The sequence below is a fragment of the Ruminococcus sp. AF31-8BH genome, from assembly GCF_003460605.1.
In the GTDB taxonomy this organism is placed as follows: domain Bacteria; phylum Bacillota; class Clostridia; order Lachnospirales; family Lachnospiraceae; genus Blautia_A; species Blautia_A acetigignens.
This window is the reverse complement of record NZ_QTVN01000006.1, coordinates 1-115343: the sequence shown is the minus strand read 5'-3', so window position 1 is coordinate 115343 and position 115343 is coordinate 1. Positions and strand designations below refer to the sequence as shown.

Genomic DNA, 115343 nt, shown 5'->3' with positions numbered 1-115343 from the left:
GGGAGGCAGTATGCTTCGCACGAAGAAATTAGGCTTTATTGTAATTCTTGGTTTTGTTCTTGGTTTTATTATTACGATTTCTGAACCCGATCTGCAGGTTCTTGCAGAACAGGTTTCCTCTGTGCCGAATATGGTGCTGATCTTATCAGTGGCATTAGGAGTTGGCGCATTTCTTGTTGTGGCATTGCTTCGTATTCTGTTTGGAATCGCGCTGCCGCCGTTGTTATTCTGTTTTTATATTCTGGTTTTTGTCATTGCAATGTTCGTTCCGGAAAATTTTCTGGCAGTGGCCTTTGATTCCGGCGGGGTGACCACTGGACCTATGACCGTTCCCTTTATTATGGCGCTGGGTGTTGGTATCGCAGCCATCCGTAACGATAAGCATGCCGGGGATGACAGCTTCGGACTTGTAGCGCTGTGTTCCATAGGTCCCATTCTGGCAGTTTTGATCCTGGGGCTTGTGTATCATACTGAGGGGATTTTTACCTCAGAGGCGGTCACTGAGGTGGAGAATTCTGTGGAACTGGGACGACTGTTTGCGTCAGCTCTTCCGAAATATTTTAAGGAGATTGCAGCGTCTCTTTTCCCGATTACTGTATTTTTCGGGATTTTCCAGGTGGTGTCCCTGAAACTGAATAAGGATGTGCTGTTTAAGATTATTTTTGGTTTGTTCTATACATATATAGGGCTTGTGCTGTTTCTCACAGGAGCAAATGTAGGCTTCATTCCTGCAGGAAATTATCTTGGAACTGTGCTTGGAAATCTGCCATGGAACTGGATTCTAGTGCCGCTTGGAATGGTGATCGGATATTTCATTGTAAAAGCGGAGCCTGCGGTTTATGTGCTGATGAAGCAGGTGGAAGAGCTGACAGACGGGGCTATTTCCGGCAAATCCATTCAGATCAGCCTGTCTGTGGGCGTAGCGGTTTCTGTGGGAATCTCCATACTCCGCGTACTTACCGGGATTTCCGTGTTTTATTTTCTGGTGCCGGGATATGCAGTGGCCTTAATTCTCAGTCTGTTTGTTCCGAAAATTTTTACAGCTATTGCCTTTGACTCCGGTGGAGTTGCTTCCGGTCCTATGACCGCTACCTTTTTGCTTCCCCTGGCTCAGGGAGCCTGCCAGGCAGTAGGCGGAAATATTGTGACAGACGCGTTTGGCGTGGTGGCTATGGTAGCCATGACTCCGCTGATCACGCTGCAGATGCTTGGGCTGGTTTACCGAATCCGTGGCGGCGAGCTTGGGGAAAAGCGCAAAGAAGAGAAAAGAGTGGCACTGCCGGATGGCATGGCTGTACCGAAGTCTGTGGCGGAACTGTATGGCGAGCTTGGGGATGAGGAGATTATCGAGCTCTAGAGCCTGTTTGAAAAATCATTCCCGCAATCTGCACGCCCCACTTTGCGGTATATTTCACCCGAATTCGGCCTACGTAGCCCGCTACGACGCTCTCATCCGGGTAAAATTTTCCACAAATTGTGACGCACATCTTGCAGAAAGCCTTTTTCAAACACGCTTTAGCATTTTTTAGGAAGCCCGAGGCGACAGCCAAGAAAGCATTCAGAGAGGAATGAGACATGAGCGGATTATATATGATGGTGACCATCACCAGCAGGAAGCATATGCCTGCGTTTAAAAAAATTTACCGGGAAAACCAGGTGGAGGTTGGAACCGTTTCCCTTGGAATGGGAACCGCATCCAGTTCCATCCTGGATTATATGGGACTGGAAGATGATGAGAAAAGCATCTGTTTCCATTTTGTAACAGCAGCGACCTGGAAAAAGGTGAAAAAAAGCCTTCAGAATCAGCTGCGCATTGATGTGCCGGGAACTGGAATTGTATTTGTGATTCCCATGAGCAGCATTGGCGGCAAGCGGGAACTGGGATTTCTTGTTCAGGGACAGGAGTTTGTAAGAGAGGAGGAGAGCACATTGAAGGAAACCAGACATGAACTGATCGTGGCAATTGCCAATTACGGATACAACACACAAGTGATGAAGGCAGCAGAAGAGGGCGGCGCCACAGGAGGTACCGTGCTTCACGGAAAAGGAGTGGGAATGAAGCGGGCAGAGCAGTTTCTGGGCGTTTCCCTTGTCTCCGAGAAAGAACTGGTTCTGATCGTTGCCAGATCTGAGCAGAAAAATGCGATCATGCAGGCAATCATGGAAAAAGCCGGAATCACATCCAAGGCCGGAACCATTGTATTTTCCCTTCCCGTAACGGACACGGCGGGGCTTCGGATTCTGGAGGATACGGAAGAAAATCAGTAATTGTGACGTATATCCTGCAGAAAGCCTTTTTTCAAATACGCTCTGCTGCAAAGGCAACCGTTCTGAAAACGAAATCTCCACACAAACTCCATATTAGTGTAGTATAATACCGATTATAAGAATGGGCGTGAAGGAGAGAAAATGAACTGTATTTTTGTGGTAGAGGATGAATTTGATATACAGGAGCTTCTGGGGAATTATCTTGCAGAGGCAAGCTATCAGGTGCTAGCAGCTTCCGATGGAGTGGAAGCCATCAACCTGTTTGAAAAGGAAAAGGATCGGATCGACCTTGTGCTTCTGGACGTGATGCTGCCGAAGATTGACGGCTTTGGCGTGCTGGAGGTGATACGCCAGTCTTCCCTGGTTCCGGTGATCATGCTTACCGCACTTGACGATGAGGCCTATCAGCTCAAAGGCTATGACCTTCAGGCAGACGAATATGTGACCAAGCCTTTTTCCATGCAGATCCTTTTGCGGAAAATCGGGGCAGTGCTGCGAAGAAGCGGGAAAATTTCAAAAGAAGAAAATACAGAAGATCTTCTGTGCTATGGCAATCTGCGCCTGGATCTGGCAGGCTACCAGGCATGGGAAGGGCAAAAGAAGCTGGAGCTTACCCAGAAGGAATTTGAACTTTTGCGGGAATTTCTGGAAAACCAGGGACGCGTGCTTACAAGAAACCAGCTTCTGGATGCTGTGTGGGGTGCAGATTATTTCGGGGAGGACCGGATTGTGGATACACATATTAAGAATCTTCGAAAGAAACTGGAAGCTGATTATATTGATACCATCAGAGGGGTGGGATACCGCATTGATAAAATACATAAAAAGCAGAATTAGCATAAAAATATTTCTTCTCACCATGTTGATCCTGATGGCGGTTTCCGGAATTTCCTATGGCTTTGTAGCTGCATTTATGCCGCAGAGCTATTCTGATTCCCTGAACCGGACCCTGGCGGCAAAGGCAAAGGATCTGGCGGAATCCCTGTCTGGCTATTCCCTTGAAAATGCAGTTCCTATTATAGGAGAATTCAGTGATGCCAACCAGTCGCGGATTGTCCTTTTAAATGAAAAAGGAGAGATTGTCCGGGAGTGGCTTGGGAACGGAAGCCTTGTCAGTGAGGTTACAATTTCATCTTCTGTATCAGAAGAAGAACAACCGGTAACAGAAGGATTTGCTGAAGAAAGCACTGCGGCGGAGTCGGGTGACTGGGAAAGTCAGACAGATCAGGAAGTGAGCTATGGGGATACTATTGGAACCGTAGTGGAAGGTGAGGGGTCCGTGGTGGAGGAGATGGAACAGCAGGCAATGGGGCATTATGAGGTTGCCTTTAAAGGCAGTGAAAACAGGTATACACTGTTTGTGTTTGGTTCCACTCAGCTTGTGAACCAGGCAGTGGAAGCGCTTGGACAGATTCTGCCCTGGATGCTTTTTACCGTGTTTGGGATCTCTCTGGTGATCTCCCTTTTTTATTCCAGATATTTGTCAAAGCCTATCCGAAAGCTTGGAGCTGCGTCTGATAAAATGGCGGGCCTGGATTTTTCTGTGCGAACGGAAATGAAACGGACAGATGAGCTTGGGACACTTTCCCGGAGTCTGGATACAATGGCACAGAATCTGGATCAGGCGTTGAAAAGCCTTAGAAGTGCCAATGCGAAATTAAAGGATGAGATGGAACAGGAACGGGAACTGGAGCGAAGACGGATGGAGTTTTTCGCCGCGGCTTCCCACGAACTGAAAACCCCGGTTACGATCCTGAAAGGGCAGATCGAGGGCATGGAGCAGAATGTTGGCGTGTACAAAGACCGGGACAAATATCTTGCCAGGGCAAGGGAAGTGACGGTGACCCTGCAGAATATGGTCCAGGAGATTCTGATGATTTCCAAAATGGAGTCCTGCGGATTTTCCCTGAAGAAAAAAGAACTGGATCTGGCGGAACTGGTAAGACTTCAGCTGGCTGACCTGACGGAGCTTTTTGAGCAGAAAAATATGAAGCTGGAAATCACGCTGCCGGATCAATGTCTGTGCAGGGCGGATCCGGTGCTGATGGAGACGGTACTTCGGAATGTTCTTGTAAATGCGGTGCGGTATTCACCGGAAAATGAGCGAATCTGTGTGAAGCTTTATAAAGAATTACAGAAAATCTCCTGTGAAGATTGCCAGGCTATTTTAGGAAGTTCTGCGGCTGCAAGTGGGCCAAAAGATACTGCACTTGTGATAATGGAAATAGAGAATACAGGGGTACACATCGAGGAAACGGAGCTTTCAAGAGTGTTTGATGCCTTTTACCGGGCGGATTCCTCCAGAAACCGGAAAAGCGGCGGCAGCGGCCTGGGACTTTATATTGTGCGGCAGATTTTGGAGCAGCACGGCGCTGGATATGAACTGCGAAATACGGATAATGGGGTTTTGTTTCGAATGAAACTGCCCCTGGAAAATATGACCTTTACAGGGTGATATTTAAAATAGCATTTCTTTGGATTTTTCATGAATTTATATGGAAAAGTTTGAAAAGTGGTGATATAATTGCTGAGAATTTTGTAGTGGAGACAGGAATCTGCATGCGGATCAGGGTTTTGTCTCATACGTTAATTTTTAGCAGAAGGTGAAAGAAAATGTCAACATCCATGACCAAGGGAAATCCTCTGAAGCTGATGCTCCAGTTCGCTTTTCCGCTGCTGATCGGAAATCTTCTTCAGCAGACTTACAACATTATTGATGCAGCTATTGTAGGTCAGATCCTGGGGGCGAAAGCCCTGGCAAGCGTTGGTGCCAGCAGCAGTATCCAGTTTCTGGTGCTGGGCTTTTGCATGGGAAGCTGTACCGGATTCGGTGTGCCCATTGCAAAGTATTTTGGCGCAGGCAAGCTGGATCAGATGAGGAACTATGTTTTTAACGGAGCGCTTCTCACTGCCGGAATTGCGGTGATCCTTACTGCGCTGTGCTCTGTTTTTTGCCCGCAGATCCTGCATATGCTTTCTGTACCGGAAGACATTTATGACAATGCCTATGCATATCTGCTGATTATTTTTCTGGGCATGCCGTTTACGCTGCTGTACAATTACCTGTCCAGCATTTTGAGGTCCGTTGGAGACAGCCGGACGCCTTTTATGTTTCTGGCCTTGTCCGCAATTTTGAATATTTTCCTGGATTTGTTCTGTATTGTGGTATTGAAGTGGGGCTGTGCAGGCGCTGCCATTGCGACGATCACAGCGCAGGCAATCAGCGGAATTTTGTGTCTTGTTTTTATTGCGAAGAAAATGAACCTTCTCTGGCTGTCTAAGGCTCACCGTGCGGCAAATAAGGATGCGGTAAGCGAGCTTCTTATGATGGGAATTCCCACAGGACTTCAGTTCTCCATTACCGCTATCGGCAGTATGGTGATGCAGTCTGCAAACAATGGTCTTGGAAGCGTGTATGTATCCGGATTTACAGCGGGAATGAAGATCAAGCAGTTTACTATGTGTCCTTTCGATGCTATTGGAACAGCTGTCTCCGTATTCTGCAGCCAGAATCTTGGGGCAAAGCAGCCGGACCGTATCCGCAAGGGACTGAGGCAGGGCATGGCAGTTGCAGTAGGATATGGACTTTTGGCCGGCCTTGTGCTTATTTTTGCAGGAAGACCTCTTTCCATGATTTTTGTCAGCAAAAGCTCTGCAGATGTGCTGGATGCATCTGCTAAATATCTGCGCTGTATGGGATATTTTTACTGGAGCCTTGGCATTCTCAATATTACCCGTATGGTGACACAGGGACTTGGCTATTCCACAAGAGCTGTTTTTTCCGGTGTTACGGAAATGCTGGCAAGAACCATTGTCAGTCTGGGATTTGTGGGAACCTTCGGATTTACCGCCATCTGCTTCGCAGACCAGACTGCATGGATCACCGCCTGCCTTTACATTGCGCCAACCTGCGTTTTCTGTATTAAGAAAGCAACGAAGTCCATTATGGCTGGAGCGTATGAGTAAGTAGGGCGATAGCCCGGATTACGAATGCGGTCGGCAGCTGTGGGAGCGCCCATAGGAGCCAAGTAGCTGAATTTCATATATGGTGATGTCGCCAATAGGCGACATGTCCGTTTTGCGGCTCCACACAAACCACATAAAACTTACATATGGAACACAAGGAAATGCTCTATTCTTCTTATTGTAATCAAGGGAACAGATTCCCAAAAGAAGAAAGGAGCATTTTTTATGAAGAAAACAGTATTTACAGGAAAGAACGCTTACGGCTTAACCGCTGGCAAATCAGGAAAAAGAGGCAGAAGAAAAGGGCTGGTACTTGGAATCTGTGCAGCAATTCTGGGAACTGCCGATGTGACAGGAGCGTCTCAGGCAGCCTGGGCATATGCGGAGAGTTATACGGATGCAGATGGAAAAATAGTGACTAAAATTTTTCAAAATGGGGACACGGATACTGTGACGGATGAGTCAGATGAAGTGAAAACAGACGAGCAGGGAAGTGCCACAGAATCAGCAGCAGAGGATTTTACAATCACGACTGTACAGGATGGACAAAATCCCGAAGGAAAGGCGGATACAGAGGCAGCAGAAAATTCGGCTGTAGGCCAGATTGAATGTTGGGCCGAAGTTGATAGCTATCTATATAAGGCATTAGGTCTGGAATACAATGAAGAACAGAAAGCCTGGATGTGGAAAGGAAAACCAGTTTATGCGATCTGGTTTGCAAATACAGGACTGACCATTTACGGAGACGTAAAAGCAGAAGGCAAAAACTGCCTTCATATTACCTGGGAAAGCAGCGATGGAACCGCCACATTTAAAGTCCAGGAGATGACGAAAGATGAGCTGCAGAAAGCTTATGGGACGTCCTTGGCGGAGTGATAATATAATTGAAACAGCCGCAGAGAAAGTGGAAGCCATAAAGGATGCGATGGAGCATTTTGAGGTTTAATAGTGGTAAGCGTATCATACAGTGGTACGCTTATTTTTTATATATTTGTCTTTGAGTTGACCAATATTTTATTTAGTTATAAAAGTGGAGGACGGTTTTTATACTAAACTGCCCAATTAATACATTTAAAAATGTTCACTTTGCTATTATTGACGGAAAGAGAAAAATCGAATATAATATAGCAAAGTACCCAATCGTTGAAATAATTAAGGGCGATTAAGTAGAGGTGAAAATATGCTTCGAAGTAAAGACAGCAATACATTGAGAATGCTGTTTAGCAGCCATAATTATGTTATGACTACTGCTGAACTTACAGCTTCCAGGTTATACTATGCAGATATAAAACAACTTTTAGACGAAGGATTGATTGAAAGAGTCCGGCGAGGTTACTATCACTGGACCCAAGATTATGGAGAAAGCGAAGTTGTCATTATCAATCGATTGTTTCCAGATGCAGTGCTCTGTATGGAGACTGCTCTATTCTATTATAGATACATCGACAGAAATCCTGCTGAGTGGAACTTTGCAATAGACAAAAATGTCTCTAAGCGGCGAACAAAAATCGATTATCCGTTTATCAAGGCATATCGTGTAGAGTCAGAATTGGTTACGCTGGGCGAAACCGAGGGTGAAATTGATTTCCACAAAGTTCGTATTTATGACCGTGACCGTACTATTTGCGATGTGCTGCGAAATAGGAACAAGATGGATAGGGAGATTTTTAATAAAGCAGTACAGGGCTATGTAAAAGACCCGAAAAAGAATATACCGAATCTTATGGAATATGCAAAAGTTTTACGTGTGCAAACGAAAGTAAAAGAATTGATTGGAGTGTGGTTGTAATGGCAGGTAAAAACACAGCTGATATTGGTTTTGAAAAACAAATATGGGATGCGGCATGCGTACTTCGTGGCAACATGGATGCGTCAGAATATAAAAATGTAGTTTTGGGATTAATTTTCCTGAAATACATCTCAGATCGATTTGATGATAAGTACAAGGAGCTTGTTGAAGAGGGAGATGGATTTGAGGAAGATATTGATGAATATACTTCGGAAGGTATCTTTTTTGTGCCAGCGGATGCACGTTGGAGCGCAATAGCAGCAAAAGCACATACACCGGAAATTGGTACAGTTATCGATGATGCTATGCGTGCTATTGAAAAAGAGAATAAACGTCTGAAAGATATTCTTCCTAAAAATTTTGCACGTCCAGAGCTGGATAAGCGCAGACTTGGAGATGTGGTGGATTTATTCACCAACATTCAGATGATCGAACATGGCAGTGAGAAAGATATTCTGGGCCGTACTTATGAGTATTGCCTTTCTATGTTTGCAGAACAGGAAGGTAAGCGCGGCGGTGAATTCTTTACGCCGTCCTGTGTAGTTCGTACTTTGGTAGAAGTATTAAAACCATTTAGGGGACGAGTGTACGATCCTTGCTGTGGATCTGGCGGTATGTTTGTTCAGTCCGCAAAGTTTGTAGAGAATCACAGCGGTAATATCAGCAATATTTCCATCTATGGTCAGGATTCAAATCCGACCACATGGAAGATGGCACAGATGAATCTTGCAATCCGTGGTATTGAGCCAGATCTTGGAACATATGCAGCAGATACTTTCCTGGATGATCGTCACCCAACATTACGTGCAGATTATATTATGGCCAATCCTCCATTTAATCTTTCAGATTGGGGTGCTGATAAACTGAAAGAGGACGTTCGCTGGCAGTATGGTCTGCCACCAGCAGGAAACGCCAACTTTGCATGGCTGCAGCACATGATTTATCATCTTGCACCTGGCGGAAGAATCGGCATGGTGCTTGCTAACGGTTCCCTTTCCTCTCAGTCAGGTGGTGAGGGTGAAATCCGTAAGAATATTATCAATGCTGACTTGGTTGAGTGCATTGTAGCAATGCCGACACAGCTTTTCTATACAACACAGATTCCGGTTTCACTCTGGTTTATTAATAAGCAGAAAAAGCAATCAAGCAAGACATTATTTATTGATGCCCGCAAGATGGGAACAATGGTTAGCCGCAAGCTCCGTGAACTTACTGATGATGACATCAAGAAGATTTCGGATACCTATGAAGCATTTGCGGATGGATCACTTGAGGATGTGAAGGGGTTCTGTGCTGTAGCTGATACAGCGGAAATAGAGAAGCAGGATTATATCCTTACACCAGGACGCTATGTAGGTATCGAAGAACAGGAAGATGACGGAGAACCCTTTGAAGAAAAGATGGATAGACTGACATCTGAACTTTCGGAAATGTTCGCCAAGAGTCATGAGCTGGAAGCTGAAATAAGAAAGAAGCTGGGGGCGATTGGGTATGAAATCTGAATGGACAACATATACCGTGCAGGAATTGATAGACAAAGAAATGCTGGAACCGCCAATGGATGGAAATCATGGAGAAATTCATCCTAAAACGACGGATTATGTTAAAAGTGGTGTTCCTTTTATAATGGCGAATAATCTTATAAATGGAAAGGTAGATTATAGCAATTGTGCGTTTATCACTAATAAACAAGCAAGTACTTTGAAAAAAGGTTTTGCTCATCCTGGAGATGTTCTGCTCACTCATAAAGCTACAATCGGAAGAACAGCACTTGTTGGAACTGAATATGACACGATAATACTTACACCACAAGTTACTTATTATCGTGTAAAACGTGGTATATCAAATTTGTATCTGAAGTATTATTTCGATTCAAATGAATTTCAACAAACTTTAGCTAACTGGGCAGGCTCAGGAAGTACAAGAGCGTATTTGGGAATAACAGCACAGCGAAAGTTACCAGTTGTATTGCCACCGCTTGAGATCCAAACAAAAATAGCAGAGTTTGGTAGAATACTGGATGATAAAATTGAATTAAATAACAAGGTAAATGAGAATTTATACGAACAAATGCTTTCTATTTTTAATAATGCAAGACGGACTTCAGCATGGAACAAACATAAGCTTGGTGATGTGCTGATATTCTTTGATAATCTCCGGAAACCACTTTCTTCCATACAACGGGAGAAAATGGCACACATTTATCCGTATTATGGGGCAGCATCTATTGTGGATTACGTTGAAGATTATCTATTTGATGGAACATATATTCTTATCAGCGAGGATGGCGCTAATGTAATTGATTCATTTGGACACCCATTAACGCAATATACTTATGGGAAGTTTTGGGTTAATAATCACGCTCATATTGTAAAGGGATCTAACGGTTATTCCGAAGCCTTGGTATATGCTATGCTTGGAACGCTAAATATGCAAAGCATTGTTACAGGTGCTGCTCAGCCCAAAATCAACCAGGCAAATTTGCGTAATTTTGAAGCAGTTTTACCTGAAAGTGAAGAAGCTCAGGTTTTATCGGAACTATTAAATCCTATGTTACAACAAATGTTACACCATGATCAAGAAAACGAAAAACTTTCTGAATTAAGAGATATATTATTGCCTCAGCTAATGTCTGGTGCACTTGATGTATCCGCCATTGACCTTTAAGCCGCTAAATTCTCATTTAACCTAATATCTCCTACCAACGGCAGGAGTAAGTACCAACGGAACTGCCGTTGATTCGTTCTCTGGAAAAAAAGATAAGGAGAACGAATTATGAAACAGAAAATAATGGAAGAAATCGTGCAGCAGATGCTACCGCATCTTGATAATGCACAGCTGCAGAAATTACAGGAGGTTTTGGAATACTCGCTTTATAACTACGAAATCTCTGGTAAAGCCTCTGAGACAGAGGATGATAGCCAGAAATTGATTGATTCTTTTGTGTATGCAAAGAGGATCGAGGGCTGTTCGGAGAAAACGCTGAAGTATTATAGGACAACGATAGAAGCAATGGTGGAAGTCGTAGATAAGGGCGTGCGTCATATGCAGACAGATGATCTCAGAGCGTATCTGACTGAATATCAAAAGAAACATGGTTCAAGCCGAGTTACAATAGATAATATCCGTAGAATTTTATCCAGTTTTTTCTCTTGGTTGGAGGACGAAGATCACATCCTGAAAAGTCCGGTACGTAGAATACACAAGGTAAAAACAGCTACCAATATCAAGGAAACTTACACCGATGAGGAACTTGAGAAGATGCGAGACAATTGTACGGAGCTTCGAGATCTGGCGATTGTTGATATGCTAGCTTCCACTGGAATGCGTATTGGAGAAATGGTGTTGTTGAATAAGGTGGATATCAATTTCAATGAGCGTGAATGTGTTGTATTTGGTAAGGGTGATAAGGAACGAGTAGTTTACTTTGACGCTAGGACAAAGATTCATCTGCAGAACTATATTGACAGCAGAGTAGATGATGATCCAGCCCTTTTTGTAACGTTGAGAGCACCATATACAAGAATCACGATTGGTGGAATAGAATCTCGTTTAAGAGAAATGGGAAAAAACTTAGAAATAGAAAAAGTCCATCCACACAAGTTCAGAAGAACACTTGCAACGATGGCAATCGATAAAGGAATGCCGATCGAGCAGCTGCAGCAGCTCCTGGGGCATAAACGAATAGATACGACCTTGCAGTATGCAATGGTCAAACAAAGCAATGTAAAGCAGGCTCATAGGAAATATATAGGTTAAATAAAGAAAGGTGATTATATGCAAATTGGACAAGTGGCGTACTTCTAAAATGGGTATGCATTTAAGTCAAAGGACTTTGTGAAAAATGGAAAGTACAAAATTATCAAGATTAAAGAACTAAAAGATGGTAAGGTAAGATTCTTTAATGATAGTGCATCTGTAGATGTTGATGATAAGCAGATTATTGAAAAATATATAGTAAAAAATGGAGATGTTTTGTTTGCTCTTACAGGGGATCCTGTTAATAAAAAAAATCCTTTAAGCTGGGTTGGGAGAGTTTCTGTATATGAAGATAATCAATTGGCATTACTTAATCAACGTGTATGCAAATTAATTCCAAAGGAAGAACTTAATGCCAAATACATTTACTATTATTTCCGTGCATTCAATAATTTTTATGCATTGGCATCTATTGCAAAGGGAAGTGCCAGTCAAGCTAATATATCTACAAAAGATATTGAGTCGATGGAGGTAGCATTACCATCTTTGAATATACAGGATAAAATAGTTTTAATATTAGATTCTATAGAAGAAAAGATTAGTCAAAATAATAAAATAAATGAGAATTTAATGGCTTAGAGGTCAATGGTGGATACATCTATTTCGCCAGACATCAATTTAGGCAATAAAGAGTCCCTTAATGCTGAAAGTCGGCGATTTTCAGCTTCGAGAATTTCTTGTTCGTTGAATATTGGTTGGCAAAAAGTATTGAAGCACTGAATGGTATCTGCATCAGGCATAACAGTAGGTACAGATTTCATTCCAGCTCCTGATATTTCTTTAAATGTTGATCCAGAAGCCATTCCTTCAATAGTCGGCAGAAGTTTCTTTAGTAAAAAATACACGTAAGTAGTTCCAATATTTTCATGAGGAATGACTGATTTGAATCCCTGGTTAGTCGTGATCTCATTTTGAGCTATGGCAATATAGCCAATCGGCGCTCTTGAACTGAAAAGTACAGTTCCTGCGGGCATTTTCGTAGCGCTGCTCTTGGAAAAACCTAACTCAGAGATATCATTCTCACCATGAGATATAAATTTTGACTTATCAATTGATAAATCCTTAGGCGTTATCCATGCAATACCTTGCTCCGCATAGTATTCTGACTTCGATTTTGAAGGAGTCCCGCCTGCAACGATAGAACCGATATCGGATAGAGCGCAATATGGCCAATTTGGCTTCGCATTGACGATGAAAAGCTCGTCAAAATAGGCCTGAGCTTGCTGCTCTAAATTCTCATTTAGCATAGAAATACAATAAAAAATACAGGAGGTTGAACATGCCAAGTTTATTTACAGAAGATACATATGAACATGCCATCATAGAACTGTTCGAAAATATGGGCTATGATCACCTCTACGCTCCGGACCTGGATCGTGATTACAGCAGTCCTTTGCTGGATGCTGAACTCAGAAACAGCCTGGTACGTATTAATCGTGGTCTGCCTGTAGAAGCCATCGATGAAGCGCTTTCCAAACTAAAGAATTTTGATACCGGCAGCCTGCTGCAGAAGAATATTATCTTTATGGATTATCTGCAAAATGGCATCACGGTGAAGTTTTTCGTGAAGGGCGAGGAGCAGTCATCTATCGTGCGTTTGCTTGATTACCAAAATGTAAAGAACGATTCTTTCTACGTGGTAAATCAGTTTACGTTCCTTGAAAACGGGAACAACCGCCGCCCAGATATTATTCTGTTTATCAATGGCTTGCCTCTTGTTTTGATGGAATTAAAAAGCCCGGCTAAGGATGAAGTAGGAGCAGAGAATGCATTCCATCAGATTCGTAACTATATGCAGGATATCCCATCTATGTTCTATTACAATGCGATTTGTGTAATTAGCGATTTGTCCACGAATAAGGCTGGAACTATAACATCCGGATTTGATCGTTTCATGGAATGGAAAACCAAAGATGGTAATTGTGAGGATACTGCTTACGCATCCTTTGAAACGTTCTATGAGGGGATGTTCCAAAAGGCGCGTCTCTTAGATATCATGAAGAACTTTATTCTCTTCTCTGGTGCAAGTAATAGCCGCTTCAAGGTGCTGGCGGCATATCATCAGTATTTTGCAGTTCATAAAGCAATTGAGAAAGCGAAAATTGCTACGAAGACAGACGGTAAAGGTGGTGTATTCTGGCATACACAGGGGTCTGGTAAATCTTTATCTATGGTGTTCTATGCGCATTTGCTGCAGGATGCATTAGACAGTCCAACGATTGTAGTCATGACAGATCGTATTGATTTGGATGATCAGCTCTATGCACAGTTTTCACAATGTGCGGACTTCCTGCGCCAGACACCCATACAGGCAGAGAGTAAAGAGCATTTGAAGTCGCTTCTTGATGGCAGAAGCGCGAATGGAATTATATTTACTACAATGTTTAAGTTTGAACGTGGAGAGAAAGCACTGTCGGAACGCAGAAACATTGTTGTTATGGCAGACGAAGCACATCGTGGTCAGTATGGCTTTGATGAGAAAATTGTCATGTCAGAAAATGAAAACGGTGAAAAAGAGGCGCATACTGTAATTGGGAATGCACGAATCATCCATGATGCATTACCAAATGCTACATTTATCGGATTTACCGGTACGCCGATTTCTGCTAAGGATAGAAATACCAGAGAAGTTTTTGGTGATTACATTGATGTATATGATATGACACAGGCTGTGGAAGATGGCGCTACAAGACCTGTTTATTACGAGAGTCGCGTTGTTCATCTCAAGCTTGATGAGAACACATTGGCACTGATTGATTCCACATACGATATTTTAGAGCAGCAGTCAGACGCACAGACAATCGAAAAGAGTAAGAAAATGCTTGGACAGATGGAAAGTGTACTTGGAGCAGATTCTACGATTCAGTCACTTTGTGATGATATTGTGAATCATTATGAAAAATATAGAGCTAATTTGCTGACTGGAAAGGCAATGATTGTAGCTTATTCTCGTCCAATTGCTATGAAGATTTATCGGCGCATTCTGGAAATTCGCCCGAACTGGAAAGAAAAAATCGGTGTTGTTATGACAAGCGGAAATAACGATCCGGAGGACTGGAAAGAGGTTATCGGAACAAAAGCACACAAGGAAGAGCTGGCTAGAAAGTTTAAGGATAACAAGGATCCGATGAAGATTGCCATTGTGGTTGATATGTGGCTTACCGGTTTTGATGTCCCTTCTTTGGCTACTATGTATGTGTACAAGCCAATGCATGGGTATAACCTGATGCAGGCAATTGCTCGTGTTAATCGTGTATTCAAGGATAAAGAAGGCGGATTGATTGTAGACTATGTTGGAATTGCATCAGCTTTGAAGGTGGCAATGAAGGAATATACGAAACGCGATCAGTCAAAATATGGTGATATGAATATTGCCAAGATGGCATACCCGAAATTCCAGGAAAAGCTGCAGGTTTGCAAAGATTTACTGCATGGATTTGATTTTAGCGGATTTGTTGGCGGTTCTCCGCTTACTATGGCAAAACTTATTACAGGTGGTGTGAACTTTATTCTGGATGCAAGTGTCCCTAAAAGGAAAGATCTGTTTTTAAAGGAAGCAATGCTTTTGAAGCAGTCACATTCGCTTTGCTCTAGTATGACAACGGAGCAGGAGCGTCATGAGGCAGCATATATGGAAGCGTTGCGTTCTACTGTGATTAAGATTACTTATGGTGGTACAGGTGGAAAGAGCCTGTCACTTACGGAAATCAATGATCAGATTAATGAACTTCTGAAGGCAGCAGTACAGAGTGAAGGTGTCATCAATCTCTTTGACAGCAGTAAGAGCGGCGGTGAAAACTTTAACTTGTTTGATCCGGCGGTTCTGGATGAAATCTCCAGAATGAAAGAAAAGAACATAGCAGTCGAAATTTTGAAAAAGTTGATGGCAGAGCAGGTATCGCTTTATAAGAGAACGAATGTGGTACAGTCACAAAAATTCTCTGAAAAAATAGCTCAGTTGATGAATTCTTATTATAACGGACTTATCACCAATGAAGAAGTGATTAAGGAACTGCTGAAAACAGCCCAGGAGATTGCGGAGCTTTATAAGAATGGTGAAAAGCTTGGATTGTCCCAGGAAGAACTAGCTTTTTATGACGCATTGACGAAACCGGAGCATATCAAGGATTTTTATAAAAATGATGAATTGATTGCTTTAACAAGAGAGCTTACAGAAATGCTTCGTAAGAACCGTACTATCGATTGGCAGAAGAAAGAGACTGCCAGAGCACAGATGCGTAAGATGGTGAAGCGGCTTCTTAAAAAATACAAGTATCCACCAGAGGATTATGAGTTTGCCATCAATACGGTAATCAGCCAGTGTGAGCTATGGACAGATAATGTGGAACCACCAAAAGTGGAAAAAATCTATAAATATATTTCTGAAATAGAGCTGAGTAAAGTAGCAGAGGCGTCGGTTCCATATGGAGAAAAGAAATGATGGAATGCAGTATGGATGCACGTAAGGACAATAGGTAAGTTTCAGGAGCAGTTATTCGAATTTTTCGAATAACTGCTCCTGATAGAATTTCATACGTCAAGTGTCGCCTTAAGAGCATCCATACTGGAATATCTGGGTGCAGAAGGGGCATTCATTAGTTTTCTGCCTTCTTCAATAGCAGCGGTTGTAGTATCATTGGGTACTTCCAGTTTTAATTCAAAAGGAATACCATGCTCACGGATCGCGGTTTTCAGGAACATATTTACAGCAGTTGTCATATTCAGACCAAGCTCATTAAAAATTTCCTCTGCCTGATCTTTGATTGTTTTGTCTATACGAATATTTAAATTAGTTGTTGCCATGCAGAACACCTCCATTCAAGTATAGTATGCTCAAATGCTCACCACTTGTCAACACAGTGTCATTATTATAGCAATATGCGCTATGTGGATGAGAATATAGAATATATGGCTGACAGAGAAGATGATGGGTACACTGAACGATGTAGATATTCGTACAATCAATGAACACATTAAAAGGGTGGCTTAGTGAATTAGTATTCGTTTTCCGGACGTGAGACTGCAAGGTATATTCATCGCAGGTCGTCGCAACACTCCGCCGAGCTAACTGCCAACTGCGACTAAGCATCTCAGGAGAGCCTTCGATGCTAAGTCTCCGTAGGCAGTGGATCTCGTCTCCGTTAAAACCGCTCCTGAAATGACCTGCTCACGAATATACCTTGCAGTCTCACTGGTTATTGGTAAGGGAAATGTCAAACCAATACTTCTTCACTGGCGCTTAACGGGAAGCTCCAGTCGATACACAGTATCTGAACTTCGGTCACTTTCGGGCGTAGTATTTCGGGTATATTTTTAGAAAAGTGCAATCTGTATGTCCCGCTTTGCGGTATATTTTGCCCGAATTCAGTTGCCGGAGTCCGCATTTCCTGACCAATATACAGGGTTCACAGACTGTGCATCGGCAGGAACTTCTTTTAAGCGCCAGTGAAGTAGTGTTGGGGTGGCATATTTTCCCTTCCCAATAACCAGTGATTTTGCGGTGTATATTCATGTAGCCGTGCATTTCAGGAGCGGTTTTAGTGGAAGTGAGATCCGATGGTTACGGAGACTTAGGCGAGAGGGCTCTCCCGAGCGTCTTAGTCGCAGTTACCAGCTAGCTCACTGGAACGTTGCGACGCACGGCGATGAATATACACCGCAAAATTACGTCCGGGAAACCACCCCAAATTCACTAAGCCCCCCGATTGTTTAGCATTAAGGGAAACCGTCTTCTATTTTATGTACATTCCATGCATAAAATCCCCTGGCAAGATTTAAAATAGAATAGAATCTGTTTTTCAAGGAGACAATCTATGTTTCTTAAGGCAATAAAAAAAGCAGTTCTTCCTGTTTTGATCGGCAGCCTGCTAACTGGTTCAGGTTGCCGGATTACATATGGGTATGCGGGGGAAAATAGCTGGGATGCGGCTGTTATTTTCCAGGAAGAGTCCTCTGGCATAAATACTTCCAATACAGATACGCAGCAGGAAGCTGCCAGCGGCAGTACCGCGGATACCAATAGCCAGGAAGAAAAAAATACCGGGGACAATACCTCGGATACGGATACGCAGCAGGAAAATGTCTCACCCAATACTCCAGCCACCGACGACACCCTCATCCAGGCCCCTTCCGCTCTTCTCATGGAAGCCACCACCGGCACCGTAATCTACGAAAAAGACCCGGACACCCGCCGCAGTCCTGCCAGCATCACAAAAATCATGACCCTGATCCTGATTTTTGATGCTCTGGAAAATGGCACCCTGAAAATGACCGACACCGTTACCACCAGTGCCTACGCCAAATCCATGGGCGGCTCCCAGGTTTTCTTAGAAGAAGGGGAAACCCAGGATGTGGAAACCATGATTAAGTGCATTGTGATCGCATCCGGCAACGACGCCAGTGTGGCAATGGCGGAGCACATCGGCGGCAGCGAGCAGGAATTTGTCCGTCAGATGAACGAGCGGGCAGCAGGTCTTGGCATGGAAAACACCCATTTCGTGGACTGCTGCGGCTTGACAGACTCTACCGACCATTACACCACTGCCCGGGACATCGCCCTGATGAGCCGGGAGCTGATCACTAAATATCCCAAAATACTGGAATATTCCTCCATCTGGATGGAAAATATCACTCACGTCACCAGACAGGGCTCCAAGGAATTCGGCCTGACCAACACCAACAAGCTTCTTCGAAGCTACGAGGGTTGTGTTGGCCTCAAAACCGGAAGCACCAGCCTTGCCAAATACTGTGTATCCGCAGTTGCCGCCCGAAACGGCATCACTCTTATTTCCGTAGTCATGGCAGCGCCCGACTACAAGGTTCGCTTCAAGGATGCGGCTGCCATGCTGAACTACGGTTTTTCCAAAAGCAGTCTCTACACCGATGAAAACCCCGAAAAACTCCCTTCCATCGAAGTCCGAAAAGGAACCAAACCCACAACCGAAGTAAAATATGAAAAAACCTTCCAGTATCTAAGCTGCGACGGTAAAACCATAGGTGATGTCCAGACGAAACTGAATCTGAATCCACAGGTCCAGGCCCCAGTAAAAGCAGGCGACACAGCCGGAACCCTAGAATACTACGAAAACGGCAGAAAATTAGGCGAGATCAACATTCTTTTTACAGAAACCATAGAAAAAGCCACCTACAAAAACTGCCTGGAAAAAATAATTGCAGAAGCATTTTGACAAAACAGTCCCTGTCGGTTTATAATAAATTCTGTATGAAAATTTTTGCTGCTATCTTACAAAACAGACATGTCGCCTACCGGCGACATCACCATATATGAAAGTCAGCTGTTCCGCGCCTATGGGCGCTCCCACAGCTGCCGCCCGCATTCGTAATCCGGGCTATCGCCCTACTTACTCATACGGTCTAGCCCATCCGATATCCAAGAATTCGCTCATGCAAGCATGGCTCATTCTTGGCTGCCGTCTGGGACTTTCATAGTAAAAAATAGCAAAGACGGAGGGGAAACACATGAAACAACCAAAGAAAGAGCCAGGTAAGCTAAAGCTTCTGGCCCGCTATTATAAACCATATCAGGGACTGTTTTTCGCAGATCTGTTCTTTGCATTTCTGGGAGCAGCCGTAACTCTGGTCATTCCGCTGCTGGTGCGCTACATTATGAACACAGTAGGGGAAATGCCAGCCCAGGAAGCCAAGACAATTATTCTAAAAATCGGCGTAGGAATGCTGGCACTGATTCTGGTCAAGCTTGGAAGCCGTTATTTCATCACCTATTACGGACACATGATGGGTGCTTACATTGAGCATGACATGCGAAATGAAATCTTCAGCCACTACCAGAAGCTTTCTTTCGCATTCTATGACAACCAGAAAGTAGGGCACCTGCTTTCCAGGATCACAAGCGACCTGTTTGACATCACCGAGCTTCTGCATCACGGACCGGAAGATATTCTGATCTCCGTGATCAAGCTGTTCGGAGCGCTGATCATTCTGATGAACGTGAAGCCCCAGATGGCACTGCTTTGCTTTGCCATTGTAATCATTATGCTGATCTATGCGCTGGTTTACAATAAGAAAATGAAAAGCGCATTTAAGGAAAACCGCGTGCGCATGGGCGAGATCAACAGCCAGATCGAGGACAGTCTTTCCGGAATCCGCGTGGTGAAATCCTTTGGAAATGAGAAGCGTGAGATCGAGAAATTCCGCAAGGGAAATGAGCGCTTCGTGGATGCCAAGAGAGTGACTTACCGCTACATGGCAGGCTACCACGCAGGCATGGATGCCTTTACCACCCTGATTACAGTTGCGGCCTTGGTTTCCGGTGCTATGTTCCTTGCGTCCGGAAGCATTAGTGCCACAGACCTTGTGACCTTTCTTTTGTATATCAACAACTTCACCGAGCCTGTTACCAAACTGGTAAACTTCACTGAGCAGTTCCAGAACGGCTACAGCGGTTACGACCGTTTCCTGGAAATGATGTCCATTGCGCCGGATATTGAGGACGCGCCGGATGCAGTGCCGTTAGACCATGTGGACGGGGACATTCGCTTTGAAAATGTTTCCTTCCATTATGAGGACCATGATGACAAAGTTCTTTCCAATGTCAATCTGGAAGTGAAGCCGGGAGATTATGTTGCTCTTGTGGGCACCTCTGGCGCAGGCAAAACCACCCTGTGCAGCCTGATCCCCAGATTTTATGATGTAACCGAGGGCGCCATTTATCTGGATGGAAAAGACATCCGCAAGATCAAGCTGAAGGACCTTCGCCAGCAGATTGGAATTGTTCAGCAGGATGTATATCTGTTCGCAGGAAACATTATGGAAAATATCCGCTACGGCCGCCCGGATGCCACAGACGAGGAAGTCATCCGCGCAGCCAAGCTTGCCAATGCCCACGATTTTATTATGGAAATGCCGGATAACTACGCAACGGATATCGGCCAGCGGGGCGTGAAGCTTTCTGGCGGACAGAAGCAGCGCCTTTCCATTGCAAGAGCATTCCTGAAAAATCCGCCCATCCTGATCTTCGATGAGGCAACCTCTGCCCTTGACAACGAAAGCGAGAAGGTAGTCCAGGAGTCCCTAGAACGTCTTGCCAAAAACCGAACCACCTTCGTCATCGCCCACCGCCTTTCCACCATCCGCAACGCAAGACGAATCCTGGTCCTCACCGAAGACGGAATCGCAGAAGAAGGCACCCACCAGGAACTGATGGAAAAAGACGGCGTATACGCCAAGCTTTGTAAAGCTGGATTGTAAAAGTTACGAAAGGAAGACCGTACAATGAAAGAAATCCGAACCGAAGACGCAGTAGGCCACATCCTCTGCCACGACATTACCCAGATTATCAAAGATAAGAAAAAAGGCGTCCTCTTCTCCAAAGGCCACATTGTAAAAGAAGAAGACATCCCCCTCCTCCTCTCCGTCGGCAAAGAGCACCTCTTTGTCTGGGAAAAGAAAGAAGGCATTCTTCATGAAAACGAAGGCGCTGACATCCTCTACAAAATCTGTGCCGGCCCCTCCATGCACGGAACTGATGTAAAAGAAGGCAAAATCGAGCTGGTAGCCGACACCGACGGCGTTCTGAAAATCCGCCGTGACGCCCTTCTGGCAGTCAACTCCCTCGGCGAGATGATGATCGCTTCCCGCCACGGTGATTTCCCTGTAAAAAAAGGCGACAAGCTGGCCGGAACCCGCATCATCCCCCTTGTGATCGAAAAAGAAAAAATGGACAAAGCCGTAGAAGCCGCAGGCCCGGACCCCATTTTTTCCATTCTTCCCTATCAGTTTAAAAAGGTAGGAATCGTCACCACCGGAAGCGAAGTCAAAAAAGGCTTGATCCAGGACACCTTTACCCCTGTGCTGAAAGACAAGCTGGCAGAATATCCGACCGAAGTTATCGGCCAGACCACCCCGGGAGATGACAAAGCCCAGATTACAGCCGACATTCTGGCCTTTATAGACCAGGGCGCAGACATGGTAATCTGCAGCGGCGGCATGAGCGTTGACCCGGACGACCGCACCCCAGGAGGAATCCGCGACACCGGAGCCAGAGTGGTAACCTACGGTGCCCCGGTGCTTCCAGGCGCCATGCTTCTGATTGCTTACTACGAAAAAGACGGCAAACGCATTCCCATCCTTGGCCTGCCAGGATGCGTCATGTATGCGAAACGAACCGTATTTGATCTTGTTCTGCCAAGAATCATGGCAGACGATGAAATTTTCGCCGAAGAAGTGGCAGCCTATGGCGAAGGCGGCCTTTGCCTGAACTGTAAAGTCTGTACCTTCCCCAACTGCGGATTTGGAAAATAAAGAAAACACAAAAGGAGACCTATGGGCGAATTCCGAACTGTAACCTACGAAGTTCACAACCCCAAAATAAAACAAAACCAGAGCGTGCGTTTCGCCGTCCTTGCGGATGTTCACGGCAGCGAATTTGGAACAGACAACTGCGACCTGCAGGCAAAAATCCGGGAAAACCTGCCGGATGCCATTCTTGTAGCTGGAGACATGGTTGTGCGAAAAGATGTATCCACCCTGGAAAACGCCCGGAAGCTTCTTATTTCCCTGGCAAAGGATTTTCCTGTTTTCTATGGTCTGGGAAATCACGAATCCAAAATGAAAATAGAGGGCTATCCCTGCCAGAGCGAATATCTGGAATACGAACAGTCCCTGAGGAAAGCTGGCGTCCATATCCTGACAAATGAGAAATACGAATTCCAGGCAAAAGGCACCTCCCTTGTTATAAACGGCCTGGAACTTCCTTTAGAATATTATCACAAGCCAACCTCCCCAAAGCTTACAGACCAGGCAATGGAACAGCTTATGGGAAAACCGGAGCCGGACGCGGTAAACATTCTCCTCGCCCACAGTCCCAAATACGGCAGAACCTATTTTAACTGGGGCGCAGACCTGATCCTGTCCGGCCACTACCACGGCGGCGTGCTGCGTTTTTCCAGGCACATAGGCACCATCAGTCCCCAGCTCATGCCTTTTCCCAGGTACTGCTGCGGGGATTTTTACCAGGACGGGCAGTGCATGATCGTAAGCGCCGGGCTTGGGGAACACACCATGCCCCTTCGGATCCACAACCCCAGAGAACTGATTTTTATAGAAATGAAATCTTAAGGGAAGAAAGGAAAGCTCATGGCAATCTCCGTAAAACTAAATGTTTTTGAAGGACCGCTTGACCTGCTCCTTCACCTGATCGATAAAAATAAAATTGACATTTACGACATCCCCATTGTGGAGATCACAGACCAGTACATGGAATACATTCACGCCATGGAAAAAGAAGACTTAGGCGTGATGAGCGAGTTTATGGTTATGGCGGCCACTCTTCTTGACATCAAATGCCGGATGCTTCTTCCAAAAGAAGTAAACGAGGAAGGGGAGGAGGAAGACCCAAGAGCCGAGCTTGTCCAGAAGCTTCTGGAATATAAGATGTACAAATACATGTCTTACGAGCTGAAGGACAAAATGGACGATGCCAGCGGAGTCTATTACCGTGCTCCCGACGTGCCGGAGGAAGTGCTTCAGTACCGGGAGCCTGTGGATCCATCTGAACTGCTGGCTGGGCTGACCCTGGAAAAGCTCCACGCCATTTACCAGTCCATCATCCGCAGGCAGGAAGACAAGGTGGACCCCATCCGAAGCCGTTTCGGCAGGATTGAAAAAGAAGAAGTCAGTCTTTCAGATAAAATGCTTGAGATGAAAGAATTTGCAAAGACCCACAGAAAGTTCAGCTTTAAGGACCTTTTGAAAAAGCAGTGCTCCAAGGTGCAGGTGATCGTCACCTTCCTTTCCGTGCTGGAGCTGATCAAAATGGGACACATCCATGTGGTGCAGGAGGAGATTTTTGACGACATCCAGATCGATGTTGTGACTGATCCTGAAACCTGGAAAAATCTCACGGAATTTGCAGAGGAAGGATAATATATGGAAATCAGACAATTAGAAGGAGCCATTGAGGCCATTCTGTTTACAATGGGAGAGGCGGTGGAGCTTTGCCAGATCGCGAAAGCCATCCAGCAGGACAAGGCCACCACAGAGAAGCTGATCCACAATCTCATGGACAAATACCAGGATGAGGGCAGGGGAATCCACATTATCGAGCTGGAAAATTCCTATCAGCTTTGCACCAAGCGGGACTATTACGGCTGCCTGATCCGCATCGCCATGCAGCCCCAGAAGCCGGCACTTACCGACGTTATGCTGGAGACTTTGTCCATCATTGCCTACAAGCAGCCGGTGACCAAGGCAGAGATCGAGAAGATCCGAGGGGTAAAAAGCGACCACGCAGTGAACAAGCTGGTGGAATATAATTTGGTCAAAGAGCTTGGAAGACTGGATGCACCGGGACGCCCCATCCTTTTTGGAACCACCGAGGAATTTCTTCGAACCTTCGGCGTGCAGGGCCTGGAAGAGCTTCCTTCTGTGGACCCGGTGAAAATGGCAGACTTCAAGGCGGAGGCAGAAGAAGAGATACAGCTGAAGCTGGACGTATAAAAGGCTGCCAGCGGTATAAGCTAAGTGATGCAGGATGGAACATATGAGCCGCAGCTTTTGCGGCATAAGACAGGAGAGGATAAAAATGCCAACAACATACGCACATGATCTGTTTGGACAGAAAGTATACAGGCAGATGCCGGAAGAAGTAAAAAAAGTCATCAGGGAAAATGGGGAGCTGTACCGCATCGGACTGCACGGCCCGGACATCTTCTTTTATTATTTTATTTTCAAAAATCATGTCAGCGGCGTTGGATACCGGATGCATAAGGAAAAAGCCAGAGCCTTTTTCATCCAGGGAATGAGTCAGGTGCGTGAGACCAAGGATCAGGCCCTGCTTGCCTATCTTCTTGGTTTTGGCTGCCATTATCTTCTGGATTCCGCCTGCCATCCTTTTGTAAACGAGATGCACGACAAGGGGCGGATTTCCCACAGTCTTCTGGAAATCGAGTTTGACCGCTTGCTTATGGAAGAAACAGGGAAAGACCCTTATACCTATTATCCTTCCGTATGCATCGCGGCAAAGGAGCGAAATGCAAAAGAAATCCACAAGGTCTTTCCCCTTGTAAAAACAGGGGATATTCTTCTGAGCCTGAAGCTTATGAAATGGATTACCAACCAGCTGGTATGCGATGACGGCGGCGCAAGACGTGCCCGTCTGGCCAGAATTTCCAGTCTGGGGGGCCATAAAGCCCAGTCAGCCCTGATCGACCACTACATGATGGTCCATCCGGCAGGGGGCAGCAAGGAGCTTGTAGAGGAACTGAACCGGCTGTTTGAAGAGAAAGTGAAAAAGGCGCCTGGGGAACTGCTTGAGCTATATCAGCTTTCCAAGGAGGATCATCCGTTATCAGATCGGTGGAATTTAACTTATAACGGGTGATAATATCTTTTCAGGGGGCGGACATTCTTCGAAATCTCCGCCCCTGAGTCATATCCCGGACATGTCTGCGTAAAATGAATATATGGAAGATTAGAGCGTGTTTGAATATGAGGGGATGTGGAATATGAAGAAAAAAGGAAAAAGATTTCTTTGCAGACTTCTTATCCTGATCACCGGGACGGTATCTGTAGGGCAGGCATCCGCAAGCGCCGGAGCGTCAGACCTTCAGGGAGTGAGCACCGTGGTACAGATGATCCCGGCAGCGGTGGACATGAACGAAACAGATAGCCCCGGAAGCCTGTATGCCCTTTCGGCTGTTCTCATGGACGGAGATTCCGGCAGAGTGCTTTACGAAAAAGAGGGTTACACAGCCAGGCCGAACGCCAGCACCACAAAGGTGATGACCTGCATCCTGGCCCTGGAAAACGGAAAAGGCGACGACTACGTAATGGTTTCCAAAAATGCCGCCGCCCAACCCGAGGTAAAGCTTGGCTTAAAAGAAGGGGAGCAGTATTACCTGGAAGACCTTCTCTATTCCCTGATGCTGAAAAGCCACAACGACACTGCCGTGGCCATTGCCGAGCACATCGGCGGCTCTGTGGAAGGCTTTGCCCACATGATGAACGAAAAAGCAAAGGAAATCGGCTGCACCAGCACCCATTTTGTCACTTCAAACGGCCTGGACGGTGCAGATGCAGGAGGTGTTCATGAGACCACAGCCCGGGACCTTGCCCTGATCATGAGTTACGCCATCAAAAACAAAACCTTTCTTCACATTACCCAGACAAGAGATTATTCTTTTTACGACCTTTCCGGGAACCGGCAGTTTTCCGTGCACAATGCAAACGCCTTTCTGGACATGACCCCGGACGCCATTTCCGGGAAAACCGGATTCACAGGAAATGCAGGCTACTGTTATGTGGGCGCCTGCAAAAATGAGGGCAGAACCTTTATTATCGCTCTTCTTGGCTGCGGATGGCCCAACAACAAAAGCTACAAATGGAAGGACACCATGAAGCTTCTGGAATATGGAAAGGAAAACTTCCATAAAGAAGTGTACTGGCAGGAGCCTGCCATTCCCGAAATCCAGGTGAAGGACGGCGTTTCGGAAAACAGTACCGTTTCCGATGAGAGCCCGGCACAGTCCGAGCAAAACCTGTCAGCCGGCTTAGGGAAAGCTGCATTTATAAAAGGCGTCATCCAGGCAGAAGACTCCGACAAAAAGAAAGAGGTCCTTTTAAAGGACAGTGAAAAAGTCACCTGCAATGTCCGTCTCCAGAAGTCACTTGCTGCCCCTGTGAAAAAAGGGCAGAAGATTGGCCAGGTCACCTTTTCCATCGGAGAACTGGTGCTGGATGACTATTTTGTAACCGCAGACCGCAATATCGTCAAAATTACCTATTTGTGGTGCGTAAATAAAGTATTTCATGACTTTTTCCACTAAAAAGCCTGATGAAATATGTATGATATATCAAAAAATCCCCCGAATTTCGAGGGATTTTTTTGCATAAAAACACGGAAAACTATTGAAAAATTATGTGAAAAAATGTACAATTAGAATCGGCAGATTTTTTGGTTATACTTTTAAATTTTTATAAAATGGAGGGCAAGAAAGAATGAGTAACACAACACAAAGCTTAGCGGGCACAAGAATCACTTCTTTGCTGGACGCGAACAGTTTTGTTGAAATCGGCCAAAGTGTAACAGCCAGAAATACAGATTTCAACATGACTGAAAAAAAAGCACCTTCAGACGGTGTTATTACCGGATATGGTGTGATTGATGGAAATCTGGTGTATGTGTACAGCCAGGATGTTTCCGTACTGAACGGAACAGTAGGCGAAATGCATGCCAAGAAGATTACCAGACTTTATGATATGGCTATGAAGACCGGTGCTCCGGTGATCGGCCTGATCGACTGTGCAGGTCTGCGTCTCCAGGAGGCAACTGATGCGCTGGAAGCATTCGGTGAGATCTATATGAAACAGACTCTGGCTTCCGGACTGATCCCACAGATCACAGGTATCTTCGGCACCTGCGGTGGTGGTATGGCACTTGTACCGGCACTGACAGACTTTACCTTTGTTGAAGAGAAGAAAGGTAAACTGTTCGTAAATACCCCGAATGCCCTTGCCGGCAACAATATCTCCAAATGTGATACATCTGCTGCCAAATTCCAGAGCGAAGAGACAGGTCTTGTAGACGGAATCGGCACAGAGGATGAAATCCTTGGAAAGATCCGTGAACTCGTAACATATCTGCCATCTAACTGCGAAGACACTGATTCCTACATGGAGTGCACAGACGACTTAAACCGCGTATGCGAGGACATTGAGAACTGCACAGGCGACACAGCCATTGCACTTTCCAGAATCGCAGACAACGGACAGTTCTTCGAAGTAAAAGCAGACTATGGCAAGAACGTTGCGGTTGGATTCATCAGACTGAACGGAGCTACCGTTGGTGCTGTTGCAAACAGAAGCGAGAGCTATGACGCTGAGGGCAACAAGGCATGGGAGTCTGACGGAAGACTTTCTGCACGCGGCGCAAGAAAAGCAGCAGAATTCGTGAAATTCTGTGACGCTTTCGAGATCCCGGTACTTACTCTTACCAATGTAGAAGGCTTCGAGGCTACTGTATGCAGCGAGAAGATGATGGCGAAATCTGTAGGACAGCTGGTTCATGCATTTGCAGACGCGACTGTTCCGAAGGTAAACGTGATCATCGGCAAAGCATTCGGAACTGCTTACACAGCTATGAACAGCAAGGCAATCGGCGCAGACATGGTATACGCATGGGAGAACGCAGAGATCGGTATGATGGATGCAGACCTTGCAGCGAAGATCATGTATGCAGGCGATGACGCAGCCGCTCTTAATGAGAAGGCAGGAGAGTACAGAGAGCTTCAGAACTCCGTTTCCTCCGCAGCAGCAAGAGGATATGTTGACACCATTATCAGCCCGGCTGATACAAGAAAATATGTGATCGGAGCATTTGAAATGCTGTTCACAAAAAGGGAAGAACGTCCGTCCAAGAAACACGGCACGGTCTAAGCGAGGTGGAGCATATGAAACAGATTTTTAAGAAAGTATCCTCCCTTTGCACAGTACTCCTTATGATGGCAGTTCTCACTCTTACAGGCGCATCAGCAGTATGGGCAGAAGAGGTGGACGACACTGTAAAGCAGACACTGATCACTACTGCTGAGGGACTTACGGATACCATCGTTACTCTTGGCGATGAGGACATTGAGAACTATTCCAAGTCTTCCGATGCATTTACAACATCTGCAATGTCTGCATGGGCTGGCTCCAAGGCAGAGCTTGGCGCCCTGAAGGAAAGAAGCGGTGAAGTGGAAGTAAAGGCTTCTGATGACGGATATACCGTTACTGTTCCGGCTTCCTTTGAAAAGGCAGATGCAAACTTTGTTTATGTATTTGATGGCTCTACAGGAGCACCTACCTCTCTTACTGTAGATGTTCAGTATTCCATGGCTGAGACCTTAAGAAGAGCTGTTATGAATACCATCATGGGTATTGCAATTGTATTCATCGTTCTTATTTTCCTGAGCTTCCTTATCTACCTGTTCCGATTCATTCCGAATCCGGAGGCAAAGAAAAAGGCTCAGGCTGCAGCAGCACCTGCACCTGCTCCGGTGGCAGCACCAGTAGTAGAGGAGCCGGCAGATGATACAGAACTGATCGCGGTTATCGCAGCAGCTATTGCAGCAGCTGAGGGAACCACCACTGATGGATTCGTAGTTCGTTCCATCCGCAAAATCAATCGTAAAAAAAGATAAGTACAGGAGGATCCTAAAATGAAAAGTTATACAATTACCGTTAACGGAACAGCATATGAAGTAACTGTTGAAGAGACAGGAAGCGTATCCGCACCAGCAGCTGCAGCACCGGCAGCAGCTCCTAAGGCAGCACCGGCACCAAAGGCAGCTCCGAAAGCAGCAGCCGGAGCAGGCTCTGTTAAAGTTGCAGCTTCTGTACCTGGAAAAGTTCTGAAAATCGCAGCAACTGTTGGACAGGCTGTAAAAGCCGGAGACAACATTGTAATCCTGGAATCCATGAAGATGGAGATTCCGGTAGTAGCTCCTCAGGACGGAACCGTTGCAAGCATTGATGTTGCAGAAGGTGCCTCTGTAGAAAATGGAGATACCCTGGCAACAATGAACTAAGTCGGGAGGTAATAAGATGTCTTATGTAGCAGACACTCTGTCCAACCTGATCCATCAGACTGCGTTCTTTAACCTGACATGGGGTAACTATCTGATGATCGTGGTTGCTTGTGTATTTTTATATCTTGCCATTGCAAAGGGATTTGAGCCGCTTCTTCTTGTTCCTATTGCATTTGGTATGCTCCTTGTTAATATTTATCCGGACATTATGGCTAATCCGGAAGACATGTCCAACGGTGTTGGTGGTCTTCTTCATTATTTCTATATCCTTGATGAGTGGAGTATTCTTCCATCCCTTATCTTCATGGGTGTAGGTGCGATGACAGACTTCGGTCCTCTGATCGCGAACCCGAAGAGCTTCCTGATGGGTGCTGCAGCACAGCTTGGTATCTACATGGCTTACTTCCTTGCAATCTTCCTTGGATTCAATGGTAAGGCAGCAGCAGCAATCTCCATCATCGGTGGTGCTGACGGCCCGACCTCCATTTTCCTTGCAGGTAAGCTTGGACAGACAGCTCTTATGGGACCGATCGCTGTAGCGGCATATTCCTATATGTCACTGGTTCCGATCATTCAGCCTCCGATCATGAAACTGTTTACAACTGAGAAAGAGCGTAAGATCAAAATGGAGCAGCTTCGTCCTGTATCCAAGCTTGAGAAGATCCTTTTCCCAATTGTAATCACAATCGTTGTCTGCATGATTCTTCCTACAACTGCTCCTCTGGTTGGTATGCTTATGCTTGGTAACCTGTTCAGAGAGTGCGGCGTTGTTAAACAGCTTACAGAGACAGCTTCCAATGCACTTATGTACATCGTAGTTATCCTTCTTGGAACATCTGTCGGTGCATCCACAAGTGCTGAGGCATTCCTTAATGTTGCTACTCTGAAAATCGTTGTATTAGGTCTTGTGGCATTTGCATGCGGTACCTTCGGAGGCGTTATGCTTGGAAAGCTTATGTGCAAGCTTACAGGCGGCAAGATCAACCCGCTTATCGGTTCTGCTGGTGTATCTGCAGTACCTATGGCAGCCCGTGTTTCCCAGAAGGTTGGTGCTGAGGCTGATCCTACCAACTTCCTTCTGATGCATGCAATGGGACCAAATGTTGCCGGTGTTATCGGTACTGCTGTTGCGGCCGGAGCATTCATGGCAATTTACGGAATCTGACAATGCCAGGTTTTCAAAGCCGAAAAGCGGCGGAACGATCCGCAGGCATTGGTTCGTGTCAAAAGAATTTTTGACACGAACTTCATTATAAAAATATAAGGAGAACAATTATGGCAGAAATTGAAAAAAAACCTGTTAAAATTGTGGAAACCATTCTGCGTGATGCACATCAGTCCCTGATTGCAACCCGTATGACAACAGAGCAGATGCTTCCAATCGTTGATAAACTTGATAAAGTAGGCTACCATGCAGTAGAGTGCTGGGGCGGTGCTACTTTCGATGCGAGCCTTCGTTTCCTTCATGAGGATCCGTGGGAAAGACTTCGTAAATTACGTGACGGATTCAAGAACACCAAGCTGCAGATGCTTTTCCGTGGTCAGAACATTCTTGGATATCGTCCATATGCAGATGACGTTGTTGAGTACTTTGTACAGAAATCTCTGGCAAATGGTATTGATATCATCCGTATCTTTGACTGTATGAATGACCTTCGTAACCTTCAGACTGCTGTACATGCCGCAAACAAGGAGCATGGTCATGCACAGGTTGCGCTTTCCTATACACTTGGTGATGCTTACACTCTGGAATACTGGACAAGCATTGCAAAACGTATCGAGGAAATGGGAGCAGATTCCATCTGTATCAAGGATATGGCCGGACTTCTTCTTCCATATAAAGCAACAGAGCTTGTTACTGCACTGAAGGAGACTGTTAAGATCCCGATCGATCTTCATACACATTACACCTCAGGTGTAGCTTCCATGACTTACTTAAAGGCTGTTGAAGCTGGCGTTGATATTATCGATACCGCAATGTCTCCATTTGCACTTGGTACTTCCCAGCCTGCAACAGAGGTTATGGTTGAGACCTTCAAGGGAACACCATATGATACAGGCTTTGATCAGCAGCTTCTTGCTGAGATCGCAGATTACTTCCGTCCAATGCGTGACGAGGCTCTTGAGAGCGGTCTTCTTAATCCGAAGAACCTTGGTGTAAACATCAAGACTCTTCTGTATCAGGTACCGGGCGGTATGTTATCCAACCTTACCTCTCAGCTGAAGGAGCAGCATGCAGAAGACAAATTCTATGATGTTCTTGAAGAAGTTCCGCGTGTTCGTAAAGACCTTGGCGAGCCGCCGCTTGTTACTCCGTCTTCCCAGATCGTTGGTACACAGGCTGTATTCAATGTTCTTATGGGCGAGAGATACAAAATGGTTACCAAAGAGACAAAGGATGTTCTCAGCGGAAAATACGGCGCAACAGCAAAACCATTCAATCCGGAAGTACAGAAAAAGTGCATCGGCGATGTAAAACCGATTACATGCCGTCCAGCAGACCTTCTGGACAACGAGCTGGATAAGCTTGAGGGTGAGATGGCACAGTACAAGGAGCAGGATGAGGACGTTCTGTCCTATGCACTGTTCCCGCAGGTTGCTACTGATTTCTTCAAGTATCGTCAGGCTCAGCAGACAAAGGTTGATGAGACTGCTGCTGATACTAAGAACGGAGCATATCCGGTTTAATCAGTGATGAATAATTTACCGAAGGGGCAGCCGTTATGGCTGTACCTGCGGTAACAATGACGAAAGACACGTGCAGAAAATATTTGCACGTGTCTTTTTAAAAAAGAAATGTGAAAGGTTTTATATGAGTAAAATACTGATCGTAGGCGGCGGGGCTGCCGGAATGATGGCAGGCGTTTTCCTGGCAAGAGCAGACCATGAAGTCCACATCCTGGAAAAAAATGAGAAGCTTGGAAAGAAAGTGTATATTACAGGAAAGGGACGCTGTAATGTTACAAATAACTGTGACACGGAAGAATTGTTCAAGGCAGTGATGTCCAACCCCAAATTTCTGTACAGCGCCTTCTATTCCTTTACACCCCAGGACGTCATGGAGTTTTTTGAGGAAGCAGGCGTACCTCTGAAAACAGAAAGAGGCAATCGTGTATTCCCTGTATCCGACCGTTCTTCTGATATTATCCGCGGCCTGGAGCGGGAACTGAAGAAGGCAGGCGTGCACATTCACCTTCGCACAGAAGTGAAAACTGTAAGTGCTGACCCTTATGAGGAACCCGATGTGGATGAGAAAAAGGCACACCACAGCAGAGTCACAGGCGTGCAGTTATCTGACGGAAACTTCCTGGAGGGGGACTGCGTTCTGGTTGCTACCGGAGGGCTTTCCTATCAGGCGACCGGTTCCACAGGAGACGGCTACCGCTTTGCCCAGGAGACAGGCCATAAGGTGACAGAGCTTTCCCCGTCCCTGGTTCCCCTTAAAACAAAAGAAGACTACATTCCCAGACTCCAGGGTCTTTCCCTGAAGAACACAGAGCTGACCATCAAATCCGGGAAGAAAGTTCTTTTCCAGGATTTCGGCGAGATGATGTTCACTCACTTTGGCGTGACTGGTCCCATGATCTTATCTGCAAGTGCCCACATTGGCAAACAGCTGCAGAAATCCGGCGAGCTTAATGCTTATCTGGACTTAAAGCCGGCCCTTACCATGGAGCAGCTGGACGCCAGGATCTTAAGGGAGTTTGAGGCAGGACAGAATAAGCAGTTTAAGAATGTGATTGGGGTACTTTTCCCATCTTCTCTGACGCCGGTTATGCTGGAGCTTGGAGGAATTTCGCCGGAAAAGAAGATCCATGACATTTCCAGGGAAGAGAGGATCCACTTTGAAGAACTGGTGAAGGCGTTCCCATTTACCATCAATGGAATGGGAGAGTACAAGGAAGCGGTTATCACTAGAGGAGGTGTTTCCGTGAAGGAGGTACAGCCGGGCACCATGGAGTCCAGGAAAGTGAAGAACCTTTACTTCATTGGAGAGGTGCTGGATCTGGACGCGGTAACAGGCGGCTATAACCTTCAGATTGCATGGTCCACCGCATATCTGGCTGCCATGGCGTTGAAAAATGCCTGAAAATGTGGTATTATCAAATAAGGAATGTTAGGGTCAAAATTGACCCTAACCTGATATCTGCGAATTGCTCTGCTGCGAGGCAGCTCCCGCAATTCTGCGGGGCCCAAGTTCAAAAGCTTTATCGTGCAAGCACGAACAGCTTTTTGACCTTTTGCCCCTGATATCAGATACAAAATGTACCAGGAGGTAACACAATAATGGGATGCAATATCGCCATTGACGGACCGGCAGGAGCCGGCAAGAGCACCATTGCCAAAAGAGTGGCAAAGGAGCTTTCATTTATCTATGTAGATACAGGTGCCATGTACCGTGCAGTTGCACTTTATCTGCAGAAGAAAGGAATCGACGGAACGGATTCCCAGGCAGTTGCAGATCACTGTCAGGAAGCAGAGGTTTCTATCCGCTATGAAGATGGAGAACAGCTGGTGATCCTGAACGGGGAGAATGTTAATGCCTGTATCCGCACGGAAGAAGTGGGAAATATGGCGTCCAAGACCTCTGCCAACCCGGCAGTCCGCGCACATCTTCTCAACCTGCAGAGAAATCTTGCAGAGAAGAACAATGTGGTAATGGACGGCCGCGATATCGGAACCATTGTTCTGCCCGATGCCCAGGTGAAGATTTTCCTCACTGCAAGCGTAGAGACCAGAGCGAACAGACGCTATGAGGAATACCTTGCCAAGGGTGAGAAAGCAGATCTGGAAGATATTAAGAAGGATATCGAGATCCGCGACCATCAGGACATGACAAGAGAGATTTCCCCTCTTCGCCAGGCTGAGGATGCAGTGCTTGTGGATTCCTCCAATATGAACATTGAGGAAGTGGTAGCCGCAATTCTTGGAATTTACAGAGATAAGGTGGAATAAATCATGGAAGTAAAGGTTGCGAAAACAGCAGGCTTTTGCTTTGGTGTGCAGCGCGCGGTAGACAAGGTCTACGAGCTGATCGGCAGCCATCCGGACAAGCTGTTTACTCTTGGCCCCATTATTCACAATGAGGAAGTGGTGAACGACCTGGAGAAAAAAGGCGTCCGGGTTGCCTCTGAGGAGGATCTGAAGACGCTCCCGGAAGGCAGCACCATAGTGATCCGTTCCCACGGCGTTGGAAAGGAAGTGTACGACCGTCTGGAAGAATACGGACTTTCCTATGTGGATGTGACCTGTCCCTTTGTGCTGAAGATCCACAGGATCGTGGAGAAAGAGAGCAGGGCAGGTTCCCATGTGGTGATCATCGGCGATCCGGATCACCCGGAGGTTGTAGGAATCTGCGGCTGGTGCATGGGTCCCTGCACCGTCATAAAAACGGAACAGGATGCGCTGGATTTTGTGCCTCCGCCGGGTAAAAACATATGTATTGTGTCGCAGACAACATTTAATTACAATAAATTTAAAGATTTAGTTGAAATTCTCCGCAAAAAGAGGTATGATAATACTGTTTTAAATATTCTTAATATTTTAAACACTATTTGTAATGCTACCGAAGAACGGCAGAGAGAAGCAAAGAGCATAGCCGGAGAGGTAGACACTATGTTGGTCGTAGGCGGCAGACATAGTTCCAATACTCAAAAGCTGTTTGAAATATGTAAAAAGGAATGTGAAAATACTTACTATATACAAACACCTGTAGACTTGGATTCAGATATGTTCCAATGCAGTAGTTATGTAGGTATTACAGCAGGGGCTTCAACCCCAAAGAAAATTATTGAGGAGGTTCAAGAACATGTCAGAATTAAGTTTTGAACAGATGCTGGAAGATTCCGTAAAAACAATCAGAAATGGAGAAATCGTACAGGGAAAGGTCATCGATGTAAAAGAAGATGAAATTATCCTGAACATTGGCTATAAGGCTGATGGTATTATCACCAAGAGTGAATATAGCAATGATCCTTCCATAGTACTTACCGACGCTGTACATGTAGGTGACTCCATGGAAGCCAAAGTGCTTAAGGTAAACGATGGCGAAGGCCAGGTTATCTTAACCTACAAGAGACTTGCTGCAGAGAAAGGCAACAAACGTCTTGAGGAAGCATTCGAGAACCAGGAAGTATTAACTGCTCCTGTAACTCAGGTACTTGACGGCGGATTATGTGTAAATGTTGAGGAGACTCGTGTATTCATCCCTGCAAGCCTTGTTTCCGATACTTATGAGAAAGACCTCAGCAAATACGCTGATCAGGAGATCGAATTCGTTATCACAGAGTTCAATCCAAGAAGACGCCGCATCATTGGTAACCGCAAACAGCTTCTTGTTGCTGAGAAGGCTAAGAAACAGCAGGAGCTTATGGAGCGCATCCATGTTGGCGATACTGTAGACGGTGTTGTTAAGAATGTTACAGATTTCGGTGCATTCATTGATCTGGGCGGCGCTGACGGACTGCTTCACATCTCTGAGATGTCCTGGGGCAGAGTAGAGAACCCGAAGAAGGTTTTCACAGTTGGTGAGACTGTTAAGGTTATGATCAAAGACATCAAGGGTGAGAAGATTGCTCTTACAATGAAATTCCCGGAGGAGAATCCATGGCTTACAGCAGCCGAGGATTTCGCAGTTGGAAATGTAGTAACAGGTAAAGTTGCTCGTATGACAGACTTCGGTGCATTCGTAGAGCTTGCTCCTGGAGTAGATGCACTTCTTCATGTATCTCAGATTTCCAGAGAGCACGTTGCAAAACCATCTGATGTACTTTCCATCGGACAGGAGATCCAGGCTAAGGTTGTTGACTTCAATGGTGAAGACAAGAAGATCAGCCTGAGCATGAAGGCTCTTGAGGCTCCGGCAGAGGACGCACCTGTAGAGGAATAATGTAAAGAATTACCGCCATTCACAGGTTATTGTGAATGGCGGTTGCTTTTCGTATTAGAATGAGAACTGGTAAGTTTGGCTTATCAGAAATTTAAGGAGGCATTTTCCACGATGGAAGATGTCTCCTTTTAAATTATGTTATTTCAGCTTCCAGAACAAATATTCCATGGTATGTACCAGATATTGTCTCTGCTTTTCTGAATTCTGCAGAAACTCTTCCGAGCAGGGGAACCAGGTATAGCAGGTGTCTCTTGTGGCGGACTGCTTCAACCCTTTTTCCATAAATTTGCTGATGGATTTTGGGACGGCCATGTCTTCGCCGGGGAGATAGTCGTAATGCTTGTAATCACTGTAATACTGGCGAATCCGTCCGTTTACAGGGCAGGTAAGTACGCTCACCAGATTTTCCTGTCCGGTAATGTAGAACTCCTCAGTGCGGTTGGAAAAGGCGGCAGGAAGAGTATAGGGAAGCTTCAGCTGCAGAATCAGGTTTTCCTCGTCGAAATCCGCTCCGTTTGCCTGGAAATCTCCGCTTTTCAGGGAAAGATATCCCATCATCTTAAACACATCTCCAAGACCCAGAAGGTCCTCCATATTATGTCCCATCACAATATCCAGATCTGTCTGTTCCCTGCGTGACATATATTTTTTGTAAATGCGGATGCAGTCACCGCCGTTGCAGTAGACACGCTTGTGTTCTCCAAGAAAGGCTTCCATTTGCTCCTGTTTCAGTCCTGGAAGCTTCAGAAATCCTTTTAAGGGGCGGAGAATCTTATAAAGGTCAATAGAAGGAAGCCCTTCAAATGGATCCGGCAGTTCATGAAACGCAAGCCGTGCCTGAAGATAAGGCTGGTCGAACGCATCGCCATTGTATTGAACGGTGCAGGTGAATTTTTTCAAAAATTCGGAAAAAACCTCCAGAAGCTGCTTTTCTTCCCGAAAATCCGGTGCCAGCCACTGATACAGCTGCCAGCCCTCATTTCCTTCATAGCACACAGCTCCGATCATGTATAAAAAAGAGGAATTTCGTCCTAATCCGGTGGTTTCAATATCGTAAAATAAAGGGGCAAAATCTACCTGATTTTCCCCGTTCCCAGATAAATTTTTAACAGTCTCAAAGTCTGGAAACCCTTGTAAAATCGGCATTTTTTTAACAATCATCCTGCTTATACTCCTTTCATGGATTGTATTCAATTATACACAATTTTTTTCTTTTTAGGTAGTGAATTTTTTTACAAAATGAGGTATAGTAGAATATAGAGAATAGTCAGAATATATAAAATACCAGGGCCAAAAGTTCAAAAAGCTGTAAGGAGCAAGACCTGGCATTAATAAAAAGAAAAGGAGAAACACATGTGGGATTTAGCAATTAATGGAGTAGATTTCTATCACATAGCCAACTGGTTTTACATATACAGTTTTCTTGGCTGGCTGTGGGAAACCTGCTACGTATCTGTAAGGAAAGGCAAGCTGATCAACAGAGGCTTTATTAACGGCCCGTTGTGTACCATCTATGGCTGCGGAGCACTTGCCGTTTATCTGATCCTTCTTCCGGTAAGCGAAAATCTGCTTCTTTTATTTGTAGGAGGAATTGTAGTCGCCACTGCACTGGAATATGTGACAGCGGTATTGATGGAGAACATTTTCCATACATCCTGGTGGGATTACAGCGATAAGAAATTTAATTTCCAGGGACGTATCTGCCTTGGCTGTTCCCTTGGATGGGGATTGTTTACGGTAGGACTTTTCCGGGTGCTGCATCCGGTTGTATCGGATTTTGTGGAGTTGTATTCCAGGAGAACCGGAGAAATCGCGGTCTGTGTGATTACGGTGGTCTACATTGTGGACTTCGCTTTTTCCGCAGCAGCAGCATTCCACATCCACGAGCGCATTCCTGCATGGGAGCAGGCGCTGGATCAGATGCGAGTGGAGCTGCTTGTGCAGGCCCGTGAGAAGATGGAGAATCTGGAAGAGAGCAGCGGCCTTTCCCGTGAGAAGATCAAGCAGCAGCTTGGTGACAAGCTTGGCCGTCTGGACGATATCGCCCTGATCAAGGAGCTGGAAGAGAAGCGCTCTGTTATGATGACCGATATCTCCGAGGAACTGCAGAAGCGCAAAGAGGCAATGGCAGGAAAAGTCAGCCACAATATGCAGCGTTTCGTAAAGGCATACCCGAACCTGAACCGTGGCTATAAGATCCACAAAAAATACGGTTTCGGCAAAAGAAAAAAAGATGCGGATCAGAAATAACAGAAGCGCATTAGAAGGAATGAAAGATTATAATAAGTTTTTTCAATGCGGAAGTCTTATGGATCATACAGATAACCATAACAGCTTTCTGCCGTCGGGAAAGGCGGAGAGCTGTCCGAATCAGACAAAAGGGAAACAAAGAGTTATAAATCAGACAAATAAATCAGGTTGCTGCGGACAAAAGAGTCAGTGATCAATACTATAAAGGCGGTGAATATTAGTGCGGTTAACTTTTAAAGGCGGCGTACATCCCTTCGAGGGAAAAGAAATGTCAAAGGACTGCCCGGTGGAGAAATATCTCCCCAAGGCTGATCTGGCGTATCCATTGTCCCAGCACATTGGTGCTCCGGCCAAGCCTGTGGTTGCAAAAGGTGACCATGTGCTGGCAGGACAGATGATCGCAGAAGCAGGCGGATTCGTATCTTCCCCTATTCATGCTTCTGTATCCGGAACTGTGAAAGGCATCGAGAAACGGCTCACAGCTACCGGAAGCATGGTGGATTCCATTATTGTGGAAAATGACGGATTATATGAGGAAACAGAGTTTACTCCCGCAGATCCGGCGGGGTTGACCCGTGAGGAAATTATCGGAAGAATCCGCGACGGCGGTGTCGTAGGACTTGGAGGTGCAGGTTTCCCCACACATGTGAAGCTTTCCCCCAAGGAACCGGACAAGATTGAGTACATACTGGTAAACGGTGCAGAATGTGAGCCTTACCTGACAAGCGACTACAGGCGCATGATGGACCAGCCCGAGAAGGTGGTAGAAGGCCTGAAGATCGTAGTAGGTCTTTTCAAAAACGCAAAGGGCTGTATCTGCATTGAGGACAACAAGCCAGACTGTATTGCGAAAATGAAAGAGCTGGTAACGGGCATCCCCAATATCGAAGTCAAGGAACTGATGACCAAGTACCCCCAGGGCGGTGAGCGAACCCTGATCTACGCAGTGACTGGAAGAGAGATCAACTCCTCCATGCTTCCTGCAGATGCAGGCTGTATTGTAGACAACGTGGAGACCATCTGCAGCATATATGATGCGGTAGCCCTTGGCAGACCTATCATGAAGCGTATTTTTACGGTAACCGGAAAAGGCATCAACCGCCCGGCTCATTTTGAAGTCTGTACAGGAACGGATATGGCCGAGCTGATCGACGCGGCAGGCGGTCTGAAGGACCACGCAGGAAAGGTAATCTCCGGCGGTCCTATGATGGGCTTTGCCATGTATGATCTTCATGTACCTTGTGTGAAAACCTCTTCCTCACTTCTGTGTATGCAAAGCGACCCTGTATCAGACGCAAATGCACAGCAGACAGCCTGCATCAACTGCGGACGCTGCGTCAGTGTCTGCCCGGGACACGTAATTCCCGCAAGGCTGGCAACCTTTGCTCAGAGAGGCGATATGGAAAGCTTCCAGAAATTTGATGGAATGGAATGCTGCGAGTGCGGCTGCTGCAGCTACATCTGCCCGGCCAAGCGTCCGCTGACCCAGAGCATCAAATCCATGCGTAAAATGGTGCTGGCAAGCAGGAAAAAGAAATAATAAGGGGGAAGAAACTCATGGAACAAATGCTTAATGTATCATCCAATCCCCATGTCCGGGCAAGGATGACCACTGCGAAGATCATGCAGCTGGTTGCCATCGCGCTTTTGCCTGCAGCCATAGTGGGAATTTATAATTTCGGATTCAAGGCACTGGCTATTCTGGTGGTATCCACCGGCAGTGCAGTGCTTGCAGAGTGGTTATATGATCATTTCATGCACAAACCAAACACCATCGGAGACTTCAGTGCAGTTGTCACAGGTCTTCTGATCGGCATGAACATGCCTGCAGGAATTCCTTTATGGATTCCGGCACTTGGCAGTATTTTTGCAATTATTGTGGTAAAACAGCTGTTCGGCGGTCTTGGCCAAAACTTTATGAACCCGGCCCTTGCTGCCCGCTGTTTCCTTATGATTTCCTTTGCGGGAAAAATGACGGACTTTTCCGTATCTGACAGCTTCAAGGGCGCAGTTGACGGTGTGACAGGGGCAACTCCTTTGGCAGCTCTTCGCGACCATGGTTTTGTGGCAGGCTCCTCTGTTCCCATTAAGAACCTGCTCATTGGAAATATCCAGGGTACCATCGGAGAGACTTCCGTAATCGCCATCCTGATCGGAGCAGCCATCCTGCTTTGCTATAAGGTGATCAGCGCAAGGATTCCTCTTACCTACATCGGCAGCTTTGCCGTATTTGTGATCATTTACATGCTGGCTTCCGGCAAAGGCTTTGACGTAAACTATCTGTTTACCCACCTTTTCGGCGGCGGACTGATGCTGGGCGCATGGTTTATGGCCACTGACTACGTGACAAGCCCCATCACGGTGAAGGGACAATATGTATACGGTGTCTGTCTGGGTGTTCTCACCGGAATCTTCCGTATTTTCGGAGCTTCCGCAGAAGGCGTTTCCTATGCGATTATTTTCTGCAACCTTCTGGTACCTCAGATTGAACGTTTCACACGTCCGGTTGCTTTTGGAAAAGGAGGCGCAAAGAAATGAAAAACAAGATCGTGAAAGATACCCTTGCGCTGACTGTGATCACACTGATTTCCGGCCTGCTTCTTGGTGTTGTCAATGATATTACCGCAGGTCCCATTGCCAGTCAGCAGGCAAAAGAAAAAGAAGAAGCCTACAAGGCGGTATTTGCAGAGGCAGCTTCCTTTGAAGTAGTTACAAGCGGGGAAGATGCAGACCTTGAGAGCTATCTGGATGAGAACGGCTACAAAGCCCAGAGCATTGATGAGGTGATGCTTGCAAAGGATGACGCTGGAAATGAGCTTGGCTATGCCTTTACGGTTACCACTTCCGAGGGTTACGGCGGAGATATCCAGTTTGCTATGGGAATCCAGGATGACGGAACCTTAAATGGAATTTCTATTTTGTCCATCAGTGAGACTGCCGGCCTTGGCATGCGTGCCACCACAGACGATTTCAAGAACCAGTTCAAGGACAAAAACGTAGAGAAATTTACATACACAAAGACTGGCGCCACATCTGATGATGAGATTGACGCTTTAAGCGGTGCGACGATTACCACAAATGCCATGACAAATGGCGTGAATGCCGGACTTGCCGCATTTCGTTATGAGAAAGGGGGCAGTCAGCAATGAAAAAGAATACACCATCTGAACGACTGATTAACGGTATCATCAAAGAAAATCCTACCTTTGTGCTGATGCTTGGTATGTGTCCTACACTGGCTATTACCACATCTGCCATCAACGGTATTGGAATGGGACTTACTACAACGGTAATTCTGGCTGCATCCAACCTGATGATCTCTCTGCTCCGCAATTTTATTCCGGACAGCGTGCGTATGCCAGCCTACATTGTGGTAGTTGCGTCCTTTGTAACAATTGTACAGATGCTTCTGCAGGGCTTTATTCCTTTCCTGTATTCTTCCCTTGGAATCTATATTCCGCTGATCGTTGTAAACTGTATCATCCTGGGAAGAGCAGAGGCCTATGCTTCCAAGAACAAACCAATCCCGTCCCTGTTTGACGGCATTGGAATGGGACTTGGCTTTACCTTAAGCATCACCTGCATCGGTGCAGTACGTGAGCTGATCGGTGCCGGAACTATTTTTGGCAAACAGATCCTTCCGCTTGCAGATGCTGCAGCTGGCAAAATGGGCTATGAGCCTGTAACCATTTTCATTCTTGCACCTGGCGCATTCTTTGTCCTTGCGTTTTTATCTGCAATCCAGAACAAATTTAAGCTTGGCGCTGCCAAACGGGGCATTGATCCAAGCAATCCGGACTGCAAGGGCGGCTGTGCTTCCTGCGGAAATTCCATGTGCTCAGGAAAAAGGGGGTAGGAGAAGATGAAAGAATTATTACTGATCATTGTAAGCTCTGCGCTTGTCAATAACGTAGTCCTCAGCCAGTTTATGGGGCTTTGTCCGTTCCTTGGTGTTTCCAAAACTACGGATACAGCAGCTGGTATGGGCGGTGCGGTTATTTTCGTAATCACCCTGTCCTCCTTTGTAACCAGTGTGATCTACAAGCTGATCCTGCAGCCTCTGGATCTGACTTATCTGCAGACCATCGTGTTCATTCTGATCATTGCAGCGCTGGTACAGTTTGTGGAAATGTTCCTGAAGAAAAGCATGCCTTCTCTTTACAAGGCACTTGGCGTGTATCTGCCTCTGATCACCACCAACTGTGCAGTTCTTGGCGTGGCCCTTACAAACGTGCAGAAGGACTATAATATCCTGGAGGGTACTGTAAACGGTTTTGCAACTGCTTTCGGTTTCTCCATCTCCATTGTGCTGATGGCAGGAATCCGTGAGAAAATTGCGTACAACGATATCCCGGAGGCATTCCAGGGATTCCCAACTGTACTTCTGACAGCAGGACTGATGGCAATTGCATTCTTCGGATTTTCAGGTTTGATCTAAGGAGGCGTAAGGATGAATATAAGTGCGATTATAGGAGCGACCATTCTGGTTGCGGCAGTAGGACTTTTCATCGGTGTGTTCCTTGGAGTTGCCGGAAAAAAGTTTGCTGTTGAGGTGGATGAGAAGGAAGTTGCCATCAGAGAAGCGCTTCCTGGAAATAACTGCGGCGGATGCGGATATCCGGGCTGTGACGGTCTGGCAGCAGCCATTGCCAAAGGCGAAGCGCCTGTAAACCGCTGTCCGGTAGGCGGCGAGCCGGTTGGAAAAATCATTGCAGGAATTATGGGCCAGGAGGCAGTGGAGACTGCCCGTCAGGTTGCCCATGTGAAATGTTCCGGAACCTGTGAGAAGGCAAAGGAAGAGTATATTTACACAGGTGTGGAAGACTGCGAAATGCTTCCCTTCGTGCCAAACGGCGGTGCGAAGGCCTGTACGTATGGATGCTGCGGCTTCGGAAGCTGCGTGAAGGTCTGTCCGTTTGGGGCAATCCATATTGTGGACGGCATTGCAGTGGTGGATAAGGAAGCATGTAAAGCCTGCGGCAAGTGCGTGGCAAAATGTCCAAGACACCTGATCGAGCTGATTCCATACTCCCAGAAGGTGGCGGTAGACTGCAGCTCCCACGACAAGGGCAAACAGGTGACAGCAGCCTGCGAGGTTGGCTGTATCGGCTGTAAGAAGTGCGAGAAGACCTGCCCGAACGGTGCGGTTACCGTTGAGAATTTCTGTGCACATATTGACTATGAGAAGTGTACAGGATGCGGAGCTTGTAAGGAAGCTTGCCCGAGAGGAGTTATCCGGGAAGTGTGATTTCCTGGTATTTTGAGTAATAATAAAGTGAATTTATAAGAGTAGACCTGCATTTTGGGTGAATGACGCATAAAACAAATTTTATGTGTATTGCCCGAAATGCAGGTTTTTGTTTTGGCAGAACGGAATGGTGAACACTTGTCAGATCGTATTGTAAGAGATATTTTTTGTGAACGGACAGGAGTCAGGCTTTCTTTCTTGATATAGGTGTGATATGATGTTTGAATCAGATTTTCAATAAAATACACAAAAGAGGAGACACGCATATGATCTGGAAATTACTTTGGCTGTTTCTGGTCTATTCCTTTGCAGGATGGGCCCTTGAGACAGTTCTGGCATCCCTGAAACAGAAGAAATTTGCAAACCGAGGCATTATTAACGGACCTTTCTGTCTGGTCTATGGCTTCGGCGGATTCTTTATTACCGCGTTTACAAGGGAACTGACAGGCATCTGGCTGTTTATCGGCTCTGCCATTGTGGCATCCCTGGTGGAGTGGATTGCAGGGCATTTGATCGAGATGTGGTACCACGAGAGATGGTGGGATTACCGCAAAATGAAATGGAACCTGGATGGTTATATCAGTGTTCCTACTTCCTGTGTCTGGGGTCTTCTGGGCGTATTTGTCATCAAGATTGGAAACGAGCTTTGCATAAGCGTGTATGATCTGCTTCCTCAGCTGCTGGGCAGAATCCTGATTTTGGTGGTTCTGGGCGTTCTGGCAGTGGATGCGGGAGCTACCCTGACGATTCTTTTTGGACACAGCAAAAATCCGGAGAGATGGATCGCCACAGAGAAAAACCTGGATTCTGTGACCTGGAAGCTTGGAACAAAAATTGATGATTTTGTAAACCGACGAATTACCAAGGCTTATCCGCAGAAGCAGCATACAGAGAAAGAAGAGGCACATCCGGAAATTTTTGCTTATGGATGCAGTTTTTATAAGGTTGTGCTTTTGTTTTTTATCGGTGCCTTTCTGGGGGATATCACAGAGACCATTTTCTGCCGGATCACAGCTGGATATTGGATGAGCCGAAGCAGTGTGGTGTGGGGAGATTTCAGCATTGTGTGGGGACTTGCCATTGCGGCAGTTACTGCGCTGCTTTACCGCTATCGAAACCGCTCCGAGCAGTTCCTTTTCTGGATGGGAACCTTCCTTGGCGGCGCTTACGAATATATCTGCAGCGTGTTTACGGAAGCTGTATTTGGAACCGTGTTCTGGGATTACAGCGACATTCCTTTTAACCTTGCAGGAAGGATCAACCTTCTGTATTGCTTTTTCTGGGGCTTTGCCGCAGTGGCATGGTTCAAGATCCTTTACCCCAGAGTTTCCCGCCTGATCGAGAAAATCCCGGTAAAACCAGGCAAGATCATCACCTGGCTTCTTCTGATCTTCATGCTTGCTGATGGGGTGGTTTCCAGTGCTGCTCTTGCCCGTTATAATACCAGAAGCAATGGAATAGAGGCTTCCAATAGTTTTGAAAGCTGGGTAGATGAACACTTTGACGATGCACGGATGGCGAAAATTTATCCAAAGGCAAAGCAGGTGGGATAAAATCTGGTACGAATTGTTAAAACAATGTAAGCAGTGTAAAGAATTAAAAAAAGAACCGGATACACATGTGATTATCCTGTTAAATGTGCGTCAAATGACAGAAAACCCTATTGTTTTCTGAAAATTAGAATGCTATACTCCTTTCGGACAGGGAAATAAGGGCCCGCAAGTTTCCTTCCCCCACATCTGAAAGGAGTATTTGATTATTATGAAAAGAAAATATATCGCCGCAGTTTTAACTGTTTTTGCCATGACCACCGTTTGTTCCACAGCATTTGCATCCACCGAGCATTACACAGACAGCAGTATTGTTGGTGCTGAGACAGGCTGGGATGAATGGGTAGCAAACTGGGATGAGACCGCTTCTGATTTTACCAAGGTTTCCCTTACCCCAGGAAAAGACGACACCGAACTGAATTTCGCATGGTACAGTGAAAAGACAGATGCAGCTGCAACACCTGTTGTTCATTTCGGAACAGACAAGGATGCTCTGGATACGTTCGAAGGAACTTCAGGAGAAGTAGACCAGGATCTCACAGGCGATAAAGCTTACGAATACAACCACGTAACCGTTACAGGACTTGAGCCGAACACCACATATTATTATACGGTTGAGAAAAACGGTGAGCAGACCGAGCCTGTTGAATATACAACCAAGAGCACTGATACCGTAAAAATGATCTACGTAGGTGACCCGCAGGTAGGTGCTTCCAAAGGCCAGACCCAGGACGGCGCAGAGCTGGTTCCAGATGACGGTGCTGCAAACACAGCCGCAAGAAACGACGGATTTTCCTGGAACCGTACTTTAAACACTGCACTTGCTGAAAATCCAGACGTAAACTTTGTAATTTCCGCAGGTGATCAGGTAAACAAAACAGGTGCAGCAAAGGAAGAAGAGTACGCTTCCTATTTAAGCGCAGACGCTCTTACAAGTCTTCCGGTAGCAACTACCATCGGAAACCACGATTCCCTGAATCCGGACTATGCATACCATTTCAACAACCCGAACAACACAGAAAATGGAAAAACAGCAGCTGGCGGTGACTATTACTACAGCTATGGCGACGGACTTTTCATTGTTCTGAACACCAACAACTACAACGTAGCAGAGCATCAGAATACCATCGAGGAAGCAGTAAAAGCTTACCCGGATGCAACCTGGCGTGTGGTTACCATCCATCAGGATATTTACGGTTCCGGTCTTGACCACTCTGATACAGACGGAATGATCCTTCGTACACAGCTCACTCCAATCTTTGACGCAAACGATATTGACGTAGTGCTTCAGGGACATGACCACACCTACAGCCGTTCCAAACTTCTTTACGGTGACGGACAGACCCATCAGAGCTATGAGTTCAGTCTGAATGCAGATGGAACAGATTATGACTGGGATCATGCTGCAAATGTAGAGACAGGCGAGCAGATTACTTTAAATCCGGAAGATGGAGATACAGAAGCACAGGCAGCACTTGATGCATTCCACGAAGACAACCAGTGTTACACCATCGAGGAGGTGGACGGAAATACAGTAACCGATCCCCAGGGAACCCTTTACATGACCGCAAACTCCGCTTCCGGTTCCAAGTTCTATGAGCTGGTTTCCACACAGCAGGATTACATCGCAGCCCGCAGCCAGAACTGGCTTCCAAGTTATTCTATCATCACAATGGATGCAGCGAAATTCTCCATTGACACTTATCAGATCACAGATGACGGCAGCGTTGAGGCAATTGACGATACCTTTACCATCGAGAAGACTGCGAAATAAATTACAGTCTGGATGTAACTTTTCAAAGGCAATGTTTTACGAAATGTTTTGTGAACAAAGTTTGCCTCTGAAAAGTTGACAGAAATCAAAAATATGCAATAGAAATGAGTAATAAAATGAATCAGATGCAAAACAAAAACAACGCCGGACTTCGCTTTTCCCAAAAAGCAGTCTGGCGCTGTATCTTAGGATTGATCATTGTTATATTTGGAATTTTTGTTTACTTTTTGAATCAGGTAGACAAAACAGAGCTGGTTGTCCGCACGGGACAGACCTTCGAAAAAGCAGAAGTAACGGAAATTCTCCAGGACAATCTGGAAGAAAACGGTACCAGAGTGGGAGAGCAGAGAGTGCGGGTGCACATGCTCACAGGTGTCCGCAAAGGGGAAGATCTTGAAATAACCAGCAGCTCCGGTTATCTGTTCGGTGCTGCATGTAAAGTTGGAATGAAAGTAATCGTTATGCAAAGTGTAGCAGGAGAGACCACCATCGCCAGTGTCTACACCCAGGACAGAGAGTGGGTCATCTACATTTTTGCGGCGCTTTATCTGCTGGCGTTGTGCGTCATAGGCGGACGTCAGGGTATAAAAGGATGCATTGGGCTGGTGTTCACATTTTTCTGCGTGATCTTCGTGTATCTGCCTATGATCTACCGGAATATTTCTCCTTTTGGAGCTGCGGTATTTGTGTGCTTCATCACTACGCTGGTGACCATGTATATGATTGGCGGCGCAACAAGAAAAACCATAGCAGCGACTCTGGGAACTGTGGCAGGCGTTGTGATTGCCGGAATTTCCGCCCAGCTTTTCAGCATGGCATCGGGAATCACAGGCTACAATGTTTCGGATATTGAAACTTTGATGACGCTGTGGAATACAAACGGCATTCAGGTGGGAGGGCTTCTTTTCTCCGGGCTTTTGATTTCCTGCCTTGGTGCAGTGATGGATGTGGCAATGTCCGTGTGCAGTTCCATGTATGAGATTTACGCCCAGAATCTGAGTATGAGCCGTGGGGCACTGTTTAAAGCAGGAATGCACGTGGCGAGGGATATGATGGGAACGGACAGCAATACGTTGATTTTGGCTTTTGCAGGAAGCAGTGTGAGCATGCTGCTTCTGGATTATGCTTATGATCTTCCTTACCAGCAGATTATCAACTCCAATAATATCGGAATCGCTATTATGCAAGGACTTGCAGGAAGCTTTGGAATTGTGCTGTCTGTGCCGCTTACGGTTTTGATCTGTACGTTCCTGTATCATGGGAAAGTTTTGCGTAAGGCAGAATAAAGCTTTATTATAATACCCGGCGCTTTTACAGTTGATGCTTTACTGTAAAATGCGCCCTTTTTAATTCTCTTTATTATTTTCCTTTTTTAATCGAATGAATGTTTGCTTTTTGCTCAGGGATATGGTATGATGACAAAGAATTTTAATCTCTTCTTTTTTAGAGGAAGTAATTTTGCAAAACATATTTTCAGGAGGCACTTATGATCTCATTCATCCGCGGAACCGTAGCTGATCTCACGGAAACCTCTGTAATCGTGGAATCCGGTTACATCGGTTTTGAAATAAATATGACAGGAAACGCCCTTGCCCAGCTTCACATTGGCCAGGAAGTGAAGCTTCACACCTATTTCCAGGTGAGAGAGGACGCTATGGTGCTCTACGGATTTTTCAATAAAGATGATTTGCAGGTGTTCAAGCTTCTGCTGGGGGTAAACGGTGTGGGACCTAAGGCTGCGCTTGGCGTACTTGCTGGAATTACCGCCGATGAGCTTCGTTTCGCAGTGCTCTCCGATGATGTGAAGACCCTTTCCAAGGCTCCCGGCATTGGCAAGAAAACAGCCCAGAAGCTGATCCTGGAACTGAAAGATAAATTAAGCCTGGAAGAAGCCTTTGAGCAGAAGCTTGCCAACGAACAGGCGGGAGCAGCTGCGGCTGCCACAGGAGCCGGAATGACGGATGCCAAGCAGGAAGCAGTGGAAGCGCTGGTTGCCCTTGGCTACAGCAGCACCGATGCCCTTCGCGCAGTGCGCAAGGTGACGGACGCCGAGGCGGCAGACGTAGAATCTATTTTGAAGGCTGCTCTGAAAAATTTCTAGCGTGCCCCAAAATCATTCCCGCAATCTGCAAGCCCCACTTTGCGGTATATTTTGCAGAAAGCCTTTTTCAAACAGGCTCTAAGCAGAATTTTGTATGTAACTGTGAAGACATAAGCGGTTACAATTCGTTTATATGAATATAAGAGGTAAATAATGGACAATCGCATTATAACAACAGACGTCATGGAAGAGGATTTTTCCCTGGAGGGAAATCTCCGTCCTCAGACCCTGGACGAATACATTGGTCAGGAAAAGACCAAAAACACCCTGAAGATCTATATAGAAGCTGCCAAGCAGCGCCACGATTCCCTGGATCACGTCCTTTTCTACGGCCCTCCCGGGCTTGGAAAGACCACGCTTTCCGGGATTATTGCCAATGAGATGGGCGTACACATGAAGGTTACTTCCGGTCCTGCTATTGAGAAACCAGGTGAAATGGCAGCAATCCTGAACAATCTTCAGGAGGGAGATATCCTTTTTGTGGACGAGATCCACCGCCTGAACCGTCAGGTAGAGGAGGTTCTCTACCCGGCAATGGAGGACTTCGCCATCGACATTATGATTGGAAAAGGTGCCTCCGCCCGCTCCATCCGTCTGGATCTGCCCAAATTTACCCTTGTAGGAGCCACCACAAGAGCCGGACTTTTGTCCGCGCCTCTCCGTGACCGCTTCGGTGTCATCCACCATTTGGAATTTTACAGCAAAAAAGAACTTACTACCATTATTATGCGTTCCGCTCAGGTTCTTGGCGTGGAAATTGACGTGAAAGGCGCCGGTGAGATCGCCATGCGTTCCCGCGGAACCCCAAGACTTGCCAACCGTCTTCTAAAGCGCGTCCGTGATTTTGCCCAGGTAAAATACGATGGCAGGATCACCTACGATGTGGCCTGTTTTGCCCTGAATCTGCTGGAAGTAGACCAGTACGGACTGGATAAGCTGGACCGCCAGATCCTCAACACCCTGATTGTGAACTTCAAAGGCGGCCCTGTAGGCCTTGACACCCTGGCCGCCGCCATCGGAGAAGATTCCGGCACCCTGGAAGATGTCTACGAGCCCTACCTGCTGAAAAACGGCTTTTTAAACCGCACCCCCCGCGGCCGAATGGCCTCCGCCCTCGCCTACGAACACCTGGGATTTCCTGTTCCTGAAACATAAAAAACAAACTTTTGTAAAAATTCCCTATACTTTTCTACATTTTTCGATTATAATAGGGATGCTTACATAATTGAAAATGAGAAAACGAAGTCCGATAACCGGAAATTGGATTCGGAATTTGATAAAAGATACAGGAGGCTTGAACGAATGGCGGTCAAGAATACAGCACAGGTGATCATCGGGGGTAAGATCATTACCCTGGGAGGATATGAATCAGAGGAATATTTCCAGCAGGTTGCATCATATATGAATAAGAAGATAGGAGAGCTGGAGACTGTGCCAGGATACGGCAGACAGCCTATGGAGACCAAGCATATGCTTCTCAGCCTGAACATTACAGACGACTATTTCAAGGCGAAGAAGCAGGTAGAGACCTATGAACTGGACTTGCAGCAGAAGGATCAGGAGATGTATGACCTGAAGCATGAGCTGATCTCCCTTCGCATGCAGATCGAGGAAGCACAGAAGAACGAGCAGGAAGCTCTGGACGAGAAGAATCTTCTGGAAGGCAAGGTTAAGGAACTGGAAAAAGAACTGGATGAAATGCTGAAGTAAAAAGCAGGAGGGATTGCCTAGGTGATTCCTCTTTTCTCTTTTATAACCACAATCTGGAATTGGAGGAAATACTTTGAAACGAAATATAGAGTTGCTGGCGCCAGCAGGCTCCTACGAGGGCTTTGAGGCGGCACTTGGGGCAGGCGCAGACGCCGTCTACGTAGGCGGTTCCATGTTCGGGGCCAGAGCATACGCACAGAATTTTACCCAGGAAGAGCTTCTGAAGGCCATTGACACGGCCCACATTCATGGAAGGAAGCTTTACCTTACAGTCAATACATTATTGAAGAACAGAGAACTAAAAGGAGAATTGATTGCCTATCTGACGCCATACTATGAGGCTGGACTGGATGCGGTGATCGTGCAGGATATGGGCGTGTTTGCGGTTTTGAAGCAGGAATTTCCGGGACTTCACCTTCACGCCAGCACCCAGATGACGGTCACAGGTCCGGAAGGCATGAAGTTTCTGGCAGCGCAGGGAGCCACCCGCGTGGTTGCCGCAAGAGAGCTTTCCCTGGAGGAGCTTTCCCGGATGCATCAGGCAAGCCCTATTGAGATCGAGGCCTTTGTGCACGGCGCCCTTTGCTACAGCTACTCCGGCCAGTGCCTGATGAGCAGCCTTCTGGGCGGCAGAAGCGGAAACCGCGGACGCTGCGCACAGCCCTGCAGGCTTCCTTACCAGGTGAAGAACTTTAAGACCCGGGACTACGGCAAAGGGGAATTTTGCCCCTTAAGCCTGAAGGACATCTGTACCATTGAGATTTTGCCCCAGATTATCGAAGCTGGCGTGACTTCCCTTAAGATTGAGGGAAGAATGAAGCAGCCTTCCTACACAGCTGGCGTTACAGGCATGTACCGGAAATATCTGGACCTTCTTTTTGAAAAAGGCCAGGAGAACTACCAGGTAAGCGAAAAAGACAGAAAATATCTTCTGGACCTGTTTAATCGCGGCGGTTCCTGCACAGGATATTACCAGATGGGAAACGGTCCCCAGATGATGGCATTTACCAATGAGAAAAAGACCGGAGAAGTATCCCTGCAGCCGAAGACTCTTAAGGAGCCCATAAAAGGCGAGCTCAGTCTTTTCCCGGAATCCCCTGTGTTTCTTACGGTATCATGCCGGGGCGAGAGTGCTGCCGCATTTCTTGGAGAAGTCCAGTATGCCAAGAGCCAGCCTGTAACCGAGGAACGCATCCGCCAGCAGATGGACAAGCTTGGAAATACGCCTTTTGTCTGGGAAGGCTTGGATATCCAGATGGGAGAGAGCATTTTTGTCCCGATGAAGACTCTGAATGAGGCCCGTCACCAGGCGCTGGAAGAATTGCAGGAGAAGCTGCTTGAGAAATACAGAAGAGATAAAGCGGAAAAAATGATAGAAGCGGAGATGAAGCCAGAAGAATCTGCCAGCAGTACAGAAAGATCGGCTTCAAATTACGTTTCCTATGGTGTAGAAGGAGCAATCCCAGTCTACGCTTCCTGCGAAACCGATGAGGCAGCAGAGATTCTCTGCCGGGAAAAAGGAATCCAGGGCATTTACCTGCCTTACCTGCTGATGGAGAAATACCTTCAGGCAGGCCTTTCCCAGGGCAAAGAGATGTACCTTTCCCTTCCTCACATTACAAGAGGAAATCCGCCCAAGGGCTATCTGGACCAGATCCAGAAATGGCTGAAAGAAGGCATGACAGGTCTTCTGGTGCGGAACCTGGAATCCTACAGCCGTCTGGCAGAGCTTGGATTTTCTGAGAAATGCGTGCTGGATCATTCCCTTTATACATGGAATGATGAGGCCATTCATTTCTGGAAAAATCAGAAGATACTTCGAAATACCGTTCCCCTGGAATTAAATGAGAAGGAGCTTCGCCACAGGGAAAATGCTGGCAGCGAGGTGATTGTATACGGCAGGCTTCCCCTGATGCACAGCGCCCAGTGTGTCCGCAAGAACACTACAGGCTGCAATCGCCAGGAGGACAGGCTGGTTCTGAAGGACCGCTATGACAAGGAATTTCCTGTAGTCTGTTACTGTCACCCCTGGAAAACCGGAAATACAAAGCCGGAAGGCCCCTGTTATAATATCATCTACAACAGTCTTCCCTACGGCCTGTTAAAAGAGGCGGACAAGGTGAAGGCGCTTGGGGTATCTGCCGTGCGGCTGTCCTTTACCATAGAGAGTGCCGGACAGACACAGCAGATCCTGGAAGATTTTGTAGCTGCCTATCGGGAAGGCAGGGTATCCCGGGAATATGAGTTTACAAAAGGTCATTTTAAAAGAGGAGCCGAGTAAAGGCGTATGATTAATATTGTTGTTGAGTTATCCAAATATGTGATCCTTACACTGATGATCATATATACAATTTTGTGCTACTATCTGGTGGTGGGGAAACACGCATCCGACAGGAAAGGGCTTTTGCAGACCCAGATTTCCCTTACCTTTTTTCTGGATTTCACCGCGTTTCTGGTAGTATTTCTGAAAACCTTTGATTTTAAGGTGGCAGTATTTTATGCGGAGATGATGGTGTATTTCGCGGCGATCCTGATTTTATACCGCAGGATTTATAAGAATGCATCCATGCTTCTTCTGAATAATATGTGCATGCTGCTCAGCGTAGGCTTTATTATGCTGTGCAGGCTGGACATCGCTTCTGCCAATAAGCAGCTTCTGATCGTTGCCTGCGGAAGTGCGGTAGCACTGGTGATTCCGGTTATGATCCGGAAGATGAAATTTCTGAAGGACCTTACCTGGATCTATGCAGGCGTGGGCGTTGTCCTTCTGGCAGCCGTTCTTGTGCTGGCCCAGACCAGCTATGGTGCGAAGCTTTCCCTTATGGGCATTCAGCCCTCTGAGGTGATCAAGCTTACTTTTGTGTTCTTTATGGCATCCCTTCTTGCAAGGGAAGTTACCTTTAAGAAAGTAGTTCTGGCAACGGTGGTGGCTGGTCTTCACGTGGGAATCCTGGTGCTTTCCAGAGACCTGGGAAGTGCGGTGATCTTCTTTGTTGCCTACATGGTGATGATCTATGTGTCTACCAGGAAGCCGGTCTATCTGGGAATCGGACTGGCAGGAGGCGCTGTGGGATCTGTGATCGCCTATCACCTGTTCGGACATGTGCGGGAGCGAGTCAGCGCCTGGAAGGATCCTATGGCGGTATATCAGAATGAGGGATACCAGATCGTGCAGTCTCTGTTTGCAATCGGGACCGGCGGATGGTTTGGCATGGGACTTTGCCAGGGATCCCCGGAGAAAATTCCGGTTGTAAAGAATGACTTTATTTTCAGTGCGATCTGCGAGGAGCTGGGCGGTATTTTTGCAATCTGCCTGATCCTTGTGTGCATGAGCTTTTTCCTTACCATTGTGGAGATTGCCCTGCAGATTAAGAATCCGTTTTATAAACTGATCGCCATTGGACTTGGCACGGAATATGCATTCCAGGTATTTCTCACCATCGGCGGAGCTACCAAATTCATTCCGATGACAGGTGTGACCCTTCCGCTGGTAAGCTACGGAGGAAGCTCCATTATGTGTATGATCCTGATGATTGCCATTATCCAGGGCCTGTATATTTATAGAGAGGACGAGGACGAAGAAATTGAGAGACATCGACGAGAAGCGGCGAAGAGAGCGAGACAGAGAGCTGCTGAAGCAGCGGCAGAAAGAGATTACTAAAAAGCGCAAAGCCAGAAATAAAGAGTATACCTTTGTTTCCATTTTCTTTGGGATCATCTTTATCAGTATGATCGGGTATCTGATATATTTCGACGGCATCAAAAGCGATGACTTTATTAACAGCCCCTACAACACCAGGCAGGATTCTTTTTCTGACCGGGTAGTCCGGGGCAAGATTATGTCTGCAGACGGTCAGGTGCTGGCGCAGACCAATGTGAGCGAGGACGGGACTGAGACACGTAATTATCCTTATTCCAACGTGTTTTCTCATGTTGTGGGCTATGATTCCAATGGGAAAAGCGGACTGGAGTCAGAGGCGAATTTTACGCTGCTGACCTCTCACTCCTTTTTCCTTACCCAGCTGAAGAATGAGTTTTTGAATACCAAGAACACAGGAGATACGGTTATTTCCACCTTGAATGCCAATCTTCAGAATGTGGCATATAATGCCCTTGGAGATCGAAGAGGCGCTGTGGTGGTGATTGAACCATCCACAGGCAAGCGTCTTGTGGAGGTGAGCAAGCCTGACTTTGATCCCAATACCATAGCACAGAACTGGCAGACGCTTGTAAATGATGAGAATGACAGCAGCCTTTTGAATCGTGCTACCAATGGTGCATATCCTCCCGGCTCCACCTTTAAGGTGGTTACAGCCCTTGACTATTTCAGAACCAAGGGAACCTTTGAGGGATACAATTATCTCTGCGAGGGAAGTATTACCTTGGAGGATCATACCATTCATTGTTATCACAATACAGTTCACGGACAGGAGGATTTCTACAGTGCCTTTGCCAATTCCTGTAACTGTGCATTTGCCAGTATCGGAGTTGATCTGGGCGGTGCTTCCCTTCGCCGGACTGCAGAGGATCTTCTGTTTAACAAAAGCCTGCCCTTGAACGCTTATCGGACCAGCAGCTTTTCACTGGACAAGAAATCCGTGACACCTCTTATTATGCAGACGGCTATCGGACAGGGAAATACGCTTGTATCGCCTATGCATATGGCTCTGATCACCTGTGCAATTGCAAATGATGGTGTGCTTATGAAGCCATATCTGATTGATGAGGTTGTCAATGACAGCAATGACACGGTAAAAAAGACAGAGCCTGTTCCTTATAAGAGACTGATGAGCTCCAACGAAGCCAATCTTCTGGGTAAGCTGATGAAACAGGTTGTAGATTCCGGTACAGCCTCATCCCTTTCCGGCAGAAGCTATACAGTGGCAGGAAAGACCGGTTCCGCAGAATTTGATGAGGAAGGCCACAGCCATTCCTGGTTCATCGGTTATTCCAATGTGGACGACCCGGATCTTGTGGTAGCTGTGATCGTAGAGAACGGCGGTTCCGGAAGTGAGGCCGCTGTGCCCATCGCAGGCCAGATTTTTGATGCATATTATGCAAACAAATAACAGATGCTGTAATTATTATAATATATTTTTTGTAAACGAAGATTCCCTGTTGCCAGTTTTCTGAAAAAGAGGTATACTATAAACAGTTTAGAAAACACACGCATTACAGGAGGATTGCAGCATGATAGAAGCAAAGAGCTGTGGCGGTGTGGTAATTCATCGAGGTAAGATTCTAGCGTTATATAAGTCTTACAAAAACCGTTACGAGGGCTGGGTTTTACCCAAAGGAACCGTAGAGCCCGGAGAGACCCATGAACAGACCGCATTGCGGGAAGTCAAGGAAGAAGCTGATGTGAGAGCCTCCATTGTGAAATATGTGGGAAAGAGCCAGTATAATTTCACAGTGCCGGAGGACATGGTCAACAAAGAGGTACATTGGTATCTTATGACGGCGGATAATTATCATAGCAAGCCTCAAAGAGAGGAATTTTTCGTGGATTCAGGATACTATAAATTCCACGAAATCTACCATCTGCTCCGCTTTGCAAATGAGAAGCAGATTGTTGAGAAGGCATATCAGGAATATCTGGAGCTTAGAAGTGCCGGATTATGGGATCGGCAGCAGAAGTATTTCTGAGGAATGCGAAGATGCAATCATAAAGGCTGCGTAGTCTTGTTACGCAGCCTTTTTGCAAACATAAGATTCATTTTTTGTTTACTGGTTTAAATTTGGGAAGAAAGGGAAATCATTCTATAACAAAGGAGTGTTGTACCAGATATGCTGAAATGGCAGGAAGACTATTATGTTGGGGAAGGAATCAAGGACGCAGAGAAGACGAAGAAACGCATTGATGCAGGCAAGGTTGCACTTGGCGTGTATCTTGTCACATTGTCTGAGAATCCGGGAAATCTTCTGGAGATCATTCCATCCTATATGCTGATCCAGAAGAGTTATTATGCCAAGTGTCCGGAGATTATCGGCATGGCGAAGGGCAAAGATGAAGCAACTGATCTGGCTGTGGATATCGTGAAGAATATTTACGGTGAGACAGGGGCATTTCAGGTAAAAGAATATTTTAAGAACAGGTGAGCGCATGTTACATATACTGTGGATCCTCATAAAGTTTATATTGATTCTTCTGGGAATCCTGCTGGGACTTGTGCTGCTGGCGGTTTTGCTGGTTCTGTTCTGCCCGGTGCGGTACAGTGCGGCCGCCGCGAAGGAAGGCGACAGCTTTAAGGAAGCCGAAATCGAAGCCAGGGTAAGCTGGCTGTTTCGTGCGATCGGCGTCCGGTTCTTTTTCAAGAACGGAGAGCAGAAGCTTGTGATTACCCTGTTTGGGATTTCACTGGATCAGATCCGAGGGTGGCTGGATGGACTTGGAAAGCGGCGCAAGGCGCGTGGAAGGCGCAGAAGCCAAAGCCGGGGGCAGGGAAGCCGCGGGAAGACTGGCGCAAAGAGTGGGAAGCCGGTTGCCGATAGTGGAAAGGCTGCCGCAGATGACCAGAAAAAGTCCAGCAAACAAAAAGAACGAACACGCTCTGAGCCAGAGAAGTCATCGGAAAAGAAAGCGGAAGTAAAGGAAATCCAGGCAAAGGAATCAGAACTGCCGCATGAGAAAACAACGGAACCAGAAGCTGAAAGAACAGAAGAAGGCTCCGAAGCAGAATCCAGGAAAAAAGAAGAACAGCAGGAACCAATTCGCCAGGAGCCGTCAAGGGAAATGCCGGAGAAAAAATCACCGGATATTGTAAGAATAACGGTCAGCGAGAAGAAATCACCGGAAGCTGCGAATACAGAAGATGTTGCAGATGAAGTGCCAGAAGTAATTGAGGGAGAAACCTCGGAATCGGTCAACACAGAGTCCGGCAAGAGCCAACTTCCGGTTTTATTTACCCGTATCCGGGATATACTAACCAGGATCATAGGGCTTCCAGGGGCATTGTGGAGGAAAATCACTTCTTTTATAAAAGGCATCCTTGGGAAGATCCGGCACATCCGAAATACTATTGCCGGAATCCGAAGCAAGCTGGACTGGTGGAAGGAATTTCTTGGAAATGAGAAAACCAAAGCCGCAATCGCCCTGGTATGGAAAGATGCCAAAGGCCTGATCCACCACGTACTTCCAACTAAAGTGGAAGGCCAGGTTACTTTTGGCTGTGATGATCCATCCATTACAGGAACAGTTCTGGCGGTTCTTGGAATGACATTCCCATTCCATCAGAACCGAATTCAGGTCACTCCCCTTTTTGACGGGGAGAACCAGCTCACAGGAAATATATCTCTGAAAGGCCGGATTTATGGGATTATGTTTGTAAAGGCGGCACTTGAGATCTATATCAATAAAAATGTAAAATACGTCATCAACCGATGGAAGCATAAGGAGGACTAAACAATGGAAAACGAAAACAACTTCAAAGAAACAGTAAGCTCCCTGTTTAAAGGAATGGATGGCTTTGTAGCTGCCAAGACGGTAGTGGGAGACGCCATTCACGTAGGCGATACGATTATACTTCCGCTGGTGGACGTATCCTTTGGCGTAGGTGCCGGAGCTTTCGCAGGAGAGAAGAAGAACAACGGAGGCGGCGGTCTCGCCGGAAAAATGACTCCATGTGCCGTGCTGGTGATCCAGAATGGAACCACCAAGCTTGTCAACGTAAAGAATCAGGATGGACTGACCAAAGTTCTGGATATGGTTCCGGATTTTGTAAACCGCTTCGCACCTGGCGGAAGTGACAGCGCTGAGACTGCAGACTCTGAAGAAGAGTAAGCAAAAATACACCTGCAAGATGTGCATTGCAATTTGCAGATTCAATCCAGTGAAAGTGAAACAGGATTTTGGAATGTGTTTTTGCAGGTCAGAAGACAGAGAAAATCTGCAAAAGTGTTCAGAAGCGGTCTCCCTGCATAAAATATACTAAACCAAAGAGACAGGACTGTATAAGATATGGGAAAAGTTCTTGGGTTTATGCTGTTTTTTATCGGACTGGGGATGGTGATCGGACTTCTGGTGTCTGAGACCGTAGCGCTTCTGATCGCCGCAGCTCTGTGTCTGATGTGCGGATATCATCTATTCTGTAAATAAAACAGGCGTAGAAGGAAATGAAATCCTTTCTGCGCCTGTTTTTTTGCTCTTATTTTTATAAAAAAACAGCCCTCACATTTCTGTGAGGGCGGGTGTTACTTAGGCTCTTTCAACGTTTCCGGATCTTAAGCAGGAAGTACATACGTACATTTTCTTAGCTCCGTTCTCAGTTTTAACCTTAACGGATTTTACGTTTGATTTCCACATCTTATTGGATCTTCTATGGGAATGACTCACATTATTTCCGAAATGAGCACCTTTTTCACAAATTGCGCATTTAGCCATGATAGCACCTCCTTGACGCTTTTTTTCAACAGTTCATATTCTAACAGATGAAATTACATTTTGCAAGCAAAAAAAGGAAAATTTTAAAACAATTTTAAAATAAATTTGCTATTTGGTAAAATGCGTGCTAAAATTGGACGTTGTGTTATGGAAAGAAAAAGGGTATAATAGAGTATATACATTTTGAAAATCAAATTAATGGAGGTAAACCATATGAAGGGACGTATAGATTCCGGCCTTGGCCAGATCATTATTGATACGGATGTAATCGCTACTTATGCAGGAAGCGTTGCAGTAGAATGTTTCGGTATTATCGGTATGGCCGCTGTCAGCATGAAGGACGGCCTTGTGAAACTGCTCAGGAGAGATTCTCTGCAGCACGGTATTAATGTTAAGATCACAGAGGACAACAAGATCCGTCTGGATTTTCACGTGATCGTGGCGTATGGCGTAAATATCAGCACTATTGCAGATAATCTTGTAAATAATGTAAAATATAAAGTCGAGGCTTTTACAGGAATGGAGATCGAGAAGATCAACATTTATGTAGAAGGTGTTCGTGCAATAGATTAGGATTAGAGGAGGAAACTTGTGGTGGATAGACAGACCATAGATGCCAAGATACTTTCCAGAATGTTCCTGGCAGGAGCCAAGAACCTGGAAGCGAAGAAAGAATGGATCAACGAGCTGAATGTATTTCCGGTTCCAGATGGAGATACCGGTACGAATATGACCCTGACCATCATGTCAGCTGCATCGGAAGTAAGCGCTCTTGCAGACCCGGACATGGAGACCCTTGCCAAGGCAATTTCTTCCGGTTCCCTGCGCGGTGCCAGAGGTAACTCAGGCGTTATCCTTTCCCAGCTTCTTCGAGGCTTTACCAAGGGAACCAAGGGACATAAAGAGATGGATGCAGTGGTGATCGCTGCAGCTATGGAGAAGGCTGTGGAGACTGCATACAAAGCAGTTATGAAGCCGAAGGAAGGAACTATTCTTACCGTAGCCCGTGAGGCTGCTGTAAAGGCAACTGAGATCGCAGAGGAATCCGCGAACCTGGAGCTTTTCTTCCGCGCCATTTTTGAGCACGCAGAGAAGACTCTTGCACGTACACCGGAGATGCTTCCGGTCCTGAAGGAAGCTGGAGTCGTAGATTCCGGCGGACAGGGACTTCTTGAGGTATTCCGCGGCGCATTTGACGGCTACCTTGGCAAAGAAATCGACTACACTGCATTTGAGAAAGCTGCCCCTGCATCTTCTGTAACGAAGATTTCCCCGCAGGCAGAAGCAGAGATCAAGTTTGGCTACTGTACAGAGTTTATTATTCTTCTGGATAAGCCACTTCCAGATGAGGAAGTACACAGTTTCAAGGAATTTTTGATGTCCATCGGCGATTCTGTCGTTCTGGTAGCAGATGACGAGATCGTGAAAGTACACGTACACACCAATCATCCGGGACAGGCATTTGAGAAAGCCCTTACCTACGGTGCACTTTCCCGCATGAAGATCGATAATATGCGCGAGGAGCATCAGGAGAAGCTGATCAAGGATGCCCAGAAGCTTGCCAGGGAGCAGGAAGAGCAGGAGAAGAAGGATGCCGCTGCGAAGGCTGCCAAAGAGCGCAAGAAATACGGCTTCATCAGCGTTTCCGTTGGAGAGGGACTTTCTGCCCTGTTCAAAGAGCTGAATGTAGACTGGATTATCGAGGGCGGCCAGACCATGAACCCAAGTACTGAGGACATGCTGAACGCCATCGCAGAAGTAAACGCAGACACCATTTACATTTTCCCGAACAATAAGAATATTGTCCTTGCTGCAAATCAGGCAAGAGACCTGACCGAGGACAAGGAGATCGTAGTTGTTCCTACCAAGACCATTCCTCAGGGAATCACAGCTCTTATCAGCTTCCAGCCGGATATGACCGGAGAGGAGAACTTAGAGGGCATGATGGAAGCTGTCTCCATGGTGAAAACCGGACAGGTTACTTATGCGGTCCGCGACACCAGACTGGATGAGAAAGACATCCATGAGGGCGATATTATGGGAATCGGTGATCACGGAATCCTTGCAGTAGGCAAAGGCCGGGAAGCAGTTGCCAAGGAGATGGTAGCGGCTATGGTAGACGAGGATTCTGAGGTAATCAGCATTTACTATGGTGCCGAGACTTCCGAGGAGGCTGCCAATAAGCTTGCAGAAGAACTGGAAGAGACATATCCGGACTGCGAAGTAGAGGTAAACATGGGCGGACAGCCGATTTACTATTACATTATTTCTGTAGAATAAAGGAATGCCAGAGGGCAGTTGCTTCATATTCGCGATACAAGAAAGACAAAGAAGACTGCTGGATGCAGCCTGATTTTGGGGCGGGAATTTTTCCGCCCCATTTTGCGGTTTGTTTTGTGTGAATTCAGACAAGTCAGTATGGGCAGTTACTTATGATTAGGAGGTAAAAACCGTGGCGAAGCAGCTTCGTGAATTAAAGGGAGTAGGGGAGAAAACAGAAAAATTATTTCAGAAGATCGGGATCACCACAACAGACGACCTGCTCCATTACTATCCCAGAAATTACGATGCATATGAGGAACCGGAAGAAATCGGCTCTCTGAAGGAGAACACGGTTGCAGCCATCCGCGCCACCATCACCACAGGCGTGTATGTGAACAAAATCCGCAATCTCCAGGTAATCTCCATCACCGTTGCAGATACCACCGGCCGCCTTGCCGTGGCATGGTTCAATGCCCCTTATCTGAAGAACACTCTGAAAAAAGGCAGCTGCTTCATTCTCCGCGGCAAAGTTTCCCGGAAAAAAGGCCGCCTGGAAATGGAGCATCCGGAAATTTTCACCCCGGCTGCTTACGAGGAAGTTCTGCACAGCATGCAGCCCATCTACGGCCTTACGGCAGGATTAACCAACAAGCTGATCATCAAGCTGATGCACCAGATTCTGGAAGAGCAGAACCTGCAGACAGAATTTCTCCCGGATGAGATCAAGGAATATTATCACCTGGCAGATGACAATTATGCCCTTTCTGCCATCCATTTTCCCGCTAATATGCAGGAACTGCTGGTAGCGAGAAAACGGCTTGTATTTGACGAATTCCTGCTGTTTATCCTGGCTGTGCAGATTCTGAAGGGCAAGACGGAAGAAGCCCCCAATGCCTTTCCCATGAAGCCAGTGTGGACCACGGAGCAGATCATGGAAAACCTGCCCTACAAGCTGACCAGGGCCCAGCTAAACGCCTGGCATGAGATCGAGCGGGATCTTTGCAGCCACACTCTTATGTCCAGACTGGTTCAGGGAGATGTTGGAAGCGGCAAAACCATCCTGTCCTTCCTTGCCATGGTCCTGACCGTGGAAAACGGCTACCAGGCAGCGCTGATGGTGCCCACAGAGGTTCTGGCAAACCAGCACTTCGAGGCCTTTACCAAACTTATGGAGGAACAGGGAATCACCTCCTGCCATCCAGTGCTTCTGACCGGCTCCACCACTCTGAAAGAGAAGCGGCGAATCTACGGAGAGATTGCATCCGGCGAGGCCAACGTGATCATTGGCACCCACGCCCTGATCCAGGAGAAAGTGGTTTACGAAAACCTTGGCCTTGTCATCACAGACGAGCAGCACCGCTTCGGCGTGAAGCAAAGGGAAGCGCTGACCACAAGAGGCAATGCGCCTCACGTTCTGGTTATGAGCGCCACCCCTATTCCCAGGACTCTGGCCATTATTGTATACGGTGACCTGGATATTTCCATCATTGACGAGCTCCCTGCCATGCGTCTTCCTATTAAAAACTGCGTGGTGGGAACCTCCTACCGCCCCAAGGCCTATTCTTTTATTGAGAAACAGATCCGCCAGGGCCGCCAGGCCTACATCATCTGCCCTATGGTAGAGGAAAGCGAGGGCGCAGACGGGGAAAATGTAACGGACTACACCCAGCGGATCCGGGAAATTTTCCCCTCAGATATCACCATCGGCATGCTCCACGGCAAGATGAAGCCCAAGGAAAAAAATCAGATCATGGAACAGTTTGCCAGCGGGGAAATCCAGGTGCTGGTGTCCACCACCGTTGTGGAGGTTGGCGTCAACGTGCCCAATGCCACGGTGATGATGGTAGAGAACGCAGAGCGCTTCGGCCTTGCCCAGCTGCACCAGTTAAGAGGCCGTGTAGGCCGCGGGGAGTATCAGTCCTACTGTATTTTTATGCAGGGAAATGAGCAGGAAGAAACCTCCAAGCGACTGGAGATCCTGAACAAATCCAACGACGGATTTTTTATTGCAGGGGAAGACCTGAAGCTTCGCGGCCCCGGCGACCTGTTTGGAATCCGCCAGAGCGGCCAGCTGGAATTTCGCATCGGGGATATTTACCAGGACGCAGATGTGCTGAAAGCTGCCAGTGATGCGGCTGGCGGAATCCTGGAGCTTGACCGGGAACTGACGCTGCCACAGAACGAAATGCTGCGGGAAAGATTGAATTCTTATATGAAATATGACCTTGAAAACCTTGGATTGTAGGCAGTCACGAGGAAATATGCGACGAAAAAAACGGCAAAAAACGAAATTTTTTTGGTAATAACTGTGCAAAGAAACAAAAATTCTCAGGAATTTGGAATTTCAACCCGGGGATTTCGGGAAATAATGAGAGCAGATTTGTATAATTTTACCTATGAACCGAAGAAAAAGGCTTGTCAAGGGGTGATTTTCAGAAACTTGCCAAATTTTCAAAATCGTAGTATCCTAACGAAGAAGCAAGAACGAAGAATATTTTCACCGTCAAGGAGGCTATTATAATGGCTACAAAGAGAACTACAAAAAAGGCAGAAACAATGGCAGCCAAGAAAGCAGCGAAGACTGCTGCAGCACCTGCAGCAGAGGTAAAGGCTGAGCAATCCAAGGCAGAGGCTGTTAAGACCGCTGTTGTAGAAACTGTAAAGGCAGCTACAGAGACTGTTAAAGCTGCAACAGAGACAGTTAAAGAGACCGCTAAGGAAGCTGTGAAAGAGACAGCAAAAGCTGCACCTGCAAAGGAAGCTGCTCCGAAAGCTGAGGCTAAGAAGCCTGTAAGAAGAACAAAGAAAGCCGCTGCAGCAGCAACAGCAGAAGTTTATTTCCAGTACTTAGGCAAGGAATTTGCTTCCAAAGATCTGGTGTCTGATGTTAAGAAAGCTTGGATAGAGATGACCGGAAAGAAAGAAGAAGACATCCAGGATATTAAAGTTTACGTAAAACCAGAAGAGAACAAGGCATACTATGTAGTAAACGGTGAAGCAGAGGGACATTACATCGAACTGTAATTTTTCCTTAAACTGGAAGCTTCGGGGAATCTGTGAAGACAGACGCTCCGGGGCTTTTTTTATGCCTGAAACAGAGCGGATGATTTTTCAAACATGCTCTGGACAAACAGGTGTAAATACGATAAAATATTAAAATGTAACGAAATTTTTTCTTTACATTGCAGGCAATCCCACAACCCCTGTGATCCAGGGGTTGTTTTTATGATATTACTTATTCAGAAAGGAAAAACTATGTTTAACGAAATTGACTTCAGCAAAATAGATACCGCTGGCGCGCCGCCTACAGATGATGCCGGCCGCCAGTATTATTACATGGCCAAGCTTGCCACTATGGTTACCCTCAAGGAGCAGGAACTTGGACGCCCTATCACCTATTGTCTCCAGACCTTTGGCTGTCAGATGAACGAGAAGCAGTCCGAGGTAGTAGCCGGAATCATGGACGAGATCGGCTTTAAGAGACAGGACACAGAGAACGCCGACGTTGTTATCTACAACACCTGTACCGTCCGTGAGAACGCCAATCTGAAGGTATACGGACGTCTTGGCAAGCTTCACAGCCTGAAGAAATCCAACCCGGATATGAAGATCGCCCTTTTCGGCTGCATGATGCAGGAGAAACAGGTGGTGGACAAGATCCAGAAGGACTATCCATTTGTCAATCTGGTATTCGGAACCCACAATATTTTCAAGTTCGCCGAGCTGTTCTATGAGATGGAGAACCGTGACAGCCAGCTGATCGACATCTGGGAAGGCACCGACAAGATTGTGGAAGAGCTTCCTACAGAACGCAATTACTCTTTCAAATCCGGCGTCAACATTATGTTCGGCTGCAACAATTTCTGCAGTTACTGTATCGTACCTTACGTAAGAGGCCGGGAGAGAAGCCGTGAGCCGGAGGCCATTGTGAAAGAAATCGAGGCACTGGTGGCAGATGGCGTGACTGAGGTCATGCTTCTTGGACAGAACGTAAACTCCTACGGCAAGACTCTGAAGAATCCGGTCACTTTTGCCCAGCTTCTTGAGAAGGTTGAGGCAATCGAAGGCCTGAAGAGAATCCGCTTCATGACCTCCCACCCGAAGGATCTTTCTGACGAGCTCATCGAGTACATGGGAAAAAGCAAGAAGGTCTGCCATCACCTTCACCTTCCCATGCAGTCCGGCAGCAGCCGTATTCTGAAGGTGATGAACCGTCACTATGACAAGGAGAAATACCTTGGTCTGGTTGAGAAGATCCGTAAGGCAGTGCCGGATATTTCCCTAACTACGGATATTATCGTAGGCTTCCCAGGCGAGACCGAGGAGGATTTTCAGGAGACTCTGGATGTGGTGGAGAAATCCTGCTTTGACACTGCATTTACCTTTATCTATTCCAAGAGAAGCGGCACCCCTGCAGCCAAGATGGAGGATCAGGTGCCGGAGGATGTGGTAAAAGACCGTTTCGATCGTCTTCTGAAACTAGTTCAGGAGAAAGGAAGAGAGGCTTCCTCCAGATTTGAGGGCGAAGTGCAGGAAGTTCTGGTAGAGACCGAGAGCAAGGAGAAGGGCATTTTCACAGGAAGAACCCAGTACAATCTTCTGGTACACTTCCCGGGAACCCCGGATCTTCTTGGCAAATATATCAATGTAAGACTGGATACCTGCAAGGGCTTCTACTATATGGGAACTCAGGTGTAAGTTGATTACTTCATAGCAAAAAATCACATAAATTTCCTGGAAATGGTTGCAATTTTGTATAAAATAGTGCAAAATAGAAAATAACAAACACTCATGGGAAAGGCGGCACCGTATATGTTGAAAGAACTGTGCGGAAGGTTTTATTCACTACTCAAGAAAGAAGCAGCTCATGAGAATGAACCCCAGCGTATCCTGTTTCTCCTTCGGAATATCATGCTGCTTCTTGGACTGTATTTTCTTATCTTTCCACTGGTAATGTGCCTGGTAAGTCCACGGACAAGAGGGTGGATCGGATATGTGTTTGCAGTGCTGGCAGCGTTGATCTTTTTCGGAACCTACAGGCTTCGGGTACGTACCGGCGTAGTGATGTGCGTGACACTGCAGCTGGCGTGGGTTGTGATCTTTATCCTGATGTATGGCTGGGACTGCGGTATTCAGCACCTGATGTTTGAGATGCTGGTGCTGGTGTATTTTGCCATTTACAATGGGGTGGGATATAAGATCGGATACACGGCGTTTCTGTTTGCTGTGCGGTTTGTGCTGTTTGTTTACTGCAGGAGGAACCAGCCTTATTATGGGCTTACTGAGAACGCAACGGTTGTACTGCAGATTATGAACATGATCCTCTCCTTTGTGCTTATGGGAGTTGTGTGTGCCATGTTCAGCTCCAATGTGGAGTCTGCAGAGAAGAAGCTGGTGCTCTACAATGAGCAGCTGAAGAAGCAGGCTGGCACCGACCCGCTGACCGGGCTCTGGAACCGTCGCCAGATGATGCGGTACATCACAGAGAAGCATCAGAAGGACTCCAATATGGCCTTTACCCTGGGAATGGGTGACATTGATTTCTTTAAGAAAATTAATGACAACTGGGGTCATGACTGCGGGGATGCAGTGCTGGTGTGGATCACCAGGCATATGAGCGAGGTGCTGGGGGAGCATGCCAGGCTTTGCCGTTGGGGCGGAGAGGAGTTTATTTTCTTTTTCCCGGACATGAACGGGGACCAGGTATGCGAGATCTTGAATGTGCTGCGTATGCGGCTGGACAACGATCCTTTTGACTGGAAGGGAGAGTGGCTGAAGGTGACCATGACCTTTGGAGTTGAGGAGAATGATTTTTCCTCCAGCATTGATACGCTTCTGAAGAACGTGGATGACAAGCTTTATATGGGAAAGAAACAAGGACGAGACCGGGTGATCTATTAAAGACTGCCTGGCCTTTTTCGTGTGAGGGGCATGCTGGCTGATGTTAGAGCGTGTTTGAAAAAGCATTCCTGCAATCTGCACGCCCCACTTTGCGGTATATTTTGCCCGAATTCAGTTGCCGTAGCCCGCTACGGCGCCCTCATCCGGACAAAATCTCCCACAAATTGTGACGCACATCTTGCAGAAAGCCTTTTTCAAACACGCTCTAGAGAGACTTATATGAAACGGTCTCTCTTATTTTCTGACACTCTTTCTGTATTCGACCGCGGTCATCTGGCAGTGCTTTCGAAAGCTCTGTGCCAGGTAGCTCTGGGAGGAAAATCCGGCCAGGTGGGCGATGGTGGAAATATCGTAGTCCGTATTTTCCAGAAGATCCTTGCACACTTCAATGCGCCTGTGGTTCAGGTAGTTAATAGGCGAGATGCCGTAATACCTGGTGAATTCGTGGCTGAGATAGTATTTGTTCAGATGGGTCAGTTTTGCCAGGGTGTCCAGGGTAATCTCCTGACTGTAGCTGGCGTCCAGATAGCGCTTGACCTGGGCGCACTCCCTGCTTGGATGAAGGGAGGGAACCAGCTGGAATCCGGATACGGTAATCCGCCGCAGCTGCATAATGAGAATAGCCAGGGTATGGCGGCAGATTTCCTCATAGCCTGGATTTTTCTGGTCCAGCTCTGTGAAAAGGGAGTGGAAATAAAACTGCAGGTCCGTCTTTTTCTTCCGGCAGTTAAAAATCTGGAACTCTTTCTGATCGTGAAAAGAGAAACTGATCCCGTCCACGCCTACTGTGAAATAGGAAAGGGGCGCTGCGTTTCTGGAAGTTTCCGTGTGCTGGATGTGGGGATTCACAATGATCAGGTCATCTTTGGAGATGGTGAAGGTTTCGTCCTCGATCACAAATTCCCCGCTTCCTTCCAGCACATAGAACAATTCTGTAAAGGCGTGGGTGTGGGGAATGCTGGGCCAGTCATTTTCATACCGGGAAAGGGAAGCGTTCACAAGAACCGCTTCCTGGGCAAGGGGATTTTCAAAATCGAAGGAAAAAGAGCGTGTACTCATAGCAGCGCCTCCTGAACTATTTTGGTAAAAGTATCACGAAGGATACTGGGAATGAAGGGATCGCAGTGTTCCGTGAATATTATCTGTGAGCAGTTATTGTAAACATACATGCATTCATTCATATAGGCAATAATGTTATGAATAACCTTATCATATCACAGAACAAAAAAGACCGCAAGATTTCTAAAAAGCAAAGCAAGACCTCCGTTGAAATCTGCCTGCGAAACTCTTATTCTAAGAATAGAGATTATAGGCAATTGCGCAGCTGCGAAAGCGCTGAATGAGGATAAGATTTTACAACAACGGAGGTACCGAAAATGGAAGCAAAAAAAGGACGTGTTACCATACCAACAAACCTGGATGTGGTAAAAGAGACACTGGATATTATGGACGAGTGGGGCGCAGACGCCATCCGTGACTGCGACGGAACGGAATTTCCCCAGGAACTGAAGGACACCGGAGCGAAGATCTACGCCACTTACTACACCACAAGAAAAGACAACGCCTGGGCAAAAGCCAACCCGGACGAGATCCAGCAGATGTACATTATGAGCTCCTTCCACACCGCAGTTTCTGAGACACTGGAAATTCACCTGATGGATCACCTTTACCCGGATATGCTGAAGGTCAACACCCGTGACGACATTACAAGATGGTGGGAAGTTATAGACCGCACCACAGGCGAAGCAGTGCCGGTAACCGACTGGTCCTACAACGAAGAGACCGGAAATGTGGTAATCACCCCGGCGAAGCTTTTCCATGAGTACACCGTAAGCTTCCTGGCATATATTATGTGGGACCCGGTACATATGTACAACGCAGTGGTAAACGACTGGAAGGACGTAGAGCCCCAGATCACCTTTGATGTGCGCCAGCCAAAGACAAGAGCCCATTCCCTGGAGCGTCTCCGCCGTTTCCTGGACAGCCATCCTTATGTCAATGTGGTTCGCTTCACCACCTTTTTCCATCAGTTCACCCTGATCTTCGATGAGCTGGCACGGGAAAAATATGTGGACTGGTTCGGTTATTCTGCATCAGTCAGCCCTTATGTGCTGGAGCAGTTTGAAAAAGAAGTGGGCTATCCTTTCCGCCCGGAATACATTATCGATCAGGGCTACATGAACAACACCTACCGCATTCCATCCAAAGAATTCAAGGATTTCCAGGCATTCCAGAGAAGAGAAGTTGCCAAGCTTGCCAAAGAGATGGTAGACATTGTCCATGAATACGGCAAAGAGGCCATGATGTTTATGGGCGATCACTGGATCGGTATGGAACCTTTCATGGAGGAGTTTGCATCCATCGGGCTTGATGCCGTAGTGGGAAGCGTTGGAAACGGCGCCACCTTACGTCTGTTTAGCGACATCAAAAATGTAAAATACACAGAAGGCCGTTTCCTTCCTTACTTTTTCCCGGACACCTTCCATGAGGGCGGGGATCCTGTGAAAGAAGCGAAGGTGAACTGGGTAACTGCAAGGCGTGCCATCCTGCGAAGTCCCATCCAGAGAATCGGATACGGCGGATACTTAAAGCTGGCCCTGGAGTTCCCGGATTTTGTCCAGTATATCAAGGAAGTGTGCCAGGAATTCCGCACCCTGTACGACAACATTCAGGGCGTTACCCCTTACTGCGTGAAGCGGGTTGCAGTCTTAAACTGCTGGGGCAAAATGCGTTCCTGGGGCAACCATATGGTTCATCACGCTATTTACCACAAACAGAATTACTCTTATTTCGGTATCATCGAGGCTTTAAGCGGTGCGCCATTTGACGTTTCCTTTATCAGCTTTGATGACATTCTGGCAGATAAGGATCTTCTGAAAAACTTCGACGTTGTGATCAATGTGGGAGACGCAGACACAGCCCAGAGCGGCGGCGAGTACTGGGCCAATGAGACTGTAATTACAGCCGTGAAGGAATTTGTCTATAACGGCGGCGGATTCATCGGCGTTGGGGAGCCAGCAGCCCATCAGTGGCAGGGCAAATACTTCCAGCTGGACGACGTGCTGGGAGTGGAAGAGGAACGAGGCTTCAACTTAAATACAGATAAATACAACTGGGAAGAGCATAAGGATCACTTTATTCTTGCAGACACAGACGGAACCGTGGATTTCGGGGAAGGCAAGAAAAACATTTTTGCGCTTCCGGAAACCACCATTCTGATCCAGAAAGACCAGGAGGTACAGATGGCGGTGAAAACCTTCGGAAAAGGCCGCGGCGTTTACATCAGCGGACTGCCGTATAGCTTTAAGAACAGCCGTGTGCTTTACCGTGCAGTTCTCTGGTCTGCCTCTGCAGAGGAGGAGCTGAACTGCTGGTATTCCACAAACTATAACGTGGAAGTTCATGCATACGTGAAAAACGGCAAATACTGTGTGGTAAATAATACCTATGAGCCACAGGATACGGTGATTTACAGAGGCGATGGCAGCAGCTTTGAACTTCATGTAGAAGCAAACGAAATTAAGTGGTATCAGATCTGATCCAAATAAGCATTGCCCGGGCAGAATGCAGACAGATGTATCTGCCCGGGCACTTTTTTGTCTTTTTATACAGGAGAAAGGTTGCATTTATAAGAGGAATCTTTTAAACTACAGGTAGTATCGTTTTATGAGGTGACAGTTTATATGTATACAGTAGAAGAAATTAAAGAAAAAATCGGAAGCGGTCAATGGACAAGGGCGGATGTAGATACGATTATCGCAGATTTGAAGGCTTCCTCAAAGCTTACTTCCCATGTGGGGGAGATTTATTATTCCAGCTATGGTGTCTTTGCATACAGCTTTCGTGACCGTGTGTATCCTATGCTGGAAATCTGCCAGGAGGCGAAGCTTCTGCTTGGTCCCTCCATGGAAAAAGCTCTGATTTATCTGGCACTGATGCGTCTTTATTTCTGCCTGGGCTTTCTGCCGAAGGTAGTGGAATACGGTCTGAAATATGCAGAATCCGGCTACACTTTGCGTGATTGCCTGAAATCTGTATATAATACCATTGCAGCAACCTTTACAGACTGTGGACTTTATAAAGAGGCAGATATTTATCTGGAGAAAATGCTGGATATTTCCAGGCTGGATCCCTGCGGGCCGGAAGTGGATTTCTGGAATTCTGATTACATGAATGAGTTCGTGTATTATGACAGTAAAGTATATGTGAAGCTTGGAATGGGAGATGTCAAAGGCGCTGAGCAGGCCCTGGAGGGGATCGGAAGACTTCTTGCGTGCGATGATATTTCCGAAGAAGGAAAAAACTTTTTCCGCCTTCAGAGGGAATGCACGGATCTGTATCTGAGAATGCACAAGACGAAGGATATCGCTGCGATTGCAGAAGAATTTAATGAATATATGAGGAAAATGGAGTCCGGAGAGCTTAAGGTGGACTGCCTGAATTTTTGTATTTATAATTTTGGCGAGCTGCTTCAGGTTATGGCGAAGGTGGAGCGCTGGGAGGATATTATCCGCATTGGCAACTTTATAAAGGATGCCCCCAATTTCAGCGGAAGCATTTGCCCGGTTTATAAGATTATGTGTCAGGCTGCCCGCAGAAGCGAGAAGGAAGAGATCCGAAGCCAGGTGCATAAATATGAGAGAATGTATCTGGAGGCTCTGGAAAAAGAGAAGGAAAACTATGATGAGCTTTTGCGGCTTCTGGCGAAGGAGGAGCTTCGCCTTGTAAACCTGAAGGATACCATGAAAAAGGATCCTCTTACCGGATGCCTGAATAGGGCTGCCTTTGAAAAAAGCAGCAGACGGTTTGTCAGTGAACATAAAAAAGGATGTCTTGCTTTTCTTGACCTTGATTATCTTAAGGAAATCAATGACAGCTATGGGCATGAAGGCGGAGACAGTTATCTTGTATGCTTTGCCGAAAATATGAAACAGGCTCTCAGACTGGATGGTGCCCTGTACCGTTATGCAGGAGATGAGTTTTTGATTCTTGCTTCCGCCAGGGAAGAGGAAATTAAGAGGCGGCTACATTTCATTGTGGAAGAGAACCCGATCAAATTTCATATTAACGGAGATGAACGTAATATCGGTTTTTCTTATGGTATTGTGGCGTTTGAGGAGAAAAATGGAAATGTTGCAGAGCTGGTGAAGGAAGCAGACCGCAGAATGTACCTATGCAAAAAACGAAATCATGAGAGTATTTTAAAAGAGGCAAAAACGAAATGATTACGCAGGGAAATATCATACATTTTTATAACAAATATAAGGAAAATTTGGGAACAGAGGCACAGGTGCTTGAGGGGATCCTGAAAGCCCAGGATCAGGAGGCCTGGCTGGGAAAGCTGCGGCAGAAATCCAAGGCTATGCGGCGGCTTTACATTGAGAATGAAACGCTTCTCAATCTGTACATCCGTCCGTTTTTAAGCGGAGAGGTGAAGCTGGACGATGCCCTTGCAGAAGAGCTTTTAAATCAGATCCGGGAAGCCAATAATGAAGGGTATGAGGACGATCTGGCACTTGTGGAGGTGGCAGAGCTGCTGGATGGATATTTTCAGAAAAATAAAAATCTGAATGCCTACATTTGGACCTTGAATCTTCTTGGCAATTTTTATAACAGACCCTTCAGTGTTGAGGACGGAAAAAAGGGTGCCCTTTATTTTAAACGGCTGCGGGAGCTTTCCTGCCATTACTTTGAGATCGAAGACTTTGATGTGAGAAAACGGATTATATTTTCTTATTACAATTATCCCATCACGTTGATGAATTTTAACCTTGTAAATGCCAGGGAGCTTATGCAGCTTATCGATGAGGCACTGGCCTTTTACAATAACGAAGAAGTCCGGGCATTAGATGAAGATAAATTTGATTTTGATGAGCTGATCAAGGAGCTGAATTACGATCTTCTTGGGAATTCTGTGCTTGGATATTCCAGGGAAAACATTGATCCCCAGCTTCTTGAAAGGGCTTCTAAGGTGCTTGGAGAATATTATTCCAGGCAGCTTGAAGAGAACCCCAATCCCTACGAAATGCCGGATGAGATCTACTGCAATTATAAAAGGTGTCTGTTTTTCCAGGGAAAGCTTGACTGCACAAGCTTTATAGAGGATTACATAGGCTATTGCAGGTATTGTATAGAGCATGACACTCTGGACAGCCAGGAGGATGTGGACTTTTCGGACAGCCGTTATTTTCAGGTCGTAGTCAACCACCTTTATAATATTATGGAAACCCTGGATATGTACAAGGATGAATACCACGGACCAGATGATATTAAGGATTACTGCGTAGACGAATATGTGCGTATGATCCGCAGCCTGCCAAGGACAGAGAATGACCAGTTTATCAATGACGTGGTGTGGCGCTCCCTGAGAGAATTTCTGAAGTATCTTTCCAGGGATGAGGTAAGCTCCATGCTTCTTATGAAGGTTATGGTCAGCAGAGATGAGCTTACGGTTATCCACTGTGCCATGGTGGAGCAGATCGCAAGAAGGATCTTAAGCTCAGTGATCCGCAGACAGCCAGAGCTTCTGGTGGGAAGCTGTGGCTGTGCCAATGTGGTAGAGGTGCTGGAAAATCAGGATAAAATCCTGGATTTTGTATCCCAGGCTGCCCAGATTTTTGATGTGGGTAAAATCCAGCTGGCTTCTATTATAAATAAGCAGACTCGCCAGCTGACTGCGCGGGAGATGGAGCGGATTTACTGTCATCCTGCAAACGGAGTGAAGCTTCTTGCGGAAATTCCGGCTCTTCAGAAGTATAATGATATCATTCTCGGACATCACAAGTCCTGGGATGGCAAAATGGGATATCCAAAGGACTTTGACAACTGTGCTTCCAAGGAGCGCTTTCTCATTGAAATCTTTCACGTGAGCGATGGAATGGATGCAGCTACAGATTTTATAGGGAGAAGCTACAAGAGCAATAAAAAGATAGCACAGGTGATAGAGGAGCTGGCCTACGGCAAGGGTACCTGGTATTGTCCGGAGCTTGTGGAGCTGATCCAAAATGACAAGGAACTGCAGGCGGATCTTGCTTATCTGGTGGGAACCGGCAGACTTCGTACCAGCTGCTCTGTTTATGGAAGTGCAGTGGAGGATGGAAAGGCAGAGAAAATCCGCTCTGCCATTAATATTGAGAAGTGGGAAATGCTTGAGGAGCAGGAGGACGAGGACGATAACATTCTGGATTTCCTTCACAAAAGCGGAAGTGAAAACCGCCAGCTTCTTCGCGCACTTGCCAGAAATTCCCTGATTATCCTGTATGTGGATATGATGTCCGGGGAGTATAAGGTTTCCTACAGAGGAAGCCAGAGGCTTCTGGATGAAAAAATCCCGGATGGCCATTATGTGGATTTCCTAAAGGACTATCTGTCCCCTAATCTTGATCCCAAAGACTGGGACAGGATCCGTCTGAAAATCAAGCTGTCGGAGCTTTCCCATACGTTTCTGGAGCAGGAAGGAAGCTATGAGTGTGAGGCCAGGGTAAAGGTCAGAGAAAGGTACAGGTGGGTGCGCTTTCAGTTTATCCGTCTGGATGAAGGAAATGTTATGCCAAGGATGATGACCATAATCGCAACGGACGTTCAGGAGAGCCACAGCAGAAATGAGCAGCTGATGGCCAGCTTAAAGGCAGCATACCAGTCCGCAGAGGAAGCGAATAAGGCCAAGAGTGTGTTCCTGAACAGTATGTCTCACGACATCCGTACACCTATGAACGGAATCCTGGGTATGACCCAGATTGCCATGAATCATCTGGAGGATCCAAAGCGGGTTCTGGACTGTCTGCGCAAGATTGATGATTCCTCCAGGCATCTTCTGGGGCTTATCAATGAGGTGCTTGACATGTCCAAAATCGAAAGCGGCAGTACAGTTCTTCGGAAAGAACCCCTGTGCCTGACAAAGACTATGGAGATTGTAGACGGAGTCTGCAGGCCGTCCTCTATGGAAAAGCATCAGAGCTTTGTGATGGATATAGAGGGTATCTGCGATGATTACGTAATAGCAGACCCGGTAAGGCTTCGTCAGATCCTGATCAACCTGATCTCAAATGCTGTGAAGTATACCCCTGAAAACGGACAGGTTCTGGTGAAGGTATCCCAGGAAAGCCATCTTGTGAAGGGAGAAGCCAGATATACCTTTGTGGTAGAGGATAATGGGATCGGTATGTCTGAAAAGTTCCTGGAAAAGCTGTTTGAGCCATTTTCCAGGGAGGATAACAGCATGACCGATGCCACCCAGGGAACCGGACTTGGGCTTTCCATTGCCAAATCCATTATCAACCAGATGGGCGGAACCATTGAGGTTACAAGCTGCCAGGGAAAGGGTACCACCTTTGTTGTACAGCTGGATCTGGAGCTGGCAGATAAGGAGAAGCGTAAAGAGGAGCAGGCAGCTGCCCATAAGGAAAAGCGCAGCAGGGCAAAGGACAAAAGCTTCCTTAAGGGGCATAGAATCATGCTGGTTGAAGACAATGAGCTGAACCGGGAAATCGCCTACGAGCTGCTGTCTGAGCAGGGACTGATCGTGGATGCTGTGGAGAACGGAAGGGAAGCACTGGAGCTTCTTAAGCAGCAGCCGGAAAACTTCTATGAGCTGATCTTTATGGATATCCAGATGCCGGTAATGAACGGCTATGAGGCAACCAGAAGCATCCGGGCAGGGGAAAGCTCTTACTGGAAAAAGCTTCCCATAATTGCCATGACTGCCAATGTATTTCAGGAGGATGAGCGTAAGGCAGCTGAATGTGGTATGAACGGGTATGTAACCAAGCCCGTTGATATGGAGATTATTTATTCCGTGCTTGAAAAATGGCTGCCAGGGATTTATAATAGCTGATGCGCGGCTGGCGCAGATAGGGAGCGATAGAGTTGAAGAAAAACAAATATGAAATTGATATGTGCAACGGAACCATTATGGATAAGCTGATTTCTTTTGCCCTTTCTTTGATGGTTTCCGGTATTTTGCAGCTGATGTTTAATGCGGTGGACATTATTGTGGTGGGGCGGTTTTCCGGCAGTCAGGCACTGGCAGCAGTGGGCTCCACTACAGCCCTGATCAATGTGTTTACCAATCTTTTCATTGGTGTTTCTCTGGGTGCCAATGTTCTGGCGGCAAGGTTTTATGCAGCCGGAAAGGATAAGGAGATGTCAGAGACGGTCCATACAGCTATTACGCTGGCACTGGTCAGCGGTGTTGTGATGGCAGTGATTGGGCTTGTTTTTTCCAGATGGGCCCTGGAGATAATGGGGACGCCTGCAGATGTTATTGACCAGTCCTCCTTATATATGAGGATTTATTTTCTTGGTATGCCCTTTTTTATGGTGTATAACTATGGAGCTGCTATTCTTCGTGCAGTGGGAGATACCAAGCGGCCGCTGATGTTTCTGATAGTAGCCGGGGTGATTAATGCGGTTCTGAATATGTTTCTTGTCATCGCCTTTCACATGGGTGTGGCAGGTGTTGCCATTGCCACAGTGATCTCACAGATGATTTCCTGCCTTTTGGTGCTAAGATGCCTGTATAAGACAGATAGCAGCTATCAGCTGCGTTTTTCCAGGCTGTGTATGAAGAAATTTTATCTGGTGCAGATTTTTCAGGTGGGAATTCCGGCGGGAATCCAGAGCACGGTTATTAACTTTTCCAATGCTCTGCTTCAGTCCTCTGTAAATTCCTTTGGCTCCACAGCTATGGCAGGATATACGGCAGCCAACAATGTGCTGGGCTTCCTTTATGCCTCTGTAAACGCTGTGACCCAGGCCTGTATGAGCTTTACCAGCCAGAATTACGGTGTGGGGAAATATAAGCGTATGGACAGGGTGCTTCTGGACTGCGGGATTTTGTCCTTTGTGATCGCGTTTGTGCTGGGTTGCGGCTCTTACATATTCGGCGGTGAGATTCTGAAGATTTATACAGAGGATCCGGAGGTAATCCGCTGCGGCGTGGAGATCCTTTCCATTACCACAGTGCCTTATTTCCTCTGCGGTATCATGGATCTTTTCCCGGGAGCCCTCCGCGGAATGGGACATTCCGGCGTGCCCATGATTCTTTCCATTATCGGTACGGTGGGTACCCGAATTGTGTGGATCTTCTGGATCTTCCCACAGAACCGTTCCCTCTACACCCTTTTCATCTCCTACCCAGCCTCCTGGGCCATCACCATTGTGATGCAGGTGATCTGCTTCATCTTCGTAAGGCGGACGGTACATGGACAGCTGAAAAGGAATGTGGCGTAAAGAGATTACGGGAATGCTGCCGGGTGGCGGCGATAGGATATATGATTTTACAGAAGGATTGCAGTTGGCTTCATCTGAGATTGAGAGGTGGAGCGCTGGGGTCCTTCTTTTATTTTGCGTTGGAAAGGGAATTGACGGAATATTTGAATGTGACTATAATAACCTGAGAAATATCCGGCGCATGGAAGAGAGAGGAAAAATTGTATCCATGATAGAAGACAAGATAAAATACGACATAAGGAGCGTGGTGTGGGATGAATGATATGAAGAGGCTTTTGAGGTATGCGGGGCCGTATCGGAGGGATATGGTGCTGGGGGCGGTGCTGGTTCTGATTGAGACTTGCTTTGAATTGTTTATTCCCATTATGATCGCGGACCTGATCGATGTGGGAGTGGCAAATCATGACCTTTCTTATGTTTACCAAAAAGGAGTTCAGATGATTCTGTGTGCGTTGATGGCGCTGATTACCGGGCTTTTGTATGCGCACTTTGCTGCGAAGGCGGCTTATGGATGGGGCGCAGAGATTCGGAAGGCGGAGTATGAGAAGGTGCAGCAGTATGCATTTTCCAACCTGGATCATTTCGCAGTGTCCTCTTTGATCACAAGAATGACTACGGATGTAACGGTGCTTCAGAATATGGTAAATGCAGGCTTCCGTCCGGTGACAAGGGGCCCGTCCCTTCTGGTAATGGGAATTGTGCTTTCCTTCTGGATGAATCCAAAGCTGGCAGTTGTATTTCTTGTGTGCCTCCCGGTTCTGGGCAGCGTGCTTTTCTGGATCGTGTCAAAAGTAGCACCCATGTACACAAGGCTTCAGAGCATTATGGACAGACTGAACCGGGTGGTTCAGGAAGGCCTCACTGCCATCCGTGCGGTGAAAGCCTTTGTCAGGGACGAATATGAGGAAGAGAAATTCGCGGAGGTCAACACAGATCTGACCAGCTCCAGCGAGACTACCTTCCACTATGCGGTGCTGAACCTGCCTGCTTTTCAGGCGGTGATGTACAGCGCTATTGTGCTGATCATGTGGTTTGGAGGAAATATGATCCTGAAATCTAATCTGGCGGTAGGTGACCTGACTGGATTTTTGAGCTATGTGATGCAGGTTATGAATTCCCTTATGATGATTGCCAACGTGTTCCTTCTGCTTACCCGTTCCCTTGCCAGCGCCCACCGTATTGCGGAAGTTCTGGACGAACAGGTGGAACTGGCTTCCCCGGAAAACGGGCTGGAGCAGGTAGCAGACGGAAGTATTGACTTTCAGGATGTTTCTTTTAAATATCACAAGGATGCCCGGGAGTTTGCCCTGTCCGGGGTGAATCTTCACATTCCATCTGGTCAGACCGTAGGAATCCTGGGTGGTACCGGTGCCTCCAAAACCACGCTGGTACAGCTGATTCCAAGGCTTTACGACGTGTCTGAGGGTGCGGTGTATGTAGGCGGACGTGATGTGCGGCATTATGAGATCCATTCCTTAAGGGATGCGGTGAGCATTATCCTGCAGAAAAATGTGCTGTTCTTTGGAACGGTGCGTGACAACCTGAAATGGGGAAATCCAGAGGCGACAGATGAGGAAATCTGGGAGGCCTGCAGGGCTGCGTGCGCAGATGAGTTTCTAAACCGGATGTCGGATGGGCTGGATACCATGCTGGAGCAGGGCGCAGGCAACCTTTCCGGTGGCCAGAAGCAGAGACTTTGTATCGCGAGAGCGCTGGTGGGAAAGGCGAAGATTTTGATTTTTGATGATTCCACAAGCGCGGTAGATACGGCAACGGAGAAAAAAATCCGGGAGGCGCTGGCGAAGCGGAAGGATGTGACCAAGATTATTATTGCCCAGAGGATTACCTCTGTGATAAACACAGACCAGATTGTGATCCTGGAGGATGGCAAGGTGCACTGCACAGGAACTCATAAGGAACTGTTGGCTCACGACCCGATTTATCAGGAAATTTACAGATCCCAGATGAGCGGGGCGCAGGAGAACGAGATGGAGCAGAGTACTGCAAAGGCAGAGCGTGGCAGCGTACAGGTGAAAGGAGGGATAACAGATGGCAGCGAAAACTTACAGCGGTAAGAAACCGGAAAACATGAAAAAGACGGTGGGTTATTTTCTCTCCTATATGGGGCGGCACAAGCGGATGCTGTTTGTAGTAGCAGTGCTGGTATCCGTAAGCGCATTGTGCAATCTGCTTGGTACTTATATGATCCGTCCGGTAGTCAATGGTCTGGCAGATGGAAATGTCAGCACTCTTTTGAAAGGCGTTCTGACTGCTGCTGGGATTTTTGCTACAGGTGCGCTGGCGGCATGGGGATATTCCCAGACCATGGTGAAAGCCTCCCAGCGGATTTTGTTTGATATTCGAAGAGATTTATTCTCCCATATTCAGATACTGCCGCTGAAGTTCTTTGATACAAACGGACATGGCGACATTATGAGCCTTTTCACCAACGATATTGATACCATCTCCGATGCACTGAACAACAGCTTCGCAATGGTGATCCAGAGCTTTATCCAGATGGTGGGAACCCTGACCATTCTTTATGTGCTGAACTGGCGGCTATCTATTATTGTGACTGCGTGTTACGGCATTATGCTGTGGTATATTCGGTTCAGCGGAGGCAGGAGCAAGGTTTATTACGCCAAGCAGCAGAATAGCCTTGGTGCGTTAAACAGCTATATTGAGGAGATGATCAGCGGGCAGAAGGTGGTAAAGGTGTTTAACCACGAGGAAGCCAGCTTCCAGGAATTCTGTGAGAAAAACGAAGCTCTCCGCCAGGCAGGAACAGGTGCCCAAGGTTATGCGGCGACTATGGTTCCGGTGGTGGTAAGTATTTCTTATATCAACTGTGCCATTGTGGCAGTGCTTGGCGGTATTCTGGCCCTGCAGGGAAAAGCAGACTTAGGAAGCCTTGCCAGCTATCTGGTGTTTGTCCGCCAGGCAGCCCTTCCGATCAACCAGTTTACTCAGCAGAGCAATTTCCTTCTGGCTGCGCTGGCAGGCGCGGAGCGTGTGTTTAAGGTGATGGATCTGGAGCCGGAAGTAGATGAGGGCAAGGTAGAGCTGGTGCAGATGGAAGTTCCGAATAAAATCGAAAGTGGCTGTTTGGACTCCAAATATGAGAAAAAAGCCATGGAAAAAGAAATTGGAAGTACAGTTCCAGCATGGGAAAATGGTACATTCGGGAAGGAAAAAACTGGAGAGAATGACGCAGAAAGGGGGAAAAATCCTCTGCGAAATGTGTCAGGAAATGCCTGGGCGTGGAAGAAGCCAGGTGGGGAGTTGGTGCCTCTTCGAGGGGATGTACGGTTTGAGCATGTGGACTTCGGTTATGATGAGAATCGGATGATTCTGAAGGATATCAGCCTGTATGCGAAGCCAGGACAGAAGATTGCCTTTGTAGGCTCCACGGGAGCAGGAAAAACCACCATTACCAATCTGATCAACCGTTTCTATGATGTGCAGGGTGGATCGGTTGTTTATGACGGAATTGACGTGCGGGACATCAGCAAGACATCCCTGCGCCATTCTCTTGGAATTGTATTGCAGGACACCCATCTGTTTACAGGAACGGTGGCGGACAATATCCGGTTTGGAAAACTGGATGCTACCCAGGAGGAAATTGAACGGGCGGCGAAGATTGCCAACGCAGATTCTTTTATCCGCCGTTTGCCACAGGGATATGACACAATGGTAACCTCTGACGGTGCCCATCTCTCCCAGGGACAGAGACAGCTTCTTGCCATTGCCAGGGCGGCTGTGGCAGATCCGCCTGTGCTGATTCTGGATGAGGCGACCTCGTCAGTAGATACCCGTACGGAGGCGCTGATCGAGAAAGGAATGGATCAGCTGATGGAGGGCAGGACGGTATTCGTTATCGCTCACAGATTGAGTACGGTACGCAATTCCAATGCCATTATGGTGCTGGAGCAGGGGAAAATCGTGGAACGTGGGGATCACGAGGATCTGCTGCAGCAGAAAGGGAAATATTATCAGTTGTATCATGGGATGTTTGAATTGAGTTGATGGGGACAGAAAAATGGGAATAACAGATTTGAACCGAAGTAGGAAAAAGGAAAAGCGGCTTTGAGGTTGTAGTATAAGGATACTTGTAGAAAGTGAAAACAGAAGAAGAACAGGAAAAGCAGATGCTTTTTCCTATCCTTCTTCTAAAACTTTCGTCCCCCTGAGCTTCCGAAAGATAAATTTATTTGTAAATCTATAAAGAGATAAAATAGTTTATTTATGTGGACAAGTTACATATGTATGTGTGCTTAACAAGTCACCTACCTCTATATGATTGCATTTCATACAAATTTTTCCAGTATACCTTTTTACAATACATCCTCCGTTGCTTTGAGAATAATGTTTATTTACGTAACCAGATTTAAAATTGTGGCTACAAAAAATAGCTCTTGCATTAGCTGTGTCTGTATTTAAAGGAATAATGGTGCCATCTAGAGCCTCAAAGTAAGTATCATATTCAGCAAATAAAGTTTCAGCTTCATTATCAAAGTCGAAAGAAATATAATCTTCATTGGTATCAGAAGCATCTTTTACCGTCTGCATCGGCGTATACGCAAACACCGTAGTCCCGCTCAGAATCACCGAAGCCAGCACAGCTGCCACAGTACCAATCTTAGATGCCTTTTTGTTTCTATTCATAATGAGTTCCACTCTCCTTTTCATTGATTCTTTCTTGTCTCCCAATAAGTTGTTTCTCCAGACTACAGGAACCTGTCTGGTTCTTGCAGAAAGTTTCACGAGAGCTTTGGCGTAGGCTCTTCGTTCCTCAGCGGAACAGCCTTCCGTAGCAGCTTCATCTGCAATGTTTTCAGAAAAACGGGTGTAAAGTAAAAATGTCAGGATCGTTAACGGGTTAAAACAATGAAGGCAAATTGCTAACAAACAGATTAATTTTACAATCGAGTCACGGCGGCGCAGATGTGAATATTCATGCCTGAGAATCATTTCCGACAGCTTGGAATTTGGAAACTCAGCCGGAGCCACAATGAAAGGTTTCACAAACCCAACGGTATACGGCGTGTTCATTTCCGGAGAAATGCGGTACTCCACATTCCCGATTCCAGGCAAAGGATATGTTCTTATCTCCGTAATTCGTTTCAGCTTTCGCGTGAGCTGATGGTATTTGATCGTCTCATAAATGCTGAATCCTGCGATCACAAACAGTCAGCACAAAACGATCATAAGAATCCAATCAGGCATCCACACAGAAATTCCGTGATAAGAAACCGCTTCCTTGTCGTCAAAGTTTACAAAATAGGAAATTGCGTTAAGAGAATTGGTCTCTTCCAGCATATCCTGCGGCAGATAATATTTCAGCATCTGAAAAGGTATGAAATATTCCACCAGACTCAATAACACCAGTTTCCGGCCAAGCCGGTAAGAAAAGTTTTTCCGTTTCAGGAGCATCAGCAGGAGACAGACCAAAAGCGGCATCGTTCCTGCGATGCTCACGCAGATCCAAAGCATGCAAGTCACCCTCACTTATAATTTATCGATAAAATCGAGTAATTCCTTCTGATCCTTTTTGCTGAGTTTTCCCTCGTCAGCAAAGGCACAGAACAGACAGGCAAGTGAATCCTTGAACTCCTGGGAATATTCTTCCTGGGAGTCCCTGCAGCTGGATTTCTGGTGCTCCAGAATCTTTTCCTGGAAATCCCGGATCAGCTGGTCTCTTTTTTCAAGCTTGTGGCGCAGATGAAGATTATGTGCAAAGAAACCAAACGCGACCATAGGAAAACCAAAGGAAAGGACAATGGCTTTCACCAGATAAAAGGTTGCGGCGGGCTGGTCCATGGTGGGGATTCCACTAATCATGCAGACCAGCAGTGACAATCCGGTAAAGATTACAAAAAGGATACCGAATAACACTAAAATAATTTTTTTCATTAAGGACCTCCTCATTACTACGTAGAAACGGGATTCATGAAATATTTTTATTTCCTGCTCCCTTTACTATATATACGAAATTCAGAGGGGAAAATAACACGGAATCTGTAATTTTTTTGAAAATATTTTCGAATTAGCTAAAATTATGGTATACTCTTAGTTGACATCATTTAAGAAGCATATGGATGCAAGTGCTTATGTGATTGAATTCGATATAAGATAAACTGTGGCGTCCCCTGAAAGTATTCAACAGAGAGAGTTTGAGCGTATTTGAAAAATCATTCCCGCAATCTGCACGCCCCACTTTGCAGTATATTTTGCAGAAAGCCTTTTTCAAACACATTCTGAGGGATAGATAAGGCCACAGGTACCAATAAAAATTATGAGGAGAAGTTTACTATGCCCAAATTTCTGATTATCGACGGTTCCTCTATGCTGTCTACTTCCTATTACGGAAACCTTCCCAAGTCCATTCTTTTCGCCAAGACAGACGAAGAGAAGGAGCGGCATTATTCGGAGATCTTACACACCTCCGATGGAAAATACACCAATGCCATGTTCACCATGTTGCGCACCCTTTTGGCAGTTTATAAGAAGGTGAAGCTGGAATATGTTGCCTTCACTTTTGATATGACAAGAGACACCTTCCGCCGCACCCAGCTTGGAGCGGACTTTTACAAAGCCAACCGAAAGGAGACAGCTCAGCCTCTGAAGAATCAGTTTGTACAGATGGAAGAGTTCCTCAAAGCCATTGGCTGTCCAGTATTTATGAGTCCGGATTACGAGGCAGATGACTACGCCGCCTCCCTGGTGGAGAAATTCCAGGGGCCGGAGCTTCAGACCTATGTGCTTACCAAGGACCACGATTATTTCCAGCTGGTAAGCGAATACACCCGCATGTGGCGCGTGGTTACAAGAGACAAGCTGGAGGCTCTGAAGGATGCCTACGGCCTTTATGGAAAAGATGCCTATGAGGCGCTTCCTCCTAATGTATTTGAATACACCCCGGAAATCGTCCATTCCGAAGAGGGCGTTTACCCGGAGCAGATCCCGGTGCTTCTTGCCATCACAGGAGACCCGGGAGACGGCATTCCAGGCTGTAAAGGTGTTTCCTCTGCAGCAGCACCGTTAGTGGAAGAGTACCGCAGTTTAGATGCTATCTACGAGGCAATCGAAGATTGCGAGGGCGTAGCGAAGAAAGAGAAAGAGCTGAATACCTTCTGGAAGGAAAGCCTTGGCATCGGCAGAAGTCCGCTAAAAGCTTTAAAAACCAACAAAGAAATGGTTTATTTAAGCGAGCAGCTGGCAACCATGAAGCGTGACATTGTAATAGAAGAAAGCCTGGAAGACATGCGTCTGAACATCAATATGAAAGAACTGAAAAAGCAGCTGAAATTATATGAGATGAACAGCATTCTTGCAGAAGTTGAAAAATTGAATCCAGAGAAATAATAAATACAAAACCGTAATGAGAAATCGGACAGCTCATAGGCAGGTTATCTGGTGCCTGGCATATTATCAGGGATAACTACTATGATGGGCCAATAATAATTGCTGATTTCTCATTACGGTTTTGAATTATACATGGTGTATTGCGTGGAATTGAGCGGGTTTATAACCCTTCCTTTACCAATTTCCCATCCTTCAAATGCAGAATCCTCTGATTGCTGCTTCCCCGAAACTGCAGGGAAATATCCTTCAGTTCCTGAATAAATTCCCCGTCCACCAGAATATCAATGCAAGAAAGCATACGATCTGTGTAAGGCGTATAGACCTTGCCTCCAGGAGCCAGGTCCTTATCGAAAAGATATCCGCTGTAGCACCAGATGGATTTCTCCGGGTAAGTGCTCTTGATCTCTTCCAGAAGCTCTGCCAGGACCGGCTGGTTCTCCGGCTCAAAGGGTTCACCGCCAAGTAAAGAGAAGCCCTCTATATAAGACGGTGCCAGCAGTTCCAGAATCTTGTCCTGTGTTTCCCTTGTGTATGGCTCCCCATAATTAAAATCCCAGGTAGGGGCGTTAAAGCAGCCCTTGCAGTGATGCCGGCATCCGGATACAAACAGGCTTACCCGCACCCCGGTACCGTCTGCAATGTCGTAAGATTTAATATTTCCATAGTTCATAACGTAATTCCCTCATTTGTGTGGCCTAGAGCGTGTTTGAAAAATCATTCCCGCAATCTGCACGCCCCACTTTGCGGGAGATTTTGCCCGAATTCAGTTGCCGTAGCCCGCTACGGCGCTTTCATCCGGACCAAATCTCCCACAAATTGTGACGCACATCTTGCAGAAAGCCTTTTTCAAACACGCTCTAAAATGCCGCGAATGATTTCAAAATTAGATTTCCTTTATACCTCTTTAACTACCTCTGGAAGAAGTGTTTATTTCTTTAAAATAAAAAGAAGAAAGAAGTATGTACAATATATATTGCCTTGTGACGCCTGATCCCGGTGTCTATATAAAACAAACCCGGACAGAAATCAAAATCATTCAATTTAGAAAACTGTCCGGATTTGTTTATAATTCATAGTATCTGCGCTAACTGCATTGCTTAGATTATTTTACAGATGCAGCACGCGATCCTTAATCTCCTGTGTACGTCCCTGGTTCCAGAACTGTGTTCCAATATAACCGCAGGTTCTTCTGGCAACGCTCATCTTATCCTGGTTGCGGTTGCCGCAGTTCGGGCACTCCCAGATCAGCTTGCCGTTCTCGTCCTCTTTAATCTGGATCTCTCCGTCATATCCGCAAACATCACAGAAATCGCTCTTGGTATTCAGCTCTGCGTACATGATGTTGTCATAGATAAACTTCATAACAGAGAGAACTGCCGGAATGTTCTGCTTCATGTTCGGAACTTCCACGTAGCTGATGGCACCTCCCGGGGAAAGCTTCTGGAATTCGGATTCGAATTTCAGCTTGGAGAATGCGTCAATCTCCTCGGTAACGTGAACGTGATAGCTGTTTGTAATATAATTCTTGTCTGTAACGCCTGGAATAATACCAAAACGCTTCTGGAGACATTTGGCAAAACGGTAGGTGGTGGACTCCATCGGAGTTCCGTATACAGAGTAGCTGATGTTCTCAGCTGCTTTCCATTCTGCGCATTTGTCATTGAGACGCTGCATGACCTTCATGGCAAATGGACGAACCTCAGGATCTGTATGAGACTTGCCGTACATTCTCATGCACATTTCGTGGATACCAGCATATCCAAGGGAAATAGTGGAATATCCATCGTAAAGGAGCTTGTCAATGGTCTCACCCTTCTTAAGACGGGCAAGCGCACCGTACTGCCACAGGATCGGGGCAACATCGGAAACCGTTCCAAGAAGACGCTCATGTCTGCAGCGAAGTGCTCTGTGGCAAAGCTCAAGGCGATCCTCCAGGATCTCCCAGAATTTATCGAAATCACCCTCAGAGGAGCATGCCACATCAACAAGGTTGATGGTCACAACGCCCTGATTGAAACGGCCGTAGAATTTGTAGGAACCGTCCGGGTTCTTCTGTTTCTCCTCAACGGTAAGGAAGGAGCGGCATCCCATGCAGGTGTATACATTGCCGTTCTTCAGCTGGCGCATGATCTTAGCGGAAATGTAGTCCGGAACCATACGCTTGGCGGTACATTTGGCAGCAATCTCAGTGAGGTACCAGTATTTGGAATCCTCGTGGATGTTGTCCTCATCCAGAACGTAGATCAACTTCGGGAAAGCAGGAGTGATCCATGCGCCGCGCTCGTTCTTAACGCCCTGCATACGCTGCTTCATTACCTCTTCAATGATCAGAGCCAGGTCATCACGGGTACGTCCTTCCGGAACCTCGTCCAGATACATGAAAATAGTCACAAACGGAGCCTGTCCGTTACAGGTCATAAGAGTGATCAGCTGATACTGGATGGTCTGGATACCGCTCTGGATCTCGTCCTTCAGTCTGCGCTCGGAAACCTTGCGGATGATCTCCTCGTCCATAGGCTCACCGCATTCCTTACGCTCCTCGATCACTTTATTGCGGATCTTCTGACGGCTGATATCAACGAACGGAGCTAAGTGTGCCAGGGAGAAGGACTGTCCGCCGTACTGGTTACTGGCTACCTGGGCTACGATCTGTGTGGTAACGTTGCAGGCGGTAAAGAAGCTGTGGGGCTTCTCGATCAGTGTCTGGCTGATGACGGTGCCGTTCTGGAGCATGTCCTGAAGATTGATCAGGTCACAGTTGTGCTCACGCTGCGCATAGTAATCGGAATCGTGGAAATGGATGATTCCCTCGTCGTGAGCCTTCACGATCTCCTCCGGAAGAAGCACACGCATGGTCAGGTCCTTGCTGACCTCGCCTGCCATATAATCACGCTGTGTGGAGTTGATGGTAGGATTCTTATTGGAGTTCTCCTGCTTGGCATTCTCATTGATCTGGTCAAGAAGAGAGAGGATATTATCGTCTGTGGTATTGGACTTGCGGGTCAGCTCTCTCTTGTAGCGGTAACGCACGTACTTCTGGGCAACCTCATAGCCTCGCATCTCCATAATGCCGGTCTCAACCATATCCTGAATGTCTTCTACATTCACTGCGTGTGAGGACTCCAGAGCACGGGTGGCAATCGTATCTGCAAGCGCCGTAATCTGGTACTGGCTCAGCTGATGGAGCTTGGGAACCTCCTCATTGGCTTTCTGTACTGCGTTGATGATCTTCGCCTTATCAAAGATGACCTCCACGCCATTTCGCTTAATGACATTTGCATTGACTTCTGTGCTCATATTTATCAAATCCCTCCATATATTGTGTCTGAAAAGTATTTAAACCACTAAATGTTGTGCACTAACAATATTACAGGATTTTACAGAAAAGTCAAGGTGAAAACGGACGATTCTAAAAATCTGTGAAATGTGCCGAATTTTATGTATTCGAATAGTAAAGTGCACTGTTTTTCCCATGGAAAAAATATGGGATATACAGCAAAGAATCCCGCATATATGCAGGATTTATGGTGGCTTGCATAAACAAAGGGCTGCCGTGAGCAACCCTTCGTTGTGTTCGCATCTTTTTCTATTATACTTGGAAAAAAATAAAAATCAACCCTTGACACCGCCGGAAGTGAGTCCTCCAACCAGATTTTTTTCGATTCCGACGAAGAGGATAACAACCGGAACAATTGCATAGAGAGAAGCAGCAAACAGATACTGCCATTCGATCATATTGTATCCGTTGAAAATATTGATACCAACTGTCAGAGGCTTGAAGGTATCGGTAGAAATCAGGGTCAGCGCTACGGTATATTCGTTCCATGCGTTGATAAATACGAAAATAAGCGCAGTTACAATACCAGGTGCGGCAACCGGAAGAAGGATCCGAAGAAGAGCATGTACACGGTTGCAGCCGTCAATGGTAGCGGCCTGCTCCATCTCCGGGGAGATGCTCAGGAAAGTACCGCGAAGGAGCCAGATGGCAAATGCCTGGTTAAATGCGGCATTGATAAAGATCAGGCCGATAATGCTGTTGGTCAGATGGAACGCCATCATAACCTTGTAAATACCGATCAGAAGCACGACCGGGGCAAACATCTGGGAAACGATGACAAATCCCAGGAATGCGGTCTGGCCTTTGAATTTCATTCTGGACAGGGCGTAAGCAGCAGGAATGCCGCAGAGCATAGCCAGAAGAGTAGAACCGCCGGCAATGACGATGGAATTCAGCATGTAGCTGCTCATAGGTGCTAATTTCCACACATCTGTAAAGTTGGACCAGATGGCCTTAATAGGGAAAATGGTACCGTTTATGGAGAAAATCTCCGCACGGCTCTTAAGGGCGGTACATACGGTGACAAAGTACGGATACAGGGTAAAAAGGCAGATCAGAATGACTACCACATAAAGCAGTACCCGGAGCACGGTATTTTTGGTGTTTTTTTTCTTAGCTGAAGCATTGGTGCCTGCCATATCATTCATCTCCTTTCTTCAGTACGGAAACCATGTACAGGCTGGCGCAGAGAAGCAGAATCAGGAAGCCGATGACAGATACTGCCGCAGCCTGTCCCTGCTTGCCGTTGTAGAAGGCCAGTTTGTACAGATAAGTAACCAGGGTGTCGGTACGGTTGGCCGGGTCACCCTTGGTGATGGTCCAGATGATCGGGAAGGAGTTGAATACGTAAATAATATTCAGGATGGTGCTGATGGTCAGGTTCGGACGTACCAGGGGAATGGTGATCTGGAACATTTTCTGCCAGTAGGAAGCACCGTCTACAGCCGCAGCTTCATAGTAGCTGGCATCAATGCTCTGCAGACCGGAAAGCACGGTAAAGGTTACAAATGGAATGGTAACGAAAATACCGCAGGCAATTTCCCAGGCAAAGTATGCACCGGCAGTAGGCGTCCAGTTGATGGCATGGTCGATAATGCCAAGCCTCATCAACAGCGTATTTAAGGTACCGTAATCAGTGTCAATGATGAATTTCCAGATACTTGCCTGAACGATCAGTGTAGTCGCCCATGGGAAAACCACAACTGCACGGGCAAGCTTACGGCCCTTAAATTCGTTGTTGAGTAAGATGGCAAGGATAAAGCCAAGAAGCGTGGAGATACCGACAACGGCAACGGTCCACACAAGGGTGTTTTTCAGTACCATGGCAAAAACAGAGCTGCTGGTTACCTTGCGGAAGTTCTCAAGGCCTGCGAAGCCTTTGATCAGTCCGGCCTTGCTGACATCACTTAATGCCATGCGAAATACAAATACAATGGGAACCAGAATGAAAACTGCCATCAGAAGGACGCTTGGCAGGATCCAAATGTAGGGCTCCACTTTTTTGAATTTTTTCTTCACAGGGGATACCTCTCTTTTCGTATGTTTCGTAACTGCCTGTACCGTTACAGTTACCATGTTTCAAAAAAATGGACCGGACCAATCAGTCCGGCCCATTATCATCCTCGTAATGGGAATGTTACAGTCCTGGATCAGCCAGCGATCTCTGACTGAAGGTCGTCCAGTAATTCCTGAACATCACCGCCAAGAAGTGCGTTCTGCTCTACATTGATAACGCCCTGTTTTACATCTGCCCACTCAGCTTTTGCTGTTGGATAGAATTTACAGCTGTCTAAGATATCAATCCAGCTTGCCATGTCTTCGTTAGCTGCTGCGAGAGCCTCGCCGCCAGTCTTGGTAGCCGGAAGGAAGCCTTCCATGTCAACCCACTCTGTGTAGCGTGCATCATCATAGAAATAATCGAAGAATGTTGTGATAGCTGCTTTCTCTTCATCAGAGTAATCGTTATCGAAGCACATGAAACGGTCCATAACACCTGCGGAAACAGACTCGCCAGTATTGGACGGGATAGAAGCTACGCCGTAGTTTACTTCATTTCCGCCTGTAGCGATATATGTAGGTAAGCTGTTCGGAGCGATGAGCATAGCAACCTTGCCTGCGCCGAACATATCCTGCAGGTCATAACGGGTATCGTTAGCAGGATCGGTGTTGGTGTAGCCGGAGTTTACAAGATCGATTGCGTACTGGATTGCTTCTACGTTCTGCTCGCTGTTCAGTGTCCAGTTGCCGTCGTCGTCAACAAATCCGCCGCCGTTGTTCCAGGTGTAGTATGCGAATGCTGCCTGACCTTCGTCAGTGGTCATATCGATTCCCCATGGATAAAGGCTATCGTCATAAGCTTTGATCTTCTCGCAGGCATCCTTTAACTCGTCCCATGTGGTAGGAACTTCAACGCCTGCTGCATCAAGGATGTCCTTGTTGTAGTACATAGCACGTGCAGATGCAAGATCCGGGATTGCCCATACGGTTCCGTCTACTTCGGACTGTGCAAGGAATGCGTCATACATCTTGCTGTAGGTCTCCTCAGAAACAACGTCCTGGATCGGAAGGAGAAGGTCGTCTGCCTGATAGTCAGCGAATACGTCGATATTCAGAACATCCGGTGCTTCGCCATTGGCAATACGGGTATTCACTACAGTGTAAATATCGTTCCAGGAAACAACTTCTACGTTCAGATTGATGTCTGGATTTGCCTCGTTAAATTCTGTAACGAAGTTTGCCCACCAATCAGCTGTCTGCTGGCCATACTGTGCAGCGATCACGTTAATATCTACTTTGTCTGCGGCTGATGCTGTGACAGGGGTCATAGAAAGAGCCATGGATAAAGCTGCACCTGTTGCTAAAACCTGTTTCATTTTCATAAGTGTTACCTCCCTATAGATACGAATTGGGGCAACCCACAGATACATCCTCGTATCATGGATTGCCTCTTTGTATTAATAGCATACAATGAATCGGTCATAATGTCAACAAAAATTATGAAAAAAGTCAACAAAAGCGACAAAAAAAGACGAAAATTGAAATGAAATGCACAATGGCAGGCAGGGGCGTTTGTGAAACCTGCGAAAATACTGATAAAACGGGTTTGACATTCCGGGGGCGGATATTATACAATGAAAAAAGAGCAGAACCAAAAAGCTGTGGGAGCTTTTGCTTTGACAGGATGGAGATTTTGAAGAAAGGAGCACGCAGTGCATTTCACGGCACGAAGGCCGGGAATCCTGCGAAAATAAAAAATGGAAGAATTATATGCAGCAATTGAGAAAAAAATTAAGGACGCCGGCTATCCGCGCCTGATTTCCGGGGAGGATGTGTACAATGACATCTGCGATCAGATCGAGGGCAAGGAGAACGGAACCTACATTTTGTTATCCAAGTTTGATGATGACGTGGTTTTTGAGTATCACATTACCGTGATGGATGATGATTTTAACCTGGGTGTGCTTACCATGAGGACACCGGAGGGTGTATTTGAGACAGATTTTGATGAATAATCATACAGAACGGCAATTAAGAAGTACATTGTAATAAGAAAGTTTATATTCAGAAAGAGTGCATAAAGATGAAAGTTTTAGAGATTGTTCTTCCCGTACTGGTGATGATCCTTCTGGGAATGGCCTGCCGGAAATGGAAGCTTCTGAATCAGAACGGAATTGATAATATGAAGGTTCTGGTGACCCAGATCATGCTTCCGGTTGCTATTTTTCATGCCCTAGCCACCTCCGACTACAATAAGGAAACGGGGATTCTGGTTGGCATTATGTTTGTAATGCTGGTAATTTCCTTTAGTCTTGGTTTTGCAATGCGGCCTCTTATGCCGGAGCAGCGCTACCGCAAATATCTGCCTTTTATGGTCAGTGTGTATGAGGGAGGTTCTATGGCCTACCCTCTTTACACCAGCCTTTGCGGAGCGGAGAATCTTTCCCAGATCGCAGTGCTGGATATTGCAGGGCTTCTGTTCGGGTTCAGTGTTTACATGGGAATGCTGGGACAGGTGGAGAACGGTGATAAGATCGATGTGAAAAAGCTGTTCGCCAGCGCCATCCGCACCCCGGCTTTTATTGCAAGCGTGCTTGGCATTCTTGCGGGATTATCCGGTGTGGTGCTGAAGATTCTGGAGGGTCCTTTTGCGGGAACCTACACAAGTGTGGAGAATATTCTTACAACTTCTGTGACTTCCATCATTCTGGTGATTGTAGGCTACAGCATTGAGCTTGACAAAAGGCTGCTTTCCCCGTGCATCCGTACGATTGTGCTTCGCGTGATCCTGCAGGCGGTGATGATCGCGGGAGTGCTGCTGGCAATCCATTACATAGTGGGAGACCATCTGCTTCTGGACCTTGCGGTGATCAGCTACATGTCTTCACCAGCTACCTTCAGCATGCAGACTTTCTTAAAGAGCGAGGACGGAAGCGCCTACGTTTCCACCACCAACTCCCTGTACTGTCTGGTGTCCATTCTGGTGTATGTGGTGATGGCGGTTGTGGTTTACTGATTGTAAGGATTTCCGAAATTGTAAATTGGATTTGAGAAAATGGGAGAGCGGAATCTGGGAAATTTTCCCATCTCTGGTGCAGTCTGTATTTGCGGAGAACGTAGTGGCAGTTATTTTTGTAATTTCCATCATTCTGAGTCTGGTGCTTCCAGAGAATATGGAAATTAAGAAAATGGGCGAGTGATTATTTAGAATTAAAAAATATTTTTAATATAGTATTTACAATGGTTATATGAAGTTATATAACAGGGATAACTTTATATAACCATTTTTTTGACCGGAAATAATGATAAGAAGGAGGATCAAGACCATGCTGAATAATCCGAAAATGCGGCTTGAGGAGATTGACAGCCGACTGAAAGAACTGCCCAAGGGAACCCTGACCTACAAGACCATCAATGGGAAGAAGCAGCCTTACATCCAGCGTACCATACAGGGCAAGTCCCAGAGTGTGTATGTGAAGCTGGAAGGCAGAGAGAAGATCCTGCTGGAATTTCAAGAGCGGAAGAGTCTGGAAGAGGAGAAGAAGCGGCTTCTGAAATATTATGAGACGCTGAAGGATATCCTGAAGGAGAATCCTTATCTGGATGCCCAGGTAGGCTGCGGCTACCAGGATTTTCGCGATTTTGCCTGCGGCCAGCAGTTTTATGTGGACAAGACCCATTTTATTACTCAGTGGCTGCGAAGCCGAGAAAAGGTCACTCTGATCACCCGGCCGAGACGTTTTGGCAAGACCACTCTTCTCAGTACGGTAGAGAATTTTCTGGATCCTGCATGTGCCGGGCATCCGGAATATTTTGAGAAGCTGAAGGTGTGGAAGAGCGAGCAGAGCCGGAAGTGTTATGGCACCATTCCCACAGTTTCCGTAAGCTTTGGAAGCTGTAAGGGGATGAATTATGCGCAGGCAGTTCGGGGAATGATCAGTGGCCTGTTTAACATGTATGAGATTCACAATGAACTTTTGAAAAGCGAGATACTGGATGCTGAGGATAAAGAAGCATATCGCTCTATGCGGGAGAAGCTCTGGCATCGTGAGAATAATAACATAGAAATGGCAATTCCCGAACTGTGCAGACTGCTGTACAAGCATTATGGAACCAAGCCAGTCATTCTTCTGGATGAATATGATACGCCGCTCTTGGAAGCTTATACAGACGGATACTGTGATGAGATGATCGGAACCTGCCGTCAGATGTTTCACAGTGCATTTAAAGAAAATAATTATTACAGCAGGGCGATTATTACAGGCGTAACGAGAGTCTCTAAGAATTCTCTGTTTTCAGACCTGAATAATATAAAAGTAGCTACAGTAACCTGTGATGAATACAGTGACTGTTTTGGCTTCACAGAGCAGGAGGTAAAGGATGCCCTGATGTGCCAGAGCGTAGACCAGATGCAGGAAGTGAAGAAGATGTATGACGGTTTTATCTTTGGCAGTCACAAAGATATTTATAATCCGTGGTCCATCTGCAACTATCTTATAGATGGAGAACTTCTTTCCTACTGGACCAATACCAGCAGCAATAAGCTGGTCGGGGATATTATCCGGAAGCATCCTATGCGCAGCAAGCATGAAATTGAGCAGCTTATGGCTGGCGAAGTAGTGCACAAGGAGATCAACGAGAATATTACGTTCCAGTATTTAGACGGAGATGAGAACAGCCTTTGGTCCCTGCTGCTGGCTGTAGGCTATATCAAGGCGGACAATGTCAAAAAGAAGGGCGAGATCACCGAATGCGACGTATCCGTTACCAATCAGGAAGTGATGGGAATGTTCCGCTCCCAGATCAGGGAGATGGTCAAGAACGGAGATTCTGTATACAGGGATTTTGTTTATGCACTGATGAACCATAAGACGGAGCTGTTAAGTGAAATTCTCACAGAGGTGGCGTATACCTCCATGAGCTATTTTGATACTGGCAAAGGCCCCGCTGAACGGACACCGGAGAACTTCTATCACGGACTGGTGCTTGGGCTTATTGTATCTCTGCGGGATCAGTACCGCATTGTCTCCAACCGGGAAAGCGGAATGGGAAGATATGACATTGCCATGTATCCTCTCCAGAAGGATTTGGACGCGTTTATTCTGGAATTCAAGGTGATGAACGAGAAAAAAGAGAAGGAAATCGAGGATACTGCAAGGAACGCGCTGCTTCAGATAGAGGAAAAAGCTTATGAGACAGATCTTCTGGCTGCTGGAATTCCCAGGGAAAAGATCTATAAGCTTGGAATTGCATTTGCCGGCAAGAACGCTCTGGTGATGGAACAGCAATGAAGCCATCACCGCATTTTTACAAAGGAGGAAATTCATAATATGAAAAAGAAAAAATTCATAACCGCAGTCCTGTTAAGCTTTACCCTGCTTACATCCGGCTGTTCCATAGGCGGGCTGAACTCAGTGATCAATGAGCTGCATGGTTCCCTGGTAGGAAACAGCTATACCATAGACACCTATGACAATTACGGCAACAAGACTCTGGAGACTACTGGCAAGAAGATCAGCATCACCGGAAATAAAATTGAGACTGTCAGCTATGATGATACCGGCAAAGCCATCAAGGGCTACGACCTGTCATCAGTAATCACCATTACCATAGACGGCAAGGAGATCGAAAGCTGCGGCGACACCTGTATTTTCATGCAGGACGGCCTGAACCCGGAGGTGGATTTCACAGAGGAAGCCATCCAGAGCAGCAGCGCTGGCCTTACAGACAACGCGGCAGTTGCCCGCTACATAAACAAGTACAAGAACTACTTCGGCAAGTCCCGGATCGTGGTGATCAAATCCCAGCTTGGCCAGCCTATCACCGCATTTTCCGGCGACAATGTATATTGGGAAATCCCGGAAGACCTCCCCAAGATGACCAAGCTGATGATCGATGGAAAGGCTCTCTACATACACCGTGCCAATTACCAGATCATAGACAGCGACCTGCTGTAAAGCGTGTTCCAAAAATCATTCCTGTAATCTGCACGTACTACTTTGCCGAAGGGTTTTACGACTATGTATTAGCGTTATTTTTACTCAGGCGCAGCATGATCTTCGCCGTGAAGACGCCGTTATCACAGGTGAAGCTGCTGGCACCGCCGGTTTTTTCGGCGATGTGGCGGACGGACTGGATTCCGATTCCATTGCCTGTGCGTTTGGATGACTGGAAGATATCATTTTTCTTTCGGATTTTGCCGTCGAAGGTATTCTCCACCTGGATCAGAAGCAGATGATTGTAGTGAAGATAAATCTCCACGTTAATTTTCCTGCGGGAAACCTCTGTTTTCTGGCTTGCCTGGATGGCGTTTTCCAGAAGGTTAGAGAGCACCAGGCACATGTCAATCTCATCCACAGCAATATGGGAAGGCAGATCCGTTTTTGCATGGAAGGGAATGCTTTCCCGTTTGGCAAGGGCAGAGTAATAGCCAAGCACGCCATCCGCCGCCTGATTTTCACAAAAATGCAGATCCTGGCTTGGAATTTTGCTGGAAGCACAGGAAAGATACTCTTTTATTTTGTCCAGATCGCCGTTTTCCGCAAGGGCAGACAGCTGGACAAAGTGATGGCGAAGATCATGCCTGGCCTGTCTGGCTTCCTCAATGGCAGAGCGAAGATTCTCATATCTTGCCTGCTGCAGGGAAAGGAAATGATTCTCCTGCACAAGCCTTGCGTTTTTGTTCAGGCTGTTTGCTATCAGCAGAAACATGGCGTAGAAGAATACCAGGATCACCAGAAGAACCAGGCTGATCACAATATATCCCTGAAGGATCCGTCCGGTGTACAAGGTGTTCCGGTACTTTGGCACCATGAACAGATTCAGCGCAATGAAGATCAGAGGCAGGATCCAGAAGATATACCAGGTCTGTGCGAAATTTTCATCGTCCACCATAGTCCTTGCTGCATGGGAAGCAGGATACCATGCAGCTGCAAGAAAGAGCAGGCAGATTCCATTATAGAAAAGTCCTGTGCCTGTTCGGAACCACAGTTCATTTTCCGCAAGGTTAAGCCCTGCAGTGAGAATGGCGTTGAATGCCCTGGACAGACTGTTGACGCAGGCGAACACCGCGCACACAGCCAGGAAAATACTGCCGGATTTCCAGATGGTGACCCGAAGAGTCCTGTGGTAGACAGCCATAACTGCCGGCAGCAGAAAAATCAGCACAGGCAAGGTGGTAATCTGCAAAGTATAACATAATACACCACCTGATACACAAAAACCTGCAAGCAAAGGAAGCAGCCACACTGCCAGTTTGTGCAATGGCTGCCGCAGGTAAGTCCTTACAGGCAGATAGGCAAGCAGTAAGCCTGGAATGATCACTGTAAGTTCAAGAATCGGTCTTAGCATTTTGTCCATTGGAAATGTCCTTTCTCAGAGATCTTTTTCAAACACGCTCTAATGTTCTTTTTTAGTGTCCTCTCTGAAACAGAAACTCCATGAAAGTCTGTCTGGCATGTTTCACAAGTTTCTGGCTCACCGGGATCTGGTTCCCGTCATCCATCACGAATACCTCTCCGTCGAAATCAACCGCGTGTTCCAGATTGATCACAATACCTCTGTTGCACTGATAAAAACGAGGCTCTATTTTTAACAGGGCAAGGAAGGCCTCAAAGGACTGGCGGGTAACCAGTTCTTTTGTCTTTGTAGTATGAATGTGGATCATATGGGAAAAATGCTCCGCAAACACAATGCTCCGGAAGGGAACCTGTATGTTGCTGCCGTTCACTTTCACATCTATGTACTTCCCGGAATCGGGAATCCGGGAAAGAACCTCATCCATCAGTTCCGAGATTTCCTTCTCGTTATAAGGCTTTACCAGATAGTGCAGGGCGCGGACCTTAAATCCATCCAGCGCATGATCTGTGGAGGTGGTGGTAAAGATTAACAGACAGTCCGGATCAAATCCCCGAAGCTCTCTGGCAATCTCGATCCCATTTGCCCCGTCCATATAAATATCCAGGAACAAAACGGTAAAAGGTCGTTCCTTTGCGGCTTTCAGAAAAGTCTCTCCGTTTTCAAATTCTGTCAGGTCAGCATGAACCCCGCGCCTGCCAAGCTGCTGTTCCAGGCGGTCACGCAGCAGGGTACGCTCGCTGGCAATGTCATCTACAATTGCAATTCTCATATGTATTGTCCTCCCGGTTTGCGCACTGACTGGTTGATTTCTCAAACAATCCTGCGTGTGAAAATTTCTCCATCATCACAATTTTTATAAAAACAGTATAACACAAAACACCAGACCAAACCATTCCCCTTGCTGGCAATTCGTGCCATTTTTTCCTGTTTCGTGCCAAACCAATTGAAAAACATTTGGATTTTCATATAATTAGTCTCAACAAGTGAAGGAAAAAATCAAGCGGAAAAGGAGGAGATTCGTGTATTGCATTGCTGTATTGATTGATGAAGAACAAAAGGGGCAGGATTATGCAGAATATATTTTGAATTACTGTGCCGACAGAAAGATATTTCCCCTGGTTCAGATTTATCAGGATCAGGAAAAGTTTTTTGGAGAGATACAAAAGACGGTACCAGCTATTGTGCTTCTGGCGCTTCCGGGGGTAGCAGGGCTGAATGCTGCCGAGCATCTTCGTTCCCTGCACCCCAAATGCAAAATAATCTGGTGCAGTGATCTGGATTTTTCCCTTCATGCCTTTAAACTGCGTGTGGAATATTTTTTTATGGAGCCCGTGGAGGAACAGAAGCTTTGGGAGGGGCTTACGGCATGTTTCGGACGTAGCAAAGGGGTCAAGAAATAATTTCAGGAAGGAAAAACACATGGGAGTACATTCAATTGATGCGGAAGACGATCAGTTCGCATACCGCTACGACACACAGCTTTTGATCGAGAGAAGAGACCAGGATCTGGTAAAAATCCATTTCCACACCAATGAGCCCTGGAAGATTCTGGAATACTGCAATTCCATCGGCGATATTTTTGATATTGTAGTGGAAGACATGATCCGCCAGGCCAACGGCCAGCAAGGCTAAGGAAGACCACAATGAAAAAAAGAGCATACATGGTATCCCAATATGGAAAATGTTACGAGCAGTACTGCCGGGAGCATTTTTACCATCCTTTCTTTTTACGAGGCAAGTGCACATCAGCTGGATGGCCCTGTTCTTCTGGAAAGCTTCCCTACCTTTGCCGGACCGATCATTTCCTGGCAGAAGTCATGCACGCCCGGCTGATCCGCACCAAAGCTGAGGCCCTTGGCGGCGATTGCTGCGATTACTGGTATGTAGGCGACCAAAGTCCTGCACTTACGGAATATGAGGATCTGCCGAAAATATAAAGATGAGCCGTAGCGGGCTGCGACAACCGAATTCGGGTGAAATATACCGCAAAGTGGGGCGTGCAGATTGCAGGAATGATTTTTCAAACAAGCTCTAGCGTGCACGCAATCTTGAAATTACATAGAAGCATACATAGTATGTTAGAATAACATTCATAATATGATACCAGAGTATCAATCATATAATAGACAATGCAAAATGTAAATCCACAAGGAGGCGAAGCCCACATATGAAAACGAAAAAATTTTGGATCCCGGTCCTCTTAGTCGTTCTTATTGCCATTGGCTCTGGCGCATGGTTTTATCAGAAGTATTTGGAGAAAAAGGAAGAGCCGCCCATTCGTGCCATGTATATTCCCCTTGGCGACGATGACCACCTTATGATCGGCCAGAACAACGGCGACGTTTTTTCCATAACCATGCCGGACACGATCCTGGATGAAAACGGAAAGCAGATCACCTGGCAGGAGCTGAAGAGGGGAAACCTCCTGGATATTTACGGCGACGGCATTATGCTGGAATCCTATCCTGGCCAGTACCCCGGCGTAACCAGAATAAAAGTTGTCAGCCAGGGAGATCCTGCAGACGCTGACCAGTATCAGGATATTATCGACGAGATCTGGTCCCCAAGGGATTCTTCCCAGCTTCCCTGTCTGAATGTAGGCTACACCCAGTCCTACGGCGTTATTAGCGCAGTGACCATGCAGGGAGGATACAGTTGGACTTACACAGACGAAGAGGGCGTGAGCCAGACCATAACGGCAGACAGTTCCAAGGTCACAATGTGGTCAGACCTTCCGATAATGAATATAGAGAAAGCCACAGACATGGAACTGTATTTTGACGAACAGCCAGTGGAAGTGACTGCTATAGCCTATCCGGCAGATTTTCTGGGCACAGAGGCTTCCGGGGAAGAAGGAGAGACTGCTTCCATAGAAACAGACGAGGACGGCAATTTTGTCCTGAAAAATGCCCGGGAAGGAATGATTTACCTCATCCGCGGCCAATGGGAAAACGGCTGGTCCGAATACGGCTTTACAGTCGCAGGCAGACAAAAACAGCTTTCCTCTTAATTCTTAATGAGGCACTGGAAAAACACTGCACAGCTTTTTCCCAGGCTATTGAAGTATTGGGGAATATTGCTTATAATAAAAATGCTTTGCTGCGGGGCAATTCGTGGATATCAAGTTAGGGGCAAAAGAATTTTTGCCCCTAACATCATTCTTGCGGATATGGTAGATATTATTGGAAACAGCAGAGGATTTTCCGGGCAGCAGTGGAAGCGGGTGGAGAATTACCTGAATCAGAATAAGGGACGGCTATTTCCGCGTATAATATGATTCTGATCAAGACTTACATTGAGCAGCTTCCTCCGGCACTGGAAGAGTCTGCCAGCCTGGACGGAGCAGGCTATCTTACCTGTTTCTGCAAGATCGTCCTTCCGCTCTGCAAGCCGATCATTGCAACTGTTGTGGTATTCGTAGCGGTTGGCCAGTGGAACTCCTGGTTTGACAATCATATTTATACCCGTGCAAACGAGAACTTGACAACCTTACAGTATTTACTGTACAACTACTTAAATGAGGCACAGAGACTTGCCGAACAGCTGAAGAATGCATCCAGTGGAGCAGACATGACGCAGGCTATGGCATCCCTTCCAATCTTCGCACTGTATCCATTCATGCAGAAGTATTTCTCAAAAGGAATTATGGTAGGTGCTGTAAAAGGCTGATTTGTGAAATTGAAATAAAAGAGATGAGGAACCTCTGGTATCTGTTCATTCGGATAGATTCCAGGGGTTCTTTTGGCAAATAATGTAAGTTACATTTATAAATATGAATTTACACTGACTCATAATTACGATACAATTATAGCATCAGAAAAGATATAAAAAGGACACAGACAGTTAAGCTTCGATTGCCTGTGTTTTGTTTTGTAAAAAATAAAAAATTTTTGAAAGCAAATTCCCATATTTCAAGTCTAATAGTTATAAAAACGAAAAGGGGGAATAAAATGGATGCTTTGGTAACAGCAGCTAAAAATGGAGATAAAGAGGCGTTCGTTCAATTGATTCGGATGAATAAGCAGAGCTTGTATAAAGCTGCCTGGGTTTATCTTCGGAACGAACAGGACATTGCAGATGCCCTGCAAAATACGATCCTGTCCTGCTATGAGAATATACAGGGGCTAAGAGAAGTGAAATATTTTAAAACCTGGCTGATGCGGATTCTGATAAATGAATGTAAAGACATTTTCCGTCAAAAGAACCATGACACGGAACTGGATAATTTCGCAGAAGGGGTACACTGTGAAGAACTGGATCTATGCGAATGGAAACAATTGCTTTTATGTCTGGATGAAGAAAGCCGGAAAATCGTGGAACTCTATTATTTTGATGAATTTTCCGTAAAGGAAATTAGTGCTCTTCTTGAAATGAATAGCAATACGGTATCAACCAAACTTTCCAGGGCGAGAGCAAAATTAAAAAAGGTGATCAGGAGGTGAGGACTATGGATGAAAAAGAAATCAGAAAAATTTTAAAAGAAGAAACTGTGATACCGGACAATATTGATAGAGCTATGGAAGATGTTCTGAAGGGAATTTTGGATTCTCCAGATGAGAGAATGAGCAGCACGAAGAAGCTAATTGTAAAATCAGATAAAGGAAGATCCAAAAATTCAGGAAATAAGAAAAAAATAATCCGTATTCTTCTTCCGGTAGCTGCCATATTAGGTGTTAGCACCGGCGTACTTGCAACAAAACTTGGATGGCTTCACAAAGAACTGGAACAGCAGGGCGTTACAGAACAGGAAGCTGTTCAAATGGTTGTCACAGAACCAGATTCAAATGCAGAAAATGTGGAAGATGTGACTTCTTATCATATAACTCCAAAGGAGAAGGATTGGAACCAGTCTATGCTGTCTGTTACAGAAGCGTATTTTGATGGCAGTGGTTTAAGCTTTCTGGGAGAGCCTTCCAGGGAGGCGAAGAACTATACGATCAGCTGCCGTGACCATGCGACAGTGAATGGAGAAGATGCGCTTGCAGCTTTGAACAAGATAGACGGGGAAGATCTCTATTATGGACACATTACTCTGTATGATGATGCATTGACAGAGAAAATATTAAAAGAAGATTCCCAGGTAGAGCTTTCCATGACCATTCAGGCATATCCGGATTATAACGGCAAAATCTATTACACCTGGAAAGATGATGAAGCTTACAGAAAGATTTTTAAAACTGGTTCTTTTACAGATTCAGAAGGAATGCTGGCTTATGCACTGCCTGCGGAGGATGCTTACAGAGGATATACGCCGCAAACCCTTACCGTAACCCTTCCATTAAATGATGAAGTACGGGATATCATAGAAAAATACAGAAAAGAAGGAAAGCTGCAGGCGGAAGATACTGGAGTAGAACCCATTTCGGATTCCCTGGATGAGAATACACAGGAAACAACAGATTCAGAAGATCCTTCAGATGCTGCGGAAGCAAATGAGAAATATGATCCGGAAACAGCAGTATTACAGGTAAAGGAAAGCCATGTAACAGCTTCTCTGCCTGGAAAATCCGGAACTCTTACAATAGAGGCTGATATTACCGGAAGTACCACCGATGTTTCGAAAGGAATTCTGGAAAAATGCAATGTATCAGAGGAAGAAATCTGCGCCTGGTTTGGCGGAGAAGACGGCTGGGAAAAATCCAAGACTGATAAAATGGTCTGGGAAAATAAAGAAAAGGGACTGCAGATATTCATTTCAGACGGAAGGATACAGTGTGATGGCTTAAGTGAAAAAAACCTGGGAGATTTAGGAAACAATACGGAAGAGGAGGAATTAAACATTATAAATCAGCTGCTTTCCAGAGCCAATTTAACAGGAACTTCTGTAAAGAAGTCAATCAGCAATATGACGGAAGGATATGATTATTACGACACAGAAATTCTGCTGAATGGAATACCGGCGGGCGGACTTTCCCAGCATGGTTATCTGGGAAAAGCAGGCTTTGGCCCTGAGCCTGGAGACTGTTATTTCAACATACCGTCTCCGCTTCAGGTGAAAGAGGAAGAAGCAGTTACTTTGCTTTCTATGGAAGAAATTATGAAGTCAGTGGAACAATATGTAAAAGAGGGCAAAATTGGTCTCTTCACGGAACAGGACACTGCGGAGGAAGCGGAATCCACCACGATTCCCGTTACAAAAATCTGTCTGGAATATTATATTGATGAAACCGCAGAGGGAATCACTTACAGGCCTGTCTGGAGCTTTCGCTGCCCTTACCAGTGGAAAGACTCCCCGGATGAACAGGAACTGTTTTACATAGACGGAGAAACCGGGGCACTGATTCGGGATGCGTTTGGCTGGTAGAAAAGTAGGATATTATATTCGGTTGCGTCAAAAAAATAAATTACGTATACTTGTAGAAAATGTTCCTTAAAGCGGAGTTTAGTGAATCAAGGCGGACGCGTTCCCCCAGGTGTGCCGGGGCAGCCAATGACGAATTTCGGGAATTTGGCTCCGTCGCCTATTGACAGGTGGGGAAGCAAACTCACCCTATCGGGCTCAGACAGTGCATCCCCACCTGTCGCTTACTCGCCAAATTCCCGAAATTCGCCAACCGTCTGTCCCGGCACACCTGGGGACCGCTGGCTATTGAAAACTATTCCCGCGATCTGCACATCCGAATATTGGAACGCACAGCGGTGAACTAACTGCTAACTACGGCTAAATCGTTCAGGAGAGCCTTCACGATTAAGCCTTCGTAAGCAGTGGATTTCATCCAATGTCATTAAGTTAACCTATTGTGCTACTTCAAATAAATTATGTGAAAACCTGTGCTCCTTTCGTTGTATTCCCTACAAATAGGATAGCACATTTTGTTGAAGTTTCTTTATATTTATTTTATCTAGCACAACAAGTTAATTTACTTCGGAGAATGGATAAAATCTATCCTTCTGATAAATCTCATTGCACTGCTTTTTCTGGTGCATGTGGTTTATATCGGAATAAGATGCTATGTGAAAGACTGGTGGGAAAAACGAGGACATTATTAAAGATAAACGGACAGCTAAAGATGACGCTGTCCGTTTTATAAGAAAATAATATGTTTTACATCAAATCCATCTTATCCCAAAGAATATTGCCATTGGCATCCAGATATTCTTCATCTACATGAATAGCTTCAACCTTTCCGATGAACAATTCATGTGTACCCGGCATAGTACTGTCTACAACACTGCACTCAATGCTTACCGGACAATCTGTAAGGATAGGGGCATCTACATAAGTTGCATCTTCCCATTTGATGTCGGCTTTTGCAAATTTATCTTCATCTCTTCCAGAAGCTGAGCCAAGATAGCCATATTCTTTTTTATAGCTCTTTTTCGGGAAATTGATTACAAAGCAGCCGGATTCCTTTACTATATGGTGGGAATATCTTGTAGGTGTGATGCCGACCATTACCATAACCGGATCAAGGCTTACATTGGCAACGAAGCCAACTACCAAGGCATTGTTTTTGCCATCTTTGTCCCTGCAGGAAACGATTGTCTGAGGGAGCGGCTGGACACAAAGTACAGTATTAGATGCTAATTTTTTCATTGATTTTTACCTCCATGCGTTTTCAAAAATTGTAAGATAATCATCATCAGATAAAGGAAGCGGATCAGCAGTAATATCACCGCCTAAAACTTCGTGAACCTTGGCAGGATACAACTGTAATTCTTCCTTTGTAATTCCATCATCGCTCATCTTAAGATCGCTGCATCCGACCTCAGAAATAAGTTTATCAAGAGCTGCAATAAAATCTTTTCCACTTGTAGGATTGGCAACACCCATTGCAGCCGCCATTTTTATCATATTTTCTTCGGAAGCTTTCTTTTCGGCGAAGAAATCATAATAAGCGTGTGCAATTTCAATCAGACCGGCACCATGAATGAGGTTGTCATGGAAGCTGCCCATTACATGTTCCATAGTGTGGGCAGAAGTACACATCATATAGTAACCTGCAAAAGTATTTGCAAGAGCCATGTATGCACGGGCTTCTTTATCATTTCCGTCTTTTACTGCTCTTGGAAGATATTTTGCAACATATTCTATGGTTTTTAAAGCAAACATTTCTGCCATAGGATGGTGGTTGATATTTACAACCGTTTCTGATGCGTGGAAAAAGGCATCCATTCCCTGATAAGCAGTAAGCTTTGCTGGAACACTCATCATCAAGTTACTGTCAACAACAGAAAGTGTCGGGAACATAGATGGGAAGAAAATGCCTGTTTTTTCCTGTGTTTCATCATTGGTAATAACAGAAGCAATATCAACCTCGCTTGCAGTTCCGGCAGAAGTTGTAATACATACGATAGGTAAGGCAGGATGTGCCGGAGTTTTCTTTCCGCCACTTGCAGATAAAGAATAATCCCAGATGTTTCCGTCATTTGCTGCCATCAGTGCGATACATTTTGTACAGTCCATGATAGAACCGCCACCCAGAGCAATGACAAAGTCACAGCCATTTTCACGGACAGCCTTTGCACCATCCATGACATTGATATCTGTTGGATTAGGACGGATGCCTTCAAACAATACATGTTCGATACCGGCAGTATCTAATTCTTTTTCCAGTGTTTCAAGATATCCATACTTTTTTACGGACTGACCACCAATTGCAATGAGTGCCTTTTTGCCCGGAAGCTGTTCACTATGAAGTTCACTCAGTTTTCCGGGACCGAAAAGCACTTTCGTAGGCATGTAGAAATTAAAATTATACATATTCAGTACCTCCTGTTTTAGTGAATTTTCCAGAATCTCTCTGAATCTGAAGTAATTATATAATTATGTTGTCAGGGAGGACACTATTATATGTTAATAAATATGGTGGTAATTTCTAATATATATTTTGGAGACAGAACATTATGATATAGATTTCAGATACTCTCTCGGGGGCATTCCGTAATATTCTTTGAATGCTTTGTAAAAGTTACTGTGATTGCTGTAACCGAGAAGTACAGAGATTTCCTCAAGTGAAAGGGATGTATTTTTCATCAGAAGAACTGCACGTTCCATTCTTTTTTCAAGCAGGATTTCTGTGAATTTTCTGCCGGTTTCTTTGTGAAGAAGCGTAGAAATATAGTTTGGATGGTAGGAAAAATGTGCAGCAATATCCTTTAAGGTGACAACATCAGAATGATCCCCCATATAGTTTATAATCTGTTCTGTAAGTGACTTTGTATCTGCTCCGTGCTTTTCTATTCGGTATCTTCGAGCAATTTCAAGTAACAATGTCTGGAGCATTGATTTTAATATACGCTGGGTATCTTCCTGTTTGTCAGCATATTCTACTACCATAAGTTCAAGGATTGTGCGGATGGCATGGTCTTTCGTAACAGGCAGATGGATATATTCGTCTGAGAATTTATTGGTCTGTGGCTCGATAAAGAAACGGAAAAGGGCAGAATCCGTATATACTGTGGGTAAATATTCCCGAAAAAAGGAATCTTTACGGATAAGAACACCAATAATCACCACATTTTCATTGTTGTCAGCACGTAGGGCATACCCACTGTAAGGCTGTCCGATATAGCATTCATCCTCGTTTATTGTGATCAGATTATTATATTTTTCGGATAAAGCCTGATAGCTGTTCTTATATGCATAGTTGATAAAGAAAAAATCCTGCCTGTGAAAGGGTTCATGTATCTGTTTCCCTTTGAAAACGCATATCAGCACATCCTCATCATCCGGACCAGGCCAGTAAGAGGTGACATCTCCGGGCACACCGGTATTCATCTGATGAAAGGTCAGGTCAAGAGAATTAAAAGCAATTCCCAGTTTGTTAATGGCGAGTTCAATATATTTATTACGCATAAGAAGGACTCCTTTTTTATAATCTGTCCCAATTATATATCATGATATTAGAAAACGCCACCTCAATTATTAAGAAATGATAGTGACTGGCTGACCACCTATATTTAAAATAAAATCATAAGTTGAGATTAAAATACCATTTGAAATTTGGAGGAAAACAGGTATGAACAAAGCTGCTACTTTGGACATGACGGAAGGTAAAGTAATACGGGTACTTCTTGTGTTTACAATTCCCATTTTTATCAGCAATCTGTTTCAACAGTTTTATAATGTTGTAGACGTGGCTGTGATCGGACATATTTTAGGAGATAATGCGCTGGCAGCAGTTGGAGCAACATCATCTATTTACAGTCTGGTAATCGGATTTATCAATGGAATGTCAAATGGTTTCTGCATAATAATTGCAAGATATTTTGGTGGAAATGAACAGGATAATTTCCAAAAATCTGTGCAATTTTCAATTATCCTGTCCATTATAACAACCGTTATTCTGACGATTGCCTCAATACTATTTTTAAAACCATTACTTCGTTTGCTAAACACACCTGTTGATATTTTAGATTTATCTCAGAGCTATATTTCAGTTATCATGCTGTTTTGCTGTGTTACTTTTGCATACAATCTTTTGTCTTCAATACTCCGGGCAATTGGAAATAGTTATATTCCACTGTATGCACTGATTATCGCATCTGTTTTAAATGTAATACTTGATATCTTTTTTGTGAAAACACTTAATATGGGAGTAAGGGGAGCAGCCTTCGCAACAGTAATAGCACAGGGATTTTCCGCACTTTTCCTGTTGATATATATAGCAAAATACTGTCCATTGCTGCATATAAATATTCGTAAATTTACCATCAACTGGACAATATTACTTGAACTTTTAACTACTGGATTTTCAATGGCGATGATGCTTGTTCTGACTAATATCGGTACGGTTATATTACAGGGAAGCATTAATTCCTTTGGCACATCCACTATTACAGGCCATACAGCCGCAAGAAAATTTCATGATCTGTGTATACTTCCGCTTGGCACGATATGTACATCTTCAGCAACATTTGTCAGTCAGAATTATGGTGCCAGAAAAAAGGAACGTATAAAACAAGGTGTTTCAGCCAGCATTTTTCTCGGAACTATCTGGAGTGTTCTTGTACTGATGATTGTGCTGATTGCCGGTCGGCAACTGATCTATGCACTTACCGGATCTACAGATGCAATTGTTATCGGAATATCTATGAAATATTTATATTGGAATGTTCCGTTTTATGCGGTGTTGAATATTTTACTTATTATGAGAAACTGCCTTCAGGCATTGGGAAATAAGAAACTTCCTGTAATTGCCAGCATAGTAGAACTAATAGGAAAGTTTGCAGGAGCTTTCCTGCTTTCACGAATGATCGGATATCTGGGAATCTGTCTGACAGAGCCGATTACATGGATTGTATGTGTACCGATTGTATTAGCAGGATTTGTGCAAAAAATCAAACAAATTTCAAAAATATAATAAGAAAAGTATTAAAAATATCAGGAGGCTTATTATGACAGAAGAAGAAAAATTAGACGCAGGACTTTATTATGATTTCTGGGATGTCGGAGTAAATGGCAGAAAACTGAATGCAATCAAATTCTGCCGGGAACTTCGCAGAATGCAGGATGCAGATGCGACAGAGGATGAACAGGCTGTATTGATAAAAAAATATTTTGGTTCGGTAGGCAGTGATGTGTGTCTGTGTCCAGGCTTTATGTGTGACAGCGGCAAAAATATTCATGTTGGGGATCAGTTTCTTGCAAATTACAATGTCACAATTCTTGATATCATGCCGGTGCATATTGGCGATTATGTGATGATCGGACCAAATACTTTGATTACGACTGTAAATCACCCAATCACCCCAAAAGGACGCAGAGAACACCTTGGCATTGGCAATCCTGTTACGATTGGAAATGATGTATGGATTGGCGGAAATGTGACCATTCTTCCGGGAGTGACAATTGGCAACAATGTGGTCATTGCAGCCGGAGCTGTGGTAACAAAAGATGTGCCGGATAACTGCGTGATAGGCGGGGTTCCGGCTAAGAAGATAAGAGATATTGAGAATGATGTTTTATAATATTGGCAGAATAGGAGAACCATTGTTATGAGGAAAAAGATAGTTTCCATATTAGTAATCATACTATTTGTACTTACAATAATTGTAAAAATCGGAGCTTCAAAGAACATCAATAATGTTACTTGTACAACTGAAAGCAATAAGCAACAAACCATAACAGAAGAAACAGATGATGTTATAGAAAAAACTGTAACATCAGATGATAATGTGCCAGATATAAGTCCACTTGAGACAGCACAGTCTAAAGATAGTCAGGTAAATGGAAAGCTGAAAATCAGTATAGATTTTAATCGTTCAAGTACACCGGCTTCTAATCAGTATGCCGTGTGGATTGAAGATATGGATGGAAATGTGGTAAAAACTCTTTTTGTAACCAATTTTACTTCCAATGGAGGATATGCAGAGCGTGAAGACAGCATTCCTACATGGGTTGCTCATGCTAAGCCCTCTGATATGGACAAAACACGAATTGATGCCATAACAGGAGCAACTCCTTCTACCGGGACACACTCTTATATCTGGGATGGAACAAATGATGACGGAAATATAGTTGCAGATGGTACATATATGTTTTATGTCGAAGGAACTTTATACTGGTCGAGCATAGTCCGTTATGAAGGAACAGTTGCAACGGTGTACAAAGGGAACATAATAAAAAACTTAATAATGGACTGCCAATCTTACACAAAGTACCGCCCAAACGAGACTACGGGCGGTATTTTTGTATCATGGCGGAGAAAGGAGGAACTTCCCACGGGGGCTTGACTGAAAAGTTGAGCCCCTTTTTTCATGCCCAAAAACAGGAGGTAAATGCTTATGGCAGATGATAAAACCACAAAAACGCCGGAACAGCCGGTAACGGATAGCGGGCCGGGCAACGGCAAGCATATTTCTCAATATACCTGTTCCCAATACAGCAAAGTCCCAGTTGGAAAGCTCTGCACGACACAGCACCGTATCAATGAAGATGTGGTACTGTCCCTTGTCTCTGAAATGCTGAAAGCCATTGCCGAGTATGCGAAGCATGACCGAGCCGAGTTTGTCCGTGTGGTGCAGGAAGCGCAGTCCAGCCAGCAGACGGCAGAGGTCAAGAAACAGCGGACACGCCTTGCCACCGCAAAGCAGAGAGTTTCCGAGCTGGAAGTCCTGCTCTGCAAAATCTATGAGGACAACATTTTAGGAAAGCTGTCCGACAGCAGATACGCCACTCTGGACGCTCAATACGAAAAGGAACAGTCCGAGCTTACCGTTGAAATCTCCGATCTGGAAAAGGCTATCAAGAGCTACGAGAAGCACGAAAAGGACGCTGACCGTTTTATCGCTCTGATTGACAAGTATGAGAACTTCGACAAGCTGACGATTGCCATGCTCAATGAGTTTATTGAGAAAATCCTTGTGCATGAGCGTGACCGCAAGGGCAGTATTCAGACCACACAGGAGGTCGAGATTTACTTCAATTTCGTGGGTCGTTTCGTTCCCCCTGCGTTTGGCGAAGTGGAGCTTACCCCGGAGGAATTAGAGGAAATCCGCAAGCGTGAGGAACGCAAGGACAGGCTCCACCAGAACTACTTGAAGCGGAAAGCCAATGGTAAACAGAAAGAGTATGAGGAGCGCACGAAAGCCAAGAAAAAAGCGGAGATTGAAGCCAGAAAACAGGCAATCCGCACCGAGGATATTGCCAGAGGGGTATTTATCCCGGTGAGCAGTTTGCCGCAGCTGGGACCGAGAAAGGGAGCGTGATTTTATGAAAGAGTTGAAACCGAGAATCCATGAGAACGGTATGGACTATGTGTTGGTGGGCGACTACTATGTGCCGGACTTGAAGCTGCCGGAGGAACGCCGACCTATTGGGCATTGGGGATGCTTGCGCCAGTCCTATCTGAAATTGCACCGTCCCATGCTTTACAACGAGCTAATTTTGTCCGGCAGGCTCCACACCGTCGTTGCCGATCTGAACGAGCAGGCGGCAGACAGGCTGGACTTGATTATCCGGCAGATGATGAAAGCCGAGGGCGTGACCGAAGCCATGAAAGCGGAAAATCAGATGTTATGGGTGCAGTCAATGAACTCCATCCGCTGCCGGGCAGAGGAAATCATCAAGACGGAACTAATCTACTGTTGAGAGAGGTAAAGCTATGATTTTGGAAGCCATGTATAATGGGGAGTTTTATCCCTGCGAGACAGTTGTACCTACATCACCGGAATACCGAAAGGCAGTCATAGCCTGTGAAAAGCTCATGGAGCAGTTGTCCCAGCGGCTCAGCAAAGAGGACTATGAGCTGGTGCAGGAACTCCGGGCGCAGACAGCAATCGCCCAATGTGAAGAAAGTGAAAGTCACTTCAAGTATGGCTTTTCCGCTGGGCTGATGTTCAGCAGGAAGCCCATGAACAAGTGCAGCAGAAGAAAGAAAAATAGATGAAGAAAGCCGCCTGAGCAGAAAGAAACTGTTCGGGCGGTTTCAGCATTCGCCAGTAGATTTATTCACACTCTTGTGATAAAATTTACTACAATAAAGAGCGTGATAGCACTAATTTTATGGGGGGATGCTTAATGAATAGAATTTTGAAAAAATTTTTACAGCGGGGTGTCGATTTAAGTCCTGTGGGAGTTGAACTCCGTGAGGATAATACAAATTATTTTTGTACCCCAAAAGGGGCATCGGTTTTTGGATGGGCAGGGATAGATGGTATCCACTTCTGTTTCATTCGTGGATTTGGAGAGATGGTTTTCTCTGTCAGCCCCATGAATACTTCTCCTGATTATGTTCATCCAGTAGCTGAAAATTTTACCGACTTTCTGCGGCTTATACTGGCTTGTGGTGATGTGGCGGCAGTGGAACAAGCGTGGATGTGGAACGAAGCACAGTTTGAAGCCTTTCTCAATGAAAACCCTACAACCCAGGAACAACAGCAAACTTTATCGGAAATTTCAGAGAAGATGAATTTGTTGCCTATGGAACAACCGTGGACATATATCAAAAACCTGCAATCTTCCTTTGATTACAGTCAGATTAAATACACAGAAGATTATTACGATAATGATATGACTTCAGAGGCAGAATTGGTTGCCCCTGAATGGAAGGTCTACTTTGATGGAGATTTCTGGGGACATCGAGGTAAAGACCGTGCCGGAAAAGAGATCAAGCTGGATAAACAATTCGATTGGGCTGGATATCATTGGGTAATTCCGGCAGCTTATTCATGTAGCAAAGGACTTGTCGTTGATTTTTGTATGCGAGTTGATTCAGAAAGCATCCGTGACTTCATGAAAAAATGGAATCTGGACTGGGAAAATGACTCATGTGAAAATTTTACCCGTGAGCAACAGATGCAGATGGAATGGGAAAACCCACTTTGTTTTAACTTCAAACCTTGCTTGAAGTTAAACGAGAAAATATTACAGACAACCCATGGCTGCGCTGTGAGCTTTAATCCTTGTCTGCCAGATGGCGTTATCAATGAGTTGGAAGCAAAATGGGCAATCGACCATTATGGGCTGGATAGTACTTATGGCTGGGTCATATGCAGAGACGTATTTCCTTGGGGAACCAAGCATCACCCTGAAATCAATAAACTTTTTCTTACAATGGAGCAGCAACCAGGACAAGTTCCAGGCTCACATTTCAAAGTTCACGCACCCGGAGATTCATTTATGTTTTCCCATCCTGTTAGCGGAATAACCCATACACTGACCGTGCAGGAAATAGAACAGCAGACAGTTCCTCAAAATAGTTTTGGTTCTGATCGCTGGATTTATCCGACACATTATATTGCCATGAGTTATACACTTACCCCTGAACCGATGGAGAACATTTCGGTTTTTGACTGTGATGAAGGCGATAGACCGATAGAAGTTACACCAGACGATCATTCGTTCCGTCCAGTTGGCAGTAGTTCCTGTTTTGTTGTTGGTGTTATTGGTGGTGCAGATGGTCCGACAGCAGTTATATATGGAACAAATTCACAAGAAAAACTTCATGCTGCTTGTTCTGCTCTGCACTTTGAACCGGTTGGTGATGATGTCGAGTGGCGTATCGTGTTCAATGTTACGCAGTTTGGCAAAGAAACATTCCCAATTATCTAAAAATACCCTTAGAACTCTAAGGGCGCACTTCTATACTCTCTATCGAGAGTAGTGCGTCCTGCGGAGCTTCATTCCCGGTCAGCAGAAGAAAACTGCCCGACCGAGAATGTTGCGTCACTTCGTTCCGTCAAGGTGGCTACACCCCCTTGCGCCGCTAAAGCGGCTATCCCCTGTGGACTTGCCGTCCGCAAACAGCATGAAATGCTGTTCGCCGCCAGCAAGTTTGAAAAAACCGAATACCGAAAATCAGACCGTTGACTGGTCGCAATCTGCGAAAAGTTGACGGTCTTTTTTTATCCCAAAAATCAAAAAAGGAGGTCAATCACAATGACAAAACCGAAAACCCTTGAACAGCTCCGAGCCGAAAAGGAACGAGCCGAGACTCAGCTTGCACAGGAGAAGCACAAGCTCAACCGTCTTGAGAACAGAAAGAAATATCTGGAGAAAGGCGAAAGGCAGAAACGCACCCATCGTCTTTGCAATCTGGGCGGCACGATTGAGAGCCTTGCCCCGGAGGTCAAAGATCTCACACGCACCGAAATGACAGAGCTGATGGAGTACATCTTTTCTCTGTCCGAAGTCCAGCGAGCCGTCCGTCACATGGCGATTACTCACACCAACCAAGCGAACAGAAAAAAGGAGTTGAAAGCCGATGGCACTATTTCATCTGAGCGTCACGCAGACTAAGCGAAGCGCAGGACAGTCCGCTATTGCTTCTGCCGCCTACCGTGCCGGGGAGCGATTGTATAGCGAGTATTACGGCGAATACAGCGACTATACCCGCAAGGGCGGCGTGATCTGCTCTGACATTCTCTTGCCGTCCCATGCACCGCCAAAATACGCAGACCGCCAGACCCTATGGAACGCCGTGGAAAAAGCCGAGCGTGGAAAGAACGCCCAGCTTGCATACAGCTTTGACATTGCCTTGCAGAATGAATTTTCCCTTGAGGAAAACATCGCTCTTGCAAGGCGATTTTTATTGGAGAACTTTGTGAGCCGTGGCATGGTGGTTGACTTCGCCGTACACCAGCCAGACCGGGAGGACGGCGGCATACCAAGGGCTGCTGTTCTTCGGGAATACCACCATCCCGTTTGTTGACCGCTTCCCGCAGAATACCGAGCTGTACGCCATTATGACCACCCGCCCGGAGGACAAAAAACAGGAAATGAACCGGGCATAACGCACTTCGGGCCATGCCTTCGGGCGTTTGTGAGCCAGAGGAAAGGAGTCCTTGCATGAACAAAATCGACAAGCTCGATAAGGAACTGGAAAAAGCCCGGGAGAAGGCCGCCGAATGGCAGGCCAAAATCCGGGAGCTGGAAAAGCAGAAACAGGAGGAAGAAAACAGCCAGATCGTGCAGGCGGTGCGCTCCCTCAAACTGACGCCCGCCCAGCTTATGGCTTTTCTGAATGACCCCAAAAACAGCCTTACCGCTTCGGGCCATACTGACCCGAAGCCGGAGGCACCCGAAAAGGAGGACACGGCCCATGAAGAAAACTAAATTTCGCAGGCTGGCGGCGATGGCTGCCAGCCTTTTGTGTTGCCTGATCTTTACAGTCCCGGCTTATGCACAGAGCAGCGAGCCGCAGCCGGAGACAGCTCCCTCCCCGGCAGAAACCGAAGCAGAGCCGGAAACCCAGAACCCCTTTACCCCGGACGGGA

General features: G+C 46.1%; 104 protein-coding genes and 7 pseudogenes (1 of these 111 running past the window's edge). 91 read left to right on the top strand and 20 right to left on the bottom strand.

Annotated features, from left to right (window positions below; genetic code table 11):
* Positions 1-1357, top strand: the 3' portion of a protein-coding gene (locus DWZ38_RS09285) for a DUF1538 domain-containing protein (RefSeq protein ID WP_347519288.1). The gene continues 257 nt to the left of window position 1, outside the view; 1357 of the gene's 1614 nt are visible here — the last part of the coding sequence; its start codon lies off the left edge, out of view; the stop codon is at positions 1355-1357.
* On the opposite strand, the pseudogene DWZ38_RS23445 reads toward DWZ38_RS09285, so the two are convergent.
* Positions 1344-1448 (bottom strand): annotated as a pseudogene (locus DWZ38_RS23445) (DUF6783 domain-containing protein); the annotation flags it as partial. The gene DWZ38_RS09285 and the pseudogene DWZ38_RS23445 overlap by 14 nt on opposite strands.
* Here DWZ38_RS23445 and DWZ38_RS23440 point away from each other — a divergent pair.
* The 11 genes and pseudogenes from DWZ38_RS23440 to DWZ38_RS09230 form a co-directional block, all read left to right on the top strand.
* Complete coding sequence (locus tag DWZ38_RS23440; protein ID WP_347519355.1) at positions 1407-1529, top strand: DUF6783 domain-containing protein; 123 nt, start codon at positions 1407-1409, stop codon at positions 1527-1529. The pseudogene DWZ38_RS23445 and the gene DWZ38_RS23440 sit on opposite strands and share 42 nt — an antisense overlap.
* Positions 1530-1575: 46 nt before the next feature.
* Positions 1576-2268, top strand: coding sequence for a P-II family nitrogen regulator (locus DWZ38_RS09275; protein ID WP_021926278.1), 693 nt, complete (start codon positions 1576-1578; stop codon positions 2266-2268).
* Positions 2269-2409: 141 nt separating this feature from the next.
* Positions 2410-3105 carry a response regulator transcription factor gene (locus tag DWZ38_RS09270; RefSeq protein ID WP_117851959.1) on the top strand — a complete coding sequence of 232 codons (696 nt, stop codon included), beginning with the start codon at positions 2410-2412 and terminating at the stop codon, positions 3103-3105.
* A complete protein-coding gene (locus DWZ38_RS09265) occupies positions 3077-4723 on the top strand; it encodes a HAMP domain-containing sensor histidine kinase (protein ID WP_147343000.1) in 1647 nt (548 codons plus the stop codon). Before DWZ38_RS09270 ends, DWZ38_RS09265 begins: the two co-directional genes overlap by 29 nt.
* Before the next feature lie 158 nt (positions 4724-4881).
* Positions 4882-6234 carry an MATE family efflux transporter gene (locus tag DWZ38_RS09260; RefSeq protein WP_117851950.1) on the top strand — a complete coding sequence of 451 codons (1353 nt, stop codon included), beginning with the start codon at positions 4882-4884 and terminating at the stop codon, positions 6232-6234.
* Positions 6235-6459: 225 nt separating this feature from the next.
* Positions 6460-7110 (top strand): hypothetical protein, encoded by a 651-nt coding sequence (locus tag DWZ38_RS09255; protein WP_117851947.1) that lies wholly within the window; start codon positions 6460-6462, stop codon positions 7108-7110.
* A 304-nt stretch (positions 7111-7414) separates the two neighbouring features.
* Complete coding sequence (locus tag DWZ38_RS09250; protein WP_117851942.1) at positions 7415-8023, top strand: type IV toxin-antitoxin system AbiEi family antitoxin domain-containing protein; 609 nt, start codon at positions 7415-7417, stop codon at positions 8021-8023.
* Positions 8023-9525, top strand: a complete 1503-nt coding sequence (locus DWZ38_RS09245; RefSeq protein WP_117851939.1) for a class I SAM-dependent DNA methyltransferase — start codon at positions 8023-8025, stop codon at positions 9523-9525. The genes DWZ38_RS09250 and DWZ38_RS09245 overlap by 1 nt, the downstream gene beginning before the upstream one ends.
* Positions 9515-10690 (top strand): restriction endonuclease subunit S, encoded by a 1176-nt coding sequence (locus DWZ38_RS09240; RefSeq protein ID WP_117851935.1) that lies wholly within the window; start codon positions 9515-9517, stop codon positions 10688-10690. The genes DWZ38_RS09245 and DWZ38_RS09240 overlap by 11 nt, the downstream gene beginning before the upstream one ends.
* 108 nt (positions 10691-10798) lie before the next feature.
* Positions 10799-11782, top strand: a complete 984-nt coding sequence (gene xerA / locus DWZ38_RS09235; protein WP_117851931.1) for a site-specific tyrosine recombinase/integron integrase — start codon at positions 10799-10801, stop codon at positions 11780-11782.
* A 60-nt stretch (positions 11783-11842) separates the two neighbouring features.
* A pseudogene (locus DWZ38_RS09230) lies at positions 11843-12361 on the top strand (restriction endonuclease subunit S); the annotation flags it as partial.
* Here DWZ38_RS09230 and DWZ38_RS09225 read toward each other — a convergent pair.
* Positions 12358-13029 (bottom strand): restriction endonuclease subunit S, encoded by a 672-nt coding sequence (locus DWZ38_RS09225; RefSeq protein ID WP_117851928.1) that lies wholly within the window; start codon positions 13027-13029, stop codon positions 12358-12360. The pseudogene DWZ38_RS09230 and the gene DWZ38_RS09225 overlap by 4 nt on opposite strands.
* Before the next feature lie 32 nt (positions 13030-13061).
* Here DWZ38_RS09225 and DWZ38_RS09220 point away from each other — a divergent pair, with 32 nt between their 5' ends.
* Positions 13062-16223: a type I restriction endonuclease subunit R gene (locus DWZ38_RS09220; RefSeq protein WP_117851924.1), complete on the top strand. Its 3162-nt coding sequence runs from the start codon at positions 13062-13064 to the stop codon at positions 16221-16223.
* An 89-nt stretch (positions 16224-16312) separates the two neighbouring features.
* Here the strand turns inward: DWZ38_RS09220 and DWZ38_RS09215 are convergent, their stop codons facing one another.
* Complete coding sequence (locus DWZ38_RS09215) at positions 16313-16585, bottom strand: type II toxin-antitoxin system RelB/DinJ family antitoxin (RefSeq protein WP_117851920.1); 273 nt, start codon at positions 16583-16585, stop codon at positions 16313-16315.
* Positions 16586-17595: 1010 nt separating this feature from the next.
* Here DWZ38_RS09215 and DWZ38_RS09205 point away from each other — a divergent pair.
* From DWZ38_RS09205 to rpsA, 17 genes are all read left to right on the top strand, one after another.
* Positions 17596-18969: a D-alanyl-D-alanine carboxypeptidase family protein gene (locus DWZ38_RS09205; RefSeq protein ID WP_117851916.1), complete on the top strand. Its 1374-nt coding sequence runs from the start codon at positions 17596-17598 to the stop codon at positions 18967-18969.
* 292 nt (positions 18970-19261) lie between these two features.
* Entirely contained in the window at positions 19262-21010 is a 1749-nt protein-coding gene (locus tag DWZ38_RS09200) for an ABC transporter ATP-binding protein (protein ID WP_117851912.1), read from the top strand.
* 24 nt (positions 21011-21034) lie between these two features.
* A complete protein-coding gene (locus DWZ38_RS09195) occupies positions 21035-22063 on the top strand; it encodes a molybdopterin-binding protein (RefSeq protein WP_117851908.1) in 1029 nt (342 codons plus the stop codon).
* A gap of 21 nt (positions 22064-22084) precedes the next feature.
* A complete protein-coding gene (locus DWZ38_RS09190; RefSeq protein ID WP_021926265.1) occupies positions 22085-22879 on the top strand; it encodes a metallophosphoesterase in 795 nt (264 codons plus the stop codon).
* Between the two features lie 18 nt (positions 22880-22897).
* A complete protein-coding gene (locus tag DWZ38_RS09185; RefSeq protein ID WP_021926264.1) occupies positions 22898-23686 on the top strand; it encodes a segregation/condensation protein A in 789 nt (262 codons plus the stop codon).
* Positions 23687-23689: 3 nt separating this feature from the next.
* Positions 23690-24259 carry an SMC-Scp complex subunit ScpB gene (gene scpB / locus DWZ38_RS09180; protein ID WP_021926263.1) on the top strand — a complete coding sequence of 190 codons (570 nt, stop codon included), beginning with the start codon at positions 23690-23692 and terminating at the stop codon, positions 24257-24259.
* Between the two features lie 85 nt (positions 24260-24344).
* Positions 24345-25142, top strand: coding sequence for a zinc dependent phospholipase C family protein (locus tag DWZ38_RS09175; RefSeq protein ID WP_117851904.1), 798 nt, complete (start codon positions 24345-24347; stop codon positions 25140-25142).
* 124 nt (positions 25143-25266) lie between these two features.
* Positions 25267-26586, top strand: a complete 1320-nt coding sequence (locus DWZ38_RS09170; RefSeq protein ID WP_243000215.1) for a D-alanyl-D-alanine carboxypeptidase family protein — start codon at positions 25267-25269, stop codon at positions 26584-26586.
* Between the two features lie 172 nt (positions 26587-26758).
* The gene (locus DWZ38_RS09165) at positions 26759-28195 is read left to right on the top strand and encodes a carboxyl transferase domain-containing protein (RefSeq protein WP_117851900.1); all 1437 of its coding nucleotides are present in this window, start codon (positions 26759-26761) and stop codon (positions 28193-28195) included.
* Between the two features lie 14 nt (positions 28196-28209).
* The gene (locus tag DWZ38_RS09160) at positions 28210-28941 is read left to right on the top strand and encodes an OadG family transporter subunit (protein WP_117851896.1); all 732 of its coding nucleotides are present in this window, start codon (positions 28210-28212) and stop codon (positions 28939-28941) included.
* Positions 28942-28959: 18 nt separating this feature from the next.
* On the top strand, positions 28960-29328 hold the full coding sequence (locus tag DWZ38_RS09155) for a biotin/lipoyl-binding carrier protein (RefSeq protein ID WP_117851891.1): 369 nt from the start codon (positions 28960-28962) through the stop codon (positions 29326-29328).
* Positions 29329-29344: 16 nt separating this feature from the next.
* Positions 29345-30493: a sodium ion-translocating decarboxylase subunit beta gene (locus DWZ38_RS09150; protein ID WP_117851886.1), complete on the top strand. Its 1149-nt coding sequence runs from the start codon at positions 29345-29347 to the stop codon at positions 30491-30493.
* A gap of 110 nt (positions 30494-30603) precedes the next feature.
* Complete coding sequence (locus DWZ38_RS09145) at positions 30604-32016, top strand: oxaloacetate decarboxylase subunit alpha (protein WP_117851882.1); 1413 nt, start codon at positions 30604-30606, stop codon at positions 32014-32016.
* Between the two features lie 124 nt (positions 32017-32140).
* Positions 32141-33418: an NAD(P)/FAD-dependent oxidoreductase gene (locus DWZ38_RS09140; RefSeq protein WP_117851878.1), complete on the top strand. Its 1278-nt coding sequence runs from the start codon at positions 32141-32143 to the stop codon at positions 33416-33418.
* Positions 33419-33615: 197 nt separating this feature from the next.
* The gene (gene cmk / locus DWZ38_RS09135) at positions 33616-34284 is read left to right on the top strand and encodes a (d)CMP kinase (RefSeq protein ID WP_021924436.1); all 669 of its coding nucleotides are present in this window, start codon (positions 33616-33618) and stop codon (positions 34282-34284) included.
* A 3-nt stretch (positions 34285-34287) separates the two neighbouring features.
* Positions 34288-35157 carry a 4-hydroxy-3-methylbut-2-enyl diphosphate reductase gene (gene ispH, locus DWZ38_RS09130; RefSeq protein ID WP_117851875.1) on the top strand — a complete coding sequence of 290 codons (870 nt, stop codon included), beginning with the start codon at positions 34288-34290 and terminating at the stop codon, positions 35155-35157.
* The gene (gene rpsA / locus DWZ38_RS09125) at positions 35138-36217 is read left to right on the top strand and encodes a 30S ribosomal protein S1 (protein WP_117851872.1); all 1080 of its coding nucleotides are present in this window, start codon (positions 35138-35140) and stop codon (positions 36215-36217) included. Before ispH ends, rpsA begins: the two co-directional genes overlap by 20 nt.
* Positions 36218-36355: 138 nt before the next feature.
* Here the strand turns inward: rpsA and DWZ38_RS09120 are convergent, their stop codons facing one another.
* Positions 36356-37378 carry a ribonuclease H-like domain-containing protein gene (locus DWZ38_RS09120; RefSeq protein ID WP_117851868.1) on the bottom strand — a complete coding sequence of 341 codons (1023 nt, stop codon included), beginning with the start codon at positions 37376-37378 and terminating at the stop codon, positions 36356-36358.
* A gap of 192 nt (positions 37379-37570) precedes the next feature.
* Here DWZ38_RS09120 and DWZ38_RS09115 point away from each other — a divergent pair, with 192 nt between their 5' ends.
* The 21 genes from DWZ38_RS09115 to DWZ38_RS22210 all read left to right on the top strand — a co-directional run bounded on the left by DWZ38_RS09115 (position 37571) and on the right by DWZ38_RS22210 (position 58945).
* Positions 37571-38467: a putative ABC transporter permease gene (locus DWZ38_RS09115; protein ID WP_021925530.1), complete on the top strand. Its 897-nt coding sequence runs from the start codon at positions 37571-37573 to the stop codon at positions 38465-38467.
* 214 nt (positions 38468-38681) lie between these two features.
* A complete protein-coding gene (gene rsxC / locus DWZ38_RS09105) occupies positions 38682-40007 on the top strand; it encodes an electron transport complex subunit RsxC (RefSeq protein ID WP_262579810.1) in 1326 nt (441 codons plus the stop codon).
* 17 nt (positions 40008-40024) lie between these two features.
* A complete protein-coding gene (locus tag DWZ38_RS09100; protein ID WP_021925528.1) occupies positions 40025-41005 on the top strand; it encodes an RnfABCDGE type electron transport complex subunit D in 981 nt (326 codons plus the stop codon).
* Entirely contained in the window at positions 41002-41616 is a 615-nt protein-coding gene (locus DWZ38_RS09095; RefSeq protein WP_117851860.1) for an RnfABCDGE type electron transport complex subunit G, read from the top strand. The genes DWZ38_RS09100 and DWZ38_RS09095 overlap by 4 nt, the downstream gene beginning before the upstream one ends.
* A complete protein-coding gene (locus tag DWZ38_RS09090) occupies positions 41613-42323 on the top strand; it encodes an electron transport complex subunit E (RefSeq protein WP_021925526.1) in 711 nt (236 codons plus the stop codon). Before DWZ38_RS09095 ends, DWZ38_RS09090 begins: the two co-directional genes overlap by 4 nt.
* A 6-nt stretch (positions 42324-42329) precedes the next feature.
* Positions 42330-42905 (top strand): electron transport complex subunit RsxA, encoded by a 576-nt coding sequence (gene rsxA, locus DWZ38_RS09085; RefSeq protein ID WP_021925525.1) that lies wholly within the window; start codon positions 42330-42332, stop codon positions 42903-42905.
* 12 nt (positions 42906-42917) lie between these two features.
* Entirely contained in the window at positions 42918-43715 is a 798-nt protein-coding gene (locus tag DWZ38_RS09080; protein ID WP_117851856.1) for an RnfABCDGE type electron transport complex subunit B, read from the top strand.
* Between the two features lie 266 nt (positions 43716-43981).
* Positions 43982-45268 (top strand): putative ABC transporter permease, encoded by a 1287-nt coding sequence (locus DWZ38_RS09075; protein WP_117851853.1) that lies wholly within the window; start codon positions 43982-43984, stop codon positions 45266-45268.
* 208 nt (positions 45269-45476) lie between these two features.
* A complete protein-coding gene (locus DWZ38_RS09070; protein ID WP_117851848.1) occupies positions 45477-47039 on the top strand; it encodes a fibronectin type III domain-containing protein in 1563 nt (520 codons plus the stop codon).
* A 116-nt stretch (positions 47040-47155) separates the two neighbouring features.
* Positions 47156-48325 carry a YibE/F family protein gene (locus DWZ38_RS09065; RefSeq protein WP_243000214.1) on the top strand — a complete coding sequence of 390 codons (1170 nt, stop codon included), beginning with the start codon at positions 47156-47158 and terminating at the stop codon, positions 48323-48325.
* Between the two features lie 200 nt (positions 48326-48525).
* The gene (gene ruvA, locus DWZ38_RS09060) at positions 48526-49140 is read left to right on the top strand and encodes a Holliday junction branch migration protein RuvA (protein ID WP_117851845.1); all 615 of its coding nucleotides are present in this window, start codon (positions 48526-48528) and stop codon (positions 49138-49140) included.
* A gap of 153 nt (positions 49141-49293) precedes the next feature.
* The gene (gene ruvB, locus DWZ38_RS09055) at positions 49294-50295 is read left to right on the top strand and encodes a Holliday junction branch migration DNA helicase RuvB (RefSeq protein WP_021925519.1); all 1002 of its coding nucleotides are present in this window, start codon (positions 49294-49296) and stop codon (positions 50293-50295) included.
* Positions 50296-50442: 147 nt separating this feature from the next.
* Entirely contained in the window at positions 50443-50850 is a 408-nt protein-coding gene (locus tag DWZ38_RS09050; RefSeq protein WP_021925518.1) for a cell division protein ZapA, read from the top strand.
* Between the two features lie 73 nt (positions 50851-50923).
* Positions 50924-53131, top strand: coding sequence for a U32 family peptidase (locus tag DWZ38_RS09045; RefSeq protein WP_021925517.1), 2208 nt, complete (start codon positions 50924-50926; stop codon positions 53129-53131).
* 6 nt (positions 53132-53137) lie between these two features.
* Positions 53138-54511, top strand: a complete 1374-nt coding sequence (locus tag DWZ38_RS09040) for an FtsW/RodA/SpoVE family cell cycle protein (protein ID WP_117851841.1) — start codon at positions 53138-53140, stop codon at positions 54509-54511.
* Entirely contained in the window at positions 54435-55919 is a 1485-nt protein-coding gene (locus tag DWZ38_RS09035; protein WP_173766598.1) for a penicillin-binding transpeptidase domain-containing protein, read from the top strand. The genes DWZ38_RS09040 and DWZ38_RS09035 overlap by 77 nt, the downstream gene beginning before the upstream one ends.
* Positions 55920-56040: 121 nt before the next feature.
* Positions 56041-56496 carry an NUDIX domain-containing protein gene (locus tag DWZ38_RS09030; RefSeq protein ID WP_117851837.1) on the top strand — a complete coding sequence of 152 codons (456 nt, stop codon included), beginning with the start codon at positions 56041-56043 and terminating at the stop codon, positions 56494-56496.
* A 141-nt stretch (positions 56497-56637) separates the two neighbouring features.
* On the top strand, positions 56638-56949 hold the full coding sequence (locus DWZ38_RS09025) for a hypothetical protein (RefSeq protein WP_117851832.1): 312 nt from the start codon (positions 56638-56640) through the stop codon (positions 56947-56949).
* Positions 56950-56953: 4 nt separating this feature from the next.
* Positions 56954-58252: a hypothetical protein gene (locus DWZ38_RS22215; protein ID WP_178105308.1), complete on the top strand. Its 1299-nt coding sequence runs from the start codon at positions 56954-56956 to the stop codon at positions 58250-58252.
* A gap of 3 nt (positions 58253-58255) precedes the next feature.
* Positions 58256-58630, top strand: a complete 375-nt coding sequence (locus DWZ38_RS09015) for a GerW family sporulation protein (protein WP_021925511.1) — start codon at positions 58256-58258, stop codon at positions 58628-58630.
* Between the two features lie 177 nt (positions 58631-58807).
* Entirely contained in the window at positions 58808-58945 is a 138-nt protein-coding gene (locus DWZ38_RS22210; RefSeq protein WP_178105307.1) for a hypothetical protein, read from the top strand.
* 99 nt (positions 58946-59044) lie between these two features.
* Here the strand turns inward: DWZ38_RS22210 and rpmB are convergent, their stop codons facing one another.
* Positions 59045-59230 (bottom strand): 50S ribosomal protein L28, encoded by a 186-nt coding sequence (gene rpmB / locus DWZ38_RS09010; protein ID WP_021925509.1) that lies wholly within the window; start codon positions 59228-59230, stop codon positions 59045-59047.
* A gap of 213 nt (positions 59231-59443) precedes the next feature.
* Here rpmB and DWZ38_RS09005 point away from each other — a divergent pair, with 213 nt between their 5' ends.
* The 7 genes and pseudogenes from DWZ38_RS09005 to DWZ38_RS23435 all read left to right on the top strand — a co-directional run.
* Complete coding sequence (locus DWZ38_RS09005) at positions 59444-59803, top strand: Asp23/Gls24 family envelope stress response protein (protein ID WP_117851829.1); 360 nt, start codon at positions 59444-59446, stop codon at positions 59801-59803.
* A 21-nt stretch (positions 59804-59824) separates the two neighbouring features.
* Complete coding sequence (locus DWZ38_RS09000) at positions 59825-61510, top strand: DAK2 domain-containing protein (protein ID WP_117852222.1); 1686 nt, start codon at positions 59825-59827, stop codon at positions 61508-61510.
* A gap of 172 nt (positions 61511-61682) precedes the next feature.
* The gene (gene recG, locus DWZ38_RS08995; RefSeq protein WP_021925290.1) at positions 61683-63737 is read left to right on the top strand and encodes an ATP-dependent DNA helicase RecG; all 2055 of its coding nucleotides are present in this window, start codon (positions 61683-61685) and stop codon (positions 63735-63737) included.
* A 275-nt stretch (positions 63738-64012) separates the two neighbouring features.
* Positions 64013-64516, top strand: coding sequence for a DUF6465 family protein (locus DWZ38_RS08990; protein WP_117851823.1), 504 nt, complete (start codon positions 64013-64015; stop codon positions 64514-64516).
* A 231-nt stretch (positions 64517-64747) separates the two neighbouring features.
* Positions 64748-66190: a tRNA (N6-isopentenyl adenosine(37)-C2)-methylthiotransferase MiaB gene (gene miaB, locus DWZ38_RS08985; RefSeq protein WP_021925288.1), complete on the top strand. Its 1443-nt coding sequence runs from the start codon at positions 64748-64750 to the stop codon at positions 66188-66190.
* A 114-nt stretch (positions 66191-66304) separates the two neighbouring features.
* The gene (locus DWZ38_RS08980; protein ID WP_178105306.1) at positions 66305-67393 is read left to right on the top strand and encodes a GGDEF domain-containing protein; all 1089 of its coding nucleotides are present in this window, start codon (positions 66305-66307) and stop codon (positions 67391-67393) included.
* Positions 67394-67423: 30 nt separating this feature from the next.
* Positions 67424-67561 (top strand): annotated as a pseudogene (locus DWZ38_RS23435) (DUF6783 domain-containing protein); the annotation flags it as partial.
* 66 nt (positions 67562-67627) lie between these two features.
* Here DWZ38_RS23435 and DWZ38_RS08975 read toward each other — a convergent pair.
* Positions 67628-68452: an AraC family transcriptional regulator gene (locus DWZ38_RS08975; protein WP_117851816.1), complete on the bottom strand. Its 825-nt coding sequence runs from the start codon at positions 68450-68452 to the stop codon at positions 67628-67630.
* Positions 68453-68769: 317 nt separating this feature from the next.
* Between DWZ38_RS08975 and gnpA the strand changes: the two genes are divergently transcribed.
* The 7 genes from gnpA (at position 68770) to DWZ38_RS08940 (ending at position 81649) form a co-directional block, all read left to right on the top strand.
* On the top strand, positions 68770-70932 hold the full coding sequence (gene gnpA / locus DWZ38_RS08970) for a 1,3-beta-galactosyl-N-acetylhexosamine phosphorylase (RefSeq protein ID WP_021926435.1): 2163 nt from the start codon (positions 68770-68772) through the stop codon (positions 70930-70932).
* 144 nt (positions 70933-71076) lie between these two features.
* Entirely contained in the window at positions 71077-72618 is a 1542-nt protein-coding gene (locus tag DWZ38_RS08965; RefSeq protein ID WP_117851813.1) for a GGDEF domain-containing protein, read from the top strand.
* Positions 72615-76226 (top strand): ATP-binding protein, encoded by a 3612-nt coding sequence (locus tag DWZ38_RS08960; protein WP_117851807.1) that lies wholly within the window; start codon positions 72615-72617, stop codon positions 76224-76226. The genes DWZ38_RS08965 and DWZ38_RS08960 overlap by 4 nt, the downstream gene beginning before the upstream one ends.
* Before the next feature lie 32 nt (positions 76227-76258).
* Complete coding sequence (locus tag DWZ38_RS08955; RefSeq protein ID WP_347519264.1) at positions 76259-77623, top strand: MATE family efflux transporter; 1365 nt, start codon at positions 76259-76261, stop codon at positions 77621-77623.
* A complete protein-coding gene (locus DWZ38_RS08950) occupies positions 77613-77885 on the top strand; it encodes a hypothetical protein (RefSeq protein WP_147342998.1) in 273 nt (90 codons plus the stop codon). The genes DWZ38_RS08955 and DWZ38_RS08950 overlap by 11 nt, the downstream gene beginning before the upstream one ends.
* Positions 77878-79698: an ABC transporter ATP-binding protein gene (locus DWZ38_RS08945; RefSeq protein WP_117851802.1), complete on the top strand. Its 1821-nt coding sequence runs from the start codon at positions 77878-77880 to the stop codon at positions 79696-79698. Before DWZ38_RS08950 ends, DWZ38_RS08945 begins: the two co-directional genes overlap by 8 nt.
* Positions 79673-81649, top strand: a complete 1977-nt coding sequence (locus DWZ38_RS08940) for an ABC transporter ATP-binding protein (RefSeq protein ID WP_117851799.1) — start codon at positions 79673-79675, stop codon at positions 81647-81649. The genes DWZ38_RS08945 and DWZ38_RS08940 overlap by 26 nt, the downstream gene beginning before the upstream one ends.
* A gap of 213 nt (positions 81650-81862) precedes the next feature.
* Here the strand turns inward: DWZ38_RS08940 and DWZ38_RS08935 are convergent, their stop codons facing one another.
* The 3 genes from DWZ38_RS08935 to DWZ38_RS08925 form a co-directional block, all read right to left on the bottom strand.
* Positions 81863-82717 carry a M56 family metallopeptidase gene (locus DWZ38_RS08935; protein ID WP_117851796.1) on the bottom strand — a complete coding sequence of 285 codons (855 nt, stop codon included), beginning with the start codon at positions 82715-82717 and terminating at the stop codon, positions 81863-81865.
* Between the two features lie 96 nt (positions 82718-82813).
* Positions 82814-83116 carry a hypothetical protein gene (locus DWZ38_RS08930; protein ID WP_117851793.1) on the bottom strand — a complete coding sequence of 101 codons (303 nt, stop codon included), beginning with the start codon at positions 83114-83116 and terminating at the stop codon, positions 82814-82816.
* A gap of 15 nt (positions 83117-83131) precedes the next feature.
* Positions 83132-83536, bottom strand: a complete 405-nt coding sequence (locus tag DWZ38_RS08925) for a hypothetical protein (protein WP_021926426.1) — start codon at positions 83534-83536, stop codon at positions 83132-83134.
* A 399-nt stretch (positions 83537-83935) separates the two neighbouring features.
* Between DWZ38_RS08925 and DWZ38_RS08920 the strand changes: the two genes are divergently transcribed.
* A complete protein-coding gene (locus tag DWZ38_RS08920) occupies positions 83936-84988 on the top strand; it encodes a 5'-3' exonuclease H3TH domain-containing protein (protein ID WP_021926425.1) in 1053 nt (350 codons plus the stop codon).
* Between the two features lie 160 nt (positions 84989-85148).
* On the opposite strand, the gene nrdG is transcribed toward DWZ38_RS08920, so the two are convergent.
* Together nrdG and DWZ38_RS23430 are read right to left on the bottom strand one after the other, a co-directional pair.
* A complete protein-coding gene (gene nrdG, locus DWZ38_RS08915) occupies positions 85149-85658 on the bottom strand; it encodes an anaerobic ribonucleoside-triphosphate reductase activating protein (protein ID WP_021926424.1) in 510 nt (169 codons plus the stop codon).
* Between the two features lie 12 nt (positions 85659-85670).
* The gene (locus DWZ38_RS23430; RefSeq protein WP_317259473.1) at positions 85671-85721 is read right to left on the bottom strand and encodes a DUF6783 domain-containing protein; all 51 of its coding nucleotides are present in this window, start codon (positions 85719-85721) and stop codon (positions 85671-85673) included.
* Here DWZ38_RS23430 and DWZ38_RS23425 point away from each other — a divergent pair.
* A pseudogene (locus tag DWZ38_RS23425) lies at positions 85716-85793 on the top strand (DUF6783 domain-containing protein); the annotation flags it as partial. The gene DWZ38_RS23430 and the pseudogene DWZ38_RS23425 overlap by 6 nt on opposite strands.
* 302 nt (positions 85794-86095) lie before the next feature.
* Here the strand turns inward: DWZ38_RS23425 and nrdD are convergent.
* From nrdD to DWZ38_RS08890, 4 genes are all read right to left on the bottom strand, one after another.
* Positions 86096-88285: an anaerobic ribonucleoside-triphosphate reductase gene (gene nrdD / locus DWZ38_RS08905; RefSeq protein ID WP_021926423.1), complete on the bottom strand. Its 2190-nt coding sequence runs from the start codon at positions 88283-88285 to the stop codon at positions 86096-86098.
* A gap of 315 nt (positions 88286-88600) precedes the next feature.
* Positions 88601-89464: a carbohydrate ABC transporter permease gene (locus DWZ38_RS08900; RefSeq protein ID WP_021926422.1), complete on the bottom strand. Its 864-nt coding sequence runs from the start codon at positions 89462-89464 to the stop codon at positions 88601-88603.
* Between the two features lies 1 nt (position 89465).
* A complete protein-coding gene (locus tag DWZ38_RS08895) occupies positions 89466-90401 on the bottom strand; it encodes a sugar ABC transporter permease (RefSeq protein ID WP_021926421.1) in 936 nt (311 codons plus the stop codon).
* Positions 90402-90475: 74 nt separating this feature from the next.
* Positions 90476-91705, bottom strand: coding sequence for an extracellular solute-binding protein (locus DWZ38_RS08890; RefSeq protein WP_021926420.1), 1230 nt, complete (start codon positions 91703-91705; stop codon positions 90476-90478).
* A 375-nt stretch (positions 91706-92080) separates the two neighbouring features.
* Here DWZ38_RS08890 and DWZ38_RS08880 point away from each other — a divergent pair, with 375 nt between their 5' ends.
* The 5 genes from DWZ38_RS08880 to DWZ38_RS08865 all read left to right on the top strand — a co-directional run bounded on the left by DWZ38_RS08880 (position 92081) and on the right by DWZ38_RS08865 (position 96280).
* The gene (locus tag DWZ38_RS08880; RefSeq protein WP_021926419.1) at positions 92081-92338 is read left to right on the top strand and encodes a hypothetical protein; all 258 of its coding nucleotides are present in this window, start codon (positions 92081-92083) and stop codon (positions 92336-92338) included.
* Positions 92339-92406: 68 nt separating this feature from the next.
* The gene (locus tag DWZ38_RS08875) at positions 92407-93339 is read left to right on the top strand and encodes an AEC family transporter (protein WP_021926418.1); all 933 of its coding nucleotides are present in this window, start codon (positions 92407-92409) and stop codon (positions 93337-93339) included.
* Positions 93340-93370: 31 nt separating this feature from the next.
* Entirely contained in the window at positions 93371-93523 is a 153-nt protein-coding gene (locus DWZ38_RS22205; protein ID WP_178105305.1) for a hypothetical protein, read from the top strand.
* 126 nt (positions 93524-93649) lie between these two features.
* A complete protein-coding gene (locus DWZ38_RS08870; RefSeq protein ID WP_021926417.1) occupies positions 93650-95614 on the top strand; it encodes an AAA family ATPase in 1965 nt (654 codons plus the stop codon).
* A gap of 39 nt (positions 95615-95653) precedes the next feature.
* Positions 95654-96280 (top strand): DUF5052 family protein, encoded by a 627-nt coding sequence (locus DWZ38_RS08865; protein WP_021926416.1) that lies wholly within the window; start codon positions 95654-95656, stop codon positions 96278-96280.
* 61 nt (positions 96281-96341) lie between these two features.
* Here the strand turns inward: DWZ38_RS08865 and DWZ38_RS08860 are convergent, their stop codons facing one another.
* Positions 96342-97682: a sensor histidine kinase gene (locus DWZ38_RS08860; RefSeq protein ID WP_021926415.1), complete on the bottom strand. Its 1341-nt coding sequence runs from the start codon at positions 97680-97682 to the stop codon at positions 96342-96344.
* A gap of 52 nt (positions 97683-97734) precedes the next feature.
* Positions 97735-98451 (bottom strand): LytTR family DNA-binding domain-containing protein, encoded by a 717-nt coding sequence (locus DWZ38_RS08855; RefSeq protein WP_021926414.1) that lies wholly within the window; start codon positions 98449-98451, stop codon positions 97735-97737.
* A gap of 250 nt (positions 98452-98701) precedes the next feature.
* Here DWZ38_RS08855 and DWZ38_RS08850 point away from each other — a divergent pair, with 250 nt between their 5' ends.
* The 8 genes from DWZ38_RS08850 to DWZ38_RS23095 all read left to right on the top strand — a co-directional run bounded on the left by DWZ38_RS08850 (position 98702) and on the right by DWZ38_RS23095 (position 104672).
* Positions 98702-99082, top strand: a complete 381-nt coding sequence (locus DWZ38_RS08850; protein ID WP_021926413.1) for a hypothetical protein — start codon at positions 98702-98704, stop codon at positions 99080-99082.
* 19 nt (positions 99083-99101) lie between these two features.
* A complete protein-coding gene (locus DWZ38_RS08845) occupies positions 99102-99314 on the top strand; it encodes a hypothetical protein (protein WP_021926412.1) in 213 nt (70 codons plus the stop codon).
* A gap of 11 nt (positions 99315-99325) precedes the next feature.
* On the top strand, positions 99326-99619 hold the full coding sequence (locus DWZ38_RS08840; RefSeq protein WP_021926411.1) for an L-2-amino-thiazoline-4-carboxylic acid hydrolase: 294 nt from the start codon (positions 99326-99328) through the stop codon (positions 99617-99619).
* A gap of 230 nt (positions 99620-99849) precedes the next feature.
* Positions 99850-100692, top strand: a complete 843-nt coding sequence (locus tag DWZ38_RS08835) for a hypothetical protein (RefSeq protein WP_021926410.1) — start codon at positions 99850-99852, stop codon at positions 100690-100692.
* 248 nt (positions 100693-100940) lie between these two features.
* Positions 100941-101351 (top strand): ABC transporter permease subunit, encoded by a 411-nt coding sequence (locus DWZ38_RS08825; RefSeq protein ID WP_278308854.1) that lies wholly within the window; start codon positions 100941-100943, stop codon positions 101349-101351.
* A gap of 281 nt (positions 101352-101632) precedes the next feature.
* The gene (locus DWZ38_RS08820) at positions 101633-102124 is read left to right on the top strand and encodes a sigma-70 family RNA polymerase sigma factor (protein WP_117851780.1); all 492 of its coding nucleotides are present in this window, start codon (positions 101633-101635) and stop codon (positions 102122-102124) included.
* A gap of 5 nt (positions 102125-102129) precedes the next feature.
* Positions 102130-103986: a hypothetical protein gene (locus DWZ38_RS08815; protein WP_243000212.1), complete on the top strand. Its 1857-nt coding sequence runs from the start codon at positions 102130-102132 to the stop codon at positions 103984-103986.
* A gap of 554 nt (positions 103987-104540) precedes the next feature.
* Entirely contained in the window at positions 104541-104672 is a 132-nt protein-coding gene (locus DWZ38_RS23095; RefSeq protein WP_117852200.1) for a DUF6040 family protein, read from the top strand.
* Positions 104673-104727: 55 nt separating this feature from the next.
* Here the strand turns inward: DWZ38_RS23095 and DWZ38_RS08805 are convergent, their stop codons facing one another.
* From DWZ38_RS08805 to DWZ38_RS08795, 3 genes are all read right to left on the bottom strand, one after another.
* Positions 104728-105219 (bottom strand): flavin reductase family protein, encoded by a 492-nt coding sequence (locus DWZ38_RS08805; protein WP_021924354.1) that lies wholly within the window; start codon positions 105217-105219, stop codon positions 104728-104730.
* A 6-nt stretch (positions 105220-105225) separates the two neighbouring features.
* Positions 105226-106386, bottom strand: coding sequence for an iron-containing alcohol dehydrogenase (locus DWZ38_RS08800; protein WP_021924355.1), 1161 nt, complete (start codon positions 106384-106386; stop codon positions 105226-105228).
* A 141-nt stretch (positions 106387-106527) separates the two neighbouring features.
* Positions 106528-107481 carry a helix-turn-helix transcriptional regulator gene (locus DWZ38_RS08795; RefSeq protein WP_021924356.1) on the bottom strand — a complete coding sequence of 318 codons (954 nt, stop codon included), beginning with the start codon at positions 107479-107481 and terminating at the stop codon, positions 106528-106530.
* A 163-nt stretch (positions 107482-107644) separates the two neighbouring features.
* Between DWZ38_RS08795 and DWZ38_RS08790 the strand changes: the two genes are divergently transcribed.
* The 11 genes and pseudogenes from DWZ38_RS08790 to DWZ38_RS23420 all read left to right on the top strand — a co-directional run.
* Positions 107645-108988, top strand: coding sequence for an MATE family efflux transporter (locus tag DWZ38_RS08790; RefSeq protein ID WP_021924357.1), 1344 nt, complete (start codon positions 107645-107647; stop codon positions 108986-108988).
* Between the two features lie 34 nt (positions 108989-109022).
* Positions 109023-109595, top strand: a complete 573-nt coding sequence (locus DWZ38_RS23090) for a sugar O-acetyltransferase (RefSeq protein ID WP_021924358.1) — start codon at positions 109023-109025, stop codon at positions 109593-109595.
* 27 nt (positions 109596-109622) lie between these two features.
* Positions 109623-110360, top strand: a complete 738-nt coding sequence (locus DWZ38_RS08780) for a DUF2271 domain-containing protein (protein WP_117851775.1) — start codon at positions 109623-109625, stop codon at positions 110358-110360.
* A 111-nt stretch (positions 110361-110471) separates the two neighbouring features.
* Positions 110472-111335: pseudogene (locus DWZ38_RS08775) on the top strand (DUF4368 domain-containing protein); the annotation flags it as partial.
* Positions 111336-111339: 4 nt separating this feature from the next.
* Entirely contained in the window at positions 111340-111717 is a 378-nt protein-coding gene (locus DWZ38_RS08770) for a TnpV protein (protein ID WP_117851772.1), read from the top strand.
* Positions 111718-111730: 13 nt separating this feature from the next.
* Positions 111731-112015: a DUF6809 family protein gene (locus DWZ38_RS08765; RefSeq protein WP_005944778.1), complete on the top strand. Its 285-nt coding sequence runs from the start codon at positions 111731-111733 to the stop codon at positions 112013-112015.
* Between the two features lie 131 nt (positions 112016-112146).
* On the top strand, positions 112147-113679 hold the full coding sequence (locus DWZ38_RS08760; RefSeq protein WP_117851768.1) for a hypothetical protein: 1533 nt from the start codon (positions 112147-112149) through the stop codon (positions 113677-113679).
* Positions 113680-114006: 327 nt separating this feature from the next.
* Entirely contained in the window at positions 114007-114366 is a 360-nt protein-coding gene (locus tag DWZ38_RS08750; RefSeq protein ID WP_117851765.1) for a DUF3847 domain-containing protein, read from the top strand.
* Positions 114332-114736 (top strand): annotated as a pseudogene (locus tag DWZ38_RS08745) (MobA/MobL family protein); the annotation flags it as partial. The gene DWZ38_RS08750 and the pseudogene DWZ38_RS08745, both read left to right, overlap by 35 nt.
* A gap of 179 nt (positions 114737-114915) precedes the next feature.
* Positions 114916-115182, top strand: a complete 267-nt coding sequence (locus DWZ38_RS08740; RefSeq protein ID WP_005927622.1) for a DUF4315 family protein — start codon at positions 114916-114918, stop codon at positions 115180-115182.
* Positions 115169-115343, top strand: a pseudogene (locus DWZ38_RS23420) (DUF4366 domain-containing protein); the annotation flags it as partial. The gene DWZ38_RS08740 and the pseudogene DWZ38_RS23420, both read left to right, overlap by 14 nt.

Excerpts from the sequence above, each read along its gene's own strand:
- DWZ38_RS08795 (WP_021924356.1), bottom strand. The coding sequence starts at position 107,481 with ATGCGTAATAAATATATTGAACTCGCCATTAACAAACTGGGAATTGCT.
- DWZ38_RS09270 (WP_117851959.1), top strand. The coding sequence starts at position 2,410 with ATGAACTGTATTTTTGTGGTAGAGGATGAATTTGATATACAGGAGCTT.
- DWZ38_RS09120 (WP_117851868.1), bottom strand. The coding sequence starts at position 37,378 with ATGATTGTTAAAAAAATGCCGATTTTACAAGGGTTTCCAGACTTTGAG.
- ruvA (WP_117851845.1), top strand. The coding sequence starts at position 48,526 with ATGATCTCATTCATCCGCGGAACCGTAGCTGATCTCACGGAAACCTCT.
- DWZ38_RS09040 (WP_117851841.1), top strand. The coding sequence starts at position 53,138 with ATGATTAATATTGTTGTTGAGTTATCCAAATATGTGATCCTTACACTG.
- DWZ38_RS08880 (WP_021926419.1), top strand. The coding sequence starts at position 92,081 with ATGGAAGAATTATATGCAGCAATTGAGAAAAAAATTAAGGACGCCGGC.
- DWZ38_RS22215 (WP_178105308.1), top strand. The coding sequence starts at position 56,954 with ATGTTACATATACTGTGGATCCTCATAAAGTTTATATTGATTCTTCTG.
- DWZ38_RS08870 (WP_021926417.1), top strand. The coding sequence starts at position 93,650 with ATGCTGAATAATCCGAAAATGCGGCTTGAGGAGATTGACAGCCGACTG.
- DWZ38_RS08860 (WP_021926415.1), bottom strand. The coding sequence starts at position 97,682 with ATGGACAAAATGCTAAGACCGATTCTTGAACTTACAGTGATCATTCCA.
- DWZ38_RS09170 (WP_243000215.1), top strand. The coding sequence starts at position 25,267 with ATGAAGAAAAAAGGAAAAAGATTTCTTTGCAGACTTCTTATCCTGATC.
- DWZ38_RS08855 (WP_021926414.1), bottom strand. The coding sequence starts at position 98,451 with ATGAGAATTGCAATTGTAGATGACATTGCCAGCGAGCGTACCCTGCTG.
- DWZ38_RS22210 (WP_178105307.1), top strand. The coding sequence starts at position 58,808 with ATGGGAAAAGTTCTTGGGTTTATGCTGTTTTTTATCGGACTGGGGATG.
- DWZ38_RS08940 (WP_117851799.1), top strand. The coding sequence starts at position 79,673 with ATGGCAGCGAAAACTTACAGCGGTAAGAAACCGGAAAACATGAAAAAG.
- DWZ38_RS09075 (WP_117851853.1), top strand. The coding sequence starts at position 43,982 with ATGATCTGGAAATTACTTTGGCTGTTTCTGGTCTATTCCTTTGCAGGA.
- DWZ38_RS09195 (WP_117851908.1), top strand. The coding sequence starts at position 21,035 with ATGAAAGAAATCCGAACCGAAGACGCAGTAGGCCACATCCTCTGCCAC.
- scpB (WP_021926263.1), top strand. The coding sequence starts at position 23,690 with ATGGAAATCAGACAATTAGAAGGAGCCATTGAGGCCATTCTGTTTACA.
- DWZ38_RS08820 (WP_117851780.1), top strand. The coding sequence starts at position 101,633 with ATGGATGCTTTGGTAACAGCAGCTAAAAATGGAGATAAAGAGGCGTTC.
- DWZ38_RS09145 (WP_117851882.1), top strand. The coding sequence starts at position 30,604 with ATGGCAGAAATTGAAAAAAAACCTGTTAAAATTGTGGAAACCATTCTG.
- DWZ38_RS08895 (WP_021926421.1), bottom strand. The coding sequence starts at position 90,401 with ATGGTAACTGTAACGGTACAGGCAGTTACGAAACATACGAAAAGAGAG.
- xerA (WP_117851931.1), top strand. The coding sequence starts at position 10,799 with ATGAAACAGAAAATAATGGAAGAAATCGTGCAGCAGATGCTACCGCAT.
- DWZ38_RS09095 (WP_117851860.1), top strand. The coding sequence starts at position 41,002 with ATGAAAAACAAGATCGTGAAAGATACCCTTGCGCTGACTGTGATCACA.
- DWZ38_RS08920 (WP_021926425.1), top strand. The coding sequence starts at position 83,936 with ATGCCCAAATTTCTGATTATCGACGGTTCCTCTATGCTGTCTACTTCC.
- DWZ38_RS08805 (WP_021924354.1), bottom strand. The coding sequence starts at position 105,219 with ATGAAAAAATTAGCATCTAATACTGTACTTTGTGTCCAGCCGCTCCCT.
- ispH (WP_117851875.1), top strand. The coding sequence starts at position 34,288 with ATGGAAGTAAAGGTTGCGAAAACAGCAGGCTTTTGCTTTGGTGTGCAG.
- DWZ38_RS09240 (WP_117851935.1), top strand. The coding sequence starts at position 9,515 with ATGAAATCTGAATGGACAACATATACCGTGCAGGAATTGATAGACAAA.
- nrdG (WP_021926424.1), bottom strand. The coding sequence starts at position 85,658 with ATGAACTATGGAAATATTAAATCTTACGACATTGCAGACGGTACCGGG.
- DWZ38_RS09190 (WP_021926265.1), top strand. The coding sequence starts at position 22,085 with ATGGGCGAATTCCGAACTGTAACCTACGAAGTTCACAACCCCAAAATA.
- DWZ38_RS08980 (WP_178105306.1), top strand. The coding sequence starts at position 66,305 with ATGTTGAAAGAACTGTGCGGAAGGTTTTATTCACTACTCAAGAAAGAA.
- nrdD (WP_021926423.1), bottom strand. The coding sequence starts at position 88,285 with ATGAGCACAGAAGTCAATGCAAATGTCATTAAGCGAAATGGCGTGGAG.
- DWZ38_RS23090 (WP_021924358.1), top strand. The coding sequence starts at position 109,023 with ATGACAGAAGAAGAAAAATTAGACGCAGGACTTTATTATGATTTCTGG.
- ruvB (WP_021925519.1), top strand. The coding sequence starts at position 49,294 with ATGGACAATCGCATTATAACAACAGACGTCATGGAAGAGGATTTTTCC.
- DWZ38_RS08925 (WP_021926426.1), bottom strand. The coding sequence starts at position 83,536 with ATGAAAAAAATTATTTTAGTGTTATTCGGTATCCTTTTTGTAATCTTT.
- DWZ38_RS08975 (WP_117851816.1), bottom strand. The coding sequence starts at position 68,452 with ATGAGTACACGCTCTTTTTCCTTCGATTTTGAAAATCCCCTTGCCCAG.
- cmk (WP_021924436.1), top strand. The coding sequence starts at position 33,616 with ATGGGATGCAATATCGCCATTGACGGACCGGCAGGAGCCGGCAAGAGC.
- DWZ38_RS09005 (WP_117851829.1), top strand. The coding sequence starts at position 59,444 with ATGAAGGGACGTATAGATTCCGGCCTTGGCCAGATCATTATTGATACG.
- DWZ38_RS09015 (WP_021925511.1), top strand. The coding sequence starts at position 58,256 with ATGGAAAACGAAAACAACTTCAAAGAAACAGTAAGCTCCCTGTTTAAA.
- rpsA (WP_117851872.1), top strand. The coding sequence starts at position 35,138 with ATGTCAGAATTAAGTTTTGAACAGATGCTGGAAGATTCCGTAAAAACA.
- DWZ38_RS09115 (WP_021925530.1), top strand. The coding sequence starts at position 37,571 with ATGTGGGATTTAGCAATTAATGGAGTAGATTTCTATCACATAGCCAAC.
- DWZ38_RS08950 (WP_147342998.1), top strand. The coding sequence starts at position 77,613 with ATGTGGCGTAAAGAGATTACGGGAATGCTGCCGGGTGGCGGCGATAGG.
- DWZ38_RS08800 (WP_021924355.1), bottom strand. The coding sequence starts at position 106,386 with ATGTATAATTTTAATTTCTACATGCCTACGAAAGTGCTTTTCGGTCCC.
- DWZ38_RS09175 (WP_117851904.1), top strand. The coding sequence starts at position 24,345 with ATGCCAACAACATACGCACATGATCTGTTTGGACAGAAAGTATACAGG.
- DWZ38_RS09150 (WP_117851886.1), top strand. The coding sequence starts at position 29,345 with ATGTCTTATGTAGCAGACACTCTGTCCAACCTGATCCATCAGACTGCG.
- DWZ38_RS09275 (WP_021926278.1), top strand. The coding sequence starts at position 1,576 with ATGAGCGGATTATATATGATGGTGACCATCACCAGCAGGAAGCATATG.
- rsxA (WP_021925525.1), top strand. The coding sequence starts at position 42,330 with ATGAAAGAATTATTACTGATCATTGTAAGCTCTGCGCTTGTCAATAAC.
- DWZ38_RS09090 (WP_021925526.1), top strand. The coding sequence starts at position 41,613 with ATGAAAAAGAATACACCATCTGAACGACTGATTAACGGTATCATCAAA.
- DWZ38_RS08930 (WP_117851793.1), bottom strand. The coding sequence starts at position 83,116 with ATGCTTTGGATCTGCGTGAGCATCGCAGGAACGATGCCGCTTTTGGTC.
- DWZ38_RS09200 (WP_117851912.1), top strand. The coding sequence starts at position 19,262 with ATGAAACAACCAAAGAAAGAGCCAGGTAAGCTAAAGCTTCTGGCCCGC.
- DWZ38_RS09255 (WP_117851947.1), top strand. The coding sequence starts at position 6,460 with ATGAAGAAAACAGTATTTACAGGAAAGAACGCTTACGGCTTAACCGCT.
- DWZ38_RS09260 (WP_117851950.1), top strand. The coding sequence starts at position 4,882 with ATGTCAACATCCATGACCAAGGGAAATCCTCTGAAGCTGATGCTCCAG.
- DWZ38_RS08845 (WP_021926412.1), top strand. The coding sequence starts at position 99,102 with ATGGGAGTACATTCAATTGATGCGGAAGACGATCAGTTCGCATACCGC.
- DWZ38_RS09205 (WP_117851916.1), top strand. The coding sequence starts at position 17,596 with ATGTTTCTTAAGGCAATAAAAAAAGCAGTTCTTCCTGTTTTGATCGGC.
- DWZ38_RS08760 (WP_117851768.1), top strand. The coding sequence starts at position 112,147 with ATGAATAGAATTTTGAAAAAATTTTTACAGCGGGGTGTCGATTTAAGT.
- gnpA (WP_021926435.1), top strand. The coding sequence starts at position 68,770 with ATGGAAGCAAAAAAAGGACGTGTTACCATACCAACAAACCTGGATGTG.
- DWZ38_RS08790 (WP_021924357.1), top strand. The coding sequence starts at position 107,645 with ATGAACAAAGCTGCTACTTTGGACATGACGGAAGGTAAAGTAATACGG.
- miaB (WP_021925288.1), top strand. The coding sequence starts at position 64,748 with ATGTTTAACGAAATTGACTTCAGCAAAATAGATACCGCTGGCGCGCCG.
- DWZ38_RS08865 (WP_021926416.1), top strand. The coding sequence starts at position 95,654 with ATGAAAAAGAAAAAATTCATAACCGCAGTCCTGTTAAGCTTTACCCTG.
- DWZ38_RS09155 (WP_117851891.1), top strand. The coding sequence starts at position 28,960 with ATGAAAAGTTATACAATTACCGTTAACGGAACAGCATATGAAGTAACT.
- DWZ38_RS09245 (WP_117851939.1), top strand. The coding sequence starts at position 8,023 with ATGGCAGGTAAAAACACAGCTGATATTGGTTTTGAAAAACAAATATGG.
- DWZ38_RS09185 (WP_021926264.1), top strand. The coding sequence starts at position 22,898 with ATGGCAATCTCCGTAAAACTAAATGTTTTTGAAGGACCGCTTGACCTG.
- DWZ38_RS08945 (WP_117851802.1), top strand. The coding sequence starts at position 77,878 with ATGAATGATATGAAGAGGCTTTTGAGGTATGCGGGGCCGTATCGGAGG.
- DWZ38_RS09215 (WP_117851920.1), bottom strand. The coding sequence starts at position 16,585 with ATGGCAACAACTAATTTAAATATTCGTATAGACAAAACAATCAAAGAT.
- DWZ38_RS08780 (WP_117851775.1), top strand. The coding sequence starts at position 109,623 with ATGAGGAAAAAGATAGTTTCCATATTAGTAATCATACTATTTGTACTT.
- DWZ38_RS08965 (WP_117851813.1), top strand. The coding sequence starts at position 71,077 with ATGTATACAGTAGAAGAAATTAAAGAAAAAATCGGAAGCGGTCAATGG.
- DWZ38_RS08840 (WP_021926411.1), top strand. The coding sequence starts at position 99,326 with ATGAAAAAAAGAGCATACATGGTATCCCAATATGGAAAATGTTACGAG.
- DWZ38_RS09165 (WP_117851900.1), top strand. The coding sequence starts at position 26,759 with ATGAGTAACACAACACAAAGCTTAGCGGGCACAAGAATCACTTCTTTG.
- DWZ38_RS08890 (WP_021926420.1), bottom strand. The coding sequence starts at position 91,705 with ATGAAAATGAAACAGGTTTTAGCAACAGGTGCAGCTTTATCCATGGCT.
- DWZ38_RS09025 (WP_117851832.1), top strand. The coding sequence starts at position 56,638 with ATGCTGAAATGGCAGGAAGACTATTATGTTGGGGAAGGAATCAAGGAC.
- DWZ38_RS09140 (WP_117851878.1), top strand. The coding sequence starts at position 32,141 with ATGAGTAAAATACTGATCGTAGGCGGCGGGGCTGCCGGAATGATGGCA.
- DWZ38_RS09065 (WP_243000214.1), top strand. The coding sequence starts at position 47,156 with ATGAATCAGATGCAAAACAAAAACAACGCCGGACTTCGCTTTTCCCAA.
- DWZ38_RS08770 (WP_117851772.1), top strand. The coding sequence starts at position 111,340 with ATGAAAGAGTTGAAACCGAGAATCCATGAGAACGGTATGGACTATGTG.
- DWZ38_RS08765 (WP_005944778.1), top strand. The coding sequence starts at position 111,731 with ATGATTTTGGAAGCCATGTATAATGGGGAGTTTTATCCCTGCGAGACA.
- DWZ38_RS09030 (WP_117851837.1), top strand. The coding sequence starts at position 56,041 with ATGATAGAAGCAAAGAGCTGTGGCGGTGTGGTAATTCATCGAGGTAAG.
- DWZ38_RS08815 (WP_243000212.1), top strand. The coding sequence starts at position 102,130 with ATGGATGAAAAAGAAATCAGAAAAATTTTAAAAGAAGAAACTGTGATA.
- DWZ38_RS09050 (WP_021925518.1), top strand. The coding sequence starts at position 50,443 with ATGGCGGTCAAGAATACAGCACAGGTGATCATCGGGGGTAAGATCATT.
- DWZ38_RS08835 (WP_021926410.1), top strand. The coding sequence starts at position 99,850 with ATGAAAACGAAAAAATTTTGGATCCCGGTCCTCTTAGTCGTTCTTATT.
- DWZ38_RS08900 (WP_021926422.1), bottom strand. The coding sequence starts at position 89,464 with ATGGCAGGCACCAATGCTTCAGCTAAGAAAAAAAACACCAAAAATACC.
- rpmB (WP_021925509.1), bottom strand. The coding sequence starts at position 59,230 with ATGGCTAAATGCGCAATTTGTGAAAAAGGTGCTCATTTCGGAAATAAT.
- DWZ38_RS08750 (WP_117851765.1), top strand. The coding sequence starts at position 114,007 with ATGACAAAACCGAAAACCCTTGAACAGCTCCGAGCCGAAAAGGAACGA.
- DWZ38_RS09225 (WP_117851928.1), bottom strand. The coding sequence starts at position 13,029 with ATGCTAAATGAGAATTTAGAGCAGCAAGCTCAGGCCTATTTTGACGAG.
- DWZ38_RS09080 (WP_117851856.1), top strand. The coding sequence starts at position 42,918 with ATGAATATAAGTGCGATTATAGGAGCGACCATTCTGGTTGCGGCAGTA.
- DWZ38_RS09160 (WP_117851896.1), top strand. The coding sequence starts at position 28,210 with ATGAAACAGATTTTTAAGAAAGTATCCTCCCTTTGCACAGTACTCCTT.
- DWZ38_RS09070 (WP_117851848.1), top strand. The coding sequence starts at position 45,477 with ATGAAAAGAAAATATATCGCCGCAGTTTTAACTGTTTTTGCCATGACC.
- DWZ38_RS09100 (WP_021925528.1), top strand. The coding sequence starts at position 40,025 with ATGGAACAAATGCTTAATGTATCATCCAATCCCCATGTCCGGGCAAGG.
- DWZ38_RS08960 (WP_117851807.1), top strand. The coding sequence starts at position 72,615 with ATGATTACGCAGGGAAATATCATACATTTTTATAACAAATATAAGGAA.
- DWZ38_RS08990 (WP_117851823.1), top strand. The coding sequence starts at position 64,013 with ATGGCTACAAAGAGAACTACAAAAAAGGCAGAAACAATGGCAGCCAAG.
- DWZ38_RS08740 (WP_005927622.1), top strand. The coding sequence starts at position 114,916 with ATGAACAAAATCGACAAGCTCGATAAGGAACTGGAAAAAGCCCGGGAG.
- DWZ38_RS08875 (WP_021926418.1), top strand. The coding sequence starts at position 92,407 with ATGAAAGTTTTAGAGATTGTTCTTCCCGTACTGGTGATGATCCTTCTG.
- DWZ38_RS09250 (WP_117851942.1), top strand. The coding sequence starts at position 7,415 with ATGCTTCGAAGTAAAGACAGCAATACATTGAGAATGCTGTTTAGCAGC.
- DWZ38_RS09220 (WP_117851924.1), top strand. The coding sequence starts at position 13,062 with ATGCCAAGTTTATTTACAGAAGATACATATGAACATGCCATCATAGAA.